General features: G+C 38.6%; 104 protein-coding genes, 1 tRNA gene and 1 other RNA gene (2 of these 106 cut by a window edge). 90 read left to right on the top strand and 16 right to left on the bottom strand.

Annotated elements, in window-relative coordinates; translation table 11 throughout:
* The 5 genes from rfbD to BLR86_RS10755 all read left to right on the top strand — a co-directional run.
* Nucleotides 1–396: the final stretch of a dTDP-4-dehydrorhamnose reductase gene (rfbD, locus tag BLR86_RS10735; protein ID WP_090761189.1), read on the top strand. The gene continues 456 nt to the left of window position 1, outside the view; the window shows 396 of its 852 coding nt (coding positions 457–852); its start codon lies beyond the left edge, outside the window; it ends in the stop codon at nucleotides 394–396.
* A gap of 47 nt (nucleotides 397–443) precedes the next feature.
* On the top strand, nucleotides 444–1,190 hold the full coding sequence (locus tag BLR86_RS10740; protein WP_090761191.1) for a LicD family protein: 747 nt from the start codon (nucleotides 444–446) through the stop codon (nucleotides 1,188–1,190).
* A gap of 28 nt (nucleotides 1,191–1,218) precedes the next feature.
* Nucleotides 1,219–2,673, top strand: coding sequence for an oligosaccharide flippase family protein (locus tag BLR86_RS10745; protein ID WP_090761193.1), 1,455 nt, complete (start codon nucleotides 1,219–1,221; stop codon nucleotides 2,671–2,673).
* Between the two features lie 399 nt (nucleotides 2,674–3,072).
* Nucleotides 3,073–4,146 (top strand): glycosyltransferase family 4 protein, encoded by a 1,074-nt coding sequence (locus BLR86_RS10750; RefSeq protein ID WP_090761195.1) that lies wholly within the window; start codon nucleotides 3,073–3,075, stop codon nucleotides 4,144–4,146.
* A gap of 149 nt (nucleotides 4,147–4,295) precedes the next feature.
* A complete protein-coding gene (locus BLR86_RS10755) occupies nucleotides 4,296–5,360 on the top strand; it encodes a glycosyltransferase family 4 protein (RefSeq protein ID WP_090761198.1) in 1,065 nt (354 codons plus the stop codon).
* Between the two features lie 51 nt (nucleotides 5,361–5,411).
* Here the strand turns inward: BLR86_RS10755 and BLR86_RS10760 are convergent, their stop codons facing one another.
* A complete protein-coding gene (locus BLR86_RS10760; RefSeq protein ID WP_090761200.1) occupies nucleotides 5,412–6,047 on the bottom strand; it encodes a YigZ family protein in 636 nt (211 codons plus the stop codon).
* A gap of 256 nt (nucleotides 6,048–6,303) precedes the next feature.
* Between BLR86_RS10760 and BLR86_RS10765 the strand changes: the two genes are divergently transcribed.
* The 7 genes from BLR86_RS10765 (at nucleotide 6,304) to BLR86_RS10795 (ending at nucleotide 13,267) form a co-directional block, all read left to right on the top strand.
* A complete protein-coding gene (locus BLR86_RS10765) occupies nucleotides 6,304–7,467 on the top strand; it encodes a sensor histidine kinase (protein ID WP_090761202.1) in 1,164 nt (387 codons plus the stop codon).
* 28 nt (nucleotides 7,468–7,495) lie between these two features.
* Nucleotides 7,496–8,179: a response regulator gene (locus BLR86_RS10770; protein ID WP_175492866.1), complete on the top strand. Its 684-nt coding sequence runs from the start codon at nucleotides 7,496–7,498 to the stop codon at nucleotides 8,177–8,179.
* 116 nt (nucleotides 8,180–8,295) lie between these two features.
* Nucleotides 8,296–9,135: a DegV family protein gene (locus tag BLR86_RS10775; RefSeq protein ID WP_090761709.1), complete on the top strand. Its 840-nt coding sequence runs from the start codon at nucleotides 8,296–8,298 to the stop codon at nucleotides 9,133–9,135.
* A gap of 502 nt (nucleotides 9,136–9,637) precedes the next feature.
* Complete coding sequence (locus BLR86_RS10780) at nucleotides 9,638–11,125, top strand: ATP-dependent helicase ComFA (protein WP_302847215.1); 1,488 nt, start codon at nucleotides 9,638–9,640, stop codon at nucleotides 11,123–11,125.
* Nucleotides 11,122–11,838 (top strand): ComF family protein, encoded by a 717-nt coding sequence (locus BLR86_RS10785; RefSeq protein ID WP_090761208.1) that lies wholly within the window; start codon nucleotides 11,122–11,124, stop codon nucleotides 11,836–11,838. Before BLR86_RS10780 ends, BLR86_RS10785 begins: the two co-directional genes overlap by 4 nt.
* Nucleotides 11,839–12,113: 275 nt before the next feature.
* Nucleotides 12,114–12,662 (top strand): ribosome hibernation-promoting factor, HPF/YfiA family, encoded by a 549-nt coding sequence (gene raiA, locus BLR86_RS10790; protein WP_090761210.1) that lies wholly within the window; start codon nucleotides 12,114–12,116, stop codon nucleotides 12,660–12,662.
* 236 nt (nucleotides 12,663–12,898) lie between these two features.
* Complete coding sequence (locus BLR86_RS10795) at nucleotides 12,899–13,267, top strand: cbb3-type cytochrome c oxidase subunit I (protein WP_090761212.1); 369 nt, start codon at nucleotides 12,899–12,901, stop codon at nucleotides 13,265–13,267.
* Between the two features lie 823 nt (nucleotides 13,268–14,090).
* Here the strand turns inward: BLR86_RS10795 and secA are convergent.
* Nucleotides 14,091–16,604, bottom strand: a complete 2,514-nt coding sequence (gene secA, locus BLR86_RS10800; RefSeq protein WP_090761214.1) for a preprotein translocase subunit SecA — start codon at nucleotides 16,602–16,604, stop codon at nucleotides 14,091–14,093.
* 483 nt (nucleotides 16,605–17,087) lie between these two features.
* On the opposite strand from secA, the gene BLR86_RS10805 reads away from it, so the two are divergent.
* The 8 genes from BLR86_RS10805 (at nucleotide 17,088) to prfB (ending at nucleotide 27,656) form a co-directional block, all read left to right on the top strand.
* The gene (locus BLR86_RS10805) at nucleotides 17,088–18,479 is read left to right on the top strand and encodes a cytochrome c3 family protein (protein ID WP_254782303.1); all 1,392 of its coding nucleotides are present in this window, start codon (nucleotides 17,088–17,090) and stop codon (nucleotides 18,477–18,479) included.
* Between the two features lie 27 nt (nucleotides 18,480–18,506).
* Entirely contained in the window at nucleotides 18,507–19,664 is a 1,158-nt protein-coding gene (locus BLR86_RS10810; protein WP_090761218.1) for a cytochrome c3 family protein, read from the top strand.
* Between the two features lie 133 nt (nucleotides 19,665–19,797).
* Complete coding sequence (locus tag BLR86_RS10815; protein WP_090761220.1) at nucleotides 19,798–20,496, top strand: tetratricopeptide repeat protein; 699 nt, start codon at nucleotides 19,798–19,800, stop codon at nucleotides 20,494–20,496.
* Between the two features lie 16 nt (nucleotides 20,497–20,512).
* Entirely contained in the window at nucleotides 20,513–21,481 is a 969-nt protein-coding gene (locus BLR86_RS10820) for a 6-bladed beta-propeller (protein WP_090761222.1), read from the top strand.
* 233 nt (nucleotides 21,482–21,714) lie between these two features.
* On the top strand, nucleotides 21,715–22,806 hold the full coding sequence (locus BLR86_RS10825; RefSeq protein WP_090761224.1) for a cytochrome c3 family protein: 1,092 nt from the start codon (nucleotides 21,715–21,717) through the stop codon (nucleotides 22,804–22,806).
* Between the two features lie 290 nt (nucleotides 22,807–23,096).
* Complete coding sequence (locus BLR86_RS10830) at nucleotides 23,097–24,212, top strand: cytochrome c3 family protein (protein ID WP_175492856.1); 1,116 nt, start codon at nucleotides 23,097–23,099, stop codon at nucleotides 24,210–24,212.
* Nucleotides 24,213–24,445: 233 nt separating this feature from the next.
* Nucleotides 24,446–26,203 (top strand): Ig-like domain-containing protein, encoded by a 1,758-nt coding sequence (locus tag BLR86_RS10835; RefSeq protein WP_090761227.1) that lies wholly within the window; start codon nucleotides 24,446–24,448, stop codon nucleotides 26,201–26,203.
* 351 nt (nucleotides 26,204–26,554) lie between these two features.
* Nucleotides 26,555–27,656, top strand: a protein-coding gene (prfB, locus tag BLR86_RS10840) for a peptide chain release factor 2 (protein WP_139185599.1) whose coding sequence is annotated in 2 segments (ribosomal slippage) — nucleotides 26,555–26,626 and nucleotides 26,628–27,656 — 1,101 coding nt in all. Because the reading frame shifts where the segments join, the coding sequence is not laid out codon by codon here.
* 94 nt (nucleotides 27,657–27,750) lie between these two features.
* On the opposite strand, the gene BLR86_RS10845 is transcribed toward prfB, so the two are convergent.
* Nucleotides 27,751–28,119: a hypothetical protein gene (locus BLR86_RS10845; protein ID WP_090761230.1), complete on the bottom strand. Its 369-nt coding sequence runs from the start codon at nucleotides 28,117–28,119 to the stop codon at nucleotides 27,751–27,753.
* Nucleotides 28,120–28,339: 220 nt separating this feature from the next.
* Here BLR86_RS10845 and BLR86_RS10850 point away from each other — a divergent pair, with 220 nt between their 5' ends.
* The 11 genes from BLR86_RS10850 to BLR86_RS10905 all read left to right on the top strand — a co-directional run bounded on the left by BLR86_RS10850 (nucleotide 28,340) and on the right by BLR86_RS10905 (nucleotide 40,358).
* On the top strand, nucleotides 28,340–29,200 hold the full coding sequence (locus tag BLR86_RS10850; protein WP_090761232.1) for a YitT family protein: 861 nt from the start codon (nucleotides 28,340–28,342) through the stop codon (nucleotides 29,198–29,200).
* Between the two features lie 50 nt (nucleotides 29,201–29,250).
* Nucleotides 29,251–29,571: a cytochrome c551 gene (cccB, locus tag BLR86_RS10855; RefSeq protein ID WP_090761235.1), complete on the top strand. Its 321-nt coding sequence runs from the start codon at nucleotides 29,251–29,253 to the stop codon at nucleotides 29,569–29,571.
* Nucleotides 29,572–29,861: 290 nt separating this feature from the next.
* Nucleotides 29,862–30,548 (top strand): cell division ATP-binding protein FtsE, encoded by a 687-nt coding sequence (gene ftsE, locus BLR86_RS10860; protein WP_090761237.1) that lies wholly within the window; start codon nucleotides 29,862–29,864, stop codon nucleotides 30,546–30,548.
* Nucleotides 30,538–31,431, top strand: coding sequence for a permease-like cell division protein FtsX (ftsX, locus tag BLR86_RS10865; protein ID WP_090761239.1), 894 nt, complete (start codon nucleotides 30,538–30,540; stop codon nucleotides 31,429–31,431). The genes ftsE and ftsX overlap by 11 nt, the downstream gene beginning before the upstream one ends.
* Nucleotides 31,432–31,538: 107 nt before the next feature.
* On the top strand, nucleotides 31,539–32,831 hold the full coding sequence (locus BLR86_RS10870) for a murein hydrolase activator EnvC family protein (RefSeq protein WP_090761241.1): 1,293 nt from the start codon (nucleotides 31,539–31,541) through the stop codon (nucleotides 32,829–32,831).
* Nucleotides 32,832–32,989: 158 nt separating this feature from the next.
* Nucleotides 32,990–33,313 carry a hypothetical protein gene (locus tag BLR86_RS10875; RefSeq protein ID WP_139185600.1) on the top strand — a complete coding sequence of 108 codons (324 nt, stop codon included), beginning with the start codon at nucleotides 32,990–32,992 and terminating at the stop codon, nucleotides 33,311–33,313.
* A 288-nt stretch (nucleotides 33,314–33,601) separates the two neighbouring features.
* Nucleotides 33,602–35,056: a S41 family peptidase gene (locus BLR86_RS10885; protein WP_090761248.1), complete on the top strand. Its 1,455-nt coding sequence runs from the start codon at nucleotides 33,602–33,604 to the stop codon at nucleotides 35,054–35,056.
* 253 nt (nucleotides 35,057–35,309) lie between these two features.
* On the top strand, nucleotides 35,310–36,503 hold the full coding sequence (locus BLR86_RS10890) for a PDZ domain-containing protein (protein WP_090761250.1): 1,194 nt from the start codon (nucleotides 35,310–35,312) through the stop codon (nucleotides 36,501–36,503).
* 216 nt (nucleotides 36,504–36,719) lie between these two features.
* Complete coding sequence (locus BLR86_RS10895; RefSeq protein WP_090761252.1) at nucleotides 36,720–39,047, top strand: xanthine dehydrogenase family protein molybdopterin-binding subunit; 2,328 nt, start codon at nucleotides 36,720–36,722, stop codon at nucleotides 39,045–39,047.
* A 1-nt stretch (nucleotide 39,048) separates the two neighbouring features.
* Nucleotides 39,049–39,882: an FAD binding domain-containing protein gene (locus BLR86_RS10900; protein ID WP_090761254.1), complete on the top strand. Its 834-nt coding sequence runs from the start codon at nucleotides 39,049–39,051 to the stop codon at nucleotides 39,880–39,882.
* The gene (locus BLR86_RS10905) at nucleotides 39,882–40,358 is read left to right on the top strand and encodes a (2Fe-2S)-binding protein (protein ID WP_090761256.1); all 477 of its coding nucleotides are present in this window, start codon (nucleotides 39,882–39,884) and stop codon (nucleotides 40,356–40,358) included. The genes BLR86_RS10900 and BLR86_RS10905 overlap by 1 nt, the downstream gene beginning before the upstream one ends.
* Before the next feature lie 29 nt (nucleotides 40,359–40,387).
* Here BLR86_RS10905 and BLR86_RS26800 read toward each other — a convergent pair whose 3' ends face one another.
* Together BLR86_RS26800 and BLR86_RS10910 are read right to left on the bottom strand one after the other, a co-directional pair.
* Nucleotides 40,388–40,516, bottom strand: a complete 129-nt coding sequence (locus BLR86_RS26800) for a hypothetical protein (RefSeq protein ID WP_302847216.1) — start codon at nucleotides 40,514–40,516, stop codon at nucleotides 40,388–40,390.
* Nucleotides 40,517–40,579: 63 nt separating this feature from the next.
* A complete protein-coding gene (locus BLR86_RS10910; protein ID WP_090761258.1) occupies nucleotides 40,580–41,026 on the bottom strand; it encodes a hypothetical protein in 447 nt (148 codons plus the stop codon).
* Between the two features lie 239 nt (nucleotides 41,027–41,265).
* On the opposite strand from BLR86_RS10910, the gene BLR86_RS10915 reads away from it, so the two are divergent.
* The 7 genes from BLR86_RS10915 (at nucleotide 41,266) to dgoD (ending at nucleotide 48,240) form a co-directional block, all read left to right on the top strand.
* Nucleotides 41,266–42,012: an IclR family transcriptional regulator gene (locus BLR86_RS10915; protein ID WP_090761260.1), complete on the top strand. Its 747-nt coding sequence runs from the start codon at nucleotides 41,266–41,268 to the stop codon at nucleotides 42,010–42,012.
* Between the two features lie 189 nt (nucleotides 42,013–42,201).
* Nucleotides 42,202–43,524, top strand: coding sequence for an ABC transporter substrate-binding protein (locus BLR86_RS10920; RefSeq protein ID WP_090761262.1), 1,323 nt, complete (start codon nucleotides 42,202–42,204; stop codon nucleotides 43,522–43,524).
* A gap of 108 nt (nucleotides 43,525–43,632) precedes the next feature.
* A complete protein-coding gene (locus tag BLR86_RS10925; RefSeq protein ID WP_090761264.1) occupies nucleotides 43,633–44,511 on the top strand; it encodes a carbohydrate ABC transporter permease in 879 nt (292 codons plus the stop codon).
* The gene (locus BLR86_RS10930) at nucleotides 44,508–45,332 is read left to right on the top strand and encodes a carbohydrate ABC transporter permease (protein WP_090761266.1); all 825 of its coding nucleotides are present in this window, start codon (nucleotides 44,508–44,510) and stop codon (nucleotides 45,330–45,332) included. The genes BLR86_RS10925 and BLR86_RS10930 overlap by 4 nt, the downstream gene beginning before the upstream one ends.
* A gap of 29 nt (nucleotides 45,333–45,361) precedes the next feature.
* Entirely contained in the window at nucleotides 45,362–45,994 is a 633-nt protein-coding gene (locus BLR86_RS10935; RefSeq protein ID WP_090761269.1) for a bifunctional 4-hydroxy-2-oxoglutarate aldolase/2-dehydro-3-deoxy-phosphogluconate aldolase, read from the top strand.
* Nucleotides 45,995–46,010: 16 nt separating this feature from the next.
* A complete protein-coding gene (locus BLR86_RS10940; RefSeq protein WP_139185601.1) occupies nucleotides 46,011–47,051 on the top strand; it encodes a 2-dehydro-3-deoxygalactonokinase in 1,041 nt (346 codons plus the stop codon).
* Between the two features lie 40 nt (nucleotides 47,052–47,091).
* On the top strand, nucleotides 47,092–48,240 hold the full coding sequence (gene dgoD / locus BLR86_RS10945) for a galactonate dehydratase (RefSeq protein WP_090761273.1): 1,149 nt from the start codon (nucleotides 47,092–47,094) through the stop codon (nucleotides 48,238–48,240).
* 80 nt (nucleotides 48,241–48,320) lie between these two features.
* Here dgoD and BLR86_RS10950 read toward each other — a convergent pair whose 3' ends face one another.
* Nucleotides 48,321–49,385, bottom strand: a complete 1,065-nt coding sequence (locus BLR86_RS10950) for a hypothetical protein (protein ID WP_090761275.1) — start codon at nucleotides 49,383–49,385, stop codon at nucleotides 48,321–48,323.
* A gap of 202 nt (nucleotides 49,386–49,587) precedes the next feature.
* Here BLR86_RS10950 and BLR86_RS10955 point away from each other — a divergent pair, with 202 nt between their 5' ends.
* From BLR86_RS10955 to BLR86_RS10970, 4 genes are all read left to right on the top strand, one after another.
* Entirely contained in the window at nucleotides 49,588–49,953 is a 366-nt protein-coding gene (locus tag BLR86_RS10955) for an ArsR/SmtB family transcription factor (protein WP_090761277.1), read from the top strand.
* 68 nt (nucleotides 49,954–50,021) lie between these two features.
* A complete protein-coding gene (locus tag BLR86_RS10960; RefSeq protein ID WP_090761279.1) occupies nucleotides 50,022–50,966 on the top strand; it encodes a cation diffusion facilitator family transporter in 945 nt (314 codons plus the stop codon).
* Between the two features lie 401 nt (nucleotides 50,967–51,367).
* Nucleotides 51,368–52,714 (top strand): cytochrome ubiquinol oxidase subunit I, encoded by a 1,347-nt coding sequence (locus tag BLR86_RS10965; protein WP_090761281.1) that lies wholly within the window; start codon nucleotides 51,368–51,370, stop codon nucleotides 52,712–52,714.
* Nucleotides 52,711–53,736, top strand: coding sequence for a cytochrome d ubiquinol oxidase subunit II (locus tag BLR86_RS10970; RefSeq protein ID WP_090761283.1), 1,026 nt, complete (start codon nucleotides 52,711–52,713; stop codon nucleotides 53,734–53,736). Before BLR86_RS10965 ends, BLR86_RS10970 begins: the two co-directional genes overlap by 4 nt.
* Nucleotides 53,737–54,069: 333 nt before the next feature.
* Here BLR86_RS10970 and BLR86_RS10975 read toward each other — a convergent pair whose 3' ends face one another.
* Both BLR86_RS10975 and BLR86_RS10980 read right to left on the bottom strand, forming a co-directional pair.
* Nucleotides 54,070–54,708 (bottom strand): response regulator, encoded by a 639-nt coding sequence (locus BLR86_RS10975; RefSeq protein WP_090761711.1) that lies wholly within the window; start codon nucleotides 54,706–54,708, stop codon nucleotides 54,070–54,072.
* Nucleotides 54,695–55,504 carry a sensor histidine kinase gene (locus BLR86_RS10980; protein WP_090761285.1) on the bottom strand — a complete coding sequence of 270 codons (810 nt, stop codon included), beginning with the start codon at nucleotides 55,502–55,504 and terminating at the stop codon, nucleotides 54,695–54,697. Before BLR86_RS10980 ends, BLR86_RS10975 begins: the two co-directional genes overlap by 14 nt.
* 187 nt (nucleotides 55,505–55,691) lie before the next feature.
* Here BLR86_RS10980 and BLR86_RS10985 point away from each other — a divergent pair, with 187 nt between their 5' ends.
* The 6 genes from BLR86_RS10985 (at nucleotide 55,692) to BLR86_RS11010 (ending at nucleotide 63,833) form a co-directional block, all read left to right on the top strand.
* The gene (locus tag BLR86_RS10985; protein WP_090761286.1) at nucleotides 55,692–56,345 is read left to right on the top strand and encodes a YcnI family copper-binding membrane protein; all 654 of its coding nucleotides are present in this window, start codon (nucleotides 55,692–55,694) and stop codon (nucleotides 56,343–56,345) included.
* A gap of 89 nt (nucleotides 56,346–56,434) precedes the next feature.
* Nucleotides 56,435–56,692 carry a DUF2198 family protein gene (locus BLR86_RS10990; RefSeq protein WP_090761287.1) on the top strand — a complete coding sequence of 86 codons (258 nt, stop codon included), beginning with the start codon at nucleotides 56,435–56,437 and terminating at the stop codon, nucleotides 56,690–56,692.
* Nucleotides 56,693–57,001: 309 nt separating this feature from the next.
* Nucleotides 57,002–58,981, top strand: coding sequence for an excinuclease ABC subunit UvrB (gene uvrB, locus BLR86_RS10995; RefSeq protein ID WP_090761289.1), 1,980 nt, complete (start codon nucleotides 57,002–57,004; stop codon nucleotides 58,979–58,981).
* Between the two features lie 7 nt (nucleotides 58,982–58,988).
* Nucleotides 58,989–61,865: an excinuclease ABC subunit UvrA gene (gene uvrA, locus BLR86_RS11000; RefSeq protein WP_090761291.1), complete on the top strand. Its 2,877-nt coding sequence runs from the start codon at nucleotides 58,989–58,991 to the stop codon at nucleotides 61,863–61,865.
* A gap of 474 nt (nucleotides 61,866–62,339) precedes the next feature.
* Nucleotides 62,340–63,458: a DUF4097 family beta strand repeat-containing protein gene (locus BLR86_RS11005; RefSeq protein WP_368086779.1), complete on the top strand. Its 1,119-nt coding sequence runs from the start codon at nucleotides 62,340–62,342 to the stop codon at nucleotides 63,456–63,458.
* A 15-nt stretch (nucleotides 63,459–63,473) separates the two neighbouring features.
* A complete protein-coding gene (locus tag BLR86_RS11010; protein WP_090761295.1) occupies nucleotides 63,474–63,833 on the top strand; it encodes a phage holin family protein in 360 nt (119 codons plus the stop codon).
* A 28-nt stretch (nucleotides 63,834–63,861) separates the two neighbouring features.
* Here the strand turns inward: BLR86_RS11010 and BLR86_RS11015 are convergent, their stop codons facing one another.
* The 4 genes from BLR86_RS11015 to nagA form a co-directional block, all read right to left on the bottom strand.
* Entirely contained in the window at nucleotides 63,862–64,698 is an 837-nt protein-coding gene (locus BLR86_RS11015; RefSeq protein WP_090761297.1) for an N-acetylmuramoyl-L-alanine amidase, read from the bottom strand.
* Between the two features lie 131 nt (nucleotides 64,699–64,829).
* Nucleotides 64,830–65,552 (bottom strand): GntR family transcriptional regulator, encoded by a 723-nt coding sequence (locus BLR86_RS11020; protein WP_090761299.1) that lies wholly within the window; start codon nucleotides 65,550–65,552, stop codon nucleotides 64,830–64,832.
* Nucleotides 65,553–65,576: 24 nt separating this feature from the next.
* Entirely contained in the window at nucleotides 65,577–66,302 is a 726-nt protein-coding gene (gene nagB / locus BLR86_RS11025; protein WP_090761301.1) for a glucosamine-6-phosphate deaminase, read from the bottom strand.
* A 5-nt stretch (nucleotides 66,303–66,307) separates the two neighbouring features.
* Nucleotides 66,308–67,471, bottom strand: a complete 1,164-nt coding sequence (nagA, locus tag BLR86_RS11030; protein ID WP_254782304.1) for an N-acetylglucosamine-6-phosphate deacetylase — start codon at nucleotides 67,469–67,471, stop codon at nucleotides 66,308–66,310.
* A 362-nt stretch (nucleotides 67,472–67,833) separates the two neighbouring features.
* Here nagA and hprK point away from each other — a divergent pair, with 362 nt between their 5' ends.
* The 20 genes from hprK to BLR86_RS11130 all read left to right on the top strand — a co-directional run bounded on the left by hprK (nucleotide 67,834) and on the right by BLR86_RS11130 (nucleotide 85,008).
* Nucleotides 67,834–68,766, top strand: coding sequence for an HPr(Ser) kinase/phosphatase (gene hprK / locus BLR86_RS11035; protein WP_090761305.1), 933 nt, complete (start codon nucleotides 67,834–67,836; stop codon nucleotides 68,764–68,766).
* A 24-nt stretch (nucleotides 68,767–68,790) separates the two neighbouring features.
* A complete protein-coding gene (gene lgt / locus BLR86_RS11040) occupies nucleotides 68,791–69,621 on the top strand; it encodes a prolipoprotein diacylglyceryl transferase (protein ID WP_090761307.1) in 831 nt (276 codons plus the stop codon).
* A 16-nt stretch (nucleotides 69,622–69,637) separates the two neighbouring features.
* The gene (locus tag BLR86_RS11045) at nucleotides 69,638–70,591 is read left to right on the top strand and encodes a nucleoside recognition domain-containing protein (RefSeq protein WP_090761309.1); all 954 of its coding nucleotides are present in this window, start codon (nucleotides 69,638–69,640) and stop codon (nucleotides 70,589–70,591) included.
* Nucleotides 70,581–71,231: a pyrophosphatase PpaX gene (ppaX, locus tag BLR86_RS11050; protein WP_090761311.1), complete on the top strand. Its 651-nt coding sequence runs from the start codon at nucleotides 70,581–70,583 to the stop codon at nucleotides 71,229–71,231. Before BLR86_RS11045 ends, ppaX begins: the two co-directional genes overlap by 11 nt.
* Nucleotides 71,231–71,764 (top strand): acyltransferase, encoded by a 534-nt coding sequence (locus BLR86_RS11055; protein ID WP_090761313.1) that lies wholly within the window; start codon nucleotides 71,231–71,233, stop codon nucleotides 71,762–71,764. The genes ppaX and BLR86_RS11055 overlap by 1 nt, the downstream gene beginning before the upstream one ends.
* Nucleotides 71,765–71,900: 136 nt before the next feature.
* Nucleotides 71,901–73,067 carry an ATP phosphoribosyltransferase regulatory subunit gene (locus tag BLR86_RS11060; RefSeq protein WP_090761315.1) on the top strand — a complete coding sequence of 389 codons (1,167 nt, stop codon included), beginning with the start codon at nucleotides 71,901–71,903 and terminating at the stop codon, nucleotides 73,065–73,067.
* Complete coding sequence (hisG, locus tag BLR86_RS11065) at nucleotides 73,067–73,705, top strand: ATP phosphoribosyltransferase (RefSeq protein ID WP_090761317.1); 639 nt, start codon at nucleotides 73,067–73,069, stop codon at nucleotides 73,703–73,705. Before BLR86_RS11060 ends, hisG begins: the two co-directional genes overlap by 1 nt.
* A 1-nt stretch (nucleotide 73,706) precedes the next feature.
* Nucleotides 73,707–74,978 (top strand): histidinol dehydrogenase, encoded by a 1,272-nt coding sequence (gene hisD / locus BLR86_RS11070; RefSeq protein ID WP_090761319.1) that lies wholly within the window; start codon nucleotides 73,707–73,709, stop codon nucleotides 74,976–74,978.
* Nucleotides 74,979–75,001: 23 nt separating this feature from the next.
* Nucleotides 75,002–75,589 carry an imidazoleglycerol-phosphate dehydratase HisB gene (gene hisB / locus BLR86_RS11075; RefSeq protein ID WP_090761321.1) on the top strand — a complete coding sequence of 196 codons (588 nt, stop codon included), beginning with the start codon at nucleotides 75,002–75,004 and terminating at the stop codon, nucleotides 75,587–75,589.
* Nucleotides 75,590–76,216, top strand: coding sequence for an imidazole glycerol phosphate synthase subunit HisH (hisH, locus tag BLR86_RS11080; protein ID WP_090761323.1), 627 nt, complete (start codon nucleotides 75,590–75,592; stop codon nucleotides 76,214–76,216). It begins immediately after the preceding gene.
* The gene (gene hisA / locus BLR86_RS11085) at nucleotides 76,213–76,941 is read left to right on the top strand and encodes a 1-(5-phosphoribosyl)-5-[(5-phosphoribosylamino)methylideneamino]imidazole-4-carboxamide isomerase (protein WP_090761325.1); all 729 of its coding nucleotides are present in this window, start codon (nucleotides 76,213–76,215) and stop codon (nucleotides 76,939–76,941) included. The genes hisH and hisA overlap by 4 nt, the downstream gene beginning before the upstream one ends.
* The gene (hisF, locus tag BLR86_RS11090) at nucleotides 76,938–77,699 is read left to right on the top strand and encodes an imidazole glycerol phosphate synthase subunit HisF (RefSeq protein WP_090761327.1); all 762 of its coding nucleotides are present in this window, start codon (nucleotides 76,938–76,940) and stop codon (nucleotides 77,697–77,699) included. The genes hisA and hisF overlap by 4 nt, the downstream gene beginning before the upstream one ends.
* Nucleotides 77,696–78,307 (top strand): bifunctional phosphoribosyl-AMP cyclohydrolase/phosphoribosyl-ATP diphosphatase HisIE, encoded by a 612-nt coding sequence (gene hisIE, locus BLR86_RS11095; RefSeq protein ID WP_090761329.1) that lies wholly within the window; start codon nucleotides 77,696–77,698, stop codon nucleotides 78,305–78,307. The genes hisF and hisIE overlap by 4 nt, the downstream gene beginning before the upstream one ends.
* 157 nt (nucleotides 78,308–78,464) lie before the next feature.
* A complete protein-coding gene (locus tag BLR86_RS11100) occupies nucleotides 78,465–79,958 on the top strand; it encodes a tetratricopeptide repeat protein (RefSeq protein ID WP_090761331.1) in 1,494 nt (497 codons plus the stop codon).
* A 236-nt stretch (nucleotides 79,959–80,194) separates the two neighbouring features.
* Nucleotides 80,195–81,139: a thioredoxin-disulfide reductase gene (trxB, locus tag BLR86_RS11105; protein WP_090761333.1), complete on the top strand. Its 945-nt coding sequence runs from the start codon at nucleotides 80,195–80,197 to the stop codon at nucleotides 81,137–81,139.
* Nucleotides 81,140–81,392: 253 nt separating this feature from the next.
* Nucleotides 81,393–81,851: an NUDIX hydrolase gene (locus BLR86_RS11110; RefSeq protein WP_090761334.1), complete on the top strand. Its 459-nt coding sequence runs from the start codon at nucleotides 81,393–81,395 to the stop codon at nucleotides 81,849–81,851.
* Nucleotides 81,852–81,869: 18 nt separating this feature from the next.
* Complete coding sequence (rapZ, locus tag BLR86_RS11115; RefSeq protein WP_090761337.1) at nucleotides 81,870–82,763, top strand: RNase adapter RapZ; 894 nt, start codon at nucleotides 81,870–81,872, stop codon at nucleotides 82,761–82,763.
* On the top strand, nucleotides 82,760–83,743 hold the full coding sequence (gene yvcK / locus BLR86_RS11120; RefSeq protein ID WP_090761339.1) for a gluconeogenesis factor YvcK family protein: 984 nt from the start codon (nucleotides 82,760–82,762) through the stop codon (nucleotides 83,741–83,743). Before rapZ ends, yvcK begins: the two co-directional genes overlap by 4 nt.
* A 30-nt stretch (nucleotides 83,744–83,773) precedes the next feature.
* Nucleotides 83,774–84,724, top strand: coding sequence for a DNA-binding protein WhiA (gene whiA / locus BLR86_RS11125; RefSeq protein WP_090761341.1), 951 nt, complete (start codon nucleotides 83,774–83,776; stop codon nucleotides 84,722–84,724).
* A 26-nt stretch (nucleotides 84,725–84,750) separates the two neighbouring features.
* The gene (locus BLR86_RS11130) at nucleotides 84,751–85,008 is read left to right on the top strand and encodes an HPr family phosphocarrier protein (protein WP_090761343.1); all 258 of its coding nucleotides are present in this window, start codon (nucleotides 84,751–84,753) and stop codon (nucleotides 85,006–85,008) included.
* Nucleotides 85,009–85,328: 320 nt separating this feature from the next.
* Here the strand turns inward: BLR86_RS11130 and clpP are convergent, their stop codons facing one another.
* On the bottom strand, nucleotides 85,329–85,934 hold the full coding sequence (gene clpP / locus BLR86_RS11140; protein ID WP_090761347.1) for an ATP-dependent Clp endopeptidase proteolytic subunit ClpP: 606 nt from the start codon (nucleotides 85,932–85,934) through the stop codon (nucleotides 85,329–85,331).
* Between the two features lie 200 nt (nucleotides 85,935–86,134).
* On the opposite strand from clpP, the gene BLR86_RS11145 reads away from it, so the two are divergent.
* Both BLR86_RS11145 and BLR86_RS11150 read left to right on the top strand, forming a co-directional pair.
* Nucleotides 86,135–86,206, top strand: a tRNA-Arg gene (locus BLR86_RS11145).
* A 122-nt stretch (nucleotides 86,207–86,328) separates the two neighbouring features.
* Nucleotides 86,329–87,285 (top strand): tyrosine-type recombinase/integrase, encoded by a 957-nt coding sequence (locus BLR86_RS11150; RefSeq protein WP_175492859.1) that lies wholly within the window; start codon nucleotides 86,329–86,331, stop codon nucleotides 87,283–87,285.
* A gap of 334 nt (nucleotides 87,286–87,619) precedes the next feature.
* Here the strand turns inward: BLR86_RS11150 and BLR86_RS11155 are convergent, their stop codons facing one another.
* Both BLR86_RS11155 and BLR86_RS11160 read right to left on the bottom strand, forming a co-directional pair.
* Nucleotides 87,620–89,512, bottom strand: coding sequence for an AAA family ATPase (locus BLR86_RS11155; RefSeq protein ID WP_090761351.1), 1,893 nt, complete (start codon nucleotides 89,510–89,512; stop codon nucleotides 87,620–87,622).
* 731 nt (nucleotides 89,513–90,243) lie between these two features.
* Entirely contained in the window at nucleotides 90,244–91,341 is a 1,098-nt protein-coding gene (locus BLR86_RS11160; protein WP_090761353.1) for an AbiJ-related protein, read from the bottom strand.
* Nucleotides 91,342–92,039: 698 nt separating this feature from the next.
* Between BLR86_RS11160 and BLR86_RS11165 the strand changes: the two genes are divergently transcribed.
* The 18 genes from BLR86_RS11165 to ssrA all read left to right on the top strand — a co-directional run bounded on the left by BLR86_RS11165 (nucleotide 92,040) and on the right by ssrA (nucleotide 112,615).
* Nucleotides 92,040–93,233: a hypothetical protein gene (locus BLR86_RS11165; RefSeq protein WP_090761355.1), complete on the top strand. Its 1,194-nt coding sequence runs from the start codon at nucleotides 92,040–92,042 to the stop codon at nucleotides 93,231–93,233.
* A 283-nt stretch (nucleotides 93,234–93,516) separates the two neighbouring features.
* Nucleotides 93,517–94,887 (top strand): PIN-like domain-containing protein, encoded by a 1,371-nt coding sequence (locus BLR86_RS11170; RefSeq protein WP_090761357.1) that lies wholly within the window; start codon nucleotides 93,517–93,519, stop codon nucleotides 94,885–94,887.
* A gap of 268 nt (nucleotides 94,888–95,155) precedes the next feature.
* Nucleotides 95,156–95,974: a hypothetical protein gene (locus tag BLR86_RS11175; RefSeq protein ID WP_090761359.1), complete on the top strand. Its 819-nt coding sequence runs from the start codon at nucleotides 95,156–95,158 to the stop codon at nucleotides 95,972–95,974.
* A gap of 269 nt (nucleotides 95,975–96,243) precedes the next feature.
* A complete protein-coding gene (locus BLR86_RS11180) occupies nucleotides 96,244–96,870 on the top strand; it encodes a recombinase family protein (protein ID WP_090761361.1) in 627 nt (208 codons plus the stop codon).
* Between the two features lie 154 nt (nucleotides 96,871–97,024).
* Nucleotides 97,025–98,188 (top strand): hypothetical protein, encoded by a 1,164-nt coding sequence (locus BLR86_RS11185; RefSeq protein WP_090761363.1) that lies wholly within the window; start codon nucleotides 97,025–97,027, stop codon nucleotides 98,186–98,188.
* A gap of 620 nt (nucleotides 98,189–98,808) precedes the next feature.
* On the top strand, nucleotides 98,809–100,134 hold the full coding sequence (gene rpoN / locus BLR86_RS11195) for an RNA polymerase factor sigma-54 (RefSeq protein WP_090761365.1): 1,326 nt from the start codon (nucleotides 98,809–98,811) through the stop codon (nucleotides 100,132–100,134).
* Between the two features lie 14 nt (nucleotides 100,135–100,148).
* Nucleotides 100,149–100,406 carry a glutaredoxin family protein gene (locus tag BLR86_RS11200; protein WP_090761367.1) on the top strand — a complete coding sequence of 86 codons (258 nt, stop codon included), beginning with the start codon at nucleotides 100,149–100,151 and terminating at the stop codon, nucleotides 100,404–100,406.
* Nucleotides 100,407–100,539: 133 nt separating this feature from the next.
* Nucleotides 100,540–101,562, top strand: coding sequence for a sugar-binding transcriptional regulator (locus tag BLR86_RS11205; protein WP_090761369.1), 1,023 nt, complete (start codon nucleotides 100,540–100,542; stop codon nucleotides 101,560–101,562).
* Nucleotides 101,563–101,610: 48 nt separating this feature from the next.
* Nucleotides 101,611–102,618 (top strand): type I glyceraldehyde-3-phosphate dehydrogenase, encoded by a 1,008-nt coding sequence (gene gap, locus BLR86_RS11210; protein WP_090761371.1) that lies wholly within the window; start codon nucleotides 101,611–101,613, stop codon nucleotides 102,616–102,618.
* A 135-nt stretch (nucleotides 102,619–102,753) separates the two neighbouring features.
* Nucleotides 102,754–103,938, top strand: coding sequence for a phosphoglycerate kinase (gene pgk, locus BLR86_RS11215; RefSeq protein WP_090761373.1), 1,185 nt, complete (start codon nucleotides 102,754–102,756; stop codon nucleotides 103,936–103,938).
* A gap of 17 nt (nucleotides 103,939–103,955) precedes the next feature.
* Nucleotides 103,956–104,717, top strand: coding sequence for a triose-phosphate isomerase (gene tpiA / locus BLR86_RS11220; protein ID WP_090761376.1), 762 nt, complete (start codon nucleotides 103,956–103,958; stop codon nucleotides 104,715–104,717).
* The gene (gene gpmI, locus BLR86_RS11225) at nucleotides 104,710–106,242 is read left to right on the top strand and encodes a 2,3-bisphosphoglycerate-independent phosphoglycerate mutase (protein WP_090761378.1); all 1,533 of its coding nucleotides are present in this window, start codon (nucleotides 104,710–104,712) and stop codon (nucleotides 106,240–106,242) included. The genes tpiA and gpmI overlap by 8 nt, the downstream gene beginning before the upstream one ends.
* A 27-nt stretch (nucleotides 106,243–106,269) precedes the next feature.
* On the top strand, nucleotides 106,270–107,568 hold the full coding sequence (eno, locus tag BLR86_RS11230) for a phosphopyruvate hydratase (protein ID WP_090761380.1): 1,299 nt from the start codon (nucleotides 106,270–106,272) through the stop codon (nucleotides 107,566–107,568).
* Between the two features lie 297 nt (nucleotides 107,569–107,865).
* Complete coding sequence (gene secG, locus BLR86_RS11235) at nucleotides 107,866–108,099, top strand: preprotein translocase subunit SecG (protein ID WP_090761382.1); 234 nt, start codon at nucleotides 107,866–107,868, stop codon at nucleotides 108,097–108,099.
* A gap of 138 nt (nucleotides 108,100–108,237) precedes the next feature.
* Entirely contained in the window at nucleotides 108,238–108,984 is a 747-nt protein-coding gene (locus BLR86_RS11240) for an alpha/beta hydrolase (RefSeq protein ID WP_090761384.1), read from the top strand.
* Nucleotides 108,985–109,004: 20 nt separating this feature from the next.
* Nucleotides 109,005–111,350: a ribonuclease R gene (gene rnr, locus BLR86_RS11245; protein ID WP_090761387.1), complete on the top strand. Its 2,346-nt coding sequence runs from the start codon at nucleotides 109,005–109,007 to the stop codon at nucleotides 111,348–111,350.
* Nucleotides 111,351–111,657: 307 nt separating this feature from the next.
* Nucleotides 111,658–112,125 (top strand): SsrA-binding protein SmpB, encoded by a 468-nt coding sequence (gene smpB / locus BLR86_RS11250; RefSeq protein ID WP_090761389.1) that lies wholly within the window; start codon nucleotides 111,658–111,660, stop codon nucleotides 112,123–112,125.
* 153 nt (nucleotides 112,126–112,278) lie between these two features.
* Nucleotides 112,279–112,615: a transfer-messenger RNA gene (gene ssrA, locus BLR86_RS11255) on the top strand.
* A gap of 506 nt (nucleotides 112,616–113,121) precedes the next feature.
* On the opposite strand, the gene BLR86_RS11260 is transcribed toward ssrA, so the two are convergent.
* Complete coding sequence (locus BLR86_RS11260) at nucleotides 113,122–113,820, bottom strand: spore coat protein (RefSeq protein ID WP_175492868.1); 699 nt, start codon at nucleotides 113,818–113,820, stop codon at nucleotides 113,122–113,124.
* Nucleotides 113,821–113,988: 168 nt separating this feature from the next.
* Between BLR86_RS11260 and BLR86_RS11265 the strand changes: the two genes are divergently transcribed.
* Nucleotides 113,989–114,558: an IMEF encapsulin system ferritin-like cargo protein gene (locus tag BLR86_RS11265; RefSeq protein ID WP_090761391.1), complete on the top strand. Its 570-nt coding sequence runs from the start codon at nucleotides 113,989–113,991 to the stop codon at nucleotides 114,556–114,558.
* Nucleotides 114,559–114,577: 19 nt separating this feature from the next.
* Nucleotides 114,578–115,343: the 5' portion of a family 1 encapsulin nanocompartment shell protein gene (locus tag BLR86_RS11270; protein WP_090761393.1), read on the top strand. The gene runs 83 nt beyond the window's last position; 766 of the gene's 849 nt are visible here — the first part of the coding sequence; it begins with the start codon at nucleotides 114,578–114,580; its stop codon lies off the right edge, out of view.

Raw genomic sequence — 115,343 nt, forward strand, 5'->3', positions numbered from 1 at the left:
GGCGTCTATGGAAAAAACTTTGTTAAAACGATGATTCGTCTTGGTGAGGAACGAGGCGAAGTTGGTGTTGTTCATGATCAAGTGGGCTCACCTACTTATACAGTTGATTTAGCACAATTCATGGTTCAATTAATAGAAACCGACAAATACGGTATTTATCATGCCACCAACAGCGGGGTTTGTTCTTGGTATGAGTTTGCAGTGGAAATTTTCAAGCAGACTAATTTGAACGTAAAGGTTAATCCATTAACCTCCGATCAATTCCCAACTCCGGCAGCACGTCCTAAATATTCGGTTTTAAGTAAGGAAAAAATAAGCGAAAACGGGCTAACTCCACTTCGTGATTGGAAAGAGGCGCTAGCTGCTTATTTAAAAGAAACAACAGAGAAGAGCTGATGTATATCAGTTCTTTTTTCAAATGAATAGATAGAGGGGGAATTTAAGTGAGTACTACATTTGAGAAAATGAAGTCCTACTTTCGAAATAGAAAAATATATAAAACGTTACGGTCCAATCCATTATTGCTGAAAATTAATCAACATTATCGAAGCAATCGGGAGGCCGAAAAACGCGAAGCTGTTCACACATACGGGCTTGAGAGTCTTAAGTCTGTTAAAGAAGCATTTCAAGAAATAAAGCATGAATTTTGGCTTGACTATGGAACCTTACTCGGTGCAGTTCGTGAGAAGGATTTTATTGGACATGATGCTGATATTGATGTTGGAACATTTTTTACTGGTAATGAAAATGCTAAAAAATTGGAAATGGCAATGAAGAAACGAGGTTTCGAAAAATCCCGCGAATTTTGGATGGATGAGAAAATAGTCGAAGAGACCTACCTTTACAAAGGTGTAAATCTTGATGTCTTTTATTATTACGCCGGTGATGATAAAGATAAAATTCATTGTTATGCAACGGAAGAAGGGGAAAAAACGGTTTATCAAGAGCTCGAAGAATATACAGTAGTCACTGGACTTACCGTAAAAAGGCTCACCTCAACGTATACCGGCAGTACATTGATTGACTTTAAAGGTGATAAATTTCCAATTCCAGAAAGTTATCATCAGTACCTAGTAGATAATTATGGTCCTACCTATATGATTAAGGATGAAAACTGGGAGTTTTCAAAATTAGATATAGATGTGTTACCATTTAGGGATAATACTAGGGCTATTTTATACAAAAAATAACACAGCAATCTGAATAGAAGGGTTTTTTATGAAAAAATCACTTTTTAAAAACATCTTATATAAGGTATTACTAAATGTCTTTAATTTGATCCTTCCGATTTTAGTTGGACCTTATGTCAACAGGGCACTTGGGCCGAAATCGCTTGGTAACGTCCAATTCACCGAATCAATTTATAGCTATTTCCTTATCTTTGCCAGCTTTGGAGTATACCAATACGGTGTCCGCGAAATGAGCCGTGTGAAGGACGATAAACAAAAGCTTAGCCAATTGTTTACGAGTTTATTTCTAATCAGTTCTGTAACAGGCATCACTGCCTTATGTATATATTTAGGCTTTAGTTATTTTAAATATGGTGATGCGGTTATATTTCCCATTCTACTGATCTTTGGTTTAAACCTTATCGTCAATATTTTCTTTGTTGAATGGGTTAATGAGGCAATGGAGAATTATGATTTTATTACCATAAAAACAATTATTGTCAGAAGTATTTATATCATCCTTATTTTTACCTTTGTTAACACATCTAAGGATTATAATCATTATGCTTTGTTGTTGGTTGTTGCCGCATTTCTTAATAATATAATCAGTTTTGTATACATTAAAAGGAAAATCAAGTTCGATTTTAGTAATCTAAGTATAAAGCGGCATTTGAAGCCCATGTTTCTTGTCGTTGTTTTTTCAAATGCCAATGTGTTGTATACGCTACTCGACCGATTTATGCTTGGAGAATACGTGAATTCAAAAGCTGTCTCCTTTTACGTTATTCCACAACAAATAATGGGTATTATTAATGCATTGATGCTAAGTGTTGTCCAAGTAACGATTCCAAGATTGTCCTACATATTAAGTACAAATGATGAAAAATCATATTTGATTTTACTTAATAATATTTCAAAGGTGTATTTTGCGTTCTTGTTCCCGGCATCTGTAGGATTATTTTTATTATCGGATGTGGGAGTTCTAATATATGGGGGGACACAATTTATTGAGGCAGCACCTGTGCTAAGTATGTTTGCCATTTATATGATCTTTCTTGGAATGGATTCCATTCTTGCTAATCAGGTTATTTATGTAAAAAAGAAAGAAAATATTTTAGTAAGGTTGATATTCTTATGTGGATTTATCAATCTAGTCTTTAATGTTATCTTATTAAAAGTAGGATTATTTACGCCAACGAATGCGATCATTACTACCACAGTTTCTACATTAATTCTGAATTTATTAGAATATGGCTATATTCGGCGTTATTTAAAAGTGGATTTTCACTTGTTTGAATTTGGTAAATTTAAGTACTTACTGTATGCATTGTTGTTTATTCCAGTTTCGTATGGTATTAGACATTTTGTCTCGGGGCCGATTCCATTATTTATATCGTTGGTTGTGGTAAATTCAATTCTATATGGTTTAATCCTAATAGTTACTAAAGATTTAGTCTTCCAAATGTTCCTTGAGAAAGTTAAAAAACGTTCTAAACCAGCATAGAATGTCCCAAATGCCCTTTTTGGTACTTATTCATCCTAGGGCATTTTCTTCTTTTTATTGATTTTGTGAATTATTTATCATGTGATTGAAACTTTTCTTCTTTACAATCGTCTATATAGTTGGAATCCTCTATTTGATTTGATACAATTTAGGAGATTTTGTAAAAGGTTGTCTATTTTGTGAAGATGTTTAAACCTTTATTTATTCAAAAAATCGATTTTATTTTTTTATAGTGTAATGGTTTTGGAAAATAGTTTTATTAAAAGCTTGTTTATTTCTATTATTGACTATGCTATAATCCAAAAGGATACGTCTTAAAACTTAGAAATATATAGATTAATAAATTTATAAATAAATTATTTATCCACATCTTAAATGGATACTACCATGGAGGACAATATGTTATATCTAACTCTAGCAATCTGTTTTTTTACATCCATATTAATGACCCCTTTAGTAAAAAAACTAGCTTTTAAAATTGGTGCAACTGATAAACCAAATTATCGTAAGGTTCATTCCCGGATTATGCCTCGATTAGGAGGATTAGCAATCTTCATCAGCTTTATCGTTGGAATATTAATCTTCAATCCTTCAAATGAGCCATTTGGTGAATTCCATGTCTCTATCGTAATCGGCGGTATTATCATCATTTTGACTGGAATGCTGGATGATGTGAAGGAAATTTCTCCAAAGTTAAAACTAGCAGGGCAAATTGCAGCAGCTGCTGTGGTAGTCATTTATGGCGGACTACAGGTAGAGTTTATTAAACTTCCATTTGGGGGTATCATAGATTTTGGTTACTTAAGTATCCCAATAACGATGATTTGGATTATCGGGATAACAAATGCTATTAATCTAATTGATGGATTAGATGGCTTAGCAGGCGGAGTTTCCACGATTGCTTTACTTACTATTGCAGGTATGTCTATGGTAATGGGTAACCAATACGTAACCATTATGGCTTTAATCGTGGCTGCTAGTACAGTAGGATTTCTTTTCTATAACTTTCACCCAGCCAAGATTTTTATGGGGGATACCGGAGCCTTATTCTTAGGATATATTATTGCAGTACTGTCATTGCTAGGTTATAAAAATGTAACGTTTATCTCATTAATTATTCCTATTATTATTCTCGGTGTACCAATTTCTGATACATTCTTTGCGATTATTCGCCGTCTCGTAAACAAGCAGCCATTGTCAGCACCTGACAAATCGCATCTTCATCACTGTTTGTTGAAATCAGGGTTTACACATCGTCAAACCGTCTTATTAATTTACTTTATGGCAGCCCTGTTTGGCTTAGCTGCGTTCATTTTTTCACAAGCAACGGTTTGGGGTTCAATGATCGTCATCTTAACGTTGCTATTCACTATTGAGTTAGTCGTTGAAAGTATAGGACTCATCCGAGAGGACTATAAGCCGCTCTTGAATTTATTAAAAGGAATCAAGCCGAGTAACGTTAAAAATAGATAATACTATATTCGTAGAAAGGTCTAAAACAAATTGTTTTAGACCTTTTGTTTTTTTATGATTCTTTATGATAACGATTTCCTGTTTTTTACTTCACCTAAAGTGTTTTTGAAAATGCCTTTATGGACAAGATACTATCGAGGAGGGTTACAATGTTGTTTTTTACCTTGATAGTATGTTTTATAGTATCCATTCTTATCACTCCACTCATAAAAAAATTAGCCTTCATTATTGGTGCTACTGATAAGCCTAATCATCGAAAGGTTCATCAATCTATGATGCCAAGGCTGGGTGGATTAGCCATTTTTATCAGTTTTATTATTGGAATCATGATTTTACAACCAATAAGCCCAGCATTACTAGCCATTCTTTTAGGCAGCCTCATAATTATCATTACAGGTATTTGTGATGATTTGTTTGAACTTTCAGCTAAGTATAAGTTAATTGGTCAGTTAGCTGCTGCTTTTACTGTAGTCTTCTTAGGGGATCTTCAAGTTGTTTTTATTAATCTTCCGTTTGGAGGACACCTAGAATTAGGATACTTAAGTATTCCCTTTACCATTCTCTGGATTGTTGGGATTACGAATGCAATCAACCTAATTGACGGGTTGGATGGTCTTGCTGCAGGTGTATCCTCAATCGCTTTGGTTACTATTTCGGGGATGGCGCTCATTCAAGGTAATTTGTTTGTGGTCGCTGTCGGTACAATTGTCTTAATGGGAACACTCGGATTTCTCTTCTATAATTTCCATCCCGCCAGTATTTTTATGGGAGATACAGGGGCATTGTTTTTAGGGTTTATCATTTCCGTTCTCTCCTTGTTAGGTTATAAAAATGTTACCTTTATTTCTTTTATCATTCCGGTCATTATCCTTGGTGTTCCCATTTCTGATACTTTTTTTGCCATTATGCGCAGAATAATAAACCATCAACCTTTATCAGCTCCCGACAAATCTCATTTGCATCATTGTCTGTTAAGGCTTGGGTATTCTCACAGGCAAACGGTGTTAATGATTTACGCGATGGCTTCCTTGTTTGGACTCGTGGCAGTTATTTATTCACAGGCAAGAATTGGTGTATCCGTGATTTTAATCGGCTTTCTGATTATAGTAATGGAGCTCATTGCTGAAAAAATAGGTCTGATGGGAAATGACTTTCACCCATTGCTAAAGATCATCCGGATGTTTAGGATTAGCACGGCAAAAAATAGACCATAAAAAAGTGACTGATTCAAAATGTGATGTGGCATTTGAGTCAGTCACTTTTTTCTATAGTAGGACTTCCAGGTAATCTGTTTCCCCTTTTTTGATGGCTGCCTGTCCGTTTGTCAGTTCAGTCAGCCAATCCTGAAATACACTCACTTGGTCTTCATTCACGTACACTTCTAGTTCCACAATATCAAGATAGTGTATTTCCTTTATGATATACTCCGACTCCCGAAGATCCTTTTCAACTTTCCCAAGCCATGTATAATCAATTGTTACATGGATAATTTGAACGAGTCTTCGCTCCACGATTCCCATTGTATTTAAACCTTCTGATGTCGCCTTACCATAAGCGCGAATCAGGCCCCCAGCCCCTAACTTAATTCCCCCAAAGTAGCGTGTAATAATGACTACTGTATCTTTAAGCTTCCTTTTTTTTAACACTTCAAGTATGGGCACACCGGCGGTACCACTGGGTTCTCCGTCATCATTAGCTTTTTGAATTTGATCATTTTTACCGATCAAATAGGCTGAACAATTATGGGTGGCATCCCAATGTTTTTTCTTTACTGCCTGGATATATTCCTGGGCATCTACTTCTGTTTCTGCCCTTTTAATATGGGCAATAAATCGTGATTTTTGAATAATGATTTCATGTTCACAAACTTCCTGGCTAACTGTAAAATACCGAGATAGCATGGTGGGTTCTCCTTTCAAGCTTTTTTTAGTAAATAAAATATTGGTGTAATATAACTTTAATCTAGAAGTAATTTTCTCGTGTTATAATTAATAAAGTTCAAATACTGCAAAAATACTTTTTTGGCATAGTAGTTTGGCTACCAACCATTATACTACTTATGCACTAGGTAGTTGGGAAATTTTTTGGTTTACTGCATTGAGATAGTAAAATGGGCCAATACACGTTACACTAGAAAAAAGGTCTCTGGAGGAGAGCATGGCCAAAATTCAGAAGATTAATGTAAAGTCAATTGATGAAATCCGTGAAGAAATGATTGAAACTGTTACAAGCAGTAAAAGTGATATATTTCAAATTAGTGAACAGTGTCGAAAAGATTATGAAAATATGACCAATGAATTAAGAAATATTAAAGAGATGATGGTAAAACTGGTTGCCGAAGAACAACGATTAGAGGAACAGGTTCTAAAGGCGAGATTAACTTTATCAGAACTTAGTTTGAATTTCAAAGCCTATTCTGAAGCAGAGGTCAGGGAGGCCTACGAAAAAGCGCATCAGCTGCAAATGGATTTGTCCATTAATTGGCAATATAAAAAACAGCTTTTAGATAAGCGAGCAGACCTCGAGCGCAGGCTTTTGGGGTTAGACGAAACGATTGATCGTGCCGACCAGCTCATTTCACAAATATCAGTGGTCATGAATTACCTTATGAGTGACTTGAAGCTTATGGGTGAAGAATTGGAGAATGCAAAAGCAAAACAAGATTTTGGCTTGAAAATTATTGAAGCTCAAGAAGAAGAGCGTAAACGTCTATCGCGGGATATTCATGATGGACCGGCACAAATGCTTGCTAATGTTATTATGAGGTCTGATTTAGTTGACCGTGTTTATAAAGAGCAAGGACCGGAAGAAGCTTTTAAAGAGATTGGCAGTTTCAAAAAAATGGTTCGCGCCGCACTTTATGAGGTGAGGAGAATCATCTATGACCTTCGTCCAATGGCACTTGATGATTTAGGCCTAGTGCCTACCCTCAGAAAATATTTACAAACCATCGAAGAATATCATAACCAGTCGAAAATTGAGCTTATAAACATTGGATTAGAACGACGGCTTCCTGCTAAGTATGAAGTGGCCTTATTCCGATTGATCCAAGAATCCGTACAAAATGCGCTAAAACACGCCAATGCCTGTGAAATAAAAGTAAGACTGGAAATGACTAGGAATGAATTAACCGTTCTAATCAAGGATAATGGTTGTGGTTTTGATATGAATCAAAAAAAGCCCGAGTCGTTTGGAATGATTGGGATGAGAGAACGAGTAGAGCTTCTTGACGGAAATATTACTTTTGAATCAAAAATTGGAAAGGGAACTGCCGTTTTTATTGTGGTTCCATTACCATCTGAAACCAACAAAAATAAATAAAATATAGTGGAGCAGGAGGGAAAGAATGATGACTAAGATTGCGATTATTGATGACCATCAACTATTCAGAGAAGGGGTTAAACGAATTCTTGAATTTGAAAAAGCATTTCAAGTTGTTGCTGAAGGTGATGACGGCAGTGATGCGGTCTCAATCGTAAGTGCGTATAATCCTGATGTCGTCATTATGGATATTAATATGCCTCAAATGAACGGGATTGAGGCTACGCGTGAGCTTACTGAAAGATTTCCAGACACAAAAATTATTATCTTATCCATCCATGATGATGAAAACTATGTTACTCATGCACTTCAAACGGGTGCAAGAGGATATCTGCTAAAAGAAATGGATGCTGACGCCTTGATTGAGGCAGTTCGCGTGGTAGCTGATGGTGGATGCTACTTACATCCAAAGGTTACTCATAATTTAGTAAATGAATATCGTAAACTAACTGCTGGACGCACAGGCGGTGGTGGTGCATTTGTGCAAACACTTGAATTGCGACGTCCGCTTCATCTGCTAACACGTCGCGAATGCGAAGTATTACAAATGCTTGCGGATGGAAAGAGTAACCGTGGAATCGGGGAAGCCTTATTTATCAGTGAAAAAACGGTAAAAAACCATGTGAGTAATATTTTACAAAAAATGAATGTGAACGACCGTACACAAGCGGTTGTTTCAGCTATTAAAAATGGCTGGGTAGAAGTTCGCTAAATAAAACGAGGGCACGCTCTGTGGAGGGCGGGGCCCTTTCTTTTGCCTAAAAAATGCATTTTCATGCGTTTTCATATAAAATAGAACCAAACAGAATGTTAAGGATGGAATTCATAATGAAAACAGCAGTTGTGGTGGATAGTACCGCTTATATACCAAAAGAAATACGCGATAAATGGAATATACATATGATCCCGTTGAATGTTATTTTTGGCGACGAGGCTTTTCGAGAGGAAATTGATGTTACGGCAGCAGAATTTTATCAGCTAGTAAAAGAGAATGAACTTCCAACAACCTCACAGCCGGCAATTGGACAATTTGTAGAGTTGTTTGAGCGATTGTCGAAAGACTATGAATCAGTTATCTGTGTCCACCTTTCCAGTGGAATCAGTGGCACGTATGCTGGTGCGGTAACTGCCAGTAAGATGGTAGAAACTATCCATGTCTTCCCGTTTGATTCGGAACTCAGCTGTATGCCACAGGGTTTTTATGCAGTGGAAGCCGCAAAAATGGCTTTAAATGGTGAAGGAGCAGATACAATCATGCTGCGGCTTGAAGAATTGAAGAAAACCGCGCGAGCCTATTTTATGGTCGACGATTTATCCCATCTGCAGCGCGGCGGACGTCTTTCTAGTGCCCAAGCGATTATTGGCAGCCTGCTGCAAGTAAAACCGTTGCTTCACTTTGAAAATAAGGTCATCGTTCCATTTGAAAAAATTCGTACCCGGAAAAAAGCAATGAAACGGATTGCCGACCTACTAGGGGAAGACGCTGCAAGCGGTGAAAATTATCAAGCCGTTATCATCCATGCTAACCGCGAAGAAGAGGCATTAGAATGGAAGTCCAATCTAGCTGTTTTATATTCAAATGTAGAATTCTCCATCAGCTACTTTGGTCCAGTCATTGGGACTCATTTGGGAGAAGGCGCCATGGGACTTGGCTGGATGAAAAGATAAGGATCAGGAGCCAGGCGAATGGCAGCTTGGCTTTTTATTATTTAGGCCACTAGTATAACTGAATATTGATTTCATAGTGTTTGAAAAATAAGCGGAAAAATTCCGTTTAAATTGGGAAATACCCATATTTCCCTTGAAATAAGCGGAGTTTTTCCGTTTATATGATCCAAACCTATGGATTTTGTCTTATTTAGAGCAGTTAATCGGAATATCTCCGCTTATATCTGCTTCTACAGCCTCCACTATATACATTAGCCGGAAATTCTCCGCCTATGAATTCATATACCAACCACCACGAAAATCAACATTGACTCTACTAACGAGCCATTATTGCAGTGAGAAGGTGCTAAGTAGAGATTGCTCTTTCATAGCCAGGATGAAGGACAACAGTAAAATTCATTCAAAATTCCAGTGAGTTTAGATTCTAAAAGTATTCGACAAGTTGCAGGAATTTTGTCGCTCCCTGTTGAATTGGTTCAAAAAGACTAAAGGAGTGATGCCCGTGCGTTTTTACCAAAAGGACAATCATTTACTCCCAACAAAAGATAAACATAACTCGCTTCCCATTTCACTCATTCCCACCATCCCTCAACCATTACTAAACCCAGATTTCTCTTTTAATCCTGATCTTCAAAAGCTGCTCACTGGCAAACAACTGTTGCTAGATGACCTTACATTCCCTCTCGAGGTAATCCAAAATCATTATGAAAATGGATATATCACCTACCGAAAAGGAATTGATTATAGGCGGAATAAGCCAGTTTGTACACGGTGTGGAAATAAAGAACCGCAGTGGTTTGCTACCTTTCCATGCTCGAGGTGCGGCGATCATTGCCTTTATTGCCGCAAGTGCTTGATGATGGGGAGGATCAGTGCCTGCAGCCCTTTAATTGGCTGGCAAGGGCCGACTCCCGCCCATCTGCTTCCTGAAAAAATCCTTGAGTGGAAGGGGAACTTGTCAAAAGGACAGCAAGTGGCATCAAATCATGTTGTGGAGGCAATCCTTCAGAATCATGAGCAGCTTATCTGGGCCGTTTGCGGTGCTGGGAAAACAGAGGTTCTTTTTTCCGGAATTGAAGCAGCACTTATAGCCCAGAAAAGAGTTTGTATCGCCACACCTCGGACCGATGTGGTCCTTGAACTTACCCCGAGACTAAAAGCAGCCTTCCCAGGAATCACGGTTGCGTCACTTTATGGTGGGAGTGAAGACCGCCATCGCTATGCTCCACTTACTATAGCGACTACACATCAGCTGCTCCGTTTTTACCAAGCCTTTGACACGGTTATCCTAGACGAAGTCGATGCCTTTCCTTATACAGTAGAAGAATCACTACAGTATGCAGCTGTTCAGGCAAGAAAATCAACATCCTCCATCATTTACCTTACGGCGACCCCGATTGAAAAATGGCAAAGAGAATGCCGTACAGGCAAAAGGTCCTTTACTACCATCCCTGCTAGGTTCCACCGCCATCCGTTACCGGTTCCAGATTTTACCTGGTGTGGTAATTGGCAAAAGCGGATAAAAAAAGACAAGCTGCCAGCCAATGTAATCTGTTGGGTTAAGGAGCGCCTTCAGAATAATAAGCAAACACTAGTTTTTCTTCCTCATATCGGATTAATGGAAAAGGCGCTTCCAATCCTTCGGCAATTAGCCCCTGATATGGAGGCAGTCCACGCTGAGGATCCGAATCGTAAAGAAAAGGTTCAAAAAATGCGAGACAAAACCATCCCTATACTGTTGACGACAACAATTTTAGAACGAGGTGTTACATTTCCCAATATTGATGTAGCAGTTGTCGGTGCTGAGGATGATATTTTTACTGAAAGTGCCCTCGTCCAAATTGCTGGGAGAGCAGGAAGGAGCAAGGATTATCCAGGTGGTGTTGTGACATTTTTTCATTATGGAAAAACAGAAGCCATGCTAAAAGCACGAAAACAAATAATCAATATGAATCAAGAAGGTATTAAAAGGGGGCTTATCAACTTATGAATCTTTACCTTCAGGCTTATTGTCTCATTTGCCATGACAGGCTCCAACCTGATACTAGTTGGAAAGCGATTTTTTCGGCAGAAAAGGAAATACTCATCTGCCCAACTTGTGAAAATAAATTTGAAAAAATTACTGGTGAAAAATGTAGAATATGCAGCCGGTTATTCCGCGATTTGGATGAAAGGTTTAGATTCGATGATTTGTGTCATGACTGCGTTCGCTGGGAGGAGGACCTGGAATGGCAGGGGTATCTCGACTCAAATCATTCGCTATTTCTTTATAACGACTTTTTTAAAGAAGTGATGGCAAAATATAAATTCCGGGGTGACTATGTATTGGCAAAACTATTTGCTGAAAGAATTGCGGATTCCCTGCGTTTGTTAAATCCTGATTTACTTGTACCCATTCCATTAAGCTGCAAGCGGCTATACGAACGTGGATTCAATCAAGCGGAGGCCCTCATTCTGGAGGCAGGATTATCCCCCGCAAATCTCCTTACCCGAAAACACTTGGAAAAGCAGTCGAAAAAATCACGAACAGAACGTATTCATATTCCGCAGGTTTTTCAGGTGAACCGTCAGCTTGAAATAAAAGGGACAGAAATTATTCTCATCGATGATATTTATACGACAGGTTCCACACTTAGACATGCTGCAAAGCTGTTAAAAGAAGAAGGGGCAAAAAGGATACGCTCCCTAACACTTGCAAGATGAAAAGCATTATTTTTAGTTAGATTCTGATATTTTTAGTGCATTTAATTACTCAATAATTGTTTCATAAGTCTAAAAAGTGGAAATTTGTCCCTGAAAATAATAGACTAGAGGTGTAGATACATTTCTATAAGCCATTGTAATAGGGTTTATGGTTGTCACTATTTCCCCTGTGTTTTTGTCAATATTTCGACAAAATTTTTGTTCTGATTTAGCAGGATAATCATAGGGTAAAATAGAAATGTAATTACATAGGAATATAAAGGAGGAGTCCACAAATGAATTATAACGTTCGTGGTGAAAACATTGAGGTAACTCCAGCAATAAGAGATTACGTTGAGAAGAAAATTTCTAAATTGGAACGCTATTTCACAGAAGCACCTGAAGCAACGGTACATGTGAATTTAAGATTTAATCAAGATAAAACATCAAAAGTAGAGGTTACCATTCCCCTACCGAATTTAGTCCTACGTGCAGAAGAAACAAATGTTGATATGTATGCGGGGATTGACTTAATTTCAGATAAGCTTGAGCGTCAAATTCGCAAGCACAAAACAAAGGTAAATCGTAAATTCCGTGAAAAAGGTGATTTCCCGATTACGTTCGCAACTGTTGAGCACAATGAAGCTCAAGAAGTAGTTGAAGATGATTTAGAGCTTGTTCGTACAAAGCGCTTCGATCTTAAGCCAATGGACAGCGAAGAGGCAATTCTGCAAATGAACCTGCTAGGGCACAGCTTTTACGTGTTTAACAATGCAGATACGAACCGTACAAACGTTGTTTACAAGCGTAAAGACGGCCGCTATGGTCTAATTGAAACACATTAATTGAAACCAAAACGCAGTTCCGAGTACCAGTCGGGGCTGCGTTTTTTTAGCTGCCAGGGCAATGGCCCACTTATAGAATTACCTCCACCAAGGAAAATACAAAGTCCTTACCTCCTATTATTCGACATGGTCGATTTTTTTTTTGAATAAATACTATTAATAGATTGGGAATATTGGTGATTAATTGAAATATAGTGTAATAGTACCAAAATTCTAAAAATGGGGGTAGGAAAAAAGTGGGAAAAGTTTATTTGAAGATTGCCACTGTTTATTTTACGATTGGGGTTCTGGCAGGATTGACAATGGGGATTATGCATGATTTCCGTTTTGCATCGGTTCACGCCCATGTGAATTTGCTAGGCTGGGTAACGATGGCATTGTTCGGAATTATTTATCACTTTTATCCAAATGCTGCCAATTCAAGATTAGCGAAAACTCAATTTTGGTTACACAATATTGGGGTGCCAGTCATGTTAGGTGGGATAGCCCTTCAAATTCTCGGGGTATCCGCAGCGCTTCCGCCAACCATTATCGGTTCAATAGTTGTAGTACTAGGAGTCATTTTATTTATGGTTAACGTCTTTAAACATGTTGGGAAGGATTAATCAACATTTCTGATAAAATACTTGGGTGCACACGTTATTTCACATAGTTGAAATTATGTGTGTGATGGTTGTTTTTTAGGCGGAACCCCCTCCATTTATGGATGGGTGAGTGTCAGGAGAGTGAAGCCATTATCTATGCAGACAATCATTTTCAATTGTGGAAAAAGAAAGATGGACTGCAGAAATGGCTAAGGAAACATTAAAATTGAGAGGGAGACCTCTCTTTTTTGGGTTATATAGTAAAAGAGCATGTAATTGTGGCTAGAGTGACCGAAGAGCATTTATGAAAGGCGTTTGAGTCAATGCAGAGGGGCTGGAGTGACCGAAGAGCATTCAGAAAAGGCATTTGAGTCAATGTAGAGGGGCTAGAGTGACTGAAGAGCATTCAGAAAAGCGTTTGGGTCAATGCAGAGGAGCTGGAGTGACCGAAGAGCATTCAGAAAAGGCATTTGGGTCAATGCAGAGGAGCTAGAGTGACCGAAGAGCATTCAGAAAAGGCATTTGGGTCAATGCAGAGGGGCTGGAGTGACCGAAATCTGATTGGAATAGGATTTGGGTAACTTATCATAAGCCTAATCCCTGATGATGACACTTTTCAAAGCTTTCGAGTGGTGTTTGGGTTATCATAGGCCTAATGATGACACTTTTCGAAGTTTTCGAGCGGTGTTTTGGTTATCATGAGCATGATGATGACACTTTTCAAAGATTTCGAATGGAGTTTAGGTTATCATGAGTTTGAAGCCTTTCTTGGATTAACAGAATGGTAAATTCAATTAGAAAAATAAAGAGGGTCGACGATTCAATTCGCCGGCCCTCAATTCTTTTATTTCCCTGCCCCATGACAATTCTTATATTTCTTACCACTTCCACAATAACAAGGGTCATTGCGGCCGATATTCATTTCGTTCACTTTTGGTTTTTTCTTAACTGCTTCGCCGTCTTCTTTCGGATTGACAGCCTGACCTTTTGCAACCTCTTGACGCTCAAGGTTGTTGCGAATTTCTGCCTTCATGATATACATAGAAGCTTCTTCTTCAATGGATAGAACCATTGACTCGAACATTGCGAAGCCTTCATGCTGATATTCACGCAGCGGGTCAATTTGACCATACGCACGCAGGTGGATACCTTGACGAAGCTGATCCATCTGGTCAATGTGATCAATCCATTTGCTATCAACCGCACGAAGCGTAACAACTTTTTCGAATTCACGCATTTGTTCATCCGAAAGAATTTGTTCTTTTTCGTTGTAGCGTTCTTTCACCTTTGCAAAAATCGCCTCAGCCATTTCTTCTGGATCTTTACCGCGTAATTGCTCGATGGTAATGTCACCTTCATGAAGCAGATTTGCATTAACGAAATCAATAATGCCCTGCAGATTCCATTCTTCTTCATCCTCATGCTTATTGGCATGGGCTTCCACATTCCTCTGAATGGTAGATTGAATCATTTTCTCAACAATTTCACGCAAGTTTTCGGATTCTAGCACTTCATCACGTTGCGTATAGATAATTTCACGCTGTTGACGTAAAACATCATCATATTGTAATAGCTGCTTACGCGCATCAAAGTTATTGCCCTCTACGCGTTTTTGTGCAGATTCAACGGCTTTTGAAACCATTTTACTTTGGATTGGCTGGGTATCATCCATTCCAAGTCTTTCCATCATCGCTTTCATATTGTCAGAACCGAAGCGGCGCATCAGTTCATCTTCCATTGATAAATAAAACTGGGTTACCCCTGGGTCCCCTTGACGTCCAGAACGTCCACGAAGCTGGTTATCAATCCGTCGGCTTTCATGGCGCTCGGTACCAAGAACAGCAAGACCGCCTAACGCAACAACCCCTTCACCAAGCTTGATGTCCGTACCACGACCAGCCATGTTTGTGGCAATGGTAACAGAACCTTTATGGCCTGCTTCTGCAATAATTTCTGCTTCGCGCTCGTGATTTTTCGCGTTCAAGACATTATGTTTAATACCTTTTTTCAATAAATATTTCGAAATTACCTCTGATGTTTCAATCGCTACTGTACCAACAAGAACAGGCTGTCCGTTTTTATTGCGCTCGGCAATATCTTCCACTACAGCACGGAATTTGCCATCCATGGAAGCATAAATTAAATCTGGGCGGTCATCACGTGCGATTGGTCTATTGGTTGGAATGACGATAACATTCATATTATAGATGTTGCGGAATTCCTCTTCTTCCGTCTTGGCTGTACCAGTCATACCAGCAAGCTTTTCATACATACGGAAGTAGTTTTGAAAGGTAATAGTTGCCATCGTCATGCTTTCGTTTTGAACTTCCAAGCCTTCTTTTGCCTCAATAGCCTGATGTAAGCCTTCACTATAGCGGCGCCCCTTCATTAAACGACCGGTAAATTGGTCAACAATGATGATTTCGCCATCTTGAACAACATAGTCAACATCAAGATGCATGCTGACATTTGCTTTCAGTGCCTGGTTAATGTGATGGTTTAAGGTAACATGTGACATATCGAACAGATTCTCAATACCAAAAGCTCGCTCTGCTTTATTAATTCCATCTTCTGTCAGCATAACGCCTTTTGTTTTTTCATCATACGCAAAGTCTTTGTCTCTTGTCAGAGTGCGGACAAAAGCATTCGCTTGTATATAGAGTACAGCCGACTTTTGGGCGGAGCCAGAGATAATTAGTGGTGTCCGCGCCTCATCGATTAAGATCGAGTCAACCTCGTCAATGACAGCATAATACAGTGGCTTCTGTACTTTTTGCTCTTTATATAGAACCATGTTATCCCGTAAATAATCAAAGCCAAACTCATTGTTTGTCCCATATGTAATATCACACGCATAGGATTCCTGCTTTTCCTCTTTAGTCATACTGTTTAGATTCAAGCCAACGGTTAATCCTAAAAATTGATATAGTTGTCCCATTTCAGTTGCGTCACGGCTTGCTAGGTATTCGTTGACGGTAATAACATGAACACCTTTTCCAGAGAGGGCATTCAAATACACAGGCATGGTCGCGGTTAACGTTTTACCTTCCCCAGTCTTCATCTCCGAAATGTTCCCTTCATGGAGAGAAATCCCCCCCATTAGTTGAACATGGTATGGATACAAGCCAAGTACGCGGCGGGCACCTTCACGAACAACTGCAAAGGCTTCAGTAAGCAAATCTTCTAGTGTTTCACCTTTTTGATAGCGAAGCTTAAACTCCTCTGTTTTTTCACGGAGCTGATCGTCGCTAAGTTTTTCTGTTTCTGCAGCTAGCGCACCAATTTGATTTGCCATTTTGTCCAGTCGTTTCAGCTCGCGTTTATTAAGGTCGAATACTTTATTTAAAATCCCCATCATATGATGAAACGCTCCTTTATTTCTAATTTATCCATCTAAAATAGTTTACTTTTTAAACCAAAATTTTCGATAATTACCCTTTTTATCTTACCACTTCCGATTTAGAGTGACAACATTGTTACCGTTATAGCCACATTTACAGTAAGCAATTCAACGAGAATTTGAAATTGTCGAAATTGCCCTTTTAAAATTGTGGATCAATTGTATGCGATGAATTAATAATTTTATGCAAAAAAGATGTTGAATTGTGAATGTTTATTCGTTTGTTTGTATAAAAATAAAAGAATATCTATGTTAACAACATAACTATATTGTTAATCCAACCCTTGTAATTGCAACATTCCTATGTTGTTTTTAGGGATAATATCCTAAATGTTCTTTATGAGAAAATATTCACAAATTGTACATTGGAAAATACTCTTACAATGTTAGATACTACCATTAGAGAGGTTAATTTAGAAAAAATAGAGATAAAAATAAAAAATGGGAAGGGTGAGTCAAGTGGCCTTTTGGGGGAAGAAAAATAAAGAAAAACCTGAAACTAGAGAAGATAAAAAGAAAACTGGCCCAATACGCAAACTTTGGCATAAAGTCAAAAACATAAATTGGAAGGATCCAGTTAATCGATGGAAATTATTATTTGCATCGCTAATTGCGTTTATCGTCATTTTTGGCGGAGGATATGGGGTCATTTCCTTTACAAATTCGCCAACGTTCTGTTCTAGCTGCCATGAGATGGCACCAGAGTATACAACATTTACAGCAAGTTCACATAGTGAAATTTCCTGTGTACAGTGTCACATAAAACCGGGATTCGTCAACATGATGACACACAAGGTAATTTCATTAAAAGAAGTTTATCATCACGTCATGGGCATACCAGAGCAAATTGTCCAAACCGAACATGAAGCAGTATCAGATGAAAACTGTTTACAATGTCACTCTAAAAACCGACTTGTATCAGCTTCAGGCGATTTAATCGTAAACCATAAAGGTCATATAGAAGAGGGCGTACCATGTATTAGTTGTCACGCCGGAGTAGCGCATGCGAAAATTGCAGCACGTGGAATCAATACAGAAGAGGTTCGCGGTCATTGGACAGAAGAAGTTGCCCAACAAATGATGGAAAAGAAATACTTGGCTCCAAATATGGGTACATGTATTGAATGCCACGATAAAGTGAACAACGGTGAAAAGCCATGGACAGATGTCGCTTACCTTGTGCCACCTAATCCAGAACACTTAGAAAAAGAGGCAAAGAAAACTTCAAACGCTGTAAAACATGAGGCGAATACGGAAGAAGAAGGGAAAGAAGCTGCTGCACAACATGACAAAAAAACACAAAAGATTATTTTAGAAGCACTTGGAAAGCAACAGAAGGACGTTAAGCTTTCAATGGCATGTGCAACTTGCCATGAACAAGTAAAAATTCCTGAAGATCATAAAGTTGCCGATTGGAATAATAATCACGGTGGAACTGCCCTTAATCAACTTGATCAATGTGTCGACTGCCACCAGGATTCCAAATGGTTTAGGGATATTCCGAAAGAAGACTTAATCTCGCTGTTAAAAATGGCAGAGGTTACGGAAGCAGATAAAGATCATCATTATCAACCAAACATTACTGTCGTAAGAGAACAGTCAAGAATCAATAAATTCTGTAGTGCCTGTCACTCTGAACGTCCAGCTGGGCACGGTGAAAGTGATCAATACTTAACATCACATGCAAGCAAAGCCACAACAGCAGAACAAAAAGCAGAATGTTTCGTCTGTCATGATCGTGAAGAACCAAAAGCACAAGATGTAAAAGCTCCAACAGATGTTTACTGTCAATATTGCCATAGAACTGGTTTTAAAGATGATGTGAAAAATTAAGAATTTATTGTCTGGAGGGACGCTTTAATGAATGAAGAAAAAGAACAGCTGTCGGCCCCTCCCCGCTCACGCCTAAGATTATATAAATTTATGACTCTAACAGTGTTGTTTCTAGTCCTCTTCTTTTCCCTTGGAGCAGTCGGGCTAGAAGCAACCTCTAGCTCTAAGTTCTGCGCATCATGTCATGAGATGAAACCTGAATACTATACGTGGAAGGCTTCCTCGCACAGTCAAGTGGATTGTGTTAACTGTCATATCAAACCAGGGTTTAAGCAAACAGCGAAGGATAAAATTGGGTTAATCGCTAAGGCAGTCAATAAAGATGATACTCAAAATGTTGCACCTATTCGCATGCCAGGTGAAATACCTGATAGCACATGCGAAAGCTGCCATAATGTTCTCCAAAGACAATTCACTGTATCTGGGGATATCATTATTCCCCATGATAAACATAAAGACGAAGATGTCAGCTGTATTCAATGCCATAGCGGTGTAGCCCATGGTGAGATTGCTGATCGGGAAATGACGTTTAAGACAGATTATGATAAGTGGGACAGCGATTTAGGTATTGCGGCAATGGCCGATCTGAAATGGACGCGTCCAACAATGGACACATGTATGGATTGTCATGAATCTAGACAAGTTACAACAGAATGCAGCGCCTGTCATACTACCGGTATGCTACCAAAAAGCCATGAAGAAGCATCATTTAAAACAAAAACACATGGTAAACAAGCAAAAGAGGAATTAAAAGACTGTAATTCTTGTCATAAATATATGTCATCTGTGGAAATTGAAGGGTATGAAGGTCCGTCAGTTCTTGAAAAATATATCCAGGCAGATAGCGGGAAAGTAACCAAAACAGAACGAACGTATGCAAAAGAAAATACTTTTTGTCAGGATTGCCATAAGATCCGACCTCCTAGTCATGAGGGCTCTTACTTTGATGATCACGGAGCTCAAGCGAGCAAAAATGGAGAAACTTGCTATACGTGCCATGAGCCTAATCGTTCAAACACTTCAAGTAGTAACACGGTGGATTGTTCATCGTGTCATCAGATGAAGCATTTAAATAAATGGCGTGAGAAACATCCAGTTGCGGTGGGGAATGTTACTAAGCCGCAAGAAAGCTGCTATACCTGCCATGTTAAAAAGACTTGCAGTTCTTGCCACAAAAGCAAATAAATGAGCCCAAGATTTCTTGGGCTTTGCCATATCAAAAATGTAATTGAGTTTGAGCTTTTGTAGGTTTCGATCTTCAAAAAAAGGATAGGTATTATCCAACAGAAAATAATGATGAATTATGAGGAGGATTCTTATGGAGGCCCATGAACTCCCGATTAAAGAAAGTCCAGAGTCAAAAAATGATTCGCGGATAACGAAAAAGAATGACCGCTTTACTAAATTACAAGGAATCTCACTAATTATTGCTACGCTCCTTATCAGCTTGGTGGGAGGCTATATGATTAGCGATAAATTTATTTGGAGCAAACAGAATCAGGATCGAATTGTGCAGCAAGTGAACTACTATGAAGGTTTAGTAAGTAAAGAACCAAATAAACCAGAACATCGTGTCAATCTTGGTTATTCCTATCATTTAAATGGCAAAAGTGAAGATGCTATTAAGCAATTGCTGGTGGCAATCGACTTGGATAAGAAAAACGTTCCAGCCTATTTTAATCTTGGGCTTGTTTACAACGATGAAAAACGCTATGATGACGCACTTAAGCAGGCAACTAAAGCTGTTGAGTTAGCACCAAGAGATTACAAAGGCCATTTATTAAAAGGAATGGTTTATCGACAACTCAAGATGTATACAGAAGCACTAGCATCTCTCCAAGAAGCAGATAAATTGATGCCTGTAAATAATGATATTATTTTTGAAATTGGTAGAGTAGCAGAGGATCAAGGCAACATGCAAGATGCCGAGGAGCTTTACAAAAAGGCATTAAGCTACGATCCACTTTATAAACCAGCTTCTGAAGCATTAACTAGAATAGCAAGTGACAGCAAATAAAAGGAGATGACTAGAATTGAAAAAGTCAACAACATATATATGGATGAGTGCCATGGTTGTACTTTCTGTAGCCCTTTTCTCAGGCATCACCTTTATGGATTTGGGTCCAACACTGAAACCAATTATTGCAGCAGCAAACCCCACTAATGGTGGTGAACCTGAATTTAGACAGTCTTTTTATGGCAGCTTTGAAGCGCCTTTAGATAAACCGATGGATGTTGCGAAAATTGGTGATCTCATTTACGTTTCTGATACTAAAAATAACCAAGTTCAGGTTTTTGACCAGTCTGGTAATAATGTAAATGTATTCGGTAAACAAGGAACTGAAAAAGGACAATTCCAATTTCCATATGGTATCGCTGGTGATAAGGATGAACAAGTGTATGTGGCTGATTTATATAATGGCAATATTTCCATTTTTACGGCAAAAGGGGAATTTATTAAATTCTTCCCAGACAATGAAAAATTGATTCAATCACCTGGTGGATTACGGATTTATGACGAAAAGCTTTATGTCACGGATATTAAATCAAATAAGTTATTCATTTTTGATTTAAATGGTAAAAAGCTAATGGAAATTGGCGGTCCCGGTCAAGATGAAGGAATGTTCATCGCTCCAAATGCCGTTGCAGTCGACCGAGATAATCAAATTTATGTCACAGATTCTGGAAATAATAGAGTCCAAGTTTTTAATAAAGACGGGAAATTTATTAGAATTATCAACGGTTCAGATGATGGCAAAGGTACTGCTCTATTCGTAAATCCTCGCGGAGTTGCCGTCGATTCAAAAGGAACAGTTTATGTAGTTAGCAATTTGTCACATAACATCTATGCCTTTGACCAAGATGGAAAAAAAGTAAGGGAATTAGGTGGAATGGGGACAGATAATGGTCAATTATATCTTCCTAACGGTCTTTTCATTGATGAATTTGGTGCCATCTATGTAACGGATACAATCAATCAAAGGATTTCAGTGTTCTATTAATTTATTCTCCTATTAAAGGTATTCAGGCAGAATTTAACAAAAAGGATTAACAATAGACACGAAAACCTCCATTTTTATTGTGACTCCTTTTATTGCTAGGTAGAGATTCTTGCCTTTTTAAAGAGAAAGAGAAATTTCCTTAAAGGTGGTGATGCGAGGAAAAAGGGGCTGACGTTTTAGAAGTGAAAAACTAGAGAGAAAAAAAGAGAGAGAAATTTGGGAGGTTTTAAGAAATGAGCAAGGTGAAATTAGGCTTTACAGCATTATTTACGCTTATTTTATTAAGCATGTTTGCTGCCTTTGCTTCTGCAGAGGAGTTCACTCCAACACCAGGCAATCCAGCACCAGAGATTCATGTTGGAACTATTGATAACAATGGTGAAGTAAACCAACATAGAACACACGGTAATTTCCAAAACAACACAAACTCTTGTGCAAATTGTCACAGCACGCACAATGGGGACAATGCAAAATTAGTAAAGTTTGAAAAAACTGAGTCTGATTTGTGTTTAACATGTCATGACGGTACTTTAGGCTTCTACAACGTAAAAGGACAAGGTGCAGGTGCAGGTACATTCAATACCACACATGAAAGTTCCTCAATGCACAACGTCGGTACAGTATCAATTGGATCAGCTCCAGGTGCGTTGGACAATAAATCTGCAGACACAATGCAATGTTCTAGCTGTCACAATCCACACGGATCTACCAATGACCGTTTATTAAAAACAACTGTTGCTGGTGTAACTTATTCTGCAACACCAATCAAACTTGCGTTAACTGAGGATCCTGATTTTGCAGCTATCAACAGCAACGCTACAAATTCTGGATTAAAAATTACAAAATCAATTGGTCCTAAGGAAAATGCGGATAAAGTAAACTATGCTAATTTCTGTTCTACCTGTCATGATACTTATGATACAGGAAGTGGAACGAAAACCGCTTTAGGTCACTATTCACATACTACAAACAGCTCTTCACAAGGTAGAAACTGTGCAAGCTGTCACTATGCTCATGGTACTGACATTAACATTTTGAAGGATGCTGCTGGTAAAACGATTGCAGATTATCAAGCAGAAGGTTGGGAAAAACAAACCGCTATTGCTTACATGAAAGACGTAAGTGCTGGTGGTTCTAATAATAAGAAATACACGAACATGTCTGTTTGTTGGACTTGTCACACTTCAAGCCACCCACTTGATACTCCAATGCCTGCACAAAAAGGTGATCCAAAGCTTGGTACTGGTGAATATTGGAACTGGGTATATAGCTCTAGATATTTAAAAGACATTCCTACATTCAATGAAAAAGCAAACATTAGATAAAAAGTCAAAAATAGCCCTACTATTTTGTTAGCTCTAAAAAAGTTAAATAAAACAAGGTAGTAATAGATTTTTACTACCTTGTTTTGTATCAATATTTCTATCTTATTTAGTTTTTCATCTGCCGCTGAAAAATTAAATAAGGGAGAAACCAGCAGATACTTGCTATAGGAATGTGTACTTTTAATAGTCTAACCTTTAAGGAGGTGATATGAAAAAAGTCTATAGTTTTGGAGAAAAAGAGAAAAAGAGAAAAAGAGAGAGAGAGAAAATCTATGGGAGGTTTTAAGAAAATGAACAAGGTAAAATTAGGCTTTACAGCGTTGTTTACACTTATTTTATTAAGCATGTTTGCTGCCTTAGCGTCTGCAGAGGAGCATACACCAACGCCAACTAACCCAGCACCTGGCATTAATATCGGTACCATTGATAATAATGGCCAAACTAACGCACACAAAACACATGGTAATTTTCAAAACAACACAAACTCTTGCGCAAACTGTCACAGCACACATAATGGGCAATCTGGAAAATTATTAAAGTTCAAGAATGCTGAATACGATATGTGTTTATCATGTCACGACGGGACAATGGGATTTTATGATGTCCAAAAAGCAAGTGGAGCTGGAATTTTCAGCGAATCTCATGAAAGTGCATCCATGCATAATGTATCATCAGGAATGACAAATGGATCGGCTCCTGGTGCCTTCACAAATACAGATACGAATGAATTAACATGTTCGAGCTGTCATAACCCACACGGATCTGTTAATGACAGATTGTTAAAAGAAAAGGTTATTGGTAATGTTCCATTTGCATTTGGTACTGTTAATGGAGCTAAAGTACCAGTTTCATTAGGAACTAAAACAATTAATCTTGCATTAACACCTGATCCTAATTTTGAAGCTATCAATAATTCTACAGCGAATTCAGGATTAAAAATTACTACGTCAATTGGTCCTAAAGACAATACTGACAAAGTAAACTATTCTCAATTCTGTTCTGCTTGTCACGATGACTATTTAGCTAGCAGAAGTGCTGGTAGACCAAGTAATAGTACGAAAGCTGCTGGAAACACAAACCATGACTTCCTGTATACTCATGGAACAAACACTAGTTCGTCTGGTAGAAACTGTGCGAGCTGTCACTTTGCTCACGGTACAGATATTTCCACAATGATGGATACATCCGGTAGAACCATTGCTGATTTACAAAAACCTGCTCCGATTGGAATGGGTTGGACTGAACAAGTTGCCAAAGATTACATGAAAGATGTAAGTGCTGGCGGTTCTAACAACAAGAAATTCACCAACATGACTGTCTGTTGGACTTGTCACCAATCTACTAGAGCGATTGATACTCCAGTAGTAACGGGTGGAGATTATAGAGGTAAAGCTAAAATCCGTTAATGAAAGGCAAACAAATAGCCCTACTATTTGTTAACCTTTGTGGAAAAGCATCAACTTAATGTAGTAAACAAGGTAGTAATAGTAATTATTACTGCCTTGTTTTATTATTTCAGTCTGTTGCCAAATTGTCAAAAAGAATACCTTAACTATGATAATTAATGTTAAATCAGTTGATATAATAAAAGAAAAAGCACATTATATGCTTTTATTATGTATAGAAAAAGGTGGATTTTATGAAGAGGACGAACTATAGACGAAGGTTACTTTCACATATTGTCATAGCGGGCGTTTTCCTTAGTTCTTTCCTTTTTTATTCTCCTGCTGACATCGTTTTTTCTGCTCAAGGTGATCCTTATTTAGAAGTGATTACTCCGAGTGAAGCCGCGGTGTTTGATGTTACAACGGTTGAATTTACAGGTAATATGTCAGATGATCGTACACCACCTGATCAGCTTTCACTAAAAGTATTTGAAAAACTCGATTCCAGTAGTGAGCCAATTGAAATTACTAAAGATGGACAGTTGACGGTTGCAGCTAATGGGCAAAATAGTAATTGGACATTTTTAAAGCTATTTTCTATGGGGAATCATTCACTTTCTTTTGTCCTTATGGATGTAGAAGGTAATACAGTTGAAAAAACCCTGAATTTTACGGTTAAGCAGAAAGAGGTCGAGGTGCCGAATACCATCATGGAAGCAACTCCTATCGATGAGCAAATCACTCCTGCAGCAGAAACAGTACTGCCGCTAGTTGATGAAAAAGGTCCAAGACCCTATATCGTAGATATGAAGATTATTCCTCCAGGTGTTATGGATCCAAGTGGTTATTTACCAGCTGAGGGTATGACCCAAGTACCTTTAGATTCAAAAATCATGGTGGTCATCAGAGAAACTGGAGTTTTAAATTTTACTCAACCTTTGTTTGTTTCATCTAGTAAGGGAGAAATCAAAAGTAAAGAAGAAGTAGAGGGTATCATCCCTCAAAGAAATAAAAATGGGGACTATGAAATTACATTCACCCCTACTGGACAACTAGATTCAAATACTACCTATTATGTTTATGTTAATCCGGCTATGACCAATGCCCTTGGTCAAAGGATATTTCCTAGATTCCTTAAATTTACAACAACAAATAATTATCATATAGGGGATATACACGGAAACTATTCAAATAATACCAATTCCTGTGCGTATTGTCATAGTACTCATACTGGTGAAACACCGACCCTTGAAGGTGGTAAATACGGAGCAACAGAAGACAATTTATGCATGGTCTGTCATGATGGGACTAACGGTTCACCGATGCCAGATAAATATAATAGCACAAACAAACATAATCAACACACGGATGCCCAAGTAAAGGATTCCCAATCATGTACGAGTTGCCACAATCCACATGCTTCTTGGACAGAAGATAATCCAGCTAGACTGCAAAGCGTTCAAGTAGCAGGGTCTAGTCATTTCCAACCTCTTACTTATAAAAAGGCTGGTACGACAACTGGAAAAGCAGAAGACTTTACCTTGTGTTTGAATTGTCACGATGGGAAGAAAGCCTCGAATATTAAGCAGTACTATGAGGACAAAACGTTACTAACTGAATCGGGTCATAACATTACTGCTGCTGATGGCAGTACTTTAAATGGCCAGCTTGCATGTGCTGATTGTCATGAAACACATGGTTCAAATAATATAATGTTGCTTCGAGAAGAACTTGGTAATGTAAAAGTAGCAGATACTGACAAATTTAAGACGACAGGCACTTCTTGGGATGCTGTGAATGAGCGGCAATTCTGTTTAAAGTGTCATAACAATACCACAGAGGTATATGGAAAGACGGGACCATTCCTATTTAAGAATGATTCTGATGAGCCTATAATAGGTCATCAAACGCAAGATGTTCAAAGTTGTTCATCATGCCACGGTGGTGCTTCTCAATCTTATATAGAAGCAGCACACGGACCGAAAAAAGGAATTCATGTAGTTAAACCATAATGAAAAACGAGAGGAGTTCCTCTCGTTTTTTTGTGGATAAGATTATCATTTAACTAAACCACCAATGATTAATTGTAGATAACTCCTGTGAATATGTAGATATGTGGATAAAGTTTTTAGATTTTTTTAAAAAATCTGTTAGTATTTACACTTATCCACATTTTTTGTTTAGATGGTTAAACTAACATGTTAATAAGTTGGGTTATCCACAGGAATGTATTTGTTTTAAAATAGGACAGTAAATGTTGATTTTTGAATTTTCCCCTCCATAAAGGCTATAATGGATAAGGAACAAACGAACGCTCGCGACATATGCTACAAACAGACGTAATTTTTATAGAGGTGAAGGAAATGGAATTAGCAGAAATTCGACATGAACTAGAAAAGACAGCTAAACGTTTAGCGGACTTTAGGGGGTCTCTTTGACCTTGAAAATAAGGAAGCACGGATAGCTGCGCTGGATGATCAAATGCTTTATCCAGATTTCTGGAATGACCAAGAAAAGGCTCAAACCGTCATTAGTGAAGCAAATGCACTTAAGGATCAGGTAAATGAATTTAGTGAGTTGTACAAAACATTTGAGAATCTAGAAATAAGCTACGAGCTTGTCAAAGAAGAAAGCGATGAGGAATTACAGACTGAACTTGAGGAAGAGCTAAGTATACTAACTTCTAGATTAAATGAATTTGAACTTCAGCTGCTTTTAAGCGAAGAATATGATAAAAATAATGCGATCTTAGAGCTGCATCCAGGTGCTGGCGGAACTGAGTCACAGGATTGGGGCTCGATGCTTTTGCGTATGTATACACGCTGGGCAGAAAAAAAGGGCTTTAAGGTAGAAACCCTTAATTACCTTCCAGGTGATGAGGCGGGTATAAAAAGTGTAACCTTGGGGATTAGAGGCCATAATGCCTATGGTTATTTAAAAGCAGAAAAAGGTGTACACCGTTTGGTGAGGATTTCACCGTTTGACTCGTCAGGACGCCGCCATACTTCGTTTGTATCATGTGAAGTAATGCCGGAATTTAATGATGAAATTCAAATCGAGATTCGGACCGAGGATTTGAAAATAGATACGTATCGCGCCAGTGGTGCTGGTGGTCAGCATATTAATACAACAGACTCGGCGGTGAGGATTACGCACGTGCCAACTGGTGTTGTCGTTACCTGTCAAAATGAGCGCTCACAGATTAAAAACCGTGATGCCGCAATGAAAATGCTGAAAGCGAAATTGTATCAACGAGAAATTGAACAGCAGGAAAAAGAACTGCTGGAAATCCGCGGGGAACAAAAGGAAATTGGCTGGGGAAGTCAGATCCGATCCTATGTTTTCCACCCGTATTCCATGGTAAAAGATCATCGGACAAGTGCGGAAAGTGGGAACGTTCTGGGTGTTATGGACGGAGACATTGACCAATTTATCGACGCATACTTGCGATCAAGAATTTTATAATAACTATTTAAAGCCTTTGCCCTAGAGTGGCAAAGGCTTTACTATTTGGACTTTTTACCGCTCATGGTGGGATAATAATGGGGAAGTTAATTTGCTACCTTGTACCATTCAGTTCCTCAGAGACCATTTCAAACATTTTATCATGATGGTCGAGTTTCTCTTCTATATGCCTAAAGTGACTTCTGAATTCGATAGCATTATTTTCAACCGTTTCTTGAAGAAATTCAATTCTAGACTCTACTTTATCAAACCGATTGTCCATCGCATCGAATCGATTATCCATTGCATCGAAACGTGTATCCATCGAATCGAATCGATTATCCATTGCATCAAAACGTGTATCCATTTGATCAAACCGCTTATCAATAACATCAAACTTTTTATCAATTGCTTCAAAGCGATGATCCATTTTTTCAAACTGTTTATTCATTTGCTCCATCATTTTCATTAATTGCTGCTCCATGTTTTCACCTCCTCTATTCGACAATTATACCATTTATTTAGGTGAGAAATACTATCCTTAGAATTCCACATGAAAACGATTTAATAACAAATACTATAATAAATTTAACCCTTTAATGCTTCACTTCAATGCCATTTACAGTGAATTTTTGCCATGCTATACTACTTCGGTTAACAAAGAAAAATTATAGTGAAATGGTAAGATAGAGGGGAATATACCGATGAATAGAAGAATTAAACAATCTGCACCTAAATTTGAAACTCCTTTAGAATACATAAACGTTTTGGTTGGGGCTGCACTTATTGCATTGGCATTCAATGTATTTCTGCTGCCTAACCAAGTTGCTTCAGGCGGCGTCAGCGGAATCAGTACAATTTTACTACACGTCCTAGGCTGGGAACCTGCGTATGTCCAATGGGCTTTTAATATCCCTTTGTTTATCGCTGGAGTTATTTTCTTAGGAAAACAATTCGGAGTAAAAACGCTTGTAGGAACTTTATTTTTACCATTTGTTGTTTTTTTAACAAAGAATATAGAGCCATGGACAAATGATGCCTTGCTTGGAGCCTTGTTCGGGGGAGTTGGAGTAGGGCTTGGCTTAGGAATTGTGTTTAGGGGAAATGCCTCAACTGGCGGTACGGATTTGGCGGCACAGATCATTACAAAGTACACTGGTCTTACCCTTGGGACAAGTGTCGTCTTGATAGACGGATTAATCGTTATCGCAGCAGCAATTGTGTTTGATATAGAACGAGGATTATATGCACTCATTGCCTTATATGTAACCAGTAAAACGATTGATTTGGTCCAGGTTGGATTTGGCAGGTCAAAGACAGCGATGATTATCACAAATAAACAAGATGAAGTACGTGAGGGAATACTGAATAAAATTGATCGTGGTGTGACTAAACTATCTGCTTATGGTGGTTTTACTGACAATGAGCGGCCAGTGCTGATGTGTGTTGTCGATCAACGGGAGTTCACAAAATTGAAACAATTAGTCAAAGCTCTTGATCCTTCTGCGTTTGTTGTAGTTATGGATGCTTCAGAAGTGTTAGGGGAAGGTTTCAAAAAGGCGTAATACTGCTATAATAGTTTCGTATGGAAATTTTTTCTTAAGGGGGATTGAATATGAAGAAAAATCTACTAAAAATGTTATTGGGAGCAGCTCTTGTAATGGGTCTTGCTGCTTGTGGCGGCGGAGACGACAAGGGTGGAGACACCGCACAAGCTGGGGATGCTGAAAAAGTGTACTCACAAAAATGCTCAAGCTGTCATGGCGGTGACTTAAAGGGCGGTATGGGACCTGCGCTTACTGCTGTTGGAGCTAGTAAATCAAAAGATGAAATTGCTGCCATTATCAAAGATGGTACAAACGGCGGAATGCCTGCTGGCCTAATCACAGGCGACGACCTTGACAAGGTTGCCGACTGGTTGGCATCTAAAAAGTAATTTACGTTAACGTTCTGTGATTTTTGCAGAACGTTTTTTTTGTGAATCTATGTTACTTTATTAAGACATTGTTAACTTTTGTCGAAAAATATAGGATATATATAACAATTCATGTAGGGTTTGAAAAGAAACTGTAATATTTTTATCGCTTTTATTACGTGTATAGAGTGTTATAATGAATTTATGCGAAATCCTGCATTTTTTGTCTAGGATTTTGTTTTTATGCAAGAAAATAAAAGGTTAATGTCGAATTATTTTGTTTCGAAACTAACTTATAAAGGTGATCTAAAATGATTGAAATGCAAGATGTATTTAAAAAATACCCAAATGGGGTTACAGCGATAAATGGAATTGATGTACGGATTAACCAAGGCGAATTTGTTTATGTGGTAGGTCCAAGTGGTGCGGGGAAATCGACGTTTATTAAAATGATGTATCGTGAGGAAGTTCCAACTTCAGGAACGATTACGATGAATGGTGTGAACCTGGCTAAGCTAAAGAATAAAAAGGTACCGATTTTCAGACGGAACCTAGGTGTTGTCTTTCAAGACTTTAAACTCTTGCCAATGAAAACCGTTTATGAGAATGTAGCTTTTGCGCTTGAGGTTATTGAAGCACAGCCAAAGTTTATTAAGAAGCGTGTGATGGAGGTTCTAGATCTCGTTAATCTTAAGCATAAAGCAAGAATGCTTCCGACAGAGTTATCTGGGGGAGAGCAACAACGCGTTTCGATTGCGCGTTCGATCGTGAATTCTCCTAAAATTGTGATTGCGGATGAGCCTACAGGTAACCTTGACCCAGAAACATCATGGGAAATTATGAATATTTTTGAAGAAATTAATAATAGGGGTACTACAATTGTTATGGCAACCCATAACAGAGAAATTGTTAATACCATTAAACATCGTGTGATTGCGATTGAATCTGGAAAAATTGCTCGTGATGAACAAAGAGGTGATTACGGTTATGAAAATTAGAACTCTTGGACGTCATGTGCGTGAAAGCTTTAAAAGTATTGGTAGAAATGGATGGATGACGTTCGCATCTGTAAGTGCTGTAACGGTAACGCTTATTTTAGTCGGTGTCTTTTTCGTTATTATGATGAATCTCAATAAAGTGGCTCAAACGATAGAAGAGGACGTACAAATTCGCGTTCACATCGATGTTGCTGCAAATCAGGAAGATCAGCAAAAGCTGCAAAGTGAGATTGAAAAGTTATCAGAAGTACAAAGTGTGAAGTTTTCACCTAAAGAGCAGGAACTTCAAGATTTAATTAAGAGTATGGGTGAAGATGGACAGGCATTTAAACTTTTTGAACAAGACAATCCGCTTAGCGATGTATTTATCGTAAAAACGAAAAACCCGCAAGAAACTATGAAAGCAGCAAAAGAAATTGGAAAACTAGAGTATGTCACCAAGGCTGTTTACGGTAAGGGAACCGTTGAAAAGTTATTTAAATTTATCGAAGCCAGCCGTAATGTGGGGATTGTTTTAATTGCAGGTTTATTTTTCACAGCAGTGTTTTTAATATCGAATACGATTAAGATTACGATTATTGCAAGGCGAAGAGAAATTAAGATTATGAGGCTGGTAGGAGCAACAAATGGCTTTATTAAGTGGCCATTCTTCTTAGAAGGTTTATGGCTTGGTATCCTTGGGGCCCTCCTGCCAATCATCCTGATTTCGATAGCCTACTATCACGCTTATGATTATCTTGCACCAAAGCTAGTAGGGAACTTTATTCAAATCCTACCATATAATCCGTTTATTTATCAGGTATCTGGCGTTTTGATTCTAATGGGCGGTTTGATAGGTGTTTGGGGAAGCTTGATGTCAGTAAGAAAGTTTTTAAAGGTTTAATTTTTACAGGAAGGGCATTAAAAAAATGTCCTTCCTGCTTACGATTATGAGATAGAAGAAAATACGATTTACCCGTACATAAATAGAAGTGGGAAGGAGAAAATGGTTTGAAAAAAACAATATGCACACTAACAATTGCAGGAACGGTCGGATTAAGCAGTATTTTTGGGGGAATCGTTGAAGCTGCTTCTATTTCGAGTTTAAAGGATCAGCAAAAACAAATTCAAAAGGAAAAATCAGAAATATCATCCGATATTAATGATGCAGATCAAAAGATTGATAGTTTAAAAGAACAACAGTCAGGTGTGAAAGATGAATTGACACGCCTTGATTTTTCAATCGATGATACACATAAGAAAATTGGTGAAAAAACGGCCAAGCTGGAGGAAACGAAAGCAGAAATCACTAGATTACAAGAAGAGATAAAAGTCACCAAAGAGAGAATTAATAAGCGCAATGAACTTTTGAAGGAACGTGCGCGAAATTATCAAGTAACAGGTGGAATGGTTAGTTATCTCGATGTGTTAATGGGTTCAAAAAACTTCAGTGATTTTATTGATCGGGCTAATGCAGTTGCAACGATTATGCAGGCAGACCAAGAAATATTAAAACAGCATGAGGCAGATAAAAAGAGTCTAGAGGAGAATCAAATCAAGGTTGAAGAAGAGCTTAAGAGCGTCCAAACCATGCTCGCCGATTTAGAAAAAATGAACAAGCAATTAAATGGGCAAAGAGCTGAAAAGGATCAATTATTAGCTTCTCTTAAACAGCAAGAAGAGGAGATTCATGAGCATAAAATGGAACTGCAGGAGGAATCTCAAATCCTTGCTGCACAGGCAGCAGCCCTCCAACAAGCCATTGCACTTGAACAGAAACGCCAAGAAGAAGCGAGGAAAGCTGCTGAAGCAGCGGCAGCCGCCGCCGCCGCGGCAGCCGCTGCAAATAATAATACCGCCGAATCAGGTGGGGGAACTGCAGTAACTGCGCCAGTTTCTAGCGGTGCATTTACCCAACCAGCGAACGGAAGGTTTACATCTGGTTTTGGATTTCGCGATGGTAGAATGCATTTTGGTGTTGATATTGCCAATCGGGCAGCAGGAGTACCAATCGTGGCCGCCGCGGATGGTGTCGTGATTGACTCCTACTATTCTAACAGCTATGGTAATGTTGTATTTATTGCACATTCCATAAATGGGCAAACTTATACAACAGTATCTGCTCATATGGAAACTAGATATGTCAGTTCCGGAGCAGTTGTAAATAAAGGGCAAGCGATTGGTATTATGGGCAATACCGGTGATTCATCTGGTAAACATTTACACTTTGAACTTCATAGAGGGCAATGGAATGGAAGCAAAAGCAACGCAATCAATCCAGTTGGAATTGTTCCAATGCCATAAGGAAAAGGAAGAAGCCATGCTTCTTCCTTTTTTTGGAATATAAGAAAGCATAAAATTTGTCACAGCCACAGTCCTTGAAACTGTGGTATTTTTCATTTGGATAACTTTTGCTAGGAAACAGGTGAAGGGAATCGTTTTGGCATGTGGAGGGCCACCATGTGCGCGAAAAAGTTAAAAAGGGATTTTTGGGTAAAGTGGGAGGTCTCCATGTGCGCGAAAAAGTTAAAAAGAGATTTTTGGATCAAGTGGGGGGTCTCTATGTGCGCGAAAAAGTTAAAAAGAGATTTTTGGATCAAGTGGGGGGTCTCTATGTGCGCGAAAAAGTTAAAAAGGGATTTTTGGGTAAAGTGGGGGGTCTCCATGTGCGCGAAAAAGAAAAAACAGAATTTTTGGGTAAAGTGGAGAGCCCTCATATTATCAAAAGGCAAAAATGGTTCCCTACTTACCAAGTAAATCCTGGTAATTTGGGAACCATTTTTTGATTCTTTAAATTAATTAATAGGGTAGTTTTTGAACTTAGTTTACTGTCTAGCTCCAACGCCCTAGCGGCTAGTGTCCTTCGCTCTCCGCACTTCAATAAGTCAACATCGAATCGCCTCCGGCTCTTCGTGTTTCCTTTATCTTGATTGGAGAGCTCCAGGCCATACGCCGCTGACCAGGGCGCTTCCGCTTTTCTAGTCATAACTCGTCCCTCCTTTACATATTAGTTAATATATCTGCAGGAATTATCATAGAAGAGTCAATTGATGCTGCACATGAGGGGGAACAGGATGAAGAGAAAATGGATTGCCCTGATGGTAGTTGGTTCGCTTCTTACTGGAGCGGGGGGAACGTATACAGGAATGCAATGGTTTGGCCAAACAGAAAGAAACTCAGCCCTTGAGCAAACTTTTACTAAAGAGGAACAGATGGATACGGCTAAAAAGGATACTGAGGACCTTTTAAAAGTGAATAAGGCATATGAGTTAATCTTAAGTCGGTATGTTGAGAACGTGGATAGTGAGACTCTAGTCGAGGGTGCTATTCAAGGAATGCTCACCGTTTTGGATGACCCCTATTCTGTTTATATGAATAGGGAAACAGCCCAGCAATTTAACCAAGCGTTGGAATCATCTTTTGAAGGCATAGGTGCAGAAGTGGGTATGATCGATGGGAAAATCGTGATTATTTCCCCATTTAAAAATTCTCCTGCTGAAAAAGCGGGCCTAAAGCCGAATGATGAGATCTTAAAGATTGATGGGAAAAGTGTCGAGGGACTTGACCTCAATAAAGCAACTCTGAAAATACGTGGTAAAAAGGGAACAAAGGTATCTTTAGAAATCGTTCGAAAGGGTTTAAAAGAACCACTTACCATCGCTGTCACTCGTGATGAGATACCACTTGAGACCATTCATGCTTCTGTGAAAAAACAAGATGGGAAAAAAATTGGATACATTGAAATTACCACTTTTTCACAGGAAACTGCGGCTGATTTTAAGGAAGAACTAAGTTCGTTAGAGAAGAAGAATATTGAAGGTTTAATAATAGATGTTCGTGGAAACCCTGGCGGACTGCTAGTAAGTGTTGAGGATATTTTAAAAGAGTTTGTTACAAAGGATAAGCCATTTATCCAAATCGAGCAACGAAATGGGGACAAGGAACGGCATTACTCAAAGCTAACAGAGAAAAAGGATTATCCTGTAATGGTCCTAATAAACAAAGGCAGTGCGTCTGCTTCGGAAATACTAGCAGGTGCATTAAAAGAAGCGGCTGGGTATCCGCTGGTCGGAGAAACAACTTTTGGCAAGGGAACGGTTCAGCAAGCTGTACCAATGGGAGATGGCAGCAATATTAAATTGACACTATTTAAATGGCTCACTCCTGATGGGAATTGGATTCACAAGAAAGGGATTAAACCTGATGTAGAAGCCAAACAACCAGCGATTTTTGATACACATCCATTGCAAATAGCAGAACCACTTAAAGAAGATATGAACAATGAGCAGGTGAAAAATGCCCAAGAAATATTGGCAGGTTTAGGGTTTGGCCCAGGACGAACAGATGGTTATTTTAGTAAGGAAACAACCACAGCTGTTAAAGCCTTCCAGAAAAATAGCAACCTTCAGGCAACTGGAAAGATTGATGTAAAAACAGCTGCCAAGCTTGAAGAAGAGGCTATGAAAGAAATCAAAAAGGAGAAAAATGATCTCCAGCTGCAAACCGCTTTACGACTAATTTCAAAATAACTAAAATGCAGAGGCCTTTGCCTCTGTTTTTGTTTACGACAAATTTTATAAAATCTGCGGGGAATTTCGAGAATTTCCACGGAAATACTGCCGAAAACAGCTGAATCGAGGGAGAATGAGTCATTTGACTAGTAATAATTCGACACTTTTTTATTTTTAAAAGAAACTAGCAATAGGTTTTATTCTTCCAGTTTGGTAAAATAAGCTTTAGGAGCTAGAATAGTAGATTTATGATAGAGGCAGGTGGCAGGTATTGGTTCAATTATGGCTTTTTGAGCTGTTAAAAGGAATAGGGGAACTTTTTCTTCATCCTGTATTTTACTATCTCATTTTCTTATCTGGGATTTTGGGAGTCTTAAGAGTGAGACGAGAGCGGAAAAATTTCCACACAAGGACATTTGATGCATATTATGAACTTAGACAATTGTTTCCACTGGGATTCATTTTGGGTCTAGCGCTTTCTATTGTCACCGTTACGGCAGGTTTGACCGTTCCATTTGCAGCCATCTTACTTATCGCTGTCTTTACATTATTATTGAGCGTAACCACTAATATTCGATTAATGTCTCCCGTTTACACAGTGGGAGCAGCATTTTATGGAGTTATATTAATAGCAGAATATGACCTAAACATTCCGATCTTTCAAGCGGCATTTCAAGCGATAGATGATAAGGTCTATCCTACTATTGTCATCCTGCTGGCACTCTTAGTAATTTCAGAGGGAATCCTTATTATAAAAAATGGAAGTAAAGGCTCTTCTCCCAAGCTGGTAAAAAGCAGGCGCGGACAAAATGTTGGGGTCCATGAGGTGAAACGCTTTTGGATGCTTCCAATGTTTCTGCTTATTCCGGGTGATGTTTTAAATTTATCAGTTGAGTGGTGGCCAGTCTTTCCAATCGGAGCTGAATCCTACTCACTCATTTTTGTCCCGTTTGCTGTTGGTTTTAACCAGCAAATACAAGGAATGCTGCCAAAGCAGTCGGTTCAGATACATGGCCGTAGAGTGATAGCACTCGGATGTTTGACATTGATTTTGGCAGTTATCGGTTATTGGTACCCAATTATCTCGATTGGAGTTGCAGCTTTAGCGATTATCGGTCGTGAAATGATTTCCTTAATGCTTCGGTTGAAGGATGATAATTTACCTTTTTACTTCTCGAAAAAGAATAACGGCCTAATGATAATTGGGATTATACCAGAATCTCCTGCTGATAAAATGGGACTTCAGGTGGGAGAATTAATATCAAAGGTCAATGGTGTTACTGTACGGGATGAACAAGTATTTTATGAAGCATTACAAAAAAATCGAGCCCATTGTAAGCTTGAAGTTTTAGATACAAATGGTGAGATCCGTTTCGTCCAACGCGCTTTGTATGAAGGGGATCATTATGAGCTGGGCATTCTTTTTGCACAGGAACAGAGAAAGTTTGATGAAAGAATTGGATAATGTAATTTTTTCATAATATCGGGAATAGTATAGTGCTAGAGACTACTTGTCTCTAGCTTTTTTGCAATGATGGCATTCTTTCAGGCTTAATTTCAAGCATATTTTAACGAACAATACATAAATTCAATAGGAGAGTGTGTGGTAAATGTAAATGATGCTAGGTTTCACTCGAATGGAGTGAAACCTTCATTATGTTTATAAGAATATTAAAAGGGGATGGAACCATTGCATATAATTGGGAAAGGAATACCCCGTAAGGAGTCCCTTGAAAAAGTAACTGGCCATGCTAAATATACAGCAGATTATGAAACCAATGAAATGCTACACGCAAGATTAGTAACAAGTCCCCATGCTCATGCATTGATAAAACATATAGATATTACCGAAGCCAGAAATATTCAAGGTGTTAGGGCAGTTATCAAGGGTGAAAATCTTCCTCTGACAGGGGAAGAACTCCAAGATCGTCCTCCTATCGCCACAGATCGTGTTCGATTCCATGGCGAGGTCATTGCCATTGTCGTAGCAGATACACCCTATTTGGCGCAAAGGGGAGCAGATTTGATAAAGGTACAATATGAGCTTCTTCCAGTTGTAAATTCTCCCTCTGAAGCGTTAAAACCGGACGCTCCTCTTTTGCATCCTAATCTAGGTGAATATAAGAAAATCCAAATGGTTTACCCGGTCCCAGGATCAAACATTGCAACTTTGACGAAAATCAGAAAAGGAGATCAAAAAAGAGGGTGGGATCAAAGTGAGGTGACGGTTGAAGAAAAGTTTGCATTTCGCCCATCTGACCATGCTGCAATGGAAACAAGATGTTCTTTTGCGCAAATCCATCCAGGCGGAATGACAGAGATTACATCTTCTTCACAAGCTCCTTTTTTAATTAAAAGATTAATAGGGAAATATTTTGGGATTCCAGCAGGGAAAATCAAAGTAAACACTCCTTTAGTTGGTGGGGCATATGGCGGTAAGGGTTCCATTCAGCTGGAAATATTAGCTTACATTGCGACGAAGGCAGTCAACGGGAAACCTGTTAAGATCTTAAATACACGGGAACAAGATATGCTTACATCTCCTGGACATATCGGTCTAGAGGCCATCGTAAAACTTGGCTGTTCAAAAGATGGGCTTCTAAAGGTTGCGGAGTTACTCTATTTATGGGATGGCGGGGCTTATTCTGATAAATCGATTGATTTAAGCCGGGCCGGTGCAGTTGATTGCACAGGGCCCTACAATATTGAGAATACTTGGTGTGATTCATTATGTATGTATACGAATCATCCATATGCAGCCCCTTTCAGAGGATTTGCCCATTCAGAAGTGTTATTTGTATTCGAAAGAACGATGGACGTCTTAGCGAAAAAACTAAATTTGGATCCATTAGAGTTCCGCCGTAAAAATGCGATATTGCCAGGCCACACAACGCCGACACAAGTACGGTTGACCTCAAGTAAAGTAGGGGATGTACCAAAATGTATTGAGAAACTAAAGGACATCTTCAAGTGGGATGAAGGTCAAATCATCGATTTAGGCAATCAAAAAGTGAGAGCCAAGGGAGTAAGCTGCGGATGGAAAAACTCAACCATTGACCCAAATGCCAGTTCTGGAGTCATTTTATCCTACAATACAGATGGAAGCATTAACCTCATTTCAGGTGTTGTCGAGATTGGTACAGCAACCAAAACCGTCCTTGCCCAAATTTTAGCAGAAAAATTAAAAATGGATATAAACGATATTCATGTGCAAATGACCGTAGATACACTAAACACCCCAGAACATTGGAAAACAGTTGCGAGCAGAGGAACATTCATGGCGGGAAGGGCAGTATTAGCTGCGGCAGATGATGTAATCAATCAGCTAAAAAGTTTAGCCTCTTTTATTTTGCGAGCTCCAGCAGATGACCTTGAGGTTGGATTTGGAAAAGTATTTTTAAAGAGTGATCCTAATAGAAATATAATGATTAAGGACATTGCATATGGCTACTCTTTTTCAAATGGAAGTTCGATTGGAGGACAAATCATTGGCAGGGGACATTATATGTTTAGCGATATCACCTATTTAGACAAAGAAACAGGCGCTGGAAACCCAGGTCCTGAATGGGCAGTTGTTGCTCAAGGGGTAGAAATTGAACTCAACAAAAGAGACTACACATATAGAATTATCAAAGCAGTTACCGTTATTGATGCAGGTAAGGTGTTAAATGAAAAGACGGCGGTGGGTCAAGTCATGGGTGCAATGAGCATGGGATTATCGTTTGCGGGGAGAGAAACGTTTCGTTTCGATGAAGCGGGTTTAGTACTAAACCCGCAGTTGCGAACCTATCGACCAATCCGATTCGGCGAGCATCCGAAATATGAAGTTGCTTTTGTTGAAACCCCGTCGATTGATGCCCCTTATGGTGCAAGGGGTTTGGGGGAGCATGGATTGTTGGGGATGCCAGCAGCTCTTGGAAATGCTCTTTCTGCTGCGCTTTCTGTGAACATTAACTATTTACCACTGATTCCCGAGCTCTTATGGAAAGTGAAAGAAGGAGGGAAATAGTATGCTATCGGCGAATATCGAGTATTTTAAACCTGCAACCATCGACGAGGCAGTAGAACTATTTCTATTGTTAAAAAGTGAAAATAAGCACCCTCTTTATTACGGGGGCGGTACGGAGATTTTAACACTTGGAAGGCTAAACTTTATTGAGACAGAAGCCATCATCGATATAAAAGGAATAGGAGAATGTCTTTCTTTTCATTTTAATCAAGACTATTTAATTACTGGTGCTGCTCTTTCCCTCACCAATATTGAAGAGAAGAACTTATTTCCATTATTAACCGCTGCCTCGATGGGAGTTGCCGACCATACAGCAAGGAACAAAATCACCCTTGGGGGAAATATATGCGGGCAAATTTTTTACCGTGAGTCAGTATTGCCATTTCTTTTATGTGACAGCCAGGTGGTGATAGCTGGAGGGAATGGGAAACAGACTTTTGCACTAAATGAAATTTTCAATCAGACATTGCAACTAGAGGAAGGACACTTTCTCCTTCAACTGCTTACCGAAAAGAAATACACGAATCTTCCATTCGTTTGCATAAAGAAACGACAGCAATGGGAGACTGGCTATCCATTACTAACGATTGCTGCGATTAAAGTAGAGCAGCAGCTCCGCTTTGCGTTTAGCGGTTTATGTCCATTTCCATTTCGGTCTAAGAGAATAGAGGAGGAATTGAACAAAATCAGTCTTTCGATCGAGGAAAGAATCAATAGTGCTCTTCCACATATTCCTAAACCTGTACTAGATGATATTGAAGGGTCAAAAGACTATCGATTATTTGTACTTAGAAATACCTTGAAAGACATTATAATGGATTTGGAGGGAAGGTAGTGGGGCAATCTTCAGTAAACAAGGTAAGTGTCTCATTAGAGGTAAACGGAGAGCTGCGTCAGGTTGAAATTCGACCGGCAGACACACTCCTGAATGTCCTAAGGAAACAACTCGCTCTAACAGGAGCTAAACCAGGCTGTCTTAATGGAGATTGTGGTGCTTGTTCCGTTATTGTAAATGAAACTGTTTATAAATCATGCATTATGCTGGCGGTTGAGGCGGTGGATTCAAAAATTACTACGATTGAAGGATTAAAGGATTCACCGGTCCAAAAGGCATTTATCGAGCATTTTGCTTTTCAATGCGGATATTGCACTCCTGGATTTATTATGAATGCACAAGCACTGTTAATAAAGCAGCCCCAACCAACCTATGAAACAATGAAAGAATGGCTTTCCTCCAATATTTGCAGGTGTACTAGTTATCAGGAAATCGAAGAAGCTGTACTATCTGTTATCAATAGAGGTAAAAACTAAAAAAATGGATAAGAAGTGATGCTCAAAAATCAACCGATTTGTTGCGCATCACTTTCTTTTCGCTCAGTAAAAAAGAAAATAAAGATAATAATCGAAAGGGCGATAATGAAAATTTGATTTTCAGTTGGTTTAACTGTTGGAAAATCCGTTAACGACATACATGTTCACTCCTGTTTTCTAAAGGCTGTGTTAAAAATGTCTGTAGATTAATGCGAGAGACTTTAATACATCTTTTGAGAAAAAATGGGATCTAACTCAAAATGCCTTGATACAATTTTTTGAAAAAAATGATAACTTTTCTTAAGAGTTGGAAGAGTTGGAATGTATTTTGGTGAACCAAAAATGGGTCCGCTAACATCTATAGAGAACCTGCTTGGTCCGACGACACAGCTCACCAATCGAATCTCATCTAAAATCAATAGCACAGCGATGAGGACATCTAGTACATCAATTAGGGCGGTACTAAACTGATTTCCCGATTTCCCTTCAAGACGTGCTCTGCCGAATAAGGGACCACTTAGTGAAATACTAAATTCCGGTGGTGTAACAAATACTCCAACGATTGTTATTTGTCCTGTTAATAAAAGTGTTGCTGTAGCAAGGTTTAAATTTCTCTGAAGAGAAGCAATTACATAAAGATCTTCTTGAATTTCAGCTCTCTTTTCCATCAAATCACACCCTCAAGCCCATATTATTCAATAGAAGGGCACATGTGATAAAAATTCTTCTCTTTATGAGTTGTTTAGAAAATTAGAGATAGAGTGAGAAAAATAAACACAGCTTGCAACAGCAATTGTCGCAATTGTTAAAATAGTTATTGCGAGAATCTAAGACGTATAGTATGCTTAATTTGTTAAATCATATATATGATATTAAATCACATATATGATTTAGGGAGGACGAGAATATGTCGGTAAAATCAGCTGAACGTGTTTTGATGGTTTTTGATCTACTTGCCCAATATCCAGAGGGATTAACCATTAAGGAAATTAGCGGTAAACTTTCTTTTCCCCAAAGCAGCACCTCTGGTTTGATTGAGACGCTATATACAAACAGCTACCTCACTGCTGATAATTTTAGAAGATATAAGCTAGGAACCAAATTAATCCAGCTTGGCAGTGCAGCTAAGGATTCAATCGATCTTTATGCACAAGGGCTGCCTTTTCTAAAAGAATTAATGGAAGAGGTTCGGGAAACTGTTTTTATGGCCATTTTAGATCAATCAGAACTAGCGTATATAGCAAAAATAAATAGTAATCGTTCTATACGTACAACAGCTGAGCCGGGAAAAAGTAAACCTCTATACTGTACTGGTTTGGGTAAGGCATTTTTAACCTTTCTTCCGGAAAACAGGACAAGCGAAATTTTACGCAAATTAAGACTTGAGCCCATCACGGATAAGACCATCACGAAAAGGGAAGACCTTTTGCAGCAGTTAGAATCGTTTGCTGAACTGGGTTACGCTATTGATGATGAAGAAAATGAAGAAGGACTTTATTGTCTTGCTGCTCCTGTTTATGGGGTGGACCAAACCATTGAGGCTGCAATCAGTGTTGCAGGACCAAAAGAACGTATACTGAAGCAAAAGGAAATAATCGTTGGGAGACTGCTTGATACAGCTGGGAAAATTTCAGGCAGTATTGGATATAGATAATCCAAATTAATAGGTTCATATTATTTTATTTAGTCATTATATGGTGTCACTACCATTTAAATATTTTGATAGCGCTTAAATGATAAAAACCTTTTTACCTAATGGTATATGCAACAATTTTTTTTTCCATATAATGAAAGCGTTGTCATCTTTATTAATTATTTTTAAATTAGAAAGAGGGGGAAGAGTATGAAAAGTAGTTTCGTAGGTTTTAAAAAGGCAGCTAGTTATCTTGCTTTAGCTGTAGGGATTAGTGCTGCGCTCGTGGGCTGCAGCGGCGGGACAGATACAGCAACTGATTCTAAACCATCAGATAAAACAGAGAAAAAGGTCCAGGAGATTCGCGTGGTGGCAGCAAACCATCCATGGACAGAGTCTATTAAAACTGAATTAGCTGCATTCGAAAAAGAAACAGGAATCAAGGTAAAGATTGATAGCTACTTTGAGGATCAACTGACACAAAAAACATCCGTTGAGTTTGCTTCTAACTCAAAGGGTATTGATGTTGTAATGTTCCGTCCACTTCAAGATGGAAAGATGTACAACAAAAGCGGATACTTTGCCGATATGAGCAGTTACGTTGGACATGAGAAGGGTTACACAGATGATTTCATTCCATCTTCCCTTGGAAGTGTAAAGGATGGAGATAAGTTTTATGGATTGCCTCTCGTAACAGAAACCCAGGTTTTATACTACCGTAAGGATCTTTTAGAGGAGGCTGGGATAGAAGTTCCAAAAACACTTGAAGAACTTGAAGCAGCAGCAAAGAAATTACATGATCCAAATGGAGTTTCCGGGTTTGTTTCTCGTGGAAAGCGTGCTGCAGCAGTTACTCAGTTCTCAAGCTACTTATATGCTTTTGGCGGCGATTTCATGAAAGATGGCAAGTCAACGATTACATCGCCTGAAGCGATTGAAGCATTTAATTACTATGGCAACATGCTTAATAAATACGGTCCTAAAGGAACATTAAACATGAGCTGGCCGGAAGCGATGGCTGTGTTCACTCAAGGACAAGCGGTATTCTATACAGATGCTTCCTCTTTATTTACCAATGCAACTGATCCTGCAAAATCACAAGTAGCAGATAAAGTTGGGTTTGCTCCATTTCCTGCTGGTCCTAAGGGGACAAAGCCATATAACATCACTTCGTGGGCACTAGGTATCGGAGCTAATTCCGAAAAGAAAGATGCTGCATGGGAATTTATAAAATGGGCTGAAAGTAAAGAAATGGTCTTAAAGCTTCAAGCGGAAGGTAACCCTGGTGCGCGTATTTCTGTCTGGAACTCTCCAGAAGGGACGGCAAAATTCCCGAAAGATTTAGCAGAAGCTATTGCAGTTAATGGTGAAGCAGAGGCTGTCCCTTACGATCGTCCAGTCCTAATTAACGTAGGTGCTGCACGTGACGTGATTGGTGATGTCATTTTAGCAGGAATTGAGGGGAAAGACGTCAAAGCGGCTGCCGAAAAATCAGATGGAGAATTCCAGAAGATTATTGACAGCGAGAAATAATATAACCGATATCACCTAATTCGAAACGGCTTTCGGTCAGCAATCTGGGTTGGACTTCTAGATGCTCTCAGGAAGCCGTTTATTTTAAAGGCAGGGAGGAGCAGAAGTATGACAAATTGGATCGATCGCAACATCAAGTGGGTTTTTACCATGCCTGCTGTGATCTTTGTAGCACTAATGATGGTCGCGCCTGTAGGATATACATTCTGGCTAAGTTTTCATGAATGGAGTATGTCGAACATTACCCCGCCGTTATGGGTTGCTTTTCAAAATTATCTTGAACTATTTCAAGATGAACTTTTTATTAAATCGTTAAAGCTTATGTTTTATTTTACCTTTTTCGCTGTAACCATTGAAACGGTATTGGGAGTAGGGCTTGCGATTCTGATGAACCAAAATATTGTAGGCAAAGGGCTAGTAAAAACATTATTTCTATTGCCAATGGTTGCAACTCCTGTTGCGGTAGGTTTAATCTGGGTTCTCATTTATGAACCAAATATCGGTATTGCCAATGTTTTCTTAGAAAAGTTAGGGCTGCCAGGTCAGGAATGGTTAACATCTCAAAGTCTCGTAATGCCATCACTAATATTTATAGATATTTGGGAATGGACACCAATGATTGCATTAATTGTATTGGCAGGTCTCGTATCGCTGCCAAAGGATCCTTACGAGGCTGCCATGATTGATGGAGCAAGTACGTGGCAATCCTTTCAAAAAATTACCCTTCCTTTATTGAAGCCGACTCTTTATTCGGCCATCTTGCTAAGGATGATTGATGCATTGAAAACGTTCGATATTATTTATGCTACAACCCAGGGTGGGCCGGGAACATCATCCCAGACCATTAATATTTATGGTTACGTTTTAGGATTTCAATATTTTAAAATTGGCCAGGCATCAGCCTTGCTTATGATATTCTTCATTATTGTCCTTAGCATCAGCATTTTCACAATCCTTTTACGGAAGAGAGCGGGGGTTAACCTATGAGTAGAAAAAAAACCATAACCATTAGATCTATCGTAACTCATGTTGGTGTCTACTTATCCCTGTTTTTGTTTTTACTTCCTTTCCTATGGATGATTCTTGCGTCGTTTAAAACGCAAGTACAGATACTAGATGCATCGAAACTATTTGAAATTACCGCTAATTTCAGTAATTACCTTAGCGTATTTAATGAATATTCTTTTCTTTCATTTATTTGGAACAGTTTTGTTGTTGGTATTGGTGCGACGATTTTTGGACTCATTCTTGGATTACCGGCTGCTTATTCTATTGCAAAATACAAGCAAGAAGGACTCGGGCTTTTAATACTTGTTGCCAGAATTGTCCCTGGTATCTCTTTCCTTATTCCATGGTTTATTATTTTCTCGAAATTGCAATTAATCGATACTTATACATCCCTAATTCTCAGTCATATGCTTGTGACGATGCCGTTTATAATATGGGTTATGATTCCGTTTTTTGAAGGTTTGCCGCACGAACTTGAGGAATCTGCTCGTGTTGATGGATGTTCCATCCCTGGTGCGTTTGTCAGAGTGATGCTTCCTATCTCGGGACCAGGAATTGTGACATCATCCATCTTAGCGTTTATTTTTTCCTGGAATAACTTTATGTTTTCATTGATTCTTGCAGGCGACAATACGAAGACCTTACCGATCGCTATCTTTAATTTTATCTCCTATTCCGAGATAAACTGGGGTGGTTTGATGGCTGCTTCTGTTATCATCACAGCACCGGTTCTTATTCTAGCGCTGTTTTGCCAGAAATATATTATTGCTGGACTAACCGGAGGAAGTGTCAAAGGGTAATTTACAAGTCTAATAGGAGATGAAGTCGAATGAGCACCTCACCATTAGAGGAAATAAGAAGAGCAAAACTGGTGGCAATTATCCGCAGCCACTCGTTAGAGGGATTAGAAAAAACAGTTAGAAGTCTTTATCAGGGGGGCATTCGTGCCATTGAAATCACGATGAATACCCCTGGTGCTCTTAGTGGAATTGAACGGATAAAAGAAATGTATCCAGAGCTGCTGATTGGGGCAGGAACCGTATTAGATTCAGAAACTGCTAGACTAGCAATAATGTCTGGAGCAGAATTCCTCCTCACCCCAACCTTGAAAAAAGAAACGATTGAAATCGCCAATCGTTACCATGTGCCGATTATCCCGGGAGTCATGACGCCGACTGAGGTGTTAACCGCGTATGAATATGGGGCGAAAATGGTTAAAATCTTCCCAATTCGACAACTTGGTCCCAAGTATTTGACCGACTTAAAGGGACCGTTACCATTTGTAGAAACAATGGCCGTTGGGGGGATTTCCTTAGAAAATGCAGGTTCATTTTTTAAGGCAGGAGCGCATTGCTTAGGAATTGGCAGTTCGCTTGTGGATGAAAAGCTTGTACAACAAGGTGATTTTACAGAAATTGAAAGACGGGCGGCTAGCTTCGTAGAAATTGTCAATCAAGTTTAATCACCAAATTGGATTTATGAGAAAAGTGGTGTTGAATGTGATGGTAATCCTAATTGATTCTGGTACGACCAATTCTAGACTAAGGCTGTACGACAGATCAACAAGCAAAGTTCTTGATACTGAAAAAATACAAATTGGTGTAAAAGACACCGCTATATCAGGAAGCAATACCAATTTAAAAGCCCAATTAAAAAGGGGATTGGAAAGATTATTAACTAAAAATCAATTAGAACCCACTGATATTGAGTATCTAGCTGCATCTGGGATGATTACTTCAAATTTAGGAATCTATGAAGTGCCCCATGTGTCTAGCCCTGCAGGAATTAGTGACTTTGCCAAGTATTCAAAGGTAACTAAGCTTGAAGAATTACTGAATATCCCGTGTATTTTTATTCCGGGGATGAAAAACTCAGTCTGCCTATCGGAAACAGAGAATTTGGTTTCCTATATTAATGATTTTGATGTCATGCGAGGGGAGGAAGTAGAATCCTTTGGGTTACTGAAGCAGTTTGATGTGAAAGGGAAAGGAATAATGGTCCTTCCTGGCTCTCATACTAAATTTGTTGCAGTAGGAGCAAATAAAGAATTGTTGTATTGTTTATCGACCTTAGGAGGGGAGACACTCCAAGCTATACAGAAGCAGACCATTCTCTCTGATTCCCTGGATTCCTCCCTTATTGAGAACATCGATGCAAAGATGCTTGAATGTGGATATGAGGCGGCGAAACAGCATGGCCTCACAAGGAGTTTTTATCATATTCGCTTACTAGATTTATTTACTGATTTGGATGAAAATCAGCGTGCAAATTATTTTACCGGATCGGTTATCTATAATGATCTTCAGGCTCTTTCCAAATCGTTGGAAGAAATTGGCGAGATAGATTGGATGATTGTCGGTGGTTCAAACCCGTTACGAAAGGCCTTTACCCATTTATTAAGGTATATGAATCATAAGTGGAAAATCATTGAGGCAGAGGACCAGCAGGTAGAACTTTCACTCGTATTTGGGGCAACTGACATTTTAACAAATTACTATAATTTAGATTTTACAGAGTGATATATTTTTTCTTAGAAGGCACTAAAGGGAGTGTTTGCAGATGAAAATTCGCAGTTATGAGCTTTTTCAAGTTCCACCGCGTTGGTTATTTTTAAAAATAGAAACCGATGAAGGAATTGTTGGTTGGGGTGAACCGGTAATCGAAGGAAAAGCGGCCACGGTTAAGGCCTGTGTTGAGGAATTAATGGAATTCTTAATTGGCAAGGATCCACTCCGAATTGAAGATCATTGGAACATGATGTATCGTTCGGGTTTTTATCGCGGCGGTCCTATTATCATGAGTGCAATTGCGGGAATCGACCAGGCCCTGTGGGATATTAAAGGGAAGTACTTTAATGCCCCTGTCTATCAGCTTTTAGGTGGTGCTTGCCGGGATTCGATTAAAGTGTATTCTTGGATTGGCGGCGACCGTCCATCTGATGTGGGAGAGGCGGCAAAAAAGATCGTTGACGTTGGCTTTACGGCCGTCAAAATGAATGGAACGGAAGAATTACAGTATATTGATTCGTATGAAAAAATTGATCAAGCGCTCGAACGAATTGCTGCTGTTCGTGAAGCGGTCGGTCAGTATATAGGAATTGGGATAGATTTTCACGGTCGGGTCCATAAACCAATGGCAAAAATTCTAGCGAAGGAACTAGAGCAGTTCCGGCCAATGTTTATAGAAGAGCCAGTGCTAGCCGAAAATAATGAAGCTTTAAGAGAAATTGCTCAACATACATCGATTCCGATTGCAACAGGTGAACGGATGTTTTCACGCTGGGATTTCAAATCAGTATTAGCGGATGGCTATGTTGATATCATTCAGCCCGACCTATCCCATGCAGGTGGAATAACTGAATGTAAAAAAATCGCCTCGATGGCTGAAGCATATGATGTCGCGCTTGCACCTCATTGTCCATTAGGACCCATTGCCCTTGCAGCCTGTCTGCAGGTGGATGCGACAGCACATAATGCCTTTATTCAAGAGCAAAGTTTGGGCATCCACTACAATCAAGGAAGTGACTTGCTGGATTATATCGTTGATAAATCCGTATTTGAATATAAAGATGGCTATGTCAGCATCCCCCAAGGACCGGGATTAGGCATTGAAATCAATGAAGAATTCGTAAGAAAACAAGCAGAAATCAGCCATAACTGGAAAAATCCTGTTTGGCGCCACAAGGACGGAAGCATTGCAGAATGGTAGTTAGATGATGTTTACAAGAAACCAGCTTGATTTCATTTCAAGCTGGTTTCTTTATTTTATATTTGAAAAAGACTGGGAATTTAATCCTGGCTCTGTTCCGTTATTTTACTATGAAGAAAATCGAAAAATTTATCTGGTTCATCTGGTCGAAGGTGAACCTTTTTTACTATTTTCTTAGATCCGTACATCATTTTAGCTTCTTGGCTTGTAAAAAATTCAATTTCAATCGAAGGTTTTTCTTTCGTAATATCCGGTAGTACGGCATCAAAGAGATGTCTTGTTTCTTCTCTCGTTAGCTTCTCTGGACCTTGATAATAATGAACGCTTTTAATTTCTTTAAATGGAACTTTCAGTCGTTTCATCATTCCCACCTGTAAATATAAATGGTGATTCGTCATAATGAAAGGAACAAGGCGAATGGCTTGAATTTCTGCTAAAAAGAACAATAAAGTATAGCCATTTAATACAAGTGCAATCATGGCAACGATTGGATTCCAGGAATGAAGGAAAAAATGAAATCCGATTGATTCTAGAACCAGTGCGTGAATGAGCATGATATATAAAGCGACAGCACTTGTTTTTTTATGAAAGGTAAATACATGACCGTCAATGATTGGCTTTTTCCGCCATGAAAATAGGCTGTAATAAATCATGCTCATCTCAGAGGAGACAATTTCTATGAATCGGTTTGACTTCACATGATGTGTTAATGCTCGCTCCATTCGGTATGGAAAAGCTGGTATTTCACTTTCTTTCTTTTTGTAATAAGTGAAGATGGCTGGCAGTTTGGTCACTAATTTAAACGCAATATAAAGTTCTACGAGGAAAAACGCACCCTCACCGGCAATTAAAAGATATCTAACAAAAGAATAAGAAGAAAGATAGCCTTGCGGGACAATTAATAAGGCGGCACCATATCCAGCAAACACAACAAATAAAAGATTTTTTAAAGAATACCGCTTTCGAATAATGAAAAAATAAGTGAGAAGCGGAATGATGATCATGAAATCAACGAATGTTCCCAGGGCAACTTCACTTGGGAGCGGTTGCATCAGGTCCAAACGATAAAGAAGAAAATTTGAACTGATCACCAAGGTTAGCAGCCCAAAGAACCAAAGATATTTCCTAGTTCGTACAATAGTCATTAGTTAATTCCCCCTAATTGAAAAGGTGATATTACTAAGTTAGTAACAGTATTAATCTAGTAATATTATACCATAAGTTGGAAATATACCTGAAAAGAAGTAAAGGGATATTGTTAGAAAAAATTAAATAAATAATTGACATTCAAATATCTGTTTGAATATTATATAATCAAATTAACATTTGAATGTATGAGGTGAGAAGATGAAAGAGCGCGATGTTTGTGAGGTTTCCTGTGTAGATATCGATAAAACCACACGCCTGCAGCCCTTGGTTGAAAAAGGTAATATTTTTGAGGTAACAAAGCTATTCAAAGCTTTATCGGATGAAACACGAATGAAAATTGCCTATGCTCTCACCCTTGAAGAGGAGCTTTGTGTTTGTGATGTGGCCAATATTGTCGGTGCGACCACGGCAACGGCATCCCATCATTTACGCCATCTAAAAAGCATCGGTCTGGCCAAATATCGAAAAGAGGGTAAATTAGTCTATTATTCTCTCGATGATGACCATGTGAAACAACTCATTCACATTGCTTTTGAGCATCAGCAAGAGGTATCAAGCCGATAGTAAGTATGTATCGAAAAAAAGATAAATGAAAAAACTAAGAGACAACTCTAGTTGGGAGAGGAATAGTTATGGGACACCATCATCACCACCATGGGCACTCTCATGGTCATGGTCACGGACACAGCCATGTGCATTCACATACAAGTAATAAAAAAGCACTTTTGAGTTCATTTATTTTGATCGCTGTTTTTATGGTGGTCGAAGTCATTGGCGGTATTTTAACCAACAGCTTAGCTTTATTATCTGACGCTGGCCATATGCTTAGTGATGCGGCTGCGCTTGGTCTGAGCTTCTTCGCAATTAAGCTGGGAGAAAAACAAGTATCACAGGAAAAAACGTATGGTTACAAGCGTTTTGAAATTATCGCAGCGGCATTGAACGGTCTTACCCTCATTATCATTTCTGTATATATTTTTTATGAAGCCTTCCAGCGTTTCTTTGCTCCACCAGAAGTGCAAAGCACAGGCATGCTAATGATTTCAGTAACAGGTTTAGTGGTAAACATCATCGCGGCTTGGATTTTGATGAGCGGTGACAAGGACGATAACCTCAATGTCCGCAGTGCATTCTTACATGTGCTAGGTGACATGCTTGGTTCGGTCGGTGCGATTGTAGCAGCTTTGCTAATTATGTTCTTCGGATGGACGATTGCCGATCCAATTGCCAGTGTGATTGTCGCAGTTTTAATCATAATAAGTGGTTTCCGTGTCACCAAAGATTCCTTCCATATCCTGATGGAGGGTGCTCCAACACAAATTGATATCCAGCAGGTAAAAGAAGCTCTAAGTAAGATTCCGCAAGTGAAGGAAGTCCATGATTTACACATCTGGACGATTACTTCTGGATATCCAGTATTAAGCTGTCATATTACCATTTTAGATGAAGCTATCCATGATGATATTCTGGCTCATTCGCAAAAAATTCTTCACGACGAGTTTCATATTGAGCATAGTACGATACAGGTTGAAAAAGCGGCAATCGGCTGTCCTAGCCCGCATGGGACATGTAATTAGCGTATATGTATAAAAAACGAAGGAGACAGGCACCCAAAACCGTGCCAGTCTCCCCCTTTTTAGGAACAACATGTTGAATTACTATTCAACAATAGGGCGCATTCTCTCAAGAAAAAGTGCAATTTTTAACGTTGTTAAAAATTAATATGGGTAATCAATAAAATTTAAATGACAACGAAAACTCCTTCATCTCAATGTGAAGGAGTTTTTTGTTCAATAATTGTTAAAAAATTACTATATTACGGATAAATTTGGGAAGGATAATGAGGAATCGGGGAGGGATTTCTATTTATAAAAAACAAGAACGGAAATTGATCGTGCTTAGTTTCATTTTAGCTTCCATATTAGGATTATCTTTTATAGGCCGTATTTTTTCAGGATAAGAAAAAGGTGGTGAGGAAATGGGAAATGAAGAAGCAATATTTTTTAGCCGCGTCCTAACAGAATTAACTTTATCCTTCCATATTATTTACGCAACCATTGGTGTTGGCATCCCACTGATGATTATGATTGCACAATGGGTGGGGATAAAGAAGCAGGACGAACATTACATATTATTAGCAAGAAGATGGACACGCGGGTTTGTGATAACAGTCGCTGTCGGGGTGGTGACAGGCACCGCTATTGGTTTACAGCTATCGCTGCTATGGCCAAACTTTATGGTGCTAGCAGGAAATGTCATTGCCCTTCCGCTCTTTATGGAGACCTTTGCGTTTTTCTTTGAAGCGATCTTTTTAGGCATTTATCTTTATACATGGGACCGCTTTGAGAATCAACGAAAACATTTGCTGCTGCTGATTCCTGTGGCAATCGGAGCATCTTTTTCAGCGGTTTTTATTACGATTGTCAATGCATTTATGAATGCTCCCCAGGGTTTTGACATTGAAAATGGGCAGCTAGTAAATGTAAGTCCGATTGTGGCGATGTTTAATCCAGCAATGCCGACTAAGGTTGCCCATGTCCTGGTAACAGCCTACATGACTTCAGCATTTGTACTGGCTGCAGTCGGTGCATTTCGTTTGCTTAAGGGTTCTAACCATCTATACCATAAAAAAGCGTTATTTTTAACAATGAAAATTGGACTCATTTTTTCAATCGCTAGTGCTGTTATCGGCGACTTCTCCGGAAAATATTTAGCCAAATATCAGCCGGAAAAATTAGCTGCGGCTGAATGGCATTTTGAAACAGAAGCAGGCGCACCACTGATTTTGTATGGGGTTCTTGATAACGGGGAAGTAAAATACGCCTTTAAAATTCCATTCGCATTAAGCATTTTAGCACATAGTGCTCCCAATGCTGAGGTCATCGGACTTGACCAATTTCCAGAGGATGAGGTCCCTCCCCTCTATATCCATTACCTGTTTGATACAATGGTTACGATTGGTATGTGGATGACCTTGATATCGATGGTGTATCTTGTTGGTACATGGAAGAAATGGCGTTTCACCTCGTCAAAATGGTTCAGGTGGCTGATTGTACTTGGGGGTCCGCTATCCATTATTGCCATAGAAGCGGGCTGGTGGCTCGATGAAGTGGGGCGGCAGCCATGGATATTGAGGGGGATTATGCGTACAAAAGAAGCAGCGACAACTAGTGGACAGGTGGATTTAATGCTGCTGTTGTTTGCTGGATTGTACCTTATCCTAGGAATTGGAAGTATAGTCGTGCTCATGAGAATGTTCCGAAAGAATACCGTGGAGCAAGAGTTATCAGACCGTGCTGCACAAAGGAGTGGGGGGGCACAATGAATCTTGAAATCATTGGGATTACGGTTCTGGGGATGTTTCTTTTTGGTTACATTATCATCGCTTCGATTGATTTTGGTGCAGGATTTTTTAATGCTTACAGTACCGTAAGAGGTAAGCAGCATATATTAACTAAGATTATTCAAAGGTACTTATCACCTGTTTGGGAAGTCACAAATGTGTTTCTCGTGTTTTTCTTTGTTGGAATGGTTGGTTTCTTTCCACAAACAGCGTACTATTACGGCACAATTTTACTTGTTCCCGTAAGCTTTGCGATTATTCTACTAGCCATTCGTGGATCCTATTATGCATTTACCATCTATGGCGGACTTAAACATAAAAGGTATGTCATCATCTATGGGCTATCGGGTCTGTTTATCCCAGCATCCCTATCGATTGTACTGACCATTTCAGAGGGCGGCTTTGTAACAATCAGAGATTCTGGACCCGTGCTCGATTATTGGGCATTGTTTACAAGTCCTTTATCATGGAGCATTGTGGTACTGAGTCTGACAGCTGTGTTATATATTTCTGCAGTCTTTTTAACCTGGTACGCGCATCAAGCGAAGGATGAGGCAGCAACAAATCTTATGCGAAGATACGCACTAATTTGGGCAGCACCAGCAATTATGGCGGCTGCTGGCATTATTGTTGAATTGAGGATCCATAATCCAGAACATTATCAGCGGTTAATAGACCTATGGTGGATGTTTGTTCTTTCCACCGCTTTCTTTTTTGGAACTGTTTATTTTGTTTGGAAACGCCATTCTTATTGGTTAGCATTTTGGCTCTTAATTGGCCAATTTTCACTTGCTTTTTTAGCGTATGGAATCTCACATTATCCATATTTACTGTATCCGTATCTTAGTATTTATGATAGCTTTACCAATAAAACGATGGCTTCAGCATTAATCATTGCCTTTATTGCTGGGCTTGGCTTACTCCTGCCATCCTTGTATCTGCTGCTAAAGCTTTTTTTGTTTAACAAAGAATATGTACAGGGGAAACGAAATGATCATGTTTAAGGAGCAGAACCTATGTTAGAAGAATTTCTAATTTTTTATGCACCATTTTTAATCGTTATTCTATCCATCGCAATTTCTTTCTGGATTGCAGCGAAGAATGACGCAGTTGAAAAATAGCTGATTTATTAAGTTGTCATATTACGATTTTAGATGAGGCCATCCATGATGATATTCTGGCACATTCGCAAAAAAATCTTCACGACGAGTTTCATATTGAACATAGTACGATGCAGGTTGAAAAAGCTGAAGTCGGTTGCCCTAGCCCGTATGGAACATGTAATTAGAAAGAAATAATCATTAACATCAAATAACCCTTAGTCGTTAACCTAAGGGTTATTTGATGTGCTTAATAGCATAAATAGCGAGTTGAACACGATTTTCAAGCTCTAGTTTTTCTAATAAATTTTTTAAATGATTTTTCACCGTGTTTTCAGAAATAAATAATTGATCTGCAATTTTTTTATTGGAAATACCTTCACTGATTAAGAGAAGGATTTCCATTTCTCTTCGTGTAAGTGATTTGGCTTGCGAGGAATTCTGCAGGTCCTTCTCCCTAAATTGGTATAGAAGCTTCCCTGCCATTCCACGAGTTGCATCACTTTTTCCTTCGACCACGGAGTGTAAATATTTGATCCATTCATCAGGATCCATATTTTTCAAAAGATAGCCTTGAGCACCATATTGAATGGCTGTAAACAAATCAGCGACATTATCAGACACGCTTAAGATAATAATTTTAATGAAAGGGGATTTTTCTTTTATGATCTTTGTTGCTTCTAAACCATTTATTACAGGCATTTGAATATCCATTAATATAATATCTGGATTAAGCTGCAGACTCATTTTAATAGCTTCTTTTCCATCTTTTGCTTGTCCGATGATATCAAAATAAGGATCATCTTCAAGCATTGCCAAGATCGCTTCTCTAGCATGGGGATGATCATCAGCAATTAATATCCTATAGGGATTTATCATATTCCTTATTACCTCGCAAAATAATTTTTGTTCCTCGATTCACTTGTGTATCAATCTCTATGCTGCTATTCAACTTTTCTGCCTTTTCCTTTAGCATCGCAAGTCCATATCGGGTTGACCCAACATCGTTTAGGTTAAAACCTCGACCATTATCTTCTATCATCAATTCCCATTCATCAAAACCTGTATGAAACTTGAAGGTAATAGAAGTAGCTTCTGAATGCTTTCTAATATTGATAAATGCCTCTTGAATGACTCCAAAAAGGATAACCTCTTCCGCAGGAGTAAAATGACTATCTTTTAAACGAATATCCGAATCTATATCCATTCCAGAAACGGTGCTCCAGTCTTCTAACCAATTTTGGATTCGATGTGAAAAATTAACCTGTTCAGTTGGATCGATACGCAAATTAAAAATTGCCTGCCGTAACTGGGTATCGATTGAATTAACAAGGGAATCAGCCTCTGCAGTTTTTTCTTTTTTTAAATAGACTTTTAATAAAAAAAGAGATTGAGCAATACTATCATGTAACTCCTTTGCTAACCTTTCCCTTTCTTCATAGATTGCCCGCATTTCTCGTTCTTTTGTTAATCTCTGGTTCTTCTTTTCAATCGCTCTGAACATCCAGGTCGCAAAGGTATATGAAATGATGAGAGTTAAGATGGTAATCAAATAGTTGCCTGTTTCCATTGAGAGAGAATGAAGGATGACGCTATGACGGAAAAATTCAAAACCACCAATTAAAAAGGTTGGAATTAACACAGTGAAGAGCTTCATTATTCGGTATGACACAGTTTTCATCACCTTTCCTATTTTTATTTTACATGAAATGGACATTCTGTGACAAAACTTTGAACATTGTAGATTTATGTATGAAAAATAGCCCATAAGGGTCATATAAGAAAGGAGTAAAATCCTTTAATTTTATATATAAGGAACTTGTCTATGTTAAATATAAGAAGGAATTGGAGCGTTTTATATGAAAAAAATAGTAACTTTACTGGTATTGATGATTGGTGCTTTATCATTATTTGCAGGAGCGGCAAGTGCTCATGTTAACATTGGACCAAAAGAAACGTCACAAGGAGCATATGAAATGTTTACGGTAAAAGTCCCCTCTGAAAAAGAAGATGTAAAGACTACAAAAATTGAAGTTAAGATCCCTGAAGAAGTCAATATTACTCGTTTTGAACCGAAGCCAGGCTGGACCTATGAAACTCAAAAAGACGCATCAGGTAAAATTACATCCGTTACATGGACATCAGAAGGAGAAGGGCTATCTGCGACTGAATTTGGTCAGTTTAACATGAATGGAAAAGTGGGCGAAAAAGCAACGGAAATTGTATGGAAAGCGATCCAAACATACTCCGATGGAAGTGTTGTAGAATGGGTAGAAGCAGAAGAGGCAAATTACCCTGCTTCTATAACGGTTGTAAATCCAGCTGATGCTTCTGCACATGGCCATGGCCATGGAGAAAAAACGACTGATAAGGAATCTCTATCAGAAGAAAAAGCAACGGAGGAAGTTAAAGAATCAAGTGCGAGTACATCAAATACACCGCTGTACCTTTCCATCGCAGCATTACTGGCAGGATTGATTGCTTTAGTAATCTCTCTTAAAAAAAGAGGATAATTGGTTATTGAAGACAAGAGTGATGAATCCTCTTGTCTTTTTTGTTGCAATTTTAAGAATATATTTCTAAAATATATAAACAGAAACAAATGAATGAGGTGTTCCCATTGGAAGAGGTTTTTAGATACTTATCAGCGCTTATATTGCCAGGATTGCTCGTCTTGCTTTTTACCCGGGTCACGTATAATCGCTACATTGGTCTTGCCTTAACCGTAGGACTCATTGCAGCTTCTGTTTATAAGGGCTACACAAACACATATGCCCTCATTGTAATAGATGCATTTTCTCTCACTGGCGGTTTCTGGCTTGCGGTGAAACTGAAGCATAGAGTCATCAAAAAAACGTAATCACCTAAAATTAGTCTGTCAAACAAATGACAGGCTTTTTGTTTTTGACAAGTAAAATGGGTTTTCTCGCGAGTAAATCGTAATATTTGGCGAGTAAATACCAAATTTCAGCGAGAAAATCCACCTTTCCCGCGAGTAAAATGAAATTCTCTTCAAAAAAACGAATGTTCGTTCGTATATTAGTGGTTTGTTTTTAGGATATTGTGTTAGAATGATACTATTAGAAATTTGAGGAACACTTTCCGGCACCATCCCGGCTTTTTTGCATGTTTAAAGCTAGAAAGTGATTGATTTTCGGGAGGGAATTTTGTGAAAGACCAATTTGAATTAGTGTCGAAATACTCACCACAGGGTGATCAACCAGAAGCAATTCGTCAGCTCGTCCAGGGAATAAAGGAAAACAAGCGCTATCAGACCTTGCTCGGCGCAACTGGAACAGGAAAGACGTTTACTGTGTCCAATGTAATTAAAGAAATAAATAAGCCAACACTCGTAATCGCCCACAATAAAACATTGGCAGGCCAACTTTACAGTGAATTTAAAGAGTTTTTTCCAAATAATGCTGTTGAGTATTTTGTCAGTTACTACGATTACTTTCAGCCTGAAGCCTACGTTCCGTCGACCGACACATTTATTGAAAAGGATTCAAGTGTCAATGATGAAATAGATAAGCTGCGCCACTCGGCGACGTCTGCACTTTTTGAGAGAAAAGATGTCATCGTCATTGCCAGTGTATCCTGTATTTATGGTCTCGGTTCTCCAGAAGAATACCGAAAAATGGTTTTGTCGCTAAGGAGAGAAATGGAAATTGAGCGCAATCAGTTACTTCACCGGTTAATTGATATCCAATATGAACGAAATGATATTGATTTTAAGCGGGGGACATTCCGTGTTCGTGGCGATGTTGTGGAAATTTTCCCTGTTTCCCGTGATGAGCATTGTGTCCGGGTTGAATTTTTTGGTGACGAAATTGAACGAATTCGTGAAGTTGATGCACTGACTGGCGAAATTATCGGAGAACGTGAACATGTGGCCATCTTCCCAGCTTCCCACTTCGTCACTGGAGAAGAAAAACTACTTAAGGCGATTGAAAATATCGAAAAAGAAGTTGAAGAACGTCTTGAAGAACTGCGAGAAGACAATAAATTGCTTGAAGCACAACGACTTGAACAAAGAACGCGTTATGATCTTGAAATGATGCGTGAAATGGGCTTTTGTTCTGGAATTGAGAACTACTCACGGCATTTAACGCTCCGACCAGCTGGTTCCACACCGTATACATTAATTGATTATTTTCCAGAGGATTTTTTAATGGTTATTGATGAATCCCATGTTACCCTTCCACAAGTAAGGGGTATGTTCAATGGTGATCGAGCGCGGAAACAGGTGCTTGTTGACCACGGCTTCCGTCTGCCGTCAGCACTTGATAATAGGCCATTGACGTTTGATGAATTTGAGAAACATATTCACAATGCAGTATTTGTGTCGGCAACACCAGGTCCGTATGAGCTTGAGCATACACCAGAAATGGTTAAACAAATTATTCGGCCGACTGGATTGCTTGACCCAACGATTGAGGTTCGCCCAATTGAAGGCCAAATCGATGACATTATCGCTGAAATCCAGGAGCGAATAAAAGTAAATGAACGTGTACTAATTACGACTCTGACAAAGAAAATGTCTGAGGATTTAACAGACTATCTAAAAGAAATCGGTATTAAGGTTCAATATTTGCATTCGGAAGTGAAGACGCTAGAACGTATTGAGATTATTCGTGAGCTGCGGCTCGGGAAGTATGATGTTCTCGTTGGGATTAACTTGCTAAGAGAAGGTCTCGATATCCCTGAAGTCTCACTTATTACCATCCTCGATGCTGATAAAGAGGGCTTCCTCCGATCGGAGCGGTCGTTAATCCAAACCATTGGCCGTGCTGCTCGTAATGCAAATGGTCATGTCATTCTGTATGCTGATAAAATGACAAATTCAATGGAAATTGCGATTAATGTAACAAGGGAACGCCGCAAGATCCAAGAAGAATATAATAAAAAGCACGGTATTACGCCAATGACGATTCAAAAGGGAATACGTGATGTCATCCGTGCCACACATGCTGCCGAGGAACAAGAAGATTACAAGCCACAAGCATCCTTTGGTAAGATGTCGAAGAAAGAAAAAGACAAGCTAATCGCTACAATGGAAAAAGAAATGAAAACGGAAGCAAAGGCGCTTAATTTTGAACGTGCTGCCGAGCTTCGTGATTTATTACTAGAGTTAAAAGCGGAAGGATGACGTAACCATGGTGATGGATAAATTGATTGTCAAGGGTGCCAGAGCCCATAATTTAAAAAATGTAGATATCACCATTCCGAGAGATAAGCTTGTTGTGTTAACGGGACTTTCAGGTTCAGGAAAGTCCTCTCTAGCTTTTGATACGATATATGCAGAAGGACAGCGCCGCTATGTGGAATCATTATCCGCATACGCTCGGCAATTCCTAGGACAAATGGATAAGCCAGATGTTGATTCCATTGAAGGATTATCTCCGGCGATTTCGATTGATCAAAAAACAACAAGCAAAAACCCACGTTCAACGGTGGGAACAGTGACGGAAATTTATGATTATTTGCGATTACTTTATGCGCGTGTCGGCAGGCCAACCTGTCCTATCCACAATATTGAGATTTCTTCGCAAACGATTGAACAAATGGTTGACCGGATTATCGAATATCCAGAACGAACCAAAATGCAGATTCTTGCACCAGTCATTTCCGGACGAAAAGGTCAGCATGTAAAAGTATTTGAAGATATAAAAAAACAAGGCTTTGTTCGTGTCCGTGTTGACGGTGAAATGCTCGATCTTGGTGATGAAATTGAATTAGATAAAAACAAAAAGCATTCGATAGAGGTTGTCGTAGACCGTATTGTTGTGAAAGATGGCGTTGCTACAAGGGTAGCAGACTCTCTTGAATCGGCTTTACGTCTCGGAGAAGGAAAGGTAATCGTCGATGTCATGGGTGAAGAGGAACTCCTGTTTAGTGAAAACCATGCTTGTCCTCACTGTGGCTTTTCAATCGGGGAATTAGAACCGCGAATGTTTAGTTTCAACAGTCCTTTTGGTGCTTGTTCAGAGTGTGATGGACTAGGCTCCAAGCTTGAAGTAGATGTGGACCTTGTGATACCAAATAAGGATTTATCCTTAAAGCAGCATGCGATTGCTCCATGGGAGCCGACGAGTTCGCAGTATTACCCACAGCTGCTTGAAGCTGTTTGTAATCATTATGGTATCGATATGGACATGCCATATAAAGACATTCCCCAACATCTTATCGAAAAAGTGCTTTATGGCGTAAAAGGTGACAAAATCTATTTTCGCTATGAGAACGATTGGGGACAAATCCGTGAGGGCAATATTGAATTTGAGGGCGTCATCCGTAATGTAGAACGCCGCTATAAGGAGACAAGCTCTGATTATATTCGGGAACAAATGGAGAAGTACATGGGGGAACAGCCCTGTCCGACATGTAAGGGCAATCGTTTGAAAAAAGAAAGCTTGGCTGTACTTGTCTCTGGACGTCATATTTCCCAAATTACCAATTTATCGATTGAAGAAACCTATCAGTTTTTTGAAGAAATCGTGTTATCCGAAAAAGAAATGCAAATAGGTAAGATGATATTTAATGAGATTCATGAGCGCCTTGGTTTCCTAATGAACGTAGGACTTGATTACTTAAGTTTAGGGCGTGCTTCAGGGACTCTCTCTGGAGGGGAAGCGCAGCGAATCCGTTTGGCGACCCAAATAGGTTCTAAGTTAACAGGTGTTCTCTATATTTTAGATGAGCCATCGATTGGGCTCCATCAGCGTGATAATGATCGCTTAATCGAAACGCTAAAGCATATGCGCGATATTGGTAATACGTTAATAGTCGTTGAACATGACGAGGATACCATGATGGCTGCTGACTATTTAATTGATATTGGACCAGGGGCAGGGGTGCACGGTGGACAAATTATTTCTGCGGGCACACCAGCCGAAGTTTTGGCCGACCCGAATTCACTGACAGGCCAGTATCTATCCGGCAAGAAGTTTATCCCGCTGCCACTAACGCGACGTAAATCAGATGGGAGATTTATTGAAATCAAAGGGGCTTCCGAGAACAATTTACGAAATGTAAATGTGAAGATCCCACTAGGTATGTTTATTTCGGTAACGGGTGTTTCGGGTTCTGGGAAGAGTACACTCATTAATGAAATTCTACAAAAATCGCTTTCACAGAAGCTTCATCGTGCTAAAACAAAGCCTGGCGAGCATAAAGAGATTAAGGGGATTGATTATTTAGACAAAGTCATTGATATTGATCAATCACCTATCGGAAGATCACCGCGCTCCAATCCAGCAACCTATTCTGGTGCCTTTGATGATATTCGAGATTTGTTTGCAACAACAAATGAAGCGAAGGTCCGCGGCTACAAAAAGGGACGGTTTAGTTTCAATGTGAAAGGCGGGCGCTGTGAGGCCTGCAAGGGAGATGGGATACTCAAAATTGAAATGCATTTCCTGCCTGATGTTTATGTTCCGTGCGAGGTATGTCATGGAAAACGCTATAACCGTGAAACTCTTGAAGTGAAATATAAAGGGAAAAACATTGCTGAAATTCTAGATATGACTGTGGAGGCGGCTGTTCAGTTTTTCGAAAACGTTCCAAAAATCAACCGAAAGCTGCAGACGATTTATGATGTCGGTCTAGGATATATTAAATTAGGGCAACCAGGAACGACTCTTTCGGGAGGAGAGGCGCAGCGTGTGAAGTTAGCTTCAGAGCTCCATCGTCGTTCAAATGGAAAAACCTTTTACATCTTGGATGAACCGACAACAGGCCTGCATGTCGATGATATTTCACGGTTACTGGTCGTTCTCCAGCGTTTGGTTGAGAATGGCGATACCGTTTTGGTTATTGAACATAATTTAGATGTCATTAAAGCAAGCGATTATATTATTGACCTCGGTCCAGAAGGCGGGGATAAAGGTGGAACGATAGTTGCGGTAGGACCACCGGAAAAGGTAGCAGAAGTACCTGAATCCTATACAGGCAAATATCTAAAACCAGTCTTAGAGCGTGACCGGCTGCGTATGAAAGAACAAGTTCATGAAAAAGAATCGATGGCAAAGAGCTAAAACCTTGTGTTTTAGCTTTTTTTCATATATATCTGGGCTTTTCGGTTGGGGGATCAGTTAAGCACCCAAGCCGATAAATAGACGGAGAATTTCCGCTTAATTAATAATTTTTAGTAAAAGAGGCATAAATAGACGGAGATATTCCGCTTATTCTCTCGAAAAACGGAAAAATGAGGGGTTTTGCTTTGCATAACCGGAAAACCTTCCCTTATTTACGCAAAAGTGTACTCTATTTTGCATTTAACCGGAAACTCTCCGCTTAATTTACATTACTTTATTCCATATAAAGAACCTTGCCAAGAGAATGGTTAAATTTCTAAAAAGTGAAACTTTCAAAATTCCTATTCGTAGAAAAGGAATAAGAAGGAATTATAGTCTTAATTAGTCTAATTGTCACGATCTGGAATATGATTAATGGCGTAAAAGCCTTGATGATGGAATAGATTTTATTGAATAAAAATATTGGAGTGGATAATGATGAAGGAAGAACGCAAACGAATCTTGAAGATGGTCGAAGAAGGAAAATTAAATGTCGACGAGGCGCTAGTCTTACTCGAGGAACTTGAGAAAACAGGTCAATCGATTGAACAAAAGCAGGAACAAATTTCTCATGAGCTATCCTCTGCCTTTAAGTTTGAAGAAGCAAAAAAGGAAGAATACGTACACGGCAAGGTTCACACGACAAAGGATAAAATCTTTGATTTTGTTGACACTGCCTTGAAAAAAATCAAGGATTTTGATCTTGATTTGAACTTTGGCCAGTCCGTGGAAATCTCTCATATCTATCATCAAGCCGATGTCTACTTGCGGGATATCGATATAGACCTCGCAAATGGATCACTTAAACTTGTTCCTTGGGATCAAAAAGATGTCAGGATTGAATGCCAGGCAAAGGTCTATCGTACAGATAATAGTGATCAAGCTAGGGAAAACTTTTTAAAGGATGTCTTGTTTGCCATTGATGGCCAAAAATTGCGGTTCATGACCCAGCAAAAATGGATGAAGGTTGACGCAGTGGTTTATGTTCCACAGGCTGAATATGAACATGTTCGCGTAAGAATGTTTAATGGTCCCATTTCAGGTGAAAAATTAACGTTTAGTGATTTACGGATGAAGACGGCCAATGGAAAAATTGAACTTACTCGTTTAAATGGGAAAAAGGCAGAAATCGAAACAGCCAATGGTCATATTACGTTGCAAACAAGCACGATAGATAACCTTGAGGTCGAAACCATTAACGGTGCTATTAAACTCGATGGAGATTTTAGAAAGGTAGAAACGCAAACATTAAATGGGAATACTACCTATAACCTCCATGGAAACCGGTGTGAATTAATTGCTGCCAAAGCGACTACTGGCGGGATTGATTTGTTTATTCCTGATGGTGTGGCAGCGAGCGGTGAGTTAAAGACAAATCTAGGCGGTTTCAACATAAAACTTGATGGAATCCAGGTTCTTGAAGAAAAAAGCGAAATGATCCAAAAGATGCTTCGCTTCCAGTCTGTCAACCATCCAGACCGGATGTTAAAAATTTTTGTCGATACAAAAACCGGATCGATTACACTTCATAAATCGGATCAGGTAAGCAACTAATAGGAGAATTGATAAATGAAATGGTTGATTGGGATTTTAATCAATGCAGTGTTATTCATGGCAATAGCGGGCTATTTTTCTGAAAGTTTTTTGCTGGAAGGCTTTTCTGCCGCATTGGGAGCGAGCTTCTTGCTATCGATCGTAAATATAATCGTCCGCCCGCTATTAATCATTTTAACCTTACCTGCAACAGTTTTAACATTAGGTTTTTTTCTGTTTGTCATAAATGCAATAACTCTTGAGATCACTGATTATTTAATGGGCGATGCGTTTGAAATTGCAGGTTTTGGAATGGCATTGCTGGCCGCGATAATCATGTCGATTGTAACGCTGATCGTAAATCAAACGATTCTTAAACCCTCTAAGAAAAACTAGCGCCTTATTAAGCGCTAGTTTTTTGCTTTTAATCAGTGAAAATAAAAGCTTGGTATTCTTTGGCTTTCAAGCGTTCCATGAGAGCTTCTGCATTTTTTCGTTCGGAGAAGGCACCAGCTTGTACTTTGTATAAACCATCAGCAAAAACAAATGATTCAAATCCATCGGATTTTAACTTCCTAACCAGAGCATCTGCATTACTCTTATCGGAAAAAGCACCAGCTTGAACTTTAAACAAATCAGCTCGAACAGGTGGCGGGGTAGGATTACTTGGCGGGTTTGGTGTAGGAGGTTGTGGTGTTGGTGCATTCTGTTTTCTGATCAAATTATATTGGGCTTCAAGTGCATTGACAATGGCTTGAGCACATTTTCTTTGGTAATTATCTGAACGCATTAGCGCTGCTTCATTTCTATTGGTCATAAAGCCACATTCAACAAGAATAGCAGGCATCTTTGTTTCTCTAAGAACGTGGAAATTTGCTGTTTTAACACCGCGATTTCTAAGACCGGTTAACGAGACCATATTGTTTTGAACCTTTTGTGCTAATTGATAGGTCTCCTGATGATTCGTCGTATATACGTAGGTCTCAATTCCATTAGCGTCATTCCAGGTTGACCCATAGGCGTTAGCGTGAATGGACACATACGCATCGACATTTAGGCGGTTGGCGGCATTTGTCCGTTCTTGCAAAGGAACGTCTCGGTCATCTGAGTGGGCGAAATAGACGGTAACATTTTGATAGGTGGATAGTATATCTCTCGCGATAGCTGCTACCTTGCTGGTAAATTCGTATTCCCTCATTCCATCTATCGTTCTTTTTCCAGCTGTGTTATAGCCGTGCCCGGCATCGAGCATGAATTTCATTTTTATCACTCTCCTTAATCATGAATTTTCAACTCAATAACATTATATGGAAAAGAAGCAAAAGTGGACATTGAAAGTGAGTAATTTGTGATAAATAAAGCAATTGACCTATTGTGGTGGTCAATTGCTAATTAACGTTTCATAGTATGAATAAAGCGATAGCGGTCAGCTCGGAAGGTGGATTTTACTAATTCAAAGGGAATTTCATCTAGTAAGTAAGAAATCCTCTTAATTAATAGAAGAGGATCCCCAATCGTAATTTCCAATATTTCTGCATCTACACTGCCTGCAATAGAAGCTTCAATTTCCTGAGTAGCTTCACTTATCGTAAGAGAAAGATCTTCCTCAATGTATTGGTATAGAGATAGATTACTGTTTTCTTCTGTTAGTCCGGGAACGAGCTCAACAGGGATATAGGCTGTTTCAATCGCCATGGGTGAACCATCTGCTAATCGAATTCGCTTGATTTTATAAACAGACTCATTTTCTTCTATTTTAAGATCAAAAGCCGTTTTCTTATCAGCATGGATAATTTGAAAGGATAATAAGGTACTGCTTGGATTGATTCCCCGAGAAAGCATGTTCTCAGTGAAACTGGTCATTCCCTGCAGTTCCTGTTCCACCTTTTTCTTTTTAACAAACGTTCCTCTGCCTTTTTGCCTCGTTAAATATCCTTCTATAACTAAATTATTAATGGCTTGTCTAACTGTCATCCGGCTTATCTGAAACGTTTGCGCATATTCCCGTTCTGAGGGAATGACGGCTTCTTCCTGTAAAATTCCATTTTCTATTTGCTGTTTAATGTACTCTTCTAGCTGATGATAGATGGGAACCGGCGAATTTTTATTTATCATCTGCGTACACTCCTTGCGAAAGCATTAGATATATTTACATGCATCCCTATCAGCGATTACAGTGACGTGATGATGGTTCTTTAAGGCAGATGCTGGGAAATCTTCGCTTATTTCTCCGTTAAAGAGCTTGGAAAGTGCTTCGGCCTTATTTTCTCCTGATACGAGTAGGAGAATTTCCTTGCTTTCAAGTATAGAAGCAATGCCCATTGTTATCGCATGTGTTGGTACTTCGTCAATGGAGTTGAAAAATCTTGAATTGGCTTCCCTTGTATCTTGTTCAAGAGTGACGATATGGGTCCGGCTGGAAAAGGGAGTTCCTGGCTCATTAAAACCAATATGCCCGTTTTGACCAATGCCGAGTAGTTGGAGATCAATTCCGCCTAGCTCATTTATTAGCTCTTCATAGCGTAGACATTCTTGTTCCAAATCGGCAGCAGTTCCATTTGGAATATGAGTATGATCTTCATTACTATCGATATGATTAAATAAATTCTCTCTCATGAAATAATCATAGCTAGTAGGATTATTAGCAGGAAGACCAATATATTCATCTAAATTAACCGTTTTTACCTCGCTAAAGGCGGTACCGTTTGACACATGGTCTTGGATTAAGTAGTCATAAACACCTTTTGGGCTGCTTCCTGTAGCCATCCCTAACGTGATAGCAGGATTAGAACGAATTTTTTCAACGATAATTTTCCCAGCTTCTAAGCTCATTTCTGCATAATTTTCTGTACGAATTAGTTTCATTATCATTACCCCTTTTTAAATGCCAATTCTCCACGGCAAAATGTCATTTCAACTTGATATTCATCATTTAAAACCGTTATATCAGCGTCTTTTCCTAAAGAAATGCTTCCTTTACGATCATAAACATTTAATTGTTTTGCAGGATTTACACTCGCCATTTGAACGGCTTCTAGGAGCGAAAGATCTGCTGCTTCTGTGATGTTTTTAAGTGAATCATTCATTTTTAAAATACTGCCAGCAAGTGTTCCATCAGCGAGAAGGGCTTTTCCATCTGCGACCGCAACATCTTGGCCCCCAAGATCATAGGTGCCATTTTTAAGGCATTTTGCCCTCATCGCATCTGTTATCAATAGCATGCCTTCCGTTCCTTTAGCGTTAATAATCAGCTTCATTACTTCAGGGCGAACGTGAATCCCATCAGCAATTAATTCGACCATTAATTCTTTAAAAACAAGGGCGGAACCAGCAACACCAGGTTCCCGATGATGTATGCCTCTCATGGCATTAAATAAGTGGGTTACTTGTTTGGCTCCTGCATGAACAGCTTTTTCGACTTCTTCATATATCGCATCAGAGTGACCGATAGAAGCAATCACACCATTTTCGTTTAGATAGCTGACAAAGTTTGTCCCATTTTCAAGTTCAGGTGCAAGGGTTACCAGCTTAATGCTGCCTTCGGCGAGTGACTGCCATTGCTTAAATAATTCAATATCGGGATTAATAATATATTCCCTCGGTTGTGCACCTGCATGTTTTCCATTAATAAATGGACCCTCTAAATGAACACCAAGAATATCTGCCTTACCAGAAGTATTATAGCTGTTGAGATAGTCTGCAGCATTTTTTAAGGCTTTTTCGATATTTTCATGTTTTTGGGTAATGGTGGTAGCTAAAAAGCTTGTTGTCCCTTCAGCAGGGAGTGCTTTTGCTATGGTTTCTAAGGCATCGATGGTTGCGTCCATTGTGTCGGCTCCGGCTGCGCCATGAATGTGGACGTCAATAAAGCCTGGCGCGACACTTTTATTCACAGGAATATCTATTTTCTCTAGATTACTTAAATAAGTAGGAACTGCATGAATCGGACCAAGCTCTTTGATTTTTCCATTTTCTATAAAAATATAGATAGATTCTGCCACTTTATTTTCTAGAATAGCCTTGCCATGTACCATTAATAGGAGGCTCAAAAACTTCATCTCCATTTCCAATAAATTACCTGTTGAATTTATTATAATCTCAAGTGGAATAGTTGTCTATACCAGTTGGCGAATCCTATCTTATTTATTTCTCATTTAATGAAGATAGTATCAGGAAGAAACATTTCCATGTTGGTATGAAAATTAAATAGTGCTAAAATAGGAGGAAATTGAAATTAATTTTAAAAATATGTCAACTGTCTAGCTGCAGCGCCTAGGGGCTCGGGGTCATAAGCCAAGCCGTCAAGAAGGTTAAAGAACAACCTTCTCGCCGGCTCGTCTTATGCCTGTCGCCCCTGGACCAGGCGCTTCCGCTTTTCTGGTAAGGAGGAAAACTTTTGCCAAAGGTACGCACAAAGGATATTTATGAAAAATTCCATTTGGAATTAGTTAGCGGTGAAGAAGGAATTAATCGTCCGATTACGATGAGTGATATTTCAAGACCGGGAATTGAGCTCGCTGGATATTTTGAATATTATCCGGCAGAACGAATTCAGCTATTAGGAAAAACAGAGCTTTCCTTCTTTGATGGATTATCCCAAAATGATCGTAACTTAAGAATGGAACGGTTATGCACGGATATCACTCCTGCCATCATCGTGACTAGAGGGTTGGAGGTCCCGCAAGAGCTGATTGAAGCCTCCGAGCGTGAATCTGTTCCTGTACTGCGTTCAAATATGAAAACAACACGTTTTTCAAGTCGGCTAACGAACTTTTTAGAGAGTAAGCTGGCACCAACCACAGCCGTTCATGGTGTTTTAGTTGATATTTACGGGATTGGTGTATTAATTACTGGTAAAAGTGGTGTGGGGAAAAGTGAAACGGCATTGGAACTAGTTAAACGCGGTCACCGGCTTGTGGCGGATGATTGTGTGGAGATTCGCCAGGAGGATCAAGACACGCTTGTGGGAGCCTCTCCCGATTTAATTGAGCATTTATTAGAAATTCGCGGATTAGGTATTATTAATGTCATGACTCTTTTTGGAGCCGGAGCCGTACGCAGCAATAAACGAATTACCATGGTTATTAACCTCGAAATTTGGGATTCTTCCAAGCAATATGACCGCTTAGGTTTAGATGAGGAAAAGATGAAAATCATTGATACCGAAGTAACTAAGATCACTGTTCCAGTCCGTCCAGGGAGAAACCTGGCTGTTATCATTGAAGTTGCAGCTATGAATTATCGCTTAAAAAGAATGGGTGTTAATGCAGCGCAGCAATTCACAGAGCGTCTATCGGATGTTATTGAAGATGGAGACCATGAGGAATAAGTAAAAAGAGAAGGGAGAAATAATATGAATTCATCGATTCAGCCGCTTGACCCGATTGCGTTTGCCATAGGACCGATTCAAGTTCATTGGTATGGGCTCATTATTGGTTCAGGGTTAGCGCTAGCACTTTTTCTTGCCATTAGGGAAGGAGATAAGAGAGGACTTCCGAAGGATACATTTGCGGATTTAATGCTATGGGCAATCCCGATTGCGATTCTTTCAGCCCGATTATATTACGTTATTTTTGAGTGGGGCTATTATTCACAGCATCCAGGGCAGATTGTACAGATTTGGAATGGCGGTATTGCCATCCATGGAGCGCTGATTGGTTCAGTCCTTACAGCATATGTTTTTGCGAAAAAACGTGGACTCTCTTTCTGGAAGATTGCCGATATTGCCGCACCAAGTATTATTTTAGGCCAAGCCATCGGACGTTGGGGGAATTTCATGAATCAGGAGGCTCATGGCGGCGAAGTCACTAGGTCATTCCTCGAAAACCTGCAGTTGCCTGAGTTTATTATTAATCAAATGTATATTAATGGTGCCTATTATCATCCGACGTTTTTATATGAATCGATTTGGAATATCGTTGGATTTATTCTGTTGATTTTACTGCGCCGTGTCAATTTGCGCCGCGGAGAGCTATTCCTGTCGTATGTTATTTGGTATTCTGTAGGCCGTTTTTTCATAGAGGGCTTGAGAACAGATAGCTTAATGATTGGTGGCCTTCGAATGGCACAATCGATTTCCATTGCGCTGATCATCGGAGCTGTGATCATTCTGATTTACCGTAGAAAAAAGAATCTCGCCAAAGACAGATATCAAGATAAAAACAACCAGGCATTTACGCAGTAAAAAGGAGTTTGGAGAAATGATTTACTCGATTAAAAACGGTTTACAAGTCGGGATTAAAACAACATGGACCTTGGGGAAAGTAATTTTTCCTGTAACCCTGATTGTGGCGATATTGCAGTATACCCCCGTCTTACCGTGGGTCATTGAGAGAATTGCGCCGCTGATGAAGCTGATTGGTTTATCAGGAGACGCAGCCATTCCGCTCGTCATAGGGAATTTCCTTAATCTTTATGCGGCAATTGGTGCCATTTTAACCCTTGATTTTACCGTAAAAGAAGTCTTTATTTTAGCTGTTATGCTCTCATTTTCTCATAATTTAATTGTTGAATCGAGCGTTGCGATGAAAGTAGGAATTAAGCTTTGGTTAGTACTCGTGACGCGACTGGGACTCGCATTTACCTCGGCAATTGTGATTAATCTCGTTTGGCAGGGGGGCGGAGAGACAGCTCAATATGGTTTGATTCAAGCAACAAGCAGTGAACACGTAGCTGGAATAGGAGCTATATTACTAACAGCCCTAGAAAAGGCCGGGCTTGGAATTCTACAGCTAGCGATGATTGTCATCCCTTTGATGGTTGTCATCCAAATCTTAAAGGATTTGGAATGGTTAAAGAAATTTTCGCAGGGGATGTCTCCTGTTACTAGGAGTCTAGGCATGAATGAGAATACTTCCACCACGATGGCAGCTGGTTTATTATTTGGTCTTGCCTATGGAGCGGGTGTTGTGATTCAGGCAGTGGAGGAAGATGGAGTTAGTAAAAGGGATTTGACCCTTGCCTTTCTTTTTTTAATGGCTTGTCATGCCGTTGTGGAAGACACGCTTATCTTTATTCCACTAGGCATTCCAGTCTGGCCGCTATTTTTAATTCGAATTGGTGTGGCCATCACCTTAACCCTGATTGTTGGATTCTTTTGGAAACGGTCGGGCATCATGAGAAGAAAGGAAGCAGAACCAACCTATGAAAAGTAATATTACTACGATTTTATTTGATTTAGATGGAACATTAATCGACACAAATGAGTTAATTATTTCAACCTATTTACACACACTTGAAAAATACTATCCTGGCCAATATAGCCGAGAAGCTGTCCTGCCATTTTTAGGTCCAACGCTTCATGAAGTATTTGGGAATATGGATTCCGAACGCGTGGAGGAAATGATTTTAGACTATCGCGCTTACAATATCGAAAACCATGATTTGATGGTGATGGAATTTGCCGGTGTCATTGAAACTCTCCAGGTTCTAAAGGAAAAAGGCTACAAATTGGGGATTGTAACTACAAAACGGCATGATGTCGCTCTTAAAGGTATTCACCTAATGAAGCTAGATACGTTTTTTGATGTCGTGATTGCTTACGATCATGTGAAAAAAGTAAAGCCAGACCCCGAACCCATTTATTTAGCACTTGAACAGTTAGATTCGAAGCCTGAAGAAGCGATGATGGTTGGCGATAATTTTCACGATGTGCTTGCTGGGAAAAATGCCGGAACGAAAACCGTTGGTGTGGCTTGGACGATCAAGGGTCGAGACTATCTTGCAAAATATGAACCAGATTACATGTTAGAGAACATGAAAGACCTATTAACCATTCTCGGTGAGGGAAATTAATGAGGAATACGACCCGCTATCCAGTTGATGGAGCAAACTCGTTATGGCATGTCTACAAAACGGTCCCTTTTTGGAAAGTGGTTAAAAATTTCATTGTGATTCAACTAGCCCGTTACACCCCCTTTCTTGGGATGAAAAATTGGCTTTACAAGACTTTTTTAGGACTTAAGGTCGGGGAGCAAACTTCTTTTGCCTTAATGGTCATGCTCGATGTGATGTTTCCAGAGAAAATAAGTGTTGGACGTAACACAGTCATTGGCTATAATACAACGATTCTTGCCCATGAATATTTGATCAAAGAATATCGTCTTGGTCCTGTTGTGATTGGCAGTGAAGTGATGATTGGTGCAAATTCAACCATTCTCCCTGGGGTAACAATTGGGGACGGGGCGATCGTATCTGCTGGAACACTAGTCCATAAAGATGTCCCTGCTGGTGCTTTTGTCGGCGGCAATCCTATGCAAATGATCTACTCGAAAGAAGAAATGGCAAAACGTTGGGAAAATGATTCGATTTATGGAAAGATTAAATAGAAATGAGTTAGGCTGGGTCGTAAAACCTGGCTTTTTTTTAACTATTTCCAGTTGACTAATATTTCTGAAAAAGGTAAACTTTAATTTATTAACATATTAGCGAACTAAAGGATTCTGAAGATAGAGGATGATTTGGATGAGCCGTTTATTTATGTTTGAAAAGCCTTTAGGCATGAGAGATACGCTTCCAGAGTTATATGAAAAAAAACATCATGTTCGGACCTTGATGGAAAATGCTATCAAACAATGGGGATATCAGTTTATTGAGACACCTACTCTAGAATACTATGAAACTGTTGGAACTGCCTCGGCAATCCTTGACCCGGAGCTATTCAAATTACTTGATAAAGATGGGCATACACTCGTGTTACGACCGGATATGACTGCTCCGATTGCCAGGGTAGCAGCATCGCGCCTTTTAGAAAATGATCTTCCGCTTCGTCTTGCCTATGCTGGTAATGTATACCGCGCACAGCAGCGAGAGGGCGGCAGACCTGCAGAGTTCGAGCAAATCGGTGTGGAGTCTATCAATGATGACACCGTTTCGAGCGATGGTGAGGTCATCGCCTTGCTTGTTTCTTCATTAAAAGAAGCAGGGTTGAGTCAATTTCAAGTTTCAGTAGGACATATCGGATTTGCACAGGAATTATTTATGCAAATTTTAGGAACAAATGGACGTGCCACTTCTCTAAGACGTTTTTTATATGAAAAGAATTTTGTCGGCTATCGTGACCAAGTAAACTCTTATTCCTTATCATCGATTGATAAACAGAGGCTCCTTCAACTTCTCGAGTTAAGAGGCGGCGAAGAGGTCATTGGGAAAGCGCTCGATATTATTGAGGATGGTTATGGAAAGGAATCCCTTGTCCAGTTGAAGGAATTATGGGAAGTGATTACAGACTTTGGTCTTGAGGATCATGTTAAATTTGATTTTACCCTAGTGAGCCATATGAGTTATTACTCCGGAATTCTATTTGAGGCCTATGCAGGGAATGTCGGTTTCCCGATTGGTAATGGTGGGCGATACGGATTGATTGAGAAATTTGGAAAAAAAGCAAGTGCTACTGGTTTTGCGGTTAGACTCGATAGACTGCTCGAGGCTATGGGCACACAAAAAATTACCACTACAATAGAATGTATTTTTTTCAGTCAGGAAAGAAGGAAGGAAGCCTTTCTATTGGCTGAAAAAATGAAAGCAGAAGGAAGGAAAATCGTCCTGCAAGACATCAACGGTGTAAAAAATCTCGATGTTTTTACGAAGAAATTTGCCAATACCACCTTTTTAATCGGGGGAGCTTTATGATGGATGCGAAATTAACGATTGCGATGCCAAAAGGGAGGATCTTTGAAGAAGCAGTTGAATTACTCCGGAAGGCAGGCTATAATCTGCCCCCAGAGTTCGATGATTCGAGGAAATTAATTATCGATGTTGAAGCGGAAGACATGCGTTTTATCCTTTCAAAACCAATGGATGTGGCTACATATGTCGAGCATGGGGTGGCAGATGTCGGAATCGCAGGTAAGGATGTATTACTTGAAGAAGAACGTGATGTATACGAACTTCTTGATTTACAAATCAGTGCCTGTTATTTGGCAGTTGCCGGACTTCCGGCTACACAAATGAATGATGTTGCACCTAAAGTAGCAACCAAATACCCGAATGTTGCCGCAGCTTATTTTCGCGAACAGGGTGAACAAGTTGAAATTATCAAATTAAATGGTTCGATTGAGCTTGCGCCATTGATTGGATTAGCAGACCGAATTGTTGATATTGTTTCGACGGGAAGAACACTCGTAGAAAATGGTCTTGTCGAATATGAAAGAATAAAAGATGTCACATCTAGGCTTATCGTCAATCCTGTAAGTTACCGGATTAAAGACCAACGAATTAACGATTTGGTTACTCGGTTAAGCGCAGTTGTCCCCTTGGAGGTAAAATAAAATGAAAATCGTCAAAGTGAATGACCTTATCTCTATCAAACGATCCATTGAATCAGGTACAGCCGAACAGGTAGCCGTTGTTAAAAAGATTATTTCGGACATTCGTGCATACGGTGATGAAGGTTTAAGAGATTACACCAAAAAATTTGACCACGTAGTATTGGACTCCTTCCTTGTTTCTGAAAAGGAGCTGGATGATGCCTATGGCCAAGTTGATTTGGAGTTTATTGCGATTGTGCGCGAGGCTGCAGAGAATATCAGAAGCTTCCATGAAAAACAATTGCGTCCGTCTTGGATGACAACCGAAGAAAATGGCAGTATTCTTGGGCAAAAAATAACTCCGCTTGATTCAGTAGGTGTTTATGTTCCGGGGGGGACAGCTGCCTATCCTTCTTCCGTGCTGATGAACGTTATACCTGCAAAAGTGGCAGGAGTGACAAGAATCGTGATGGTTTCACCTCCTAACACTGATGGGAAACTTCCAGCTGCTGTACTGGTTGCAGCCAAAGAAGCAGGCGTAAAGGAAATCTACAAAGTGGGCGGAGCGCAGGCCATTGGTGCTTTGGCATATGGGACAGAGTCGATTGCACCTGTTGATAAAATTACCGGTCCAGGCAATATCTATGTAGCACTAGCCAAGCGCGAGGTTTTTGGTGATGTCGATATCGATATGATTGCCGGGCCAAGTGAGATTGCCATTATTGCCGATGATTCTGCCCGAGCTGATGAGGTTGCAGCTGATTTGTTATCACAAGCAGAACATGACCCACGTGCATGCAGTGTCCTGGTTACTCCTTCTATTGTATTAGCAGAAGCAGTAGCTGTTGAAGTAGAAAAACAACTTGCAGAATTGCCACGTAAGGAAATAGCTTCTAAGTCGATTGCGGATTATGGAGTCATCTATGTAACTTCATCCATTGAAGAGGCTGTTGAAACGGTTAATCAGCTTGCTCCAGAGCATCTTGAAATCCTGACCGAGAATGGCATTGAGCTATTAGGAAAAATTAGACATGCTGGCGCTATTTTTATCGGCCGCTATAGTTCAGAGCCAGTGGGTGATTATTTTGCAGGACCAAACCATGTTCTGCCAACCAATGGTACGGCTAGATTTTCAAGTCCACTAAATGTGGATGATTTTCAAAAGAAATCAAGTGTGATTATATACAGTGAGAAAGCATTAAAGGAGAATGGGGAAAAGATTGCAAAGTTTGCCCGCATGGAAGGCCTTGAAGCCCATGCGCGTGCAGTAGAGTTAAGGCTGAAAAATCAATAATTTATTGCCAGGGGGCTCTTTTCATGGAAAGAAACGCAAGCATTGAACGAAAAACAAATGAAACCCAAATTAGCTTATCGTTAGACATTGATGGGCAGGGACAGTCCGAACTTGAAACAGGGGTTCCATTCCTTAGCCACATGCTCGATTTATTTACGAAGCATGGGAATTTTAACCTTACCGTAGATGCAAAAGGGGATATTGAGGTAGACGACCATCATACAACCGAAGATATCGGAATATGTATTGGACAGGCATTGCGAGAAGCCCTCGGGGATAAAAGAGGAATAAAGCGCTATGGGAATGCCTTTGTGCCGATGGATGAAGCTTTAGCACAGGTTGTTGTTGATCTTAGTAATCGCCCGCACCTTGAAATGCGTGCACAGTTCCCTAATTCAAAAGTTGGCACCTTTGACACTGAACTAGTGCATGAATTTTTATGGAAGCTTGCCCTTGAGGCGCGCATGAACCTTCATGTTATTGTCCATTACGGTCAGAATACTCACCACATGATTGAAGCTGTTTTTAAAGCACTAGGCCGAGCGCTTGATGAAGCGACCACAATTGATCCTCGCATTAAAGGAGTTCCGTCAACGAAAGGGATGTTATAAATGATCGGAATTGTCGACTATGGCATGGGTAATCTGTTTAGTGTCAGTAAGGCCCTTGAGCGGCTGAATGCTGATTATTTTATATCAGCGGAAAAAGATGACCTCTTGCGTGCCGACGCACTGCTGCTTCCAGGGGTTGGCTCTTTTCGTGATGCGATGGAAGTCTTGCAAGCAGATACGATCAAGGAGTTTGCAGCAAGTGGGAAACCTTTGCTTGGCATTTGCCTTGGTATGCAGCTATTGTTCGAGGATAGCGATGAAAATGGTTTGACGAAAGGGCTTGGATTATTACCTGGTAAGGTCCGTCGGCTTCCAGGTAAGACTGCAGATGGGGAAGTATATAAAGTTCCTCATATGGGTTGGAATAAACTTGAATTTGTTCAGTCTTCTCCACTATTGGCAGGATTAGAAGAAGATTATGTGTATTTTGTTCATTCCTATTATGTAAGTGCGGAGAACTCCGAGGTATTACTAGCAAAGGCAGATTACCATGAAGAAGTTTCTGCTGTTGTCGGAAAAGATAATATTTTTGGAATGCAATTTCATCCTGAAAAAAGCAGCAAGCTTGGAATGGCACTACTGAATAATTTTTTACAATTCGTCGAAGAAAGGAAGTCGGTACGATGACGATCACTATTTATCCAGCAATAGATATGCGCGGCGGGAATTGTGTTCGCCTTCTCCAAGGTGATTATGAAAAGGAAACCATTTATGGTGACTCACCTTTTGATATGGCGCGAACGTTTGCTGAAGACGGGGCATCCTTTCTTCATATGGTTGACCTTGATGGGGCAAAGGATGGAAAACGGGTTAATGATCGTTTTGTCATTGAAGCAGCGAAGCAATTAAAGGTAAAGGTTCAAATTGGCGGTGGCATTCGTTCTGAAGCTGATATTCTGCATTACCTGGAAAACGGGATTACTCGAGTAATTATTGGCAGTATTGCTGTTTCAAATCCAGAGTTTGTGATTGAAATGATTCGGAAATACGGCAAGCAAATAGTTGTTGGGATTGACGCGAAAAATGGTTACGTGGCGACACATGGCTGGATGACCACTTCCGAAGTAAAAGCCGTAGAACTGAGCAAACGGTTTGCGGATGCGGGTGCCGAGACGTTTATTTTTACTGATATTGCCACTGATGGGACGCTTTCAGGCCCGAATATTGCGGCCGTTTGTGAAATGGCAGAAGAGACGGGGAAGAATGTCATTGCCTCTGGTGGTGTAAGCAGTTTAGCTGATTTACGTGCTCTTAATGCCGAGGGAGTTAAAGGGGCAATTGTCGGGAAAGCCCTTTATGAAAATCGCTTTACATTGAAGGAAGCACTTGCGATTGGAGAGGTGAGAAAATGACGCTGACGAAACGAATCATTCCATGTTTAGATGTAAAAGAAGGAAGAGTAGTGAAAGGCATTCAATTTGTTCAGCTTCGGGATGCCGGAGACCCAGTTGAATTAGCTAGATTTTATGACGAACAGGGAGCAGATGAACTTGTCTTCCTTGATATTTCGGCATCCGTCGAAGGACGAAAAACAATGGTCGAAGTCGTAAAGGCTGTTGCCTCCGAGCTTGCTATCCCTTTTACCGTTGGGGGTGGAATTAATTCATTAGAGGATATGAAACGAACTCTCCGTGCCGGTGCGGATAAGGTGTCATTAAATACGGCAGCTGTTTTGAACCCAGAGTTAATTTCAGACGGTGCAAGCTATTTTGGAACACAATGCATCGTAGTCGCAATTGATGCCAAGTATGATGAGCAACTAGGAACATGGCGTGTTTATACACATGGCGGCCGGACCCCTACTGAACGAAAAGTAATTGAATGGGCAAAAGAAGCAGCAAGGCTTGGAGCAGGTGAACTATTACTAACAAGTATGGATAGTGATGGCGAGAAAAATGGGTTTGACATTCAGCTTACCAAGGCAGTTAGTGAGGCTGTGACAATTCCGGTGATAGCTTCCGGCGGTGCTGGAAATGCTCGTCATTTTGAAGAGGCGTTTGTAAATGGCAAAGCGGATGCCGCGCTTGCCGCTTCTATTTTTCATTATAAAGAAACTTCCGTACACGAAGTGAAGAGCTATTTGCTTGAGAAGGGAGTGAGTGTCCGGTGACTATTCGTTTTGATGAAAAAGGGCTCGTACCTGCCATCGTTCAGGATGCAGACACGAAAGAAGTATTAACATTAGCGTATATGGATCAGGAATCACTGACAAAAACAATTGAGACTGGAGAAACATGGTTTTTCAGCCGCTCACGTCAAGAGCTATGGCATAAAGGGGCAACCAGTGGAAACACGCAGACGGTTATCAGTATGAAATATGACTGCGATCAGGATGCTGTCCTCGTGCTCGTAGAGCCAAAAGGTCCTGCCTGCCATACTGGAGCTGTAAGCTGCTTCACAGAGGGCATAACGGAAAGATCCTCCAGTCTTACAGATTATCAGATTTTACATTCATTAGAGAAGCTGATCATTGAGAGAGAAAAGGAACGTCCCGAAGGAGCCTACACAACCTATCTCTTTGAAAAAGGCGTCGATAAAATATTGAAAAAAGTCGGTGAAGAGGCCGCGGAAGTAATTATTGCCGCCAAAAACCGCGACAAACAAGAACTAAAATGGGAAGCCGCCGACCTGCTATACCATTTGCAAGTATTATTAGTCGAACAAGGCCTGCCGTTCAAAGAAGTCTTGAAAACATTAGAAGAGCGACATAAAAGATAATGGTGCCTGTCACCATTTATGCAAAAAAAGCTGTTTATGCAGCTTTTTTTGCATGTTTAATATTTCCAACCTGTTCAGCCTTGTTTATTTCCTTCTCGACTAGGCGGTGGATGTGTTATACTACATAAGTTAGTTTATTGTAAAGATGGAGGTCTCCATGGTTAAAGACGCGAAGGCTAGAATTCAAAAGGGAAAGGTCCTGTCGTTTGTTCCGACTGGAGAATATTATTTCACGAAGGGTATTAAGGCATACCATCGCCGTGATTTTAAGAAAGCTAAAAAGTATCTCGTACGGGCGATGCAGCTGGAGCCGGGTGAACCAATGATTACCTGTCAGCTTGCTATAGTTTCAACAGAGCTTGGTGAGTTTGAAAATTCTAATCGACTCTTGCATCTAATCCTTGAAGATCTTGATGAAGAAATGGCTGAGTGCCATTATTTTTTAGCAAATAATTATGCCCATATGGGTTTTTTTAAAGATGCCTATCATCATGCAAATATGTATTTAGAGCTTGATTCAAACGGCGACTTTATAGAAGATACAGAAGACCTTCTTGAACTTCTTTCGTTTGAGACGGAGGGGTTAGAAGAGGAGTTCTATGAACAGGACGATCTTATTATAAAGCAGGAGCAGGCTCGTGATTTATTGGAATCTGGATATTTTCCAAAAGCGATCGAGCTGTTAAAGGATGTTGTTGAAACATACCCCGAATATTGGTCTGCCTATAACAACTTAGCTCTTGCTTATTTTTATTTAGGTAAAACGAAAAAGGCAGAATCGATACTCGATGATGTATTAGTTAGAAATCCAGGGAATCTTCATGCCTTGTGCAACCGGTTAGTTTTTGCTCATTATCAAAAGAAAACAAAAGCAGTCTCTGGTTTAAAGGAGTCCTTAAAGAAAATTCAACCAATGCTCATCGATCACCAATATAAATTGGGTACAACATTTGCTTTAGTGGGTGAATATGAGTCTGCCTACTTTTGGCTAAAAAAATTATATAAGAACGGCTTTGAAGGGGATGGCCCATTTTATTATTGGCTTGCTTATTCGGCTTATTTTTCCAGCCATGAGAATTTCGCGCGAAGCATTTGGAAGGTAGTCCTTCAGCATAATCCTGATAAAGAGGGATTTGAACCATGGAATCATGAAAAACCAATCGCACATGGATTTGAAGATCACGCAGGATCGATTTATCAAAAATTAGATAGTGATTATATTGAAGAACGCCTATTTGCCATTTTCCTCGCTTCTATTTTAGGAAAAGTAGGAGAAGTTTTTATTTCTAAACGTTTTTATGAAAATCAAAAACTTACAACGCTGGAGAAGAATTATGTCTCGTTCCTTAAGACAGGAACACCATCACATCTAGAAGAAGCGCAGGAAATTGCCGAAGTACTTTATAAAAATTACAATCCGATCGGAATAGTTGAGTCAGGGCTATTTTTAATGTGGTTTTCCGTATTTGTAGAAATATCCAAGTCAAAAGTAAATTTAAGTAACAAACTGGCTTGGGCTGGGGCAATGGAATATGTCTGGTATAAGGCTAGCAATGAAAAGGTATCACAGCAAGAAATTGCCAAACGCTATGCTATCTCACCAGCAACTATTGGGAAATATGTCAAATTAGTGCAAAAGTATTTGAAATAGGCAGATAAATAAGCAGATAAATGGACTTCACTACAATTGTTTTATACGATTAAGTAGGTAATACTACACTTAATCGTATTTTTTTATATTATTGTCTAGCTGCAGCGCCTAGGGGCTCGGGGTCATAAGCCAATCCGTCCAGAAGGTTAAAGAACAACCTTCTAGCCGGCTCGTCTTATGCCTGTCGCCCCTGGACAAGGCGCTTCCGCTTTTCTATTTAGGGAGTGAGAATCAATATGTCTGATGAAAAAATTTATGACGTCATTATCGCAGGTGCCGGTCCTGCCGGGATGACAGCTGCTGTTTATACTTCTCGTGCTAATCTATCTACTCTCATGATTGAGCGTGGAATGCCTGGTGGCCAAATGGCCAATACTGAGGATGTTGAAAACTATCCTGGTTTTGAAAGCATCCTTGGTCCAGACTTATCGACAAAAATGTTTGAACATGCGAAAAAATTTGGTGCAGAATATGCTTATGGCGATATTAAAGAAATTATCGACGATGGCGGTATTAAAACTGTAGTTGCCGGATCCAAGCAGTATAAAGCTTATTCCGTCATTATTTCGGCTGGTGCTGAATATAAGAAGGTAGGGGTTCCTGGCGAGAAAGAACTAAGCGGTCGTGGTGTATCCTATTGTGCCGTATGTGATGGAGCATTTTTTAAACAAAAAGAATTGTTTGTCATTGGCGGAGGAGATTCTGCAGTGGAAGAAGGGGTTTACTTAACCCGTTTCGCTTCTAAGGTAACGATTGTTCATCGACGTGATGAGCTTCGCGCTCAAAAAATCCTTCAAGACCGTGCGTTTGCGAATGAAAAAATTGATTTTATTTGGAATCATACCATTAAGTCCATTAATGACAAGGACGGTAAAGTAGGCAGCGTCACACTTGTTTCAACGCAAAATGGAGAGGAACAAGAGCTTCCAGCGGATGGTGTATTTATTTACATCGGGATGATTCCTTTATCAAAGCCGTTTGTAAATCTTGGAATCACAAATGAAAATGGCTATATCGAAACTAACGAGCAAATGGAAACAAAGGTAAAGGGCATATTTGCTGCTGGAGATATTCGTGAAAAAACACTAAGGCAAATTGTAACTGCAACAGGGGACGGCAGTATCGCTGCTCAAAGTGTGCAGCACTATGTAGAAGAATTAAAAGAGGAATTAAAAATTTAAAACTAAATTTACAATTTCTTTATAAACGTAATCCTCTTTTAACTCTCCTGTAACAGTGGTGAAATAATAATAAGATAAAATAAAATTAAGAATTGACCCCCTTTAAAATATTCACTTGGTGCACAGGCTCAGGGAGCCTGTGCTATTTTTTTTTCATATTTTTAACTTGTTTGTTTCATTGTGACCGCTTACCAAAAAGAGTATAATAAATAGAATAAATATACGTTAGTTTGTTATATAGAGGGTGAATAGTGTGCAGCGAGTCACCAATTGTGTATTAATTAGAGATAATCAAGTACTGATGTTAAAAAAACCACGCCGTGGCTGGTGGGTAGCACCTGGCGGCAAAATGGAACCCGGAGAATCTGTAAGAGACTCCTGTATCCGTGAGTACCGGGAAGAAACAGGAATTTACTTGAAAAGCCCACAACTAAAGGGTGTTTTTACCTTCATCATGAAAGAGAATGATCAGGTTCTATCTGAATGGATGATGTTTACCTTTTTTGCAACGGATTCTGATGGAATGCAGGTGGATAAATCAGAAGAGGGTGAGCTTGAATGGCAGCAGCTCGATCAAGTGAAAAATTTGCCAATGGCAGCTGGAGACTATCATATTATTGAGTATATGATTCATGGAAAAGGAATCATTTACGGCACTTTTACTTATACAAAAGATTTTCAATTAATCAGTTATCGATTAGATCCAAGTTAACTAGAGGGGGAATTATAGATGAGTACCGGATCAACAAGCGAAACGCAATTGGTTATCATCACCGGGATGTCAGGAGCCGGCAAAACAGTTGCCATCCAAAGTCTAGAGGATTTAGGATTTTTCTGTGTGGATAACCTGCCGCCAACATTGCTTCCAAAATTCCTCGAACTAATGAAGGAATCTGGGAATAAAATGAATAAAGTAGCATTGGTTATGGACCTAAGGGGAAGAGAGTTTTTTGACCATTTATTTATAGCACTTGATGAACTTGCAGAAACATCATGGGTAAATCCGCAAATCTTGTTCTTAGATGCAGATGATGCTACCTTAGTTAGAAGATATAAGGAAACAAGAAGATTTCATCCTCTTGCCCAATCTGGATTGCCTTTAGAAGGGATCAAACTAGAGAGAGAGCTTCTTGATGAATTGAAGGGTAGAGCACAGCTCATTTACAATACCTCGCAAATGAAACCGCGAGAGCTACGTGAGAAGATCATTACTGAATTTACAACGAACAAAAAATCAATCTTTACTGTCAATGTCATGTCATTTGGATTTAAGTATGGAATCCCAATTGATGCTGATCTTGTTTTTGATGTGCGTTTTTTGCCGAACCCTCATTATATCGATCACATGAGGCCGAAGACAGGATTAGATGACGATGTTTCTAGTTATGTTTTGAAATGGAACGAAACGCAAAAGTTCATAGAGAAGGTTACAGATTTACTCAGCTTTATGCTTCCTCATTATAAGCGAGAAGGCAAATCACAGCTAGTGATCGCAATCGGTTGTACCGGTGGGCAGCACCGTTCCGTTACGTTAGCAGAATACCTTGCTAATTTTTATACGAATGATTACAAGACACTTGTTTCACACCGTGACATTGAGAGGAGAAAGGACCAGACGACATGAGGGATTTAGGGCAGCCAAGAATCGTCATCATAGGCGGAGGCACAGGATTGCCGGTTTTATTACGGGGATTAAAACAATATCCAGTTGATATTACCGCCATTGTGACAGTTGCGGATGATGGCGGCAGTTCAGGAAGGCTCCGAGATGACCTGCATATCCCACCGCCTGGGGATATCCGAAATGTGTTAGCCGCATTATCAGATGTTGAACCCCTTGTTGAAGAGATGTTTCAACATCGTTTTAAGACCTCTAATGAATTATCAGGACATTCGCTTGGTAATTTGATATTAGCGGCAATGACGTCGATAACAGGGAACTTTGTTCACGCGATTCAAGAAATGAGCAAGGTGTTAAATGTTCGGGGGAAGGTTTTACCTGCAGCTAATCAAAGTGTTGTCCTTCATGCAGAGATGGAGGATGGTACAGTAGTTTCAGGAGAATCGAAAATTCCTTATTCCGGCAAAAAAATAAAAAAGGTTTTTTTAACACCAGAGGTAATCACACCTCTGCCGGAATCGATACAAGCTATTAGACAAGCAGATTTAATTATTATCGGTCCGGGAAGTTTATATACCAGTATTTTGCCTAACTTACTTGTACCAAGATTAGGTGAAGAGATCTGCCACTCTCATGCTAAAAAGGTGTACATTAGTAATTTAATGACACAAGCAGGAGAAACGCACGGATTTACAGCGAGTGACCACGTAAAAGCCATTTATGATCATATGGCCTGTGCTTTTATCAATACGATTTTGGTCAATGACAAGGAAATTCCGGAAGACATTCAACTCCGTTACAATGAAGAACTCGCTAATCCAGTTTATTATGATTTGGACCAAATCATTGGTCTTGGACTTGAAGTGGTTCACGCAGACATTGCGATACAGGAAAATGGGTCACTTAGACATGACCCCAAAAAAGTTGCTCAAATTTTATATAATTTGCTTATAAGTGAAACCAAAAGGCGATACGAAGCGTAATAATTTATACTTGGGTAAGGGGGTGAAGGGATGTCTTTCGCTTCGGAAACGAAAAAAGAATTGACGAATTTAGAGATTAAGCCCTGCTGTATTCAAGCAGAACTCTCCGCTCTCATACGAATGAATGGTTCTATGTCCTTTTCCAACCGGAAGTTAATTGTTGATATTCAGACGGAAAATGCAGCGATTGCAAGAAGGATTTATACATTAATAAAAAAGAGCTATGATGTTTCAGTCGAGTTGCTTGTTCGAAAAAAGATGCGTTTGAAGAAGAATAATGTTTACATTGTCCGCTTGAACCAACAGGCTAAGAAAATACTAGAGGATATGAAAATCCTTGGTGAAGGATTTACCTTCATCCATGATATTGCCAGTGATCTTGTGAAAAAGAAATGCTGTAAACGGTCATACTTACGCGGCGCATTTCTTGCTGGGGGCTCCGTTAATAATCCGGAGACTTCTTCCTATCATTTGGAAATTGCTTCGCTTTATAAGGAACATAACGATTCCTTATGCGAATTAATGAATACATTTGGCCTTAATAGCAAAACACTTGAACGAAAAAAAGGCTTTATTAATTACTTAAAAGAAGCAGAAAAAATTACCGAGTTTTTAAATATTGTTGGTGCGGTCAATGCGCTTCTTCGTTTCGAAGATGTGCGGATTGTACGGGATATGCGGAATTCGGTTAATCGTCTGGTTAATTGTGAAACTGCGAACTTAAATAAAACCATCGGTGCATCGATTCGTCAGGTTGAGAATATCCGTTATATTAACCAAACGGTCGGATTGCATATATTACCTGATAAGTTAAGAGAAATTGCTGAACTCCGTTTGCATTATACGGATGTAACCCTTAAAGAATTAGGGGAGATGGTTTCTGGTAGTACGATTAGTAAATCGGGAATCAATCATCGGTTAAGAAAGATAGATGAAATCGCTGATAAATTGCGTATGGGTGAATTAGCTTCAAGAAAATAGTTGAATAACATGAGGAGGATTTTATAATGGTAGAAAAACAAGTGGAAGTTAAATTGAAAACGGGTCTTCAGGCACGACCTGCAGCATTATTTGTACAGGAGGCAAACCGGTTTTCATCCGATATTTTTTTGGAGAAAGATGGTAAAAAGGTGAATGCGAAAAGCATTATGGGTCTTATGAGTTTAGCAGTTGGTTCAGGTGTGGTTGTTAATATTGTCGCTGACGGCGACGATGAAGAAATAGCAGTTGATGCATTGTCTACTTTTGTTCAAAACGAACAATAAAATTGAAAGGATTTGGCCATAGATGAGCCAGGTCCTTTTTATTTATCTAAAAGTTAACCAAGGGGAGGTCTGGAGTGACCGAGAAGGAAAAAGGTAAGTGGTTTGGGTCAATGCAGAGGTGCTGGAGTGACCGAAGAGCATTGAGAAAAGGGATTTGGGTCAATGCAGAGGTGCTGGAGTGACCGAAGAGCATTCAAAAAAGCGGATTGGGTCACTCCAGGAGGCCTGGAGTGACCGAGAAGATTCAGAAAACCAGTTTGGGTCACTCCAGGCACTCCAAAATAAAAAAGCAGCCGTCAATAAAACGGCTGCTCAACAATTTACTTATCTTTCTTTTCTTCTGCAAGGCTTCTCGTGATAATATGATCAACAAGACCGTATTCTTTTGCTCTTTCGGCTGTCATAAAGTTATCGCGGTCGGTATCTTTTTGGAGTACTTCTAGAGGCTGACCAGTGCGCTCTGCTAAGATTCCATTCAATTTTTCACGAAGGAAAAGAATGCGTTTAGCAGCAATTTCAATCTCTGTCGCTTGGCCTTGTGCTCCACCTAATGGCTGATGGATCATAACTTCGGCATTCGGTAATGCATAACGCTTGCCTTTTGTACCTGCTGCAAGTAAGAAAGCACCCATAGATGCTGCCATACCGATACAGATCGTTTGAACATCGGGCTTAATGAACTGCATTGTGTCATAAATAGCCATACCAGCAGTAATGCTACCGCCAGGGCTGTTAATATAAATGGATATATCTTTTTCAGGGTTTTCAGCTTCAAGGAAAAGTAATTGTGCTACAATACTGTTCGCAACATGATCATCAATACCACTGCCTAGCATAATAATCCGGTCTTTTAACAGACGAGAATAAATATCGTATGCTCTCTCTCCACGGTTTGTTTGTTCAATAACTGTAGGAATCAAATTCATTTTTCTTCCTCCTTTAAGTATGAAAGATTTTTACTTATGTATTGTAATCATACACTGATGGTCAATTAAGGTCAAACAATTCGCTTCTATATTTGTTCGACAACTTTCACTTTTTCATCATAACCATTGAGTGCTTTTTTAAACCTAATCTAGCTTGCAAAGTTTTGCAAATTGGCATATAATATATAAGTCGCACATTAGCGCTCGTGGTGCAACGGATAGCACGCAAGCCTCCGAAGCTTGAAATGCAGGTTCGATTCCTGCCGAGCGCATCATAAATTCAATGAGTTCCTGTGTTTGTATGAGTTTTATACAAGCATAGGAACTTTTTAGTTTGGGTGCTTTTCAATTGCGGATACCACGTAACGAATAACACGCAATGGAGGGCATTATCATGTCAAGAAGAAAATCAGTTAGCACAAACGTATTGGAAAAACTGGTTCATCAGCAGGAACAGAAGTCTAAAGACTTTCAGAAAGCGTCAGAGGAATTTCTTAAGCATTGTAAGATTAAAGGACTTTCACCAGACACAGTCAAGTTCTACGAAAAAGAACTTAAAGGACTATTCAGAGCTTTGGTTGAACTTGAAGTTCCTTTGTTGGATGTAAGAACACTCAAGCTAAATGATATTGAAAATTGGGTCGAGTATATGTTGGAAATGAAAAGGGCTGTCTCGTCAATCAATTCAAGAATGAGAGCTGGGAGAACGTTCATGAATTTCTGTTTAAAGAAAAGTTACGTAGACCAGAACCCTTTTGATGGAGTTTCACAGCTTAAGAAGCGTCACACAGTTGGGGCTACACTTACAAAGGGACAACTGGAGAAGTTGTTGAACACTCCAGACATAACTCAATTTGTTGGTCTCCGTGACCTTGCAATTATGTTGACGTTTGCCCATGTTGGTCTCCGTCTCAAAGAACTTTGTTCAATTAAGGTTCAAGACCTTTCATTTGACGGTAAAGGAGAAGTCATTATTCAACAAGCAAAGAACAGATATGCAAGACGTGTTCCAATGACCAAGCGGTTGAAGACGGTTTTGAAAGCATATGTTGAGGAACGTGGAGTCCTCGATAATGATACTCTTTTTGTAAGCGTTGAGAATGCCTCTATAAGCCCTCGAACCGTCCAAGAACGGCTGAAACATTATGGAGTGGTCTCAAAGGTCGAGAATGACATTTCAGTGAGTCCTCACGCATTCAGAAGGACGTTCTGTCGGTTAAAGGTGGAGGCAGGAGTAAACCTGTTTGTGTTGCAAAGACTAACGGGTCATAGTGACCTTGAAATGCTACAGCGTTATGTGCAGATTTATGGAAAAGACCTTGAACAGGCGATTGAGAAAGGTTTTGAATAGGATTCTACTTTTTGTCAGCAACTTGCTATGTCAGGAATGCGTGCCTTTGCAATTCAGAAACTTATGCGACACTAAAACATTGCCGTAACGATGAGATATGTGGCAATGTGGGGTAACGAGTTAAGGGAACAGAATGACAAATATAATCCATTAAATACATTAGATGTTTAAAGAGGTAAAGAAAAATGGAAGAGTTTATGTTAATCTTTTTAGTGATGATGTAATGATGTAATGGAAAACATAGAGCCTTTTCACCTAAAGTAAAAAATACACGCCATAAATATAGGCGTGTACTTTTTATTGGAATTAAACACGAGAAAATTTTGATGAAGAATTATGCAATTGTTTGCTCTGATTCCACTATCTTTATTGAGAATAACATTTTTAGGTTCTCAAACAATAACTTGAAATTTTCAAATTCGGAACTATCAAGTTCCTCAACTATATTGGCAAAACTGTTCTTATTACCTGCTATTTTAAATACTTCTGTTCCTAATATTCTGTTACCTTGCATATTGTATCTGGATAATACTTCGTTTGAAAAATAATGTTCAATTACCAAATATCTACAATTTATATCATTATTTGTAACAAATATCTTCCTTGATTCAGGAACAGGTAAAAGAAGTCCAAAAACATCCTTATTCAAATGCTTTCTTACTTCCTTTGTAACATTGTAAGTTTCAAAACTATTTGTAAGCCCTTTAAACTGCCCATTTCCTTCAGCATCATTATCAAATAACCCAATTATTTTTCTTGTTGTAATATTTCCGATATATTCCAATGTGCTTTTAACAGTTTTTGCAGAACCCGTTCTTTGTTCTTCATCAAGTTGAAAGCCAGAGGGAATAACATCAAAAAATCTTTCCTCGTTCGGATATAACTTTTCCCAAGCTACTTTTAACATTTTGGCATCAGTCTTACCTTCGGTAATAACAAGGGGCTTGTTGGATTTGCCTATTTCATTTTTTAATTCCTCTTCAAATTTAATAGTATTCATGTAATAAGAAAAAGACTTATTGAACTCAGAAAACCTTTCTACACCTATTTGAGTTCCCTTTGGCATTTCGTAAATGGTGAACCCATCCTCACCTAAGGCATCTTTCATCCCAAGTAGAAGAAAAGGTGAGTGTGTACTTATTATAAACTGTACTTTAGGAAACATTAATATAAGTTTAGGTAGAATTTCCTTTTGTAAGATTGTATGTAGATGTAGGTCAATTTCATCGATTACCACGACCCCTCTTATATCTTCTAAACGGATACTTTTATTTAAATCAACCATATCAGCATAACGAATAATAGTACAAAAGATATTTAACAAGGCGTTTTGACCAGTAGAAAGATGGTCTAAACTTGGTGCAATTATTTCCTTCGAATTGGCATCTAAAATGTTTATTCTCGACAGACTATCTCCTCTTAGATTTATATTTAATATTACAGGTCTTAAGAATATCGCAGACAATATTTTTTCGATATTCAATTTAGATTGTCGAAGTAATCTGATGGTATCCATATTTGATAGTGACCGATATTGAATTTGTCCATTTTCTATATATTCCTCTATATCTGCCCTTGAATCTAAGAACACATCCAATATCCACTTTTTGTTATAATCAAGTGCATTTCTCACAACTATATCCCTGCCAAGAATACCTGAAAATCTTTTGGTTAAGTTTAGGGTTTCATCTTTTATCGAACCTGTATTTAACCAATGAGGAGATTCATATCTGGAAGGCGGAAAATAGCAAAAAGTATTGTTATTAAACAGAGTGGTAATAGCTTCGCTATTTTGTGTAACCCATTTAATAGGATTGTTATCATTCCATTGCAATTGATTACCCTGTAAAAAATTATTAGTGATATATATCGCATCTTGTAGGGGAAGATTTCCACTTTTATCAAGATATTCATATGGAATGTTATCAGTATTCTTAAATCTAAGATAGGCTAAACCGTATTGTTTTCCAGTTTTCTGATTTATCGAACCTGTAACTTTAAAAAACGGATTTGGATTATTACCTGTTGAATTGACAATATCCCTGAAGGATTGTTTAGCAAATTCAATAAAGGAATCCGCCATATGTGAAAGTAATATTGATTTCCCGCTACCATTTTCACCAACAAAGAATATTGGTTTGGGATTCCCATTATTATTAAATGGTAACTCTATATATAAACTGCCTACTGTACCGACGTTTTGAATTACTATATTGCTTAAGTACATGTTCTCCCTCCTTAATACCCAAACTTTTAGTTATATTATACCATTTTTTACTGTTGCATTTTTTTTATGAGAATATTTGTTAGCCGAAGAACGCCGATTCCTGTAGTTAAAATATGGAAGTGATCTTTTGTTTAAGTAGACCATGACCTAAATGAACATTCGATTGCTCCGCTTATTTGTTCAAATAGAGTTTGTTTTTGAAATATTGAACAGATTGTATTTAATTTCTAGATCAAGTGGTAATTACAACAATTAGCATCAAAAACAAGTCGATTTATGGTTATAGACACTTGCGGTTGCAGCTCCTTTGCCCGCTCCCCTGTTCGCTTAGCTCATTACCTCACTCCGTTCGGTTGGGCTTCACCCTTCCTTTTACAATGGAATTGTATGAGAAATATATGGCTCGTAAAATTAACAAAACACAGTTTGCTAATGATTTAGGAGTGAGCAGAACAACCTTGTATAAGTTAATTGAGGAATACGATGCTTTTTGAAAAATTTTATTAATAAAATTGTACTTTTATCAAAGTACCAACAAAAACCGCACTAAAGACATAAATTCAATCTGGTCTATTGGATAATGACCATATTAAAAAAATGTCCTTAAAAGAGCGTTTTTTTTATGTAACTTTTTAGGTTAAAAATCGATAGTATCATAAGAAGTAAAGTGGACAAAAACAGAAAAATAAAAGTCCTATAGATGAGCACCGAGAAAAAATAAGAAAATCAATTTATAATAGTCCGTACCTTCTAAATAACTTTTCAAAAAAATCAAAGAGATTTTTCTTTATTTGGTGAAATTCAAATTCGTTGTTGTAATAAAATTCAAAGCCACCAAACCTGAACACTTCATAGCCCATTAATTTATCTTCTCTATCTTCTCTAACCATATTGGCATACTTTCTAGGGCTTACTTGTCCATTTTCTTCTGAGTAATGTTGTTGCCCGTCGATTTCGGTTAATATTCTTATACCGTGTGGAAATAATAAAAGAAAATCCATTCTTTCCCTTTCAAGATCCTTAACTCCATTTCTTTCTAAAGCTGTATATGGATCGTATTTTAAGTAAGGTTGTGGAATATATGCAGGCATTCTTGTACCAAGTTTCCTTCCGAACTCTAAATATGTATGGAACATGAGTTTTTCTGGGGGATTCATTGATTCCTCTAGTCTAGTAATTAATTCTTTCTCGGATTGTTCATAATTATTTAGTTTTAATTCTTTCATATACCATCTAATTAAATCAGTCCAAAGTAATCCTTCAGAAGAAATTGGCTCTTTATAACAAAGAACCTTATCACTATTACGAGTGGTTTCTATTTCATTTGTAGTCGCATCTCTGAATATTAATCGATGTTTATAGCCATTACATGCAAAAAATAATTGTTGAATTTCTTTCTTATTTCCTTTTAAATGTTTTACTTGAAACAAAGGGCTGCCTGATAAGTTCTTAACATACTCTAACTTAAATGAATCATTTTGTATGAATCTATTAATGACATCAACTAGTGTATATTGTTCTTGAATCTCATCCCGGACTTCTGGAGAAACGATCGTTTCCAGGAACTTTGTAAAAGTTGTATCATCGCAATTATGTATATCCAATCTTTCGAATAGCAAATGCTCAATATCATAATCCTCAAAATGAACATAATGCGTATATATATCATCGTAAGCATTACTACACCGCTTATCCAAAGATGGTAGGTCTTTCAAATTCCAGATATTTGACAGAAAATCCATTAATTCTATATCGCCAAAAATATTATGATGCTTTAAAAGTTCCCTAACTAGTTTTCCTCTTGTAATTTTGCTAATATTTTGATTCACTCCATATCTCCCCCAAATTCTACTCGAAAGTAATTATAATTATATATTAATGAACTGAATCTCATTTGAGAAGAAAATTTGCAAGAGAGCCTGAAATTTTGGGGGATTTTTCCTTTAAAGTAGAGTGGGTACATTACTTCAAAATAACAAAGCGGATTTGAAAGTCTTAGATATGCCTTTCCCCAATACTTCAGTAGCTAATTTTAGAACTGTAATAATTCCGTGTTAGAAAGGCAAGGGCGTTATTTGTTATCTGCAAATTCAAACGAAAAAGTCAATAGGTATATAAGAGGTTTTTTGACTTATTTTGTCTTTTGTGGTATAATAGTAATTGTAGTCAGGTTAAGTGACTATAACAACACATAACATTAACAATTAAATAAGTTACATATAACAACACCAAACAAACACATCAAACACAAAATTTTTCCTCTTTATACTGGGGTTATTTTGTGTTTTTTTGTTTTAATAATGAGAATGATCGAAAGGAGCTAAAAAATAAAAGTAACTTTAAACGAGCCGTATTGGTACTTTTTCGGCTAGGCTTTGGAAAACGATAGTTTTCTAAAAGATGGTGGTAAAAAGTACAAGATAGAATACATCTCTAAGGTAAAGGTAATCACCTACAATAATAAAATTATTATATTACAAGTAATCACCTTTACCTTAAGAAATACTTTAAAAGGAATGGAGAAAGAATGTACACAATTATTTTGACAAAAAAAGAAGCAGTAGAATTATATGGGTCGGAGAAATGCAAGAAGCACTTTGCTAAATATGGGAAATTCACTAACAAGGATTTAGAAATATCTTTATTAAAAGAAATGAGAAGATATTATGATTCTGTTAAAGTCATCAAACCTGAAAAGGGTCGTAGTTATGTGTATGAACTTAGCTGTAAAAAGGATGTAGTTACACCTAAAGAAGATGGAAGAATCAACAACGGTGCTTGGAGTATCCCGTATACAAAAATATTGGATATTATGGTTGTATCCGTATTGGAACAGGGTTTAGTGGCTGAAGCAGCACAAACTCTTTCTAAGTGGGCAGTTGATTTTGGTGCAATTACTCCTGCAATGTATGAGTTATTACAATCAAGATACAATGAATATTTGAGGTCACAGTACCTACAAGATTTAAAAGAAAACAAAATTATTTTTGAAGGCGAGGACAGAATCTTAGATGATTTCACCTATGTCGTAAAAGAAATCACTAACCAATTAGCAGGAACACTCAACAGAATGCAGAAAGCGGGAATTATTGAATATTATCCTGTATATAAAGGTCATGTCGAAGAAACAGATGAAACAAGCAATTTACATGAGGATACTGTTAAACAGGTACTAACACTTAAAAGAACCTTGATGGAACAGTATGATGTAAATGACTGGTACTTAAGCCAATTTAAATACTCCCCAAAAACCAAAGAGTATAATCAAGCTTGGAGTGACGGTCTTGCACAACTAACAGACGAAAAAGGTGAAGTGTTAGGATTGGATTATTACTATGTGGTTTATGCAATCATCTTAAAAGCTAGAAAGAAAAAGATTATTAGATACCTTGAGAAATACAACAAGGAAGCAATTGAGAGATTTAAGCAAAATGAAGAATTATTTTTATCCGATAACAAAAACACTTATCATAAGGAACGTCACGACTATGTTGTCATGGAAGCAAAAGACAAAGAAAATAAATTTTTGAGTAAGAAAACAAAGACATATATCTTAGATGAAAATCTCCAAGAGGTCATTGGAGCAGAAACACTTTCTAAAACGTATTACAATGAAAGGGAAAATTTCACTTTTGATGAAGGTTATTACGCTTTATATTTTGACAGATTGTATGCTGAACGTATTAAGAAGCTGCAAGAACATTATGGTTACAACTTTTAAATATTAGACATTAAAACATTAAAACAAAAAGCAATTTATAGGGTCTTGGAATTTTTGATTAACCTTACATCTAACATAAAAAAATATAATGCTAATCAAGCATTTCAAACACCAAAAATAAAATGAAACCCCATCATTTTATGGGGTTTTCTACTGTTTCTTTTCTGTTGAATAAATTTCCATTTTTTTATTTTAAGACGATAAAAATATGGTAATATTGAATTATCAATTTTTAAATAATTTATAATGAAAATGAAAACAAAGATATTTAGGAGAAAATAATATGGAAGAAAAATTCTTTAATAGGAAAAATTTTAGTTTTTATCAATTATCCGATTCCGATGAAATTAAGCTTTGGGACGATTGCATTTTTGTATTTGATTCATCAACATTATTAGATTTTTATTTTTTAACAAATGATGCTTTAGACGATATTTTTCAAAATATATTTGAAAAAGTAAAAGATAGGACTTGGATACCTCAACATGTTGAATTTGAGTTCTTAAAAAATAGAGTTAAAACACTAAAAAAACCTATCACGGAAAAATACAAGCCACTTCAGAATAATATAAAAACTTTAGGTCAGGACGTTAAAAAAATAGAAAATAAAATAATTGGATTTGATAACGATACAAAGAATACAAATCAACATCCTTATTTAAGTGATCGGGCTATTATTAATGATTTACATGAAAAGCATAAAGCGTATGAACAGACCTTTCAAGAAATCATAAAAAAAGTTGATGAAGATATATCTAACAGAATTGAAGAAATAAATTCTAATACGACAAATGATAAAGTATTAACCAATTTTGAAAAATATTTAAAAGTAGGAAGGGAATATGACTTTAAAGAAATAATGGAAATTGCTGATCAAGGTGAAAAGAGGTTTTTGGCGAAGATTCCACCTGGATTCATGGATGTATTATCCTCAAAACCAAAAGAGGGTATACAAAGGTATGGTGACTTGATTATCTGGAAACAAATAATTGAGCTTGCAAAAGACAATGAAAAACCGATTATTTTTATTGTAAATGACAATAAAGAAGATTGGTGTTTTAAAGATGATAAGAAAAGAATTGAAAGTCCTAGATTAGAATTAATTAAAGAGTTTAAAGATGAAGCTAATCAAAGAATATGGATGTATAACCTAGAACAATTTTTATATAAATCCCGTGAAATACTAAAAGCCCCTCTAAATCAATCATCTATTGATCAAGCGACAAATGCTCTTTCTTCAGAAGAGGATGATGAAGATTTATTATCCATGCAAGAGATAATAGATGAACATATAAGAAAAATTGCAAAATTAAATGAAAAAATTCTTATTAATTGGGATGAAATAGAGAATACCGATGACCAAAGGCTTATTAGGAAAAGGAGAAAAAATATTGAAGACAATTTAATAGATATACGTTCAGAAATAAGAGAGTTAAATAGAACTAAATCATCCAATTATACAATTTCACACTTAACTGAACTTGGCTCATCAATTTTTAAACTTTTAGATATATCTTTAATTAGTAATTATCTAAAAAAAATGAAGGATGAATATTACTCGATACTTGAAAGTTCCAATGAAAATAAAGTTAAAGCTGAAAAAGAATTAGAATTATTTACAGAAATTTATGAAGAATTTTATAAAAGGTTATAGAACTTAAACGAAGGGATGTTTTTAAACGTCCCTATTTCTGTATAAAATTCGATTTTTATCAAAACGGTCAATTATACGTTAATAAGTGTATTCTACCCCCACAACATCATTGTTAAATATTATTTACGAAAAGGTCTTAGAATCCTGTCTAATGACATATTTCTATCGTGTAATTTGTCTTCTTATCAACTTTTTACTTATTTCTAAAATATTGAAGCTAATGGTAAAATTAACCTATACATATAATATTTCTAGGGGGCAACAAGGTATGAGGGGAAAAAAGACTTTGACTAGCACCATTCTATTAGTTTTTTCTATTTTTTTTTTAAGCGGTTGTGGAGATAGTGGGACGGCTAAAAAAATGAAGGAATCAATAGAAGAAAACGATTATTTTACAGCTAAACAAATTTATGAAGATGCTACAAACGATCTATCTAAGAAAAAGAAAGATGAGTTAAATAAAACTATTTCAAAAGTGCTCTTAGAATACTTACAAAAGGATTATAAAGATATAAAAGGAGCTGGCAATAAAGAAGTATTCTTTTATAACTCTTTAGGAAAAATTGAAGAAATTGGAATCAATAATAAAACTTTAACCCAAAAAATTAAATCGTATAAACAAGAGTTAGAAGATAAGGCAGCAGAAGATGAACATGAATCCTCGTTTGTTTCAACGGTGTTAGAACAAACTGAACAAGAAGGTTCTGACAAAGCTTTGGAATATAGCAATCAATTTAATACAAATTTTAAGGAGTTTATCCAGCTTGTTACAGAGGTAAAGAAAGGTCAGATTGAACTTTCGGGAGTATATACAATACAAAGATATGAACAAATATCAGCTAAAGTAAAACCATTGATGGAAAAATACCGTACTGAAGTAAATAATGTACCCAACGAGGAAAAGGAAGCACATGAAATTTATCTTGCTTTTCTAGATGAAGAAGAAAAAGCATTGCTATCCTTTGAAAAAGCAATTAATGAAAAAAACAGAGATGTGGTAATTACTGAAACTATACCATATCTTAATTCATCCAATGAGTTCTTGCTTTCTTGGGCAAAAGTAATGGGTATTCCTACGAATAAATAGTATCACTATTCCTTTGGGTGCTTTTATATTATACCGTACACGGAAAATCTAATCACTTTTAAAAATCGTTATCCAATATGAGGATAACGATTTTTACTTATAAAAGTTATCCGTAAAGGTATACCTTTACGGAAGTCTAAAACAAGATGTTTTTTATGCTTATAAAGGTTATTTAAATAATTTATAAACGTTTATAAATTATGGTTTACATTTATAAACATTCGGGTTATAATAGAAATAACAAATAACCCATAGGAACGGTGAAGAATATGAGTAAAAAGATTTTTGCTTACATAAGGGTATCAAGTAAAGATCAAAATGAAGCCAGACAATTAAAAGAAATCCTTGAAATAGGCGTTAATGAACGTGACATATTTATTGATAAGGAAAGTGGTAAAGACTTCAACAGAAGCCAATACAAAGCGTTAAAACAGTGTTTACGTAAAGGGGATTTACTTTATATAAAGTCTATTGATAGATTTGGTAGAAATTCAAAAGAGATTAAAAGAGAGTGGGAAGACATTACTCAAAATATCAAAGCTGATATAAAAGTCATAGATATGCCTTTACTTGATACTACCCAACACAAAGACACATTAGGAACGTTTGTAAGTGATTTAGTATTGCAAGTGTTAGCCTTTGTAAGCGAGCGTGAGCGTGAAAACATCTTGCAACGACAAGCCGAAGGAATTTCAGTAGCGAAGGCACAAGGCAAACATCTTGGTAGACCGCAATTAAATCTAAGCACAATATCAAAGCTGCAACGCCAAACGCTTGAACAAAACTATAAAAAATGGAAGAGTAAAGAGATTTCTGGTGTTGAGTTTATGACTTTGTTAGAACTAAAAAAGAACTCCTTTTACAAAATCACTGGGGAATACGAAAAAACATTGTAGGCACTCAAAATGAGTGTCTTTTGTGCTTCATTATTTGTTTAATTGTATTAAGTAAAGCTTAATAGTCATTTGAGTTTACGTAAGGTAATTTAAATTTTTTATGGTAAAATAAGGATTGATTTATTAAGACATATTACTTAAGAGAGTGAAGTTAATGATTGGTTTATATGGACACAGAAACATTGATGATGAGAAGTTAAAAAAATGGGTTTTAAATTGGGACGAACAGAAATATGTTAGTTATGTTTTTTCAATGTTTGAACCAGATTCTGAAGAATTGGAGGACTATTTAATACAACATGTTCAATTGGTAAAGTCTGTAGTTTCAAAAGAATGGAAAGGAGAGAGAGGATACTTATTCGACGTGCTGATTAGGCTGATGAACCAACAAATGATGGATTGTTATTTTCGTGCAAGTGATTCTATAGCTTCTGTAGCAAATTTTCATGAAATATTAATTAAACCTTCTGATTATTATACAAACAAATGTTTAATCAAAGGCTTTGACTACGTTGAAAAGGGGAATATTTTTATCTCATATGAAGGAGAAGTAATTGGAAACATCGGAACAATGAGTGATTTGTTCTGGCACAGTTTTTATGATGAATATATCCTTCAAGATGATTTTGGAGGAACTAATCATACAAGGAATAATGAACAAGATTTTACTTTACAAATATGGAAGCCCGATAATCTTGAAGATATTACTGAAATAGAAGAATTAGTAGAAAGAATATTATATGATTGTTCAGTAAAATTAGGTTTGAATTTTAAAAGGGCAAGATTTGATAGTTTTCAAAAAACTGTTGGTCATTCTAATCAATTTTCACTTGATGTAAGAACAGATAGTAGCTATGAACGAACTCCAATACAATATTTTAATTTTGCAAACTACACTTCAATAAGTAGGCATAAATATTTAGCGTACTACCAAGTTATTGAATTTTTCTTTATTAGAGCAATAAAAAGATTCCATTTGTCTAATGCTAAGGAATTGGATTATGTAAAATATATTTTGAATTATGCAGTGAAAAATGATGAAATAATTGAGTGGTTATATTCGGAAGAGGAGAAAGTTAATTATTTTACAACCAATAACCAAAAGTATCCTTCTATAGTAACACTTGATTTAAGTCAGGATATATCAGACATTGTTGCTAGACGGATATATTATATTAGATGTTCCTTAGTACACTCCAAAGAAGCACCAACAGATTATAATTTTGTTCCCAACCTAAATGATTTAGTTTTGGAAAAAGAAGTACCGTTAATCAAATTCTTAGCTTCTAAAGTAATAGAAAATTGTAGTATCTTTTAACAATTTTAGTAATGACTTAAATAATGTTCATGTAATAGGAAATAGTCGGGGTACTTATCACCCTATGTAATAAGTCCAAGTTACTTAATGGTTATAGCACTTCCGCTCACGCAATTAGAGTTTAAAATACAGTATCGTGCAATATTCATTAGAAAGTACCCTTAATTGACGATATTTTATCGTGTGAATATTTTTTTCCTTTTAAACACAGAAACTCATTTACACTACAGAAGAATAAGATATATATATAAGAAATGGTAAATACCTATCTCATACGAGAAGTGTGTTGTTTTATTGTTTGCAATTAGGTACTTGTTTCAGTATCATTGTTTATAGGATTAACACGCAATGAAAACACTCAATCAAGCATAAACCATTGATATAACAGCGCTCAAAGCTAATTGTACAGACAAGTAGTGCAACGGATAGCACGCAAGCCTCCGAAGCTTGAAATGCAGGTTCGATTCCTGCCGAGCGCATCATATTAACCTCCATTATCTAGATAAAAGGAATAAACCTCCTTTTATTAAAAATAATGAGAGGTTTTTTATTTGTAGTTTTTATTTTCCACACACGAACCCTCCAACATCATGTAAAATAGAGCGAGGGGGGAATGGGAAATGGATTTAAAAGCAGGTCTATGGCAACAACAATCGTTGAAATTGGCAATGACACAGGAATTAACCCAAGCGATTGCGCTCTTACAATATTCAGCACAAGAGCTTTGTTCATTTTTAGAAAACAAGGCACTTGAAAATCCCCTACTACAGGTTGAGAATAAGAATATTCAGCCTATTAACCCATTAATAGACCGCAATCGGCGGAAACATACAAAAAATACCGAGAATGAGTGGATAGAACAAATTGCAGCAAAGTCGTCCTCCATTGAGGAACAATTAATAAGTCAGCTCCCTATTCATAAATACTCTAGTAAACAATTGAAAATCATTAGACATCTGATTGAAAACCTGGATGATAACGGATACTTGACCTCTGAGCCAAACGAAATAGCAGAACGAATGGGTGTCCCTTTGGAGTTGGTTGAAGAGAGCATAATTATAATCCAAACCATGGAGCCAGCAGGAATTGGAGCCAGAAATCTTCAAGAATGCTTATTAATACAAATTGAACGGGAAAACCTAGAGGATGAATTGGCACGCACCATCCTTACACATTATTTCGTACCGTTTGCAGAGAAGAAATGGAAGCAAATGGCTAAACAGTTACAAGTTCCTATCCAAAAAATCCAAGAAGTATTTGATGCGATACAGCGGTTAAATCCACGTCCCGGTGCACTTTTAGAGCAAGAAAATGCGACTTACATTATCCCAGATGCGATTGTAGAACGGTTTGGGGCCGGATATTCCGTTAGGCTGTGCGATGACATTATTCCAAAGATCAGTTTTAATGACCATTATTATCAAAAACTTAGAACCACTCAAGATTCTCAAGTCGGCCGTTTTTTACAGGAGAAGTTTCAGGATTACCAGTGGATTATGAGAAGTATTGAGCAGAGGAAGGAAACGTTAACAAGAGTTGTAAGTAAAATAGTCGACAAACAATCCCGTTTTTTTGAAAAAGGGAGTGAACACTTAGTTCCAATGACGATGAAGGAAGTAGCAAGTGAACTTGAGATCCATGAATCAACCGTTAGCCGTGCTGTGAAAGAAAAGTATGTTCAGACACCAATTGGAACTTATTCTTTGAAATCTTTCTTTACCAGCACCATTCAAACAGTCTCAAACGAAAACACTTCCTCGAGCCAAGTGAAAAATGAAATCGCTTCAATGATTGAAAGTGAAGATAAGCAACGTCCATTTTCGGATCAAGAAATCGTCGAGAATCTGGTGAATAGTCAGGGAATAGTGGTTTCTAGAAGAACAGTTGCAAAGTATCGGGACCAATTGGGGATTCCATCCTCATCGAAGAGAAAAAGGTTTGATTGAAAGGATATAAATCAATGGAGCAAATAATAGTAACGTTTTTTACAAGACAACGCTGTTCATTATGTGAAAAGGCAAAAAAAGCGATCATGGAAGTAAAGAAAGATTGGGATTTTACATTAGAGGAAATCGATATCGATGAAAGTGATGAATTAACGGAATTGTACGGGATCATGATTCCAGTGGTGCATATCAACGGGGAAGAAGTTGCTTTTGGAATAATTGATAAAAATGACATACGTAACCGTTTACATGAAAAAAATAAAAACTTTTAAGTTGAAATAGGTTTTCACTCCTGTTAATATAATAATTGTTAGCAGGGGTGATTTTTTTTCGATGCAGTGGGACATAATTTGTCTATGGTGGACATTTTTTGACCATATACATATAATAAAGGAGCAAATTGGTATGCATTCACTCATCGATATCCAGAAAAGATTATTACCTGATCTCCTTCAAGTGCTACATAAGCGGTATTCTATCCTGAGGCATATAGGTTTTATGCAGCCTGTAGGAAGAAGGAGTCTAGCAGCTAACCTTGGGTATACTGAAAGAGTTCTTCGAAGTGAAGTAGATTTTCTAAAAGAACAAAATCTTATTTCTATTAATAATATTGGAATGAGTTTGACCGCTGAAGGGAAAAATTTACTAGAGGACTTAGAAGGATTAATTCGTGAATTAATCGGGATTGATGTGATGGAGCTAGAGCTGAAACACCGCCTTAAAATACGTAAGGTAGTGATTGTACCTGGTAACAGTGATGAATCCTTAATGGTTAAGGATGATTTGGGTAAGGCTAGTGCGGTTTGCATGAAAAAGTATCTAACCGGTAAAAATATTATCGCTGTAACTGGCGGCTCGACCATGGCAGCTGTTGCAAACGTACTTACACCAGAGTTTGGTAAAAAGGAATTGCTGTTTGTACCTGCTCGTGGCGGAATTGGTGAGGATGTTCAAAACCAAGCGAATACCATCAGCTCAATTATGTCAAAAAATACACACTCGAAACATCGTGTATTTTATGTACCCGATCAAGTTAGTAACGAAATTTATCAATCGCTCATTAAAGAACCCGAGATTCATGAAGTTTTAGAATTAATAAAATCAGCCAGCATGGTTCTTCACGGAATTGGAGATGCTATCACAATGGCTGAACGAAGAAATTCTAAACCCGAAATTATGAAAAAATTAGAAGCAACTGCAGCAGTAGGAGAAGCTTTTGGCTATTATTTTAATGAAAAAGGCGAGATTGTCCATAAGGTTTTAACGATTGGACTCCAACTAGAAGATCTAGCCCTGATTCCAAATGTATTTGCAGTGGCAGGCGGCGCTTCAAAGGTGAAAGCAATTAGAGCATATATGAAACAAGCACCATCCTCGACAATTTTAATTACCGATGAGGGTGCAGCAAGAAAGTTATTAAAAGGGTAATTCCTTTTTAAAATATAAACCTTTTTTCAAAACAAGGAGGAAATTAACATGACAGTAAAAGTTGGTATTAATGGTTTTGGTCGTATCGGCCGTAACGTATTCCGCGCGGCATTAAATAATTCAGAAATGGAAATCGTAGCAATTAACGATTTAACTGATGCAAACATGCTAGCTCATCTTTTAAAATACGATACAGTCCATGGTACTCTTCAACACGAAGTAAAAGTTGATGGTCAATATTTAGTTGTTGGCAACCAAAAAGTAAAAGTACTTGCTGAACGTGATCCTGCTCAATTAGGATGGGGCGAGCTTGGCGTTGATGTAGTAGTTGAATCAACAGGACGTTTCACTAAGCGTGAAGATGCAGCAAAACATCTTGAAGCAGGCGCAAAAAAAGTAATCATTTCAGCACCAGCTTCTAACGAAGACATTACTATTGTTATGGGTGTTAACGAAGATAAGTACGATGCGGCTAACCACCATGTATTATCAAATGCATCTTGTACAACTAACTGTCTAGCTCCTTTTGCAAAGGTTTTAAATGATAGCTTCGGAATTAAGCGTGGAATGATGACTACTATCCATTCTTATACAAATGACCAACAAATCCTTGACTTACCACATAAGGACTACCGTCGTGCACGTGCAGCTGCTGAGAACATGATTCCAACTTCTACTGGCGCAGCAAAAGCAGTTTCATTAGTTCTTCCTGAACTTAAAGGAAAATTAAACGGTATGGCTGTTCGTGTACCAACACCAAACGTTTCAATTGTTGACTTAGTGGCTGAGTTAGAAAAAAATGTAACAGCTGAAGAAGTGAATGCAGCATTAAAAGCAGCTGCTGAAGGTCCATTAAAAGGAATTTTAGCTTATAGCGAACTTCCATTAGTTTCAACTGACTATAATGGTGCAACAGTATCATCTACAGTTGACGCATTATCAACAATGGTTCTTGAAGACAATATGGTAAAAGTATTATCTTGGTACGATAACGAAGTTGGTTACTCTAGCCGCGTTGTTGACCTAATTGGATATATCGCTCAAAAAGGACTATAATCCTTATTGGCTAAGATTGGCTATATTTTCTTCTAAAAACTATAATGATTTATGGTATTTCAAAGGGGAGCGGGGAACATTCCCCCTCTCCTTTTTTTGTTGTATATGCTGTCAATACATAAGGAGGCTTTCCGCATGAACAAGAAAACATTAAACGATGTTGATGTAAAAGGAAAACGCGTATTCTGTCGAGTTGATTTTAACGTTCCCATGCAAGATGGTAAAATTACCGATGAAACAAGAATTCGTGCTGCATTGCCTACCATCCAATACTTAATGGATCAGGGTGCTAAAGTCATTTTGGCGAGTCATTTTGGACGTCCAAAAGGAAAAGTAGTAGAGGAAATGCGCTTAGCTCCCGTCGGTGTAAGACTTTCTGAACTTCTTGGAAAAAACGTGCAAAAAGCGGATGAAGCCTACGGTGATTCAGTTAAATCAATCATTGCATCAATGAATGAAAGCGATGTTCTTCTTCTTGAAAACGTCCGTTTCTACCCTGGTGAAGAAAAGAATGATCCAGAACTTGCGAAATCCTTTGCTGAGCTAGCAGATGTGTATGTGAATGATGCATTTGGTGCTGCTCATAGAGCGCATGCATCTACTGAAGGTATTGCACACCATCTTCCTGCTGTTTCTGGTCTTTTAATGGAAAAAGAACTTGATGTATTAGGAAAAGCTCTTTCCAATCCAGAGCGTCCGTTTACTGCCATTATTGGCGGTGCAAAAGTTAAGGATAAAATTGGAGTTATTGAAAACCTATTAGAAAAAGTTGATAACCTCATTATTGGTGGGGGACTTGCGTATACCTTTGTTAAGGCACAAGGTCATGAAGTTGGTAAATCACTTCTAGAAGCTGACAAAATTGACTTAGCGAAATCCTTTATCGAAAAAGCAAAAGAAAAAGGTGTTAACTTCTATATGCCTGTTGACGTGATTGTCGCTGATGATTTTTCAGGAGATGCGAATATTAAAGAAGTGGCCATTAACGAAATTCCTTCTGATTGGGAAGCTCTTGATATCGGACCGAAAACAGCTGCAATTTATCGTGATGTTATTCAAAACTCAAAATTAGTGATTTGGAACGGACCAATGGGTGTGTTTGAAATCGACCAGTTTGCTGGCGGAACGAAGGCCGTTGCCGAAGCACTTGCAGACTCTAAGGGTACTTATTCTGTAATTGGCGGCGGAGATTCTGCAGCAGCAGTCGAAAAGTTTAATTTGGCCGATAAAATGAGTCATATTTCAACAGGCGGCGGCGCTTCACTTGAATTTATGGAAGGCAAAGCACTTCCAGGCGTAGTCGCGTTAAACGATAAATAAGTAGGGAGTGTACCAGTATGCGTAAACCAATTATTGCAGGTAACTGGAAAATGAATAAAACACTTGCTGAAGCAAAGAGCTTTGCTGAGGAAGTAAAGGGACAAGTACCAAATCATGAAAAAATCGATTCTATCATATGTGCCCCTGCTTTATTTTTACAAAATCTTGTAGAAATTACAGCGGGAACAGATGTGAAAATTGGCGCACAAAACATGCATTTTGAAGAGAGCGGGGCGTTTACAGGTGAAATCAGCCCTAAACCTCTTTCTGAAATTGGTGTTCACTATGTCATTATTGGCCATTCAGAACGCAGAGAAATGTTTAATGAAACTGATGAGTCTGTTAATCAAAAGACACGTGCAGCCTTTAAATATAATTTGACGCCAATCGTTTGCTGTGGTGAGACACTAGAACAGCGTGAAAATGGCGAAACAATGGATTTCGTTGCTACACAAATTCAAAAAGCACTAACAGGTTTAACAGATGACCAAGTAAAACAAACAGTCATCGCCTACGAACCCATTTGGGCAATCGGAACAGGCAAATCTTCAACTTCACAGGATGCAAATGATGTATGTGCACACATTCGTCAAGTAGTTGCTAAACAGTTTAGCGAAGAAGTTGCAAATGAAGTTAGAATTCAATACGGCGGCAGTGTAAAACCAGAAAATATTAAAGAATATATGGCACAGCCAGATATCGATGGTGCTCTTGTAGGCGGGGCAAGTCTTGAAGCTCGCTCATTCTTGCAGCTATTGGAGGCAGGAAGCTATGAGTAAGTCTCCCGTTGCCCTCATCATTCTAGATGGATTTGGATGCAGGGATGAACACAAAGGGAATGCAGTCTATCATGCAAAAAAACCAAATTTCGATCGGTATTGGAATAATTTCCCACACTCGCATTTAACGGCTTCCGGTGAAGCAGTTGGCCTTCCAGAGGGACAAATGGGTAACTCCGAAGTCGGGCATTTAAATATTGGTGCTGGCCGAATTGTTTACCAAAGCTTAACACGTGTAAATGTTGCCATTCGTGAAGGTGAATTTGAAAAAAATGAAACCATTTGCGGTGCGATGGACCATGTAAAGAAAAATGGCACAAACTTACATTTATTTGGCTTGTTATCGGATGGCGGAGTACATAGCCATATTAATCATATGTTTGCGCTATTGAAGATGGCAAAAGAGGAAGGCGTAGAAAAGGTTTATATTCATGGTTTCCTTGATGGACGTGATGTAGGTCCAAAAACAGCGACAACATATATTCAACAAACGTTGGATAAAATTAATGAGTATGGCGTTGGTGAATTTGCAACCATCTCTGGACGTTATTATTCAATGGACCGTGACAAGCGCTGGGAGCGTGTTGAAAAGTCTTATTGTTCAATGGTTTATGGCGATGGCCCGACCTATACCAATCCATTAGATGTGGTAGAGGATTCCTATGAGCATGGAATTTTTGATGAATTCGTCATTCCATCCGTGATTACCAAGGAAGATGGTAGCCCTGTTGCGACTATACAAGACAATGATGCTGTCATTTTCTATAATTTCCGCCCAGACCGTGCGATCCAAATTTCCAACGTATTTACGAACGAAGATTTCCGTCCGTTTGACCGTGGTGAGAAACATCCGCGTGATTTATTCTTTGTGTGTTTAACACATTTCAGTGAATCGGTAGACGGATATGTTGCGTTTAAACCTTCTAACTTGGATAATACATTAGGAGAGGTATTGTCGCAAAATGGATTGAAGCAATTAAGAATTGCCGAAACAGAAAAATATCCTCATGTAACCTTTTTTATGAGCGGCGGCCGTGAGGACAAGTTCCCTGGTGAAGAGCGGATATTAATAAATTCACCTAAGGTTGCAACTTATGATCTTCAGCCTGAAATGAGTGCTTATGAATTGACTGACGCACTTCTTAAGGAAATACAAGACGATAAGTTTGACGCCATTCTGTTGAATTTTGCTAACCCTGATATGGTTGGCCATTCAGGAATGCTTGAACCAACTGTTAAGGCCATTGAAACGGTTGATGAATGCTTAGGTAAAATTGTTGATTTAATTCTTGAAAAAGGTGGATCGGCTATTATTACAGCTGACCATGGCAATGCAGATGAAGTCATCACCCTTGAAGGTGATCCAATGACAGCTCATACCACCAATCCTGTTCCGGTCATTATCACAAAGAAAGACGTTGAATTGCGTGAAGGCGGAATTTTAGGAGATCTAGCTCCAACAATGTTAAAGCTGCTTGGTGTAGACCAGCCAGAAGAAATGACAGGAAAATCATTAATTAATTAATTTTTATATTAAAAGGAGAGAAATTAAATGCCATTTATTGTAGACGTATATGCAAGAGAAGTATTAGATTCCCGCGGTAACCCAACAGTTGAAGTTGAAGTTTTTACTGAGTCAGGCGCATTTGGCCGTGCACTAGTTCCAAGCGGTGCTTCAACTGGTGAGTATGAAGCAGTAGAACTTCGCGATGGGGATAAAGAACGTTACCTTGGTAAAGGTGTATTGAAAGCAGTAGACAACGTAAACGAAATTATTGCTCCACATCTTGTTGGGGAAGAATTTAGTGTATTAGATCAAGTTTCTGTCGACCATGCTCTAATTGAGCTTGATGGTACTGAAAACAAAGGTAAATTAGGTGCGAATGCGATTTTAGGTGTTTCTATGGCTGTAGCTCACGCTGCTGCAAACTACTTAGATGTACCTTTATATCAATACCTTGGTGGATTCAACGCGAAGCAGCTTCCTGTTCCAATGATGAACATTGTAAACGGCGGCGAGCATGCGGATAACAACGTTGATATTCAAGAATTCATGGTTATGCCTGTAGGAGCTCCTAACTTCAGAGAAGCCCTTCGTATGGGTGCTGAAATTTTCCACAGCTTAAAATCAGTTCTTAAAGAAAAAGGACTTAACACAGCTGTTGGGGATGAAGGCGGATTTGCTCCAAACCTAGGCTCTAACGAAGAAGCACTTCAAACCATTGTTCTAGCAATTGAAAAAGCTGGTTACAAGCCTGGCGAAGAAATATTCTTGGCAATGGACGCTGCATCTTCTGAGTTTTATAACAAAGAAGATGGAAAATACCATCTTGCTGGAGAAGGCGTTGTTAAAACTTCTGCTGAAATGGTTGATTGGTACGAGGATATGGCTACTAAATATCCAATCATCTCTATCGAAGACGGTTTAGATGAAAACGATTGGGAAGGTCACAAGCTTCTAACTGAGCGTCTTGGTAAAAAAGTTCAATTAGTTGGGGATGACCTATTCGTTACAAATACGAAGAAGCTTTCTGAAGGTATTGAAAAAGGAATTGGTAACTCAATCCTTATCAAAGTTAACCAAATCGGTACATTAACTGAAACTTTTGATGCTATCGAAATGGCGAAGCGTGCTGGCTACACAGCTGTTATCTCTCACCGTTCTGGTGAAACAGAAGATAATACGATCGCTGACATCGCTGTTGCGACAAATGCAGGTCAAATCAAAACAGGTGCACCATCACGTACAGACCGTGTTGCAAAATACAACCAATTACTTCGCATTGAAGACCAATTAGGTGAAACAGCACAATACAACGGATTAAAATCTTTCTATAACCTAAGAAAATAATCACCATAAGCTAAGGCACTCATGGACGCATGAGTGCTTTTTCATGGCTGCAGTGACCGACGAGCATCCAGAAAAGGCATTTGTGTCAATGCAGGGGTGCTGGAGTGACCGAAGAGCATTCGGAAGAGGCATTTGGGTCAATGCAGAGGTGCTGAAGTGACCCAAACATAATATAAAAAGGTAACTGGATCACTACGATTTCCTGAATCCTGACACAAAGTCTGGTATTGTTAAATGGCCAATAATATGGTAAATTAAAAATACTGTGAAATGTACGAACTACAGGAGGTAGCTTACATGCATGCATTTTTGGTTACATTATTAGTAATCGTTAGTATTGGACTTATTCTAGTTGTTTTATTGCAATCGGGTAAAAGTGCTGGATTATCTGGTGCCATTTCAGGTGGAGCAGAAACCTTATTTGGTAAACAAAAAGCACGTGGACTTGACTTGATTCTACACCGTATTACAGTTGTGTTAGCAGTTCTTTTCATTATTCTTGCTGTCTTAGTTGCATACTTCGAAGTTTAATAAAGAATGCTCAAAAACCTGGCTTAATAGTCAGGTTTTTTTATTGAATAAAATTATTGAAGGCTTTTTTCTGGAATGTTAGCCCCTTGTTTGCTTAAACTAAGATAATGGATTTTATTGATCAAAGGAGTTTTTATTATGAAAATAGCTGTGCCAAAACCCTTTATGTTTAGAGGAGGAAAACGTGCAGTTTTATTACTTCACGGATTCACTGGTAATTCAGCCGATGTTCGGATGTTAGGACGCTTTTTAGAAAAAAGGGGATATACCTGTCATGCGCCCCACTACAAAGGGCACGGAGTTCCGCCAGAGGAATTAGTGCAGACGGGTCCAGATGATTGGTGGCAGGATGTCATAAATGGCTACAATTACTTGAAAAATCAAGGATATGAAGAAATTGCAGTAGGTGGGCTTTCCCTCGGTGGCGTATTTTCCCTAAAATTGGGTTACACTGTACCTATAAAAGGCATTGTACCAATGTGTGCACCCATGTACATAAAAAGTGAAGAAGTCATGTATCAAGGAATTCTCGAGTATGCCCGTGAATATAAGGTGCGGGAAGGAAAAAACGAAGAACGAATCGAAATAGAAATGAATGAGTTTAGGAAAACACCGATGACAACCTTGAAGGCGCTGCAAGCACTGATTTCAGATGTCCGTGACCATGTTGACATGATCTATGCACCAACATTCGTGGTTCAAGCTCGCAATGACAAAATGATAAACACAGAAAGTGCAAACATCATATACAGTGAAGTGGAGTCAGTCTTAAAAGAAATTAAATGGTACGAAGAATCAGGACATGTGATCACGTTAGATAAAGAGCGTGATCAGCTTCATGAAGATATTTACGCCTTTTTAGAAAAATTAGAATGGCAAAATTAATCCTTTAAGGAGGGATTTTATTGGAAGATAATATACAACTGCATGTTGACAAGCTTTTACAATATATGAAGGACGAGGCTTACAAACCGTTAACCGTCCAGGAATTAGAAGCAGCATTTGGAATCACCGATTCGAGTGATTTTAAAGAATTTGTGAAAGCACTCGTTCAAATGGAAGAAAAAGGGTTAGTCGTGCGGACACGCAGCAACCGCTACGGCTTACCGCAAAAAATGAACCTCATTCGAGGAAAATTAACAGGACATGCCAAAGGATTCGCATTTGTGATTCCAGATGAGCCGGGAATGGATGATATTTTCATTCCGCCGAATGAAACCAATACCGCGATGCACGGAGATACCGTACTTGCCCGCATTTCATCCGAAAGCTCTGGTCAGCGCAGAGAAGGCAGCATTATCCGCATTCTAGAGCGCGGAGTTCAGCAAATTGTTGGTACCTATGTAGAGAGCAAAAGCTTTGGCTTTGTTATTCCAGATGATAAAAAGTTTGCGAGTGATATTTTTATCCCAAAATCTGCCTCTAAGGGAGCGGTTGAAGGTCATAAAGTAGTCGTTAAATTAATCACCTACCCAGAAGGCCGGAAAAGTGCTGAAGGAGAAGTTATTACGGTTCTTGGGCATAAAAATGACCCTGGTGTTGATATTCTCTCTGTAATTCATAAGCATGGTCTGCCGATGTCTTTCCCAGATGAAGTTTTAAAGCAGGCAAATGAGACACCTGAAACGATTGAGGAAAGCGAATTGGTAAATCGCCGCGATTTAAGGAATGAAACGATTGTCACGATCGACGGAGCCGACGCAAAAGACCTTGATGATGCCGTTACGGTTACGAAGCTTGAGAATGGAAATTATAAACTTGGCGTACATATTGCAGATGTCAGCTATTATGTAAAAGAAGGAACGCCAATCGACCTAGAGGCAGAAGAAAGGGCAACAAGTGTTTATTTAGTAGACAGGGTTATCCCGATGATTCCACATCGGTTATCAAATGGAATCTGTTCACTAAATCCAAGAGTTGACCGTTTAGTATTATCATGTGATATGGAAATAAACCCAGAAGGCGTAGTTGTGAATCATGAAATTTTTCAAAGTGTGATTAAAACTACCGAGAGAATGACCTATTTCGATGTAAATAAGATATTAGTGGATAAAGATGAAGAAACACGTTCGCGGTATGAATCTCTTGTTCCGATGTTTGAACAAATGGAGGAACTGGCGCAAATTTTGCGTGAGAAACGAATGAAACGTGGGGCAATTGACTTTGATTTTAAAGAATCAAAGGTGTTAGTGGATGAAGAAAGTAAACCATTAGATGTTGTGCTCCGTGAACGTTCGGTGGCGGAAAAATTAATTGAAGAATTTATGCTGGCAGCTAATGAAACGGTAGCAGAGCACTTTCACTGGATGGAAGTACCGTTCATTTACCGTATCCATGAGGATCCAAAGGAAGACAAGCTGAGGAGGTTCTTCGAGTTTATCACCAACTTTGGTTATATTGTCAAAGGAACGGCGAATGATGTTCATCCACGGGCCCTTCAGGAAATTATTGAAGAGGTAAAAGGAAAGCCGGAAGAGATGGTTATTTCGACAGTTATGTTACGGTCGATGCAGCAGGCAAAATATGATCCGGAAAGTCTTGGACACTTTGGATTATCGACAGAGTTTTATACTCATTTCACCTCGCCAATTCGCCGGTATCCTGACACGATTGTTCATCGCTTGATCCGGACGTATTTAATCGAAGGAAAACTTGATGAGACGACTAGGGAGAAATGGAATGCCAGATTGCCTGAAATTGCTCAGCATTCATCAAAAATGGAACGTCGTTCAGTTGATGCCGAGCGTGAAACGGATGAGCTAAAGAAAGCTGAATACATGGAGGACAAGATTGGTGTTGAGTATGATGGTATTATTAGCTCGGTGACCAATTTTGGGATGTTTGTCGAGCTGCCAAATACGATTGAAGGTCTTGTTCATGTTAGCTATATGACCGATGATTACTATCGCTTTGACGAGCGTCATTTCGCAATGATTGGCGAGCGGACAGGGAATGTGTTCCGAATTGGCGATGAAATCACCGTCAGAGTCGTCAAAGTCAATAAGGACGAACGCTCTATCGACTTTGAAATCGTCGGAATGAAAGGCACCCGTAGAGAACGAACCGAGACGACGAAGGTATTTAAAACTGGCAGCGATACGAAAAAGCCGCGCCGCAATAAGCCGGATGGCCGCAGTGGAGGTCAGAAGTCAGAAGGATCTGGTCAGGGTTCGGGAACAAGAAAGAAAAAGAAGTTTTACGATAATGTTCCTAAAAACAAAAGCACTAAGCGGAAAAATAAAAAGAGATAATATTTTATTCGTTTCGGCCTTTATAGTGCCCGTAACTCCGGATTGTATGGAGTTTCGGTCACTATAGGGGCTTTATAATGCCCGTAATCCAGACTCGCGAGGGGTTAGGGTAACTATAGGAGCTCTATAGTGCCCGTAAACCGGATTCGGGAGGGGTTAGGGTAACTATAGAAGCTCTATAGTTGCCGTACTCCAAGTTTAGGCGGGTCTTCGGGCACTATAAATGTAGAGTTGATTACTTGTTCCTGCTTTCAATTGTTATGACGGCATTTTTCTGCTAAAATTAACCCATAACGAGGTGAGAGACATGCCAAAAGGTATAGGGAAAGTGGTTGCGCAAAATAAAAAGGCATACCATGATTACTTTATTGAAGAGACATACGAAGCTGGTATTGTGCTACAAGGAACAGAAATCAAATCAATACGTGCCGGCAAAGTGAATTTAAAGGATTCCTATGCAAGAATCCATAATGGTGAAATGCATTTATTAAATATGCATGTGAGCCCATATGAGCAAGGAAATCGCTATAATCACGATCCATTGAGACAAAGAAAGCTTTTGCTCCATAAGCGGGAAATTAATAAGCTTTTTGGAGAAACAAGAGAAGCCGGTTATGCGCTAATCCCTTTAAAGATTTATTTAAAAAATGGCTTTGCTAAGGTTTTATTAGGGTTAGCAAAGGGTAAAAAGAATTTTGATAAACGTGAAGTTTTGAAGCAAAAAGAAGCTAAGCGTGACATTGAGCGTGCATTTCGTGAACGTCAAAAGATGTAGTGACAAAAAATTACAATTGAAAAATCTGTTCAGTGTGTTATAATAAGGTTGTCGCTAAGAAGCGATGAGAAACTTTTGCTCAAACTATTGTTGAGCATCCTAACGCTTGCTAAAATCTTTAAGTAGATTTAGCACATTTTATAATGGGGGCGCTACGGATTCGACAGGGGTAGTTCGAGCTTGGGTTGCGAGTCGAGGGGATCGGCCTCGTTAAAACGTCAACGCCTATAACTGGCAAAACTAACAACAACCTAGCTTTCGCAGCTTAATAACTGCATAGCTGTTCGCCCCTCCATCGCCTATGTGGTAGGGTAGCGGACTCACTCTTAGTAGGCTACGCCGGAGTCCACCGTCTGAGGGCGAAGGAAGAGAACAACCAGACTAGCTGACCGGACGCCTGTCGATAGGCAGAAGGATTAGCGAAGCGCCAATATGTCGACTACACTCGTAGAAGCTTAAGTGCCGATATCTTTGGACGCGGGTTCGATTAGTAACTTAGTCGCCTTATGTGGTAACACATAAGTGAAAATTCGGCTTTATCGGTGAAACCTACGTCGCTTAAATGCGATAGGGCAATGCCGAGCGGTATGTGGAGTAATCCAACAGCCGTGTATCGACTTATAGGCTGCCATTTCCAAATGGTAGTACTAGGATGCGAAATCTTGCCTCATGAAGGTAAAAATTATATTTCGCATAATACGCCGGAGGACCTGTTCTTATGCAGGTTCAAGATATAGTCAGTGCCATGACGAAAGCATGGAAACGCACGTCCCGCCGTCTCCACCAAATACATATTTGGTGGTTTTTATTTATCTTCTTATTGGGAATATATTTTTAGGTTAACAAATCTTTTTCAAAGTTGAATTTTTTCGTATTCTTTATGGGTATGTGGATTGAAAACATAAGGTGGATAACAAGATCAGTAGAGATGCTGGTCTTTTTTATTTGCCAAAAAAGCTATCCTTCTTTCGAAAAAAGAAGAATAGCTTTTTGTTTTTAATGAGGTAGTTTGTTATTCATGTTGTTCATGTTCATATTGTTATTTGGCATTTGCATTTGGCCCATATTTTGTCCCATTGGCATTCCTTGTGCCGTTGCGAATGCATTTGTGTAATGGTTCATGTCTGCCTCAGCTAGCTGTGGCACTTGATAGTAATGATGTTTATTTTGATAAATGGAAAGTTCATAACCCATTTCAATGCAATTTGGTATCGAATCAGCAAGCACACGGCGCACAACTGGATTCGTTGTCTCAAGTGCAGCCATCGTTTTCATGGAAGCGCCTGATTTACAAGATGCCAGCAAACAGCTTGAAATGTATTCATCATTAATCTCAGACACGGATTGCCAAGGTTTCTTTGGCTGGGCAGGCTTCATCCCATAAATAAAATCGTTGCCCTGCTTCATTTCATACCTTGATGTAGGATGGGAAGGATTTTGTCCTGTCTTGAAGCACTCGACAGTGATGTTGTACTCGTCCTGCATAAATTTATATTGGTGATCCAGGATGTCTAGTAATTCTGGGTCTTTCACATGTTGACGCACTAACATGTACGAATTCAATGTACCAATTACTGCCCCTAAAACTTCATTTAAGTCAATAACCTCATGCCCGCCATGATTTAGCTGTGGCGGGACATTTCCTGTATGCATGTTTTGGTGCATTTGTCCTTGTTGACCCTGCTGGTTTTGCATCATCTATTTTTCCTCCTTATGGTGTGATAATAGCCATTGTTATTATGTTTCAATCGACCGGAGTTATTCATAAAACCAATCTGTTCAAAAGATTGTCATGCAAGGTTTTAGAAAAGAAATTAACCGTCAATAATGACGGGGAGTGAGTAGTAATAGGAGGTGTTGGAATTGCAGGAAGAGCTGAAAGTTTTTTATCATATTTTTACAACAACTAAGGACGCGATTGAAAAATTCATGAATATGCTAGACCCGGTCATACAAAATGCTACAGATGAACATGAGCGACTGTATTATCACCATATATATGAAGAAGAAGAACAAAGACTATCCCGCTTAGTTGTACTTATACCGCTCATTAGTAAATTTCAACAAGTAAATGACGAGAAAGACTTTTCTCCCACAAACAATGAATTTAATCGACTTTTACAGGAGTTGAATCTTGAAAAATTCGGTTTACATAATTTCGTCGAACATCTAGATTTAGCCCTGTTCCGCTTTAAAGACGCAGAGCGAAGTAGTTTATTAAATAGCCTAAGGGAAGTTTCCTATAAGGATTATCAACAGGTAAAACAAATGCTAATCGAAATTAACAGTCGATTTGATACCAATTATGTGGACCCGCATGCGCATCACGATGAACATCATGATCATTTAGACAGAACAACCACCCCAACCATGGATACACACTTCGCTCCATCGAAACAGAAAAAAGGGTTTACGGTTGGAAGCCTAATTTAAGAAAAGAGAGGATAGACAAATGAACAAAACACAATTATACCCGGATGCTCCGTTATCAAATCAAGAATTTGCTCAATTGGACCAAACTGTCATTGATAACGCACGGAGGCAATTGGTAGGTCGGCGCTTTATTGAATTGTATGGCCCCCTGGGACGAGGTGTACAAAGTATTTTTAATGACATTTTTTCAGAGAATTTAGAAGCTAAAATGGATTTTCAAGGGTCATTTGATTACGATATTGAATCGAGTAAACGGGTAAACTATACGATTCCAATGCTTTATAAGGATTTTGTATTATATTGGCGTGACCTAGAGCAGGCCAAGGTTTTAGATATTCCGATTGATTTTTCGCCTGCTGCAAATGCGGCACGTGATGTGGCGATTTTAGAGGACCAAATGATTTTTCACGGTGCTAGGGAATTTGACATCCCAGGTTTAATGAATGTACCAGGAAGAATCACGCATTTGATTGGTGAGTGGTTCGAGTCAGGAAATGCCTTTCAAGATATTGTCGATGCAAGAAATAAGCTGCTGGAGATGAATCATAATGGTCCCTTCGCACTTGTCTTATCGCCACAGCTGTATTCGCTGATTCATCGTGTCCATCGTGATACCAATGTATTAGAAATTGAACATATCCGTGAATTGGTAACCGATGGGGTATTCCAATCACCAGTTTTAAAAGGGAAATCAGGTGTGCTGGTGAATACGGGTCGAAATAATTTAGATTTGGCAGTATCCGAGGATTTTGAGACAGCTTACTTGGGGGAGGAAGGATTGAACC

Origin of the sequence: Bacillus sp. OK048 (assembly GCF_900103525.1) — a bacterium.
Lineage (GTDB): Bacteria > Bacillota > Bacilli > Bacillales > Cytobacillaceae > Neobacillus.

Excerpts from the sequence above, each read along its gene's own strand:
- BLR86_RS10745 (WP_090761193.1), top strand. The coding sequence starts at position 1,219 with ATGAAAAAATCACTTTTTAAAAACATCTTATATAAGGTATTACTAAAT.
- BLR86_RS10750 (WP_090761195.1), top strand. The coding sequence starts at position 3,073 with ATGTTATATCTAACTCTAGCAATCTGTTTTTTTACATCCATATTAATG.
- BLR86_RS10755 (WP_090761198.1), top strand. The coding sequence starts at position 4,296 with ATGTTGTTTTTTACCTTGATAGTATGTTTTATAGTATCCATTCTTATC.
- BLR86_RS10760 (WP_090761200.1), bottom strand. The coding sequence starts at position 6,047 with ATGCTATCTCGGTATTTTACAGTTAGCCAGGAAGTTTGTGAACATGAA.
- BLR86_RS10765 (WP_090761202.1), top strand. The coding sequence starts at position 6,304 with ATGGCCAAAATTCAGAAGATTAATGTAAAGTCAATTGATGAAATCCGT.
- BLR86_RS10770 (WP_175492866.1), top strand. The coding sequence starts at position 7,496 with ATGACTAAGATTGCGATTATTGATGACCATCAACTATTCAGAGAAGGG.
- BLR86_RS10775 (WP_090761709.1), top strand. The coding sequence starts at position 8,296 with ATGAAAACAGCAGTTGTGGTGGATAGTACCGCTTATATACCAAAAGAA.
- BLR86_RS10785 (WP_090761208.1), top strand. The coding sequence starts at position 11,122 with ATGAATCTTTACCTTCAGGCTTATTGTCTCATTTGCCATGACAGGCTC.
- raiA (WP_090761210.1), top strand. The coding sequence starts at position 12,114 with ATGAATTATAACGTTCGTGGTGAAAACATTGAGGTAACTCCAGCAATA.
- secA (WP_090761214.1), bottom strand. The coding sequence starts at position 16,604 with ATGATGGGGATTTTAAATAAAGTATTCGACCTTAATAAACGCGAGCTG.
- BLR86_RS10805 (WP_254782303.1), top strand. The coding sequence starts at position 17,088 with ATGGGAAGGGTGAGTCAAGTGGCCTTTTGGGGGAAGAAAAATAAAGAA.
- BLR86_RS10810 (WP_090761218.1), top strand. The coding sequence starts at position 18,507 with ATGAATGAAGAAAAAGAACAGCTGTCGGCCCCTCCCCGCTCACGCCTA.
- BLR86_RS10815 (WP_090761220.1), top strand. The coding sequence starts at position 19,798 with ATGGAGGCCCATGAACTCCCGATTAAAGAAAGTCCAGAGTCAAAAAAT.
- BLR86_RS10825 (WP_090761224.1), top strand. The coding sequence starts at position 21,715 with ATGAGCAAGGTGAAATTAGGCTTTACAGCATTATTTACGCTTATTTTA.
- BLR86_RS10830 (WP_175492856.1), top strand. The coding sequence starts at position 23,097 with ATGAACAAGGTAAAATTAGGCTTTACAGCGTTGTTTACACTTATTTTA.
- BLR86_RS10835 (WP_090761227.1), top strand. The coding sequence starts at position 24,446 with ATGAAGAGGACGAACTATAGACGAAGGTTACTTTCACATATTGTCATA.
- BLR86_RS10845 (WP_090761230.1), bottom strand. The coding sequence starts at position 28,119 with ATGGAGCAGCAATTAATGAAAATGATGGAGCAAATGAATAAACAGTTT.
- BLR86_RS10850 (WP_090761232.1), top strand. The coding sequence starts at position 28,340 with ATGAATAGAAGAATTAAACAATCTGCACCTAAATTTGAAACTCCTTTA.
- cccB (WP_090761235.1), top strand. The coding sequence starts at position 29,251 with ATGAAGAAAAATCTACTAAAAATGTTATTGGGAGCAGCTCTTGTAATG.
- ftsE (WP_090761237.1), top strand. The coding sequence starts at position 29,862 with ATGATTGAAATGCAAGATGTATTTAAAAAATACCCAAATGGGGTTACA.
- ftsX (WP_090761239.1), top strand. The coding sequence starts at position 30,538 with ATGAAAATTAGAACTCTTGGACGTCATGTGCGTGAAAGCTTTAAAAGT.
- BLR86_RS10885 (WP_090761248.1), top strand. The coding sequence starts at position 33,602 with ATGAAGAGAAAATGGATTGCCCTGATGGTAGTTGGTTCGCTTCTTACT.
- BLR86_RS10895 (WP_090761252.1), top strand. The coding sequence starts at position 36,720 with ATGGAACCATTGCATATAATTGGGAAAGGAATACCCCGTAAGGAGTCC.
- BLR86_RS10900 (WP_090761254.1), top strand. The coding sequence starts at position 39,049 with ATGCTATCGGCGAATATCGAGTATTTTAAACCTGCAACCATCGACGAG.
- BLR86_RS26800 (WP_302847216.1), bottom strand. The coding sequence starts at position 40,516 with ATGTCGTTAACGGATTTTCCAACAGTTAAACCAACTGAAAATCAAATT.
- BLR86_RS10910 (WP_090761258.1), bottom strand. The coding sequence starts at position 41,026 with ATGGAAAAGAGAGCTGAAATTCAAGAAGATCTTTATGTAATTGCTTCT.
- BLR86_RS10915 (WP_090761260.1), top strand. The coding sequence starts at position 41,266 with ATGTCGGTAAAATCAGCTGAACGTGTTTTGATGGTTTTTGATCTACTT.
- BLR86_RS10920 (WP_090761262.1), top strand. The coding sequence starts at position 42,202 with ATGAAAAGTAGTTTCGTAGGTTTTAAAAAGGCAGCTAGTTATCTTGCT.
- BLR86_RS10925 (WP_090761264.1), top strand. The coding sequence starts at position 43,633 with ATGACAAATTGGATCGATCGCAACATCAAGTGGGTTTTTACCATGCCT.
- BLR86_RS10930 (WP_090761266.1), top strand. The coding sequence starts at position 44,508 with ATGAGTAGAAAAAAAACCATAACCATTAGATCTATCGTAACTCATGTT.
- BLR86_RS10935 (WP_090761269.1), top strand. The coding sequence starts at position 45,362 with ATGAGCACCTCACCATTAGAGGAAATAAGAAGAGCAAAACTGGTGGCA.
- BLR86_RS10940 (WP_139185601.1), top strand. The coding sequence starts at position 46,011 with ATGAGAAAAGTGGTGTTGAATGTGATGGTAATCCTAATTGATTCTGGT.
- dgoD (WP_090761273.1), top strand. The coding sequence starts at position 47,092 with ATGAAAATTCGCAGTTATGAGCTTTTTCAAGTTCCACCGCGTTGGTTA.
- BLR86_RS10950 (WP_090761275.1), bottom strand. The coding sequence starts at position 49,385 with ATGACTATTGTACGAACTAGGAAATATCTTTGGTTCTTTGGGCTGCTA.
- BLR86_RS10955 (WP_090761277.1), top strand. The coding sequence starts at position 49,588 with ATGAAAGAGCGCGATGTTTGTGAGGTTTCCTGTGTAGATATCGATAAA.
- BLR86_RS10960 (WP_090761279.1), top strand. The coding sequence starts at position 50,022 with ATGGGACACCATCATCACCACCATGGGCACTCTCATGGTCATGGTCAC.
- BLR86_RS10965 (WP_090761281.1), top strand. The coding sequence starts at position 51,368 with ATGGGAAATGAAGAAGCAATATTTTTTAGCCGCGTCCTAACAGAATTA.
- BLR86_RS10970 (WP_090761283.1), top strand. The coding sequence starts at position 52,711 with ATGAATCTTGAAATCATTGGGATTACGGTTCTGGGGATGTTTCTTTTT.
- BLR86_RS10985 (WP_090761286.1), top strand. The coding sequence starts at position 55,692 with ATGAAAAAAATAGTAACTTTACTGGTATTGATGATTGGTGCTTTATCA.
- BLR86_RS10990 (WP_090761287.1), top strand. The coding sequence starts at position 56,435 with ATGAATGAGGTGTTCCCATTGGAAGAGGTTTTTAGATACTTATCAGCG.
- uvrA (WP_090761291.1), top strand. The coding sequence starts at position 58,989 with ATGGTGATGGATAAATTGATTGTCAAGGGTGCCAGAGCCCATAATTTA.
- BLR86_RS11005 (WP_368086779.1), top strand. The coding sequence starts at position 62,340 with ATGATGAAGGAAGAACGCAAACGAATCTTGAAGATGGTCGAAGAAGGA.
- BLR86_RS11010 (WP_090761295.1), top strand. The coding sequence starts at position 63,474 with ATGAAATGGTTGATTGGGATTTTAATCAATGCAGTGTTATTCATGGCA.
- BLR86_RS11015 (WP_090761297.1), bottom strand. The coding sequence starts at position 64,698 with ATGAAATTCATGCTCGATGCCGGGCACGGCTATAACACAGCTGGAAAA.
- BLR86_RS11020 (WP_090761299.1), bottom strand. The coding sequence starts at position 65,552 with ATGATAAATAAAAATTCGCCGGTTCCCATCTATCATCAGCTAGAAGAG.
- nagB (WP_090761301.1), bottom strand. The coding sequence starts at position 66,302 with ATGAAACTAATTCGTACAGAAAATTATGCAGAAATGAGCTTAGAAGCT.
- nagA (WP_254782304.1), bottom strand. The coding sequence starts at position 67,471 with ATGGTACATGGCAAGGCTATTCTAGAAAATAAAGTGGCAGAATCTATC.
- lgt (WP_090761307.1), top strand. The coding sequence starts at position 68,791 with ATGAATTCATCGATTCAGCCGCTTGACCCGATTGCGTTTGCCATAGGA.
- BLR86_RS11045 (WP_090761309.1), top strand. The coding sequence starts at position 69,638 with ATGATTTACTCGATTAAAAACGGTTTACAAGTCGGGATTAAAACAACA.
- ppaX (WP_090761311.1), top strand. The coding sequence starts at position 70,581 with ATGAAAAGTAATATTACTACGATTTTATTTGATTTAGATGGAACATTA.
- BLR86_RS11055 (WP_090761313.1), top strand. The coding sequence starts at position 71,231 with ATGAGGAATACGACCCGCTATCCAGTTGATGGAGCAAACTCGTTATGG.
- BLR86_RS11060 (WP_090761315.1), top strand. The coding sequence starts at position 71,901 with ATGAGCCGTTTATTTATGTTTGAAAAGCCTTTAGGCATGAGAGATACG.
- hisG (WP_090761317.1), top strand. The coding sequence starts at position 73,067 with ATGGATGCGAAATTAACGATTGCGATGCCAAAAGGGAGGATCTTTGAA.
- hisD (WP_090761319.1), top strand. The coding sequence starts at position 73,707 with ATGAAAATCGTCAAAGTGAATGACCTTATCTCTATCAAACGATCCATT.
- hisB (WP_090761321.1), top strand. The coding sequence starts at position 75,002 with ATGGAAAGAAACGCAAGCATTGAACGAAAAACAAATGAAACCCAAATT.
- hisH (WP_090761323.1), top strand. The coding sequence starts at position 75,590 with ATGATCGGAATTGTCGACTATGGCATGGGTAATCTGTTTAGTGTCAGT.
- hisA (WP_090761325.1), top strand. The coding sequence starts at position 76,213 with ATGACGATCACTATTTATCCAGCAATAGATATGCGCGGCGGGAATTGT.
- hisF (WP_090761327.1), top strand. The coding sequence starts at position 76,938 with ATGACGCTGACGAAACGAATCATTCCATGTTTAGATGTAAAAGAAGGA.
- BLR86_RS11100 (WP_090761331.1), top strand. The coding sequence starts at position 78,465 with ATGGTTAAAGACGCGAAGGCTAGAATTCAAAAGGGAAAGGTCCTGTCG.
- trxB (WP_090761333.1), top strand. The coding sequence starts at position 80,195 with ATGTCTGATGAAAAAATTTATGACGTCATTATCGCAGGTGCCGGTCCT.
- rapZ (WP_090761337.1), top strand. The coding sequence starts at position 81,870 with ATGAGTACCGGATCAACAAGCGAAACGCAATTGGTTATCATCACCGGG.
- yvcK (WP_090761339.1), top strand. The coding sequence starts at position 82,760 with ATGAGGGATTTAGGGCAGCCAAGAATCGTCATCATAGGCGGAGGCACA.
- whiA (WP_090761341.1), top strand. The coding sequence starts at position 83,774 with ATGTCTTTCGCTTCGGAAACGAAAAAAGAATTGACGAATTTAGAGATT.
- BLR86_RS11130 (WP_090761343.1), top strand. The coding sequence starts at position 84,751 with ATGGTAGAAAAACAAGTGGAAGTTAAATTGAAAACGGGTCTTCAGGCA.
- clpP (WP_090761347.1), bottom strand. The coding sequence starts at position 85,934 with ATGAATTTGATTCCTACAGTTATTGAACAAACAAACCGTGGAGAGAGA.
- BLR86_RS11150 (WP_175492859.1), top strand. The coding sequence starts at position 86,329 with ATGTCAAGAAGAAAATCAGTTAGCACAAACGTATTGGAAAAACTGGTT.
- BLR86_RS11155 (WP_090761351.1), bottom strand. The coding sequence starts at position 89,512 with ATGTACTTAAGCAATATAGTAATTCAAAACGTCGGTACAGTAGGCAGT.
- BLR86_RS11165 (WP_090761355.1), top strand. The coding sequence starts at position 92,040 with ATGTACACAATTATTTTGACAAAAAAAGAAGCAGTAGAATTATATGGG.
- BLR86_RS11170 (WP_090761357.1), top strand. The coding sequence starts at position 93,517 with ATGGAAGAAAAATTCTTTAATAGGAAAAATTTTAGTTTTTATCAATTA.
- BLR86_RS11175 (WP_090761359.1), top strand. The coding sequence starts at position 95,156 with ATGAGGGGAAAAAAGACTTTGACTAGCACCATTCTATTAGTTTTTTCT.
- BLR86_RS11180 (WP_090761361.1), top strand. The coding sequence starts at position 96,244 with ATGAGTAAAAAGATTTTTGCTTACATAAGGGTATCAAGTAAAGATCAA.
- BLR86_RS11185 (WP_090761363.1), top strand. The coding sequence starts at position 97,025 with ATGATTGGTTTATATGGACACAGAAACATTGATGATGAGAAGTTAAAA.
- rpoN (WP_090761365.1), top strand. The coding sequence starts at position 98,809 with ATGGATTTAAAAGCAGGTCTATGGCAACAACAATCGTTGAAATTGGCA.
- BLR86_RS11200 (WP_090761367.1), top strand. The coding sequence starts at position 100,149 with ATGGAGCAAATAATAGTAACGTTTTTTACAAGACAACGCTGTTCATTA.
- BLR86_RS11205 (WP_090761369.1), top strand. The coding sequence starts at position 100,540 with ATGCATTCACTCATCGATATCCAGAAAAGATTATTACCTGATCTCCTT.
- gap (WP_090761371.1), top strand. The coding sequence starts at position 101,611 with ATGACAGTAAAAGTTGGTATTAATGGTTTTGGTCGTATCGGCCGTAAC.
- pgk (WP_090761373.1), top strand. The coding sequence starts at position 102,754 with ATGAACAAGAAAACATTAAACGATGTTGATGTAAAAGGAAAACGCGTA.
- tpiA (WP_090761376.1), top strand. The coding sequence starts at position 103,956 with ATGCGTAAACCAATTATTGCAGGTAACTGGAAAATGAATAAAACACTT.
- gpmI (WP_090761378.1), top strand. The coding sequence starts at position 104,710 with ATGAGTAAGTCTCCCGTTGCCCTCATCATTCTAGATGGATTTGGATGC.
- eno (WP_090761380.1), top strand. The coding sequence starts at position 106,270 with ATGCCATTTATTGTAGACGTATATGCAAGAGAAGTATTAGATTCCCGC.
- secG (WP_090761382.1), top strand. The coding sequence starts at position 107,866 with ATGCATGCATTTTTGGTTACATTATTAGTAATCGTTAGTATTGGACTT.
- BLR86_RS11240 (WP_090761384.1), top strand. The coding sequence starts at position 108,238 with ATGAAAATAGCTGTGCCAAAACCCTTTATGTTTAGAGGAGGAAAACGT.
- smpB (WP_090761389.1), top strand. The coding sequence starts at position 111,658 with ATGCCAAAAGGTATAGGGAAAGTGGTTGCGCAAAATAAAAAGGCATAC.
- BLR86_RS11260 (WP_175492868.1), bottom strand. The coding sequence starts at position 113,820 with ATGCAAAACCAGCAGGGTCAACAAGGACAAATGCACCAAAACATGCAT.